We start from the raw sequence: 114,340 nt of genomic DNA on the forward strand, positions 1-114,340 counted from the left end.
GTGTTCCGCACGGTTACGCGCCACCCGCCCTGCCTGGTGGTTAACATCGGCGAAACAGATGGGTCATGCTGGAGAAATGGCCCCTGCCTAAGGTCGGCCCTCAGGCGTGCGGAGCCCTCGTGCCCGCACCCGGAGCCGGAGCAAGCCCGTCCCGACGCGGCGGGACTAGGAGGATGGATGTTCCAGAACGCCGACGAGGCCAAGAAGTACATCGCGGACAACGACGTCAAATTCATCGACGTCCGGTTCTGCGACCTGCCCGGCGTCATGCAGCACTTCGCCGTTCCGGCGGAGTCCTTCGACCCGACCGAGAGCCTGATGTTCGACGGCTCCTCGATCCGCGGCTTCCAGGCCATCCACGAGTCCGACATGGCTCTGGTCCCGGACCTGTCGACCGCCCGTCTGGACCCGTTCCGCTCCGAGAAGCACCTCAACATCAACTTCTTCATCCACGACCCGATCACCGGCGAGCAGTACAGCCGTGACCCGCGGAACGTGGCCAAGAAGGCCGAGGCGTACCTCGCCTCCTCCGGCATCGCCGACACCGCGTTCTTCGGTCCGGAGGCGGAGTTCTACGTCTTCGACGACGTCCGCTTCGAGACCAAGGCGAACGCCGGCTACTACCACATCGACTCCGAGGCCGGCGCCTGGAACACCGGCGCCGTCGAGGTCGGCGGCAACCGCGGCTACAAGGTCCGCTACAAGGGCGGCTACTTCCCGGCCCCGCCCATCGACCACTTCGCCGACCTGCGCGCCGAGATCTCCCTCGAGCTGAGCCGCGCCGGTCTGCAGGTCGAGCGCCAGCACCACGAGGTGGGCACCGCGGGCCAGGCGGAGATCAACTACAAGTTCAACACGCTGCTGGCCGCGGCCGACGACCTGATGCTGTTCAAGTACATCGTCAAGAACACGGCCTGGCGCAACGGCAAGACCGCCACCTTCATGCCCAAGCCGATCTTCGGTGACAACGGTTCCGGCATGCACGTCCACCAGTCCCTGTGGGCGGGCGGCGACCCCCTCTTCTACGACGAGCAGGGCTACGCGGGCCTCTCGGACACCGCCCGCTACTACATCGGCGGCATCCTGCGCCACGCCCCCTCGCTGCTGGCCTTCACCAACCCGACGGTGAACTCCTACCACCGCCTGGTCCCCGGCTTCGAGGCCCCGGTCAACCTGGTCTACTCGCAGCGCAACCGCTCGGCCGCCATGCGGATCCCGATCACCGGCTCCAACCCGAAGGCCAAGCGCGTCGAGTTCCGCGCCCCGGACCCCTCGTCCAACCCCTACCTGGCCTTCTCCGCCCTGCTCCTCGCGGGTCTGGACGGCATCAAGAACAAGATCGAGCCCGCCGAGCCGATCGACAAGGACCTCTACGAGCTCGCCCCCGAAGAGCACGCCGACGTCCCCCAGGTCCCCACCTCCCTCCCCGCCGTCCTCGAAGCCCTCGAGAACGACAACGAGTACCTCCAGGCCGGCGGTGTCTTCACCTCCGACCTGATCGAGACCTGGATCGACTACAAGCGCACCAACGAAATCGCCCCCATGCAGCTCCGCCCCCACCCCCACGAGTTCGAGCTGTATTTCGACATCTAAAACCCCGGTTCGGGCTACCTGCGAGGTTGGCTAGGAAACCTGCTGTGACCTGCGGAAACGGTGTTCAACGTTTCCCGCTGTTCCCAGCTCGTCCCCACCCTCGTGTGCACCGGGAGCCCGAATCGCTGACGCTGCGTCAGTTTTGCCGTTGAGGGCCGCCGTCCTGATTCCCAGGGCGGCGGCCCTCAACGTTCTCGTGCCCGAGCTTGCTCGGGGCCGTGGCTCTTGTGAGGGGCGAGCTGTATGGCAGATAACCTCGCCCATGTTGCCCCCCGACAAGCCCCAGGGACACGGAAGCGCCTGGCCATCCGCTCGAGCTCCGCTGGGAGCCTCCTGATGATCCCTGCCACCGGGTACCAGCACGACCCGAAGGGCATATGCACTTCCAAATCTTTGCCGCGGCCACGCCTGGAGATGACTGGCCAGGCACACGAAGTGAGCATCTGGACCGCGTGATCCCGCGAAGTCAGCGCCTCACGTCTATGCAGTTGAGGTACTCCATGCGGAGCGTGTTGACCTCGTAGCGATACGTCGTCAGGAACTCTCGAAGAGTCACGAGCTTCCCCTCGTAGGTGTTGAGCTGCCAGGCCATGGAGAACTCTGGGTCATTGGACGAGTAGCGGATCGCCTGCCCGTCCTCGACCAGCCAAAGTCCGCGCTCGTCTTCTGGGGCCGGCGGCCCAGGGGAGTCACTGGTGATCTCAAGCATCATGTAGCGCAGTCCTAGGCGGCGAACCAGATCCAGATCGCTGATCCAGGTGGTGCCGCCGTATCGACTTGTCATCCAACTCATCGGATCGCGGTACACCTCGTGGGCGTAGTGGTGGAAGCCTGGTGCCCCCCCGGTACTGTTCGCACACAGCATTCCCTGGGCGACGGAGCGGCTGCCATCGGGAAAGCGGGCGACGGCTTCGATGCGTGGTTCCCATTGGGCGAGCTCATCCGGCCATCCGTAGATGACAGTCTGAATCAGGTCGCAGGGGTTGTAGATCCACAAAAGGACATCGATGTCGCCTGGCTGTTCGGCAACTCGCTCCAGCCACGCCCGAATGAGCATCTCCCACTCGGGATTGCCACCGAGGCTGGTCATGGCCTGATCCACAAAGGAGTGCCACCGCCTGGTGATCCGGGGATTGGCGGAGCCGATGTACTTGAAGTGCCCGTCCCCACGATCATGACCAAGCAGCATCTGTAGCCAGTCGCGTTCCTCATACGCCTCGTTGCTGAGGGCAAACACTCCAGTGCCCCGATACCCGGTGATCTCCCAAGTGGGATCGCCCAGGAAGGTGCCCAGCACCCCTGGATAAGCCGAGTTGACTTCGACGCAGCGAACGCGGGCGTTGATTTCGCTCAGTGCCCCGTACTCGGCCGGGTGCTCCGAGCCGTACCCGTCTACATCTGCGGAGTCCGACAACGCGCTCCCCCACTCCACGGTGCCGACACCCAGGTACAGGCCGTAGTGCCCGCTGACACTGTTCTTGGCGCTGACGCGTTCGAAGTCGGCAGCAAGGAGGTTGGGCGCGCCGATCTCCGAAGCGATTTGCCGTATATGCTTCCACCCTCGGTCTCGGTTTTGGGGACTCGAGTAGAGGTAGATGCCGTGCACCGGCGTGACGTACTGCTCAGGCGACGGTGGAAGCAGCGCGACGCGCTCAGCGCTGAGCGTCCGATCGCCATACACCTGGAGTTCGTAACCGCGAAGGTCATGGCTCCAGTCACGCGCCATGTTGCTCACCGGCACGAGTAGTTCGCGCCAGTCGGTCGACACGATGAGGGCGCGGATACGGTCAGGCGCGACCTGCTTGTCGCGCTGGAGCAGCTCTGCGTACTTCGCGACCTCATGCAACGCCTCACGCGATGTAGACGCAGCACGCTTCAACTCGATGATCACCCACAGGCCGTGCCGGTCACGAGCAAGGATGTCGATCCAACCCCTCGTACGGAGCGGCGGGTCGCTCAGTGCAAACTCGCATCGGACGAGGGTCAGTCCTGGTTCGAGAACTTCCAGCTGCACCGCTAAGAGGTCCCGGAGCTCACGTTCGAGTGGCATGGTCATGAGTGAAGACAGTAGCGGTGCGGGCTGACATGGGCCCAACGTGGCGGGACCTCACCGTGTGCCCGATCTGCTCGCCCCTTTGGTTCTGCGCCATCACTGCATAAACGGCGGTACCCAGAATGGCGATGCCGCAGTGCCGACGCGAGCAAGCATGGGATTACTTGGCTCGATCGTCATGCAGGCCCCGGATTTCTTCGCCGTGAGAGGCCCTATTCGCGCCACCGGAGGGCGTTCGGCTCCCCGCAACACTCGCTGCAGATTCGGCGTCCATGGGCATGATGGAGCTCCCCGACGCGGGATTCCCATGATGTCGCGTACGGGTTATCGATTCCTCTGCCCGTCCGCTGTGAACTGCACGAACTTGGCCCAAGCCCCGCGGGAGAGACATAGGATGGCCCCTCCTCGGTTCTTGGTGTCCCGCACCAAGACTTCAGCCGGGTCGCCATCGGCGACTTCCACACAGTTCTCAGTCCCGGTGTAGGAGCTTGTGCGCCAGTTCGGTTCGGGGTTCACTCTCTCGCCCTCGTCGGTTGTCATCATGCGCGGTGCCGGTCGAAGTACTTCCTGGCGGTGTGGATGAGCCCTCTGGCGGTCTCGCCGTACACCGCTGATTGCTGGAGGAGTGAGAAGGCCCTGGCGTACAGCTCGATCTCGCGGGGCTGGGTGACGGACAGTTCGGCGGAGAACGTCTCCACGAGGACGAGCCGGTCGTCGAACATCGAGAAGGAGTGGCCCAGCCAGATCGCGGTCGGGGCCGTGGACGGGACGATGCCCAGGCTCACCCGCGGCAGGCCCATCAGTGCGGTGAGCCGGTCCGACTGGTCCCGCATGACGTCCGGACCGCCGATGTTCGCGTACAGGGCCTGCTCGCCGAGGAGGACGTTGTAGATCCGGTTTCCCTCGTACAGGTATCTCTGGCGTTCCAGCCGCTTGGCCACCGCCGCCTCGGTGTCGTCAGGGAACTCGTAGAAGGAGACGCCCTGTTGGAAGACCTCGGCGGCGTACTCCGCCGTCTGGAACGTTCCCCAGATCATGTTGGGGTTCCAGATGCGGAATACCCGGGTCTTGGCGTAGACGGGAAGGGACTTCTTCTGGCGGGTCTCGACGCCGGTCTGGAGCTGTCGTCGCCATTCCAGCCAGAGTTCGTCGATGTGGCGGACGGTCGCGATCAGGTCCGGGATATGTCCGTGCTGGTCGGTGGCCTCGCACCAGGCGCGGATGTCGCTCTCGCTGGCGTTCTGCTTCCCGTTCTCCAGCCGGGAGACCTTCGACTCCTGCCATCCCAGGGCTCGCGCGAGCGCCCGACCGCTGTCGAATCCGGCGTCCTTCCGGAATCCGCGCAGCCGGGCACCCAGCGCCTCACGGGCCTCCTGTGCTTGTTTGCTCACGCGTCGATCAGGGCCGGTACTCGCCGTGCGGGATGGCGAGGGCCCACAGGGCATCGCGGAGCGAGACTGCCTCAGCGATGACCTTCGGGTCGTCGATGACCTCGTGGCCCGTTACGCGACCAGCATCGATGTGTCCCACGGCGAGGAGGCGGTCGTCTATGAGCCACCAGTCCTTACCGTCGAACGGGAAGATCAGATCACCGGGGACGGTGTGGCGGGGGAGCCAGCGGATGTCCTCGCCGGCCTCCAGGTTGCGGAGAGTGGTGCGGTGTTCCCACTGGATATACGGCGTGTGGGGATGAGAGACGATGCGGACGCGTCGTACGGCCCTTCCTTCGCCCGCCAGTCGCTTGACCATCTGCGTCCACGGTTCCATGAACGCGTAGTCCACCGGCTCGTTGCGGAGCCAGCTCTCGAAGGGGCCGTCCTCGTCGGGCACCGAGTAGTCGTCGCGCAGTTCCAGGTGGAACGAGTCGTGCTCACACGCCTCAATGAGCCGGTTGCGCTCGACGCCGGTGATCAGTTCCACGCGGTTCCTCCAGTAGGGCGGTGATCGCGGTCTTGGGGACCTCGACCACGGTCTCGTAGTCCGGAATCTCCATCTGTCCCAGGGCTTCGGGATCGACCACCTCCGCCCCCTGGACCACGTACGTGCCTGTCGGCGTCAGGATCATGAGGGGGTCTTCCAGTCGCCTGAACTCCCCGGCCGGGAGACCGTCCTTCGCCAGGTGCTCGAACAGCTCGGTCGGGACCTCCACCACGCTCTGCCCCTCGGGGACGTCGAGCTGCATGAGCAGGTCGTTCGCGAAGACCTTCCATCCCTGGACGAGGTACGTGTCACGGTCGGTGGCGTACAGGGTCGGGCAGTCGCCCACGTTGGAGTTCTTACCAAGGAACCGTAGCTTCATGGTGATTCTCCTGTCTGCTGCCTTGCGCTGGTTTGCGCCGCCTAGTCATCGTCCGAGTGCTGTACGGGCTGGTCAAAGGAAGTGCTGCAAACTCGCGCAATCTCTTTGGCAGTTGGACTCGCGCCGCCCTACGTTCGTCTCACTTCCGCGTGGCGCCGACGGGTCCGATCCGTCGGCGCGGCGGAGAGCTTCCTGCCCCTGTCCCTCGCTCAGAGGCGGGTGCCCCACCACCTCGGAGGGATGGCCCTGTGTCCATGACCACGCCTCGACCCCACGCAATCGGCTCCCCCGGCTACAGCGAGACCTGGCCGAGCGAGCCACGGACGGCTCGCCGCTCCCGTGAGCTGGTCAAAGCAGCACTGTGCGCCTGGGGGTTCGATGGCGAGTTCGTCGATCAGGCCGTGCTCGTCACCTCTGAGCTTGTCACCAACTCGATCCTGCACAGCGGATGCCAGCTTCTGCGGGTCACGGTGGCGAGACCCCGGGCGCGCTTGGTGCAGATCTCCGTCGAAGACACGTCGAGGTCGAAACCCACGAACCGGGAGGCGGGGCCGAAGGACGAGCAGGGGCGCGGCCTCCTGCTCATCAGCGCCCTGGCCGCGAACTGGGACGTGGAGCTGCGGCACTCCGGGAAGACGGTCTTCGCCGAGATGGTGGTTCCGGACTGATGAGCAGGTACGGCCGTCCGAGAGTAGCGACTCCCATAGATGCCACGGGGTCGGCGTTCGCCCTTGGCCGAGGACGCGTTCCCCGATACGCGAAGCACCCGCGCACTGGACGTTCGGTGCGGGTGCCGTACGTGGCCATGTGGGACAGCGAGAAGGCGGTCGCCGAGGCGGCCCTGGCTGTCGCGCTCACGCCCGAGCCTCCCAGGCTGGTCTACCAGGGGCGGGAGCTTCCTTCTGACCGCGACGGGTTCGGGGTGCTGTGGGCCCGGCGCTCGTACTCGCCCGGAGTCGGCCGGCCGGACTTCGCCTCGATGTATCCGGGGCGGCAGTACGAGTGCATGTACGCGATGAAGTGCCAGGTCTGCGGCGGTCCGGCGGACCGCAACAAGGACGGGTGGCTGTTCTTCGACTGGCGCAATGAGCTGGACCCGCCCTCGTGGCCGGAGGGAGCGCTGAGCGCGATGCCGCCGCTGTGCGCGAAGGACGCGCGGCTGTCGATGACCGTATGCCCCAAGAGCGGCGCCTTCACGGCGCTGCGGGTGAGGGCGCCGCGGGTGTGGGGAGTGGGCGGGGTCAGCTACCGCCTCACCGTCGACGGCTGGCGCCTCAACCACGGCGACACCGACATCTGGCTGCCGAAGGATGACCCTGGATTGCACTCGATGCTCGCCTCCAAGCTGATCCGCGAACTCCGAAAGGTCACCCCCGTCAACCCCCGCGATCTGCACCACGCTGTGAAAGAGGAGATCGTGGCTGCCTTCCGGAAGCTCCGGCGCACCCTCGCTCGCTGGTCGAGCCCGAGAGCACAGCCGAGCGTGCCGCGCCCGTTCACCGTCCCGGTGGAGGACCGGCTCAACGAGTGGCTGCCCGATCCCGCATTCCTGCCAGACTCCGCTATCCGATCCCGCACGAGAGGAAGTTGGTACCCCATGCACGTCGTCGAGTACGAGGCCAAGGCCCTGGAGATCGACCCGGAGGCGATGGCCGCGCGCATCAAGTCCGCGGGCGGCACCCTCCACGGCGAGCGGTTGATGCGCCGCTACGTCTACGACCCCATCCCGCCGGTCGAAGGGCGGTGGGTGCGGCTGCGGGACGCGGGCGGCGCGGTGACGCTGTGCGTCAAGACGATCAACTCGGACGCGATCGACGGCACCCAGGAGACCGAGACCACCGTCGGCTCCTTCGAGGACACCCACGCCCTCCTCGGCCTCATGGGCCTGACCCACCGCTCCTACCAGGAGAGCCGCCGCAGCTCCTGGCTCCTGGACGGCGTACGGCTGGAGATCGACACCTGGCCCCGCATTCCCCCGTACCTGGAGATCGAGGGCGACGACGCGGAACAGGTCTGGCAGACCGCCGAACGCCTCGGCATCCCCGAGACCGAGCTGACCAGCGAGAACACCCAGAAGATCTACGCCCGCTACGACATCGACCTCGACACCATCACCGACCTGCGCTTCTGACCCGACCTGTCGGCGCACTCGCCACGTACGGAAAGGCGGAACGATGCACGACCCACACGACGACGTACCGGTCACGGTCGTTCCCGACCGCACCCTCCGCGTGAAGATCATCGACGCGTGCGGACTGGCCTGCACCTTCTGCCACAACGAAGGGACCCCCGTCGCCACCGACAACACCGGCCGCCCACCCGACGCCTTCACCGGCACCCCCGGCCGCTCCGGGAGGGTCTCGATCTACCTGGCCACCAACGGCGCCGACTTCCTCCCCCAGCGCATCCCGGCGGACTCCGACTTCGCGCTCGCCCTGGCCGCCGTCCGCGGCAGCCTCCCCATCAACGAGGTCCACTTCACCGGCGGCGAACCCACCCTCCACCCGGACCTACCCGACCTGATCCGCATCGCCAGGCGGCTCGACCTGACCGTCGGGCTGCATCAACCTGTCCGTGTTCGGCACCACACCCGAGGAACTCGCCGCCGTCCAGGCCCCCCGCCTCGCCTCACCCCGCCTGGCCGCCCGCACGCTCGACGCCCTCGCCGACACGATCGAGGCCGCCTGTCGGCACGGCGTGAAGGTCTCGGCCAACATCGTCATCCCCGACCACGACCACGTCGAACGGGTCCTGCGGATCATTGAGTGGCACGGCCGCGACGTGATCGTGCGCATGCTGGTGAACCTGGAGGAGGACGGCGCCTCCCTCACCGCCATGCGCGAGGTCCTCGACCACCTGGGCGCCGTCCCCGACCTGCGCGTCATCACCGCCGGCGCCTCCGACCAGCGCACCCGCTACCGCCTCCCGGACGGCCGCACCCTCTACGCCAAGAGCATCCGCCCCGTCCGCCTCCCCGACACCTGCACCGGCTGCCGCTTCAACAACGACCGCGACTGCCAAGAGGGCTACTACGGCGTCCGCATGTACCGCGCCAAGAACGGCCCCTTCATGATCGGCGTCTGCATCCAACGCATGGACCTCTGCCTCCCCCTCGGCGAATTCGTCACGAGTCAGCGCTGCACCGAAGTCCGTAACTTCCGCGACGACGAAACCGCCCGCCTCACCGCCCTCCACCACGCACCCGATCGGGAGCCAAACCGAAGCTGAGCACGCCTCGGCCCACCGGCGGTGAATGTGTACTCGTGGGGCGGATGCAGCATGCCCTTCAGCGACGCTTCTGGCGACGGTTGGGGCGGTCGGGTTGCGGAGCGCAGGGCGTCGTCTGCTGCGGCACGTCGGTCCGCAGGACCCGGGCGCTGTTCTCGCTCCTGGCGGTGGCGGCCCTGTGCCGCTTGCTCGGCTGGATGGAGCGATACGCCAGTTGAGGACCTCGGCCGGGCGGTCGACGGAGTGCAGTTCGCGGCGCGAGGCGCGCGGCGGCTTCGGCGAGGACGTGGCGGGGGCGGTGGCCGTTACGTTCGGCCGTGGCGAGAGTGGCGGTCAGAGCGGGCCAGGCGGGATCGGCCAGGACGCGTTCGGCGTGCTCGGGGACGGCCGCGCGCAAGTCCTGCTCGTAGCGCCCGGGCAGTCTCGGCTTGCGGGGGCCCGGCGGGTCAGGGCTGCGAGGGCGGGCTGGGAGGTGTGCTCGTACGCGGTGCGCAGGTGGGTCAGGGCCTGGTGGGCTGCGGCTGCCTGCTTGCTGGTGGCCGTGCTTCTCGTGCCTGCGGGCTGCGGCGATGGCCAGGAGGACAGCGGCGCTGAGCAGCGCCGCCACGGCGCTCTCGTCGCCGCGTGCGGTGGGGGCGAGCAGTTCCTTGGCCGCGGCGCGTAGTGCTGTGGCTTGTCGGTGGTCGGCGCGGACGGCGGACCTGGTGGCGCGGTCGAACGCCCTTGCCGCCGCTCGTAGTTCGGTCCGAGCGGCAACCGGGACGGCGGCGGTGTTGTGCAGGAGTTCCCCGAAGGCGGCGAGCTGGGCTTGGGTGGCCGAGGCGCACCTCCAGTTCCACAGCACGAAGCCGAAGGTCATGTGGCTGGAGAGGCCCAGGTGATCTTAGGCGGGCGCGAGGAGTCCTTTGGGATGGTCGAGCTGTAGTCCTGAACTCGGGGTGGCTGTCGCTGGGATGAGGTACATAGGTAGTTGACCGAGCAAGCCCCGTGGCGCGGGAGCAATGAATGGGAACAACCTCGGTGTCATCACCGGGCGGTGGTGACGCCTCTTCGGAAACCGGGGCTGCGGGGGTGACAGCGCCCGCACAGTCTCAACGACAGGCGGAGGCCGACCCCCAGGCTCAGCAGGCTGTGTGGAAGAAGAAGGAAGTCTGGGTCCGCATGGTCCTATGGCTCCTCCTTTCCGTGGTCTTCGCGCTACTGCCCACCGGAGGTCAGTACCTGAACGGTCGTCAGACTGAGGGGTTCCACCAGCCGGGCTTTTGGGAATGGGTCAGCAGGGCCCAGCTCTACGTGGTCTCCATGGGCCTGGCAGTGGCCGCTGTTGGCGAGGCTCTGATGCACCTATGGAAGTCGAACCAGTCATTCCGGCTGATCTTGGTCACCGTCACTAACGTGCTCATCATGCTGTTCGCTGCGTACCTTGCGCCAGGTGGCGACTCCGACAAGAAGATCGAGGCTGTGGTTGGTCAGCAGTCCCTGGTGATGTTCATTACCGTGTTGGTTACCTCTGGCATCAGCACGTGGCTCTGCGTGACGGAAGTCGGGGTGCAGCAGTGAGGACGGAATGGGTGCTGACGTTCATCTCCGCCGGGGCGGGCATTCTGAGCCTTCTCGTTACGACGGGTGTCGAGGTGATCAAGCGACTTGGAGAGCGTAACCCGCTCCGACGCTTCCTCCGCATCAGAGGGGATGACGGGCCACCGCGCCCATAACGCTTCAGTTGGAAGACGTTGCCTGGGCCGGTTCTTCTTCGGTGGCGACAGCGTAGGGCGGTGGCTTGGTGGCGTCTGTGTCGGGGTCAGCGCAGGGTGTGTGCGAGGCGAGGGGCTGTTGCGGGGTTTGAGGCGGGGAAGCAATATACGTCCAGGGTTCGCCGAAACTCCTTGACGATGACAGGGACGGTGCTGATGGCGTCGTCACGCTCAGCAAGCATCGCCACTGCCTGCACGCAATCCCCAACATGGTTCCGAACCTTCCTCGCGTTAGTACGGCCACTCCCTGTGCGGATCGCCCCCAGCGTGCACCAGAAGTGCACCGCCCCAGCCCTGGGACGTGTGTATACGCAGGTCAGAAGCTTTTTCATGCCGTACTTCGCATCTAAAGGCTGCTGGATCAGCAGTCGTGCTGAGGGCCGCCACCCCTCCGGGTGGCGGCCCTCGCGCGTTGGGCTCGGCCGGACCTCCGGCTGACCTACTGCCACCCTTTCAGTGAGAGCTCGAGGCCGTCATTGAAGTAGTGGTGCAGAGCGGTCGCCGTGGTGGGCACGAACGCCTCGGGGAAGCTGTCGGCGTCGGCCCAACGGACCTGGGTGTGTTTGTCCGGCTCCCGGTTCTCCGGCGTGCCCGACCATTCGTGGGTGACGAAGACGACGGTCAGGAAGCCGTTGGGGGATTCGACGCCCCGGGCGCTGTGGATGATGTGCGCGACACGGAGGTCTTCCGGCCGCACGGCGACGCCGGTCTCCTCGTACAGTTCGCGGACCGCCGTGATGGTGATGGGCTCCCCGGGTTCGTTCTTGCCGACGGGGAGGTCCCATTTGCCTTGGGCGAACTTGGCGCGGGGTCCGCGTTGGAGGAGCAGGACGCGGTTGGTGGCCTTGTCGTGAACGATGACGGCGGCGACGAGCAGCGTCATGGAGTCCAGCGCGGGCGGCAGGGCGTCGGGCTGGTCGGTCCGCGGATCGGCCACGGGGCGGTTCCCTTCGTTCGCCGGGCGGTCTGATGCTGGAGGAGGGCCGGCGAGCGTGGCAGGCGAGTGCGGGCCGCCGTCGGCGTCGGCCGGGCGGTGGGGCCGGCGCCGCAGGAGCTGGGCTGGCCGGCGGCCTTGCCCTGCGCGTACCCATGCCCGCCCGGGCATGGCGTCATGTCAGGGGACGGCAGTCGGTTTGGTGGCCCGGACGATGGCGGAGTGCATGCCGTCGGCGACCGGGTGGGACGGTGTGATCCGGATGCCGGTGAAACCGGCGGTCTCCAGGCCCCGTTGGTACTCCGCGACAGACAGTGCTCCGGCGATGCAGCCGGTGTAGTCGCCTCGTTCGGCTCGTTGCGCGGCGGTGAGGTGGTTGTCGGCCACGATGTCGGCGATGCCGATACGGCCTCCGGGGCGCAGGACGCGGAACGTCTCGGCGAAGACGGCGGGCTTGTCGGTGGAGAGGTTGACGACGCAGTTGGAGATGACGGCGTCGATGGTGTTGGCGGGCAGCGGGATCGCCTCGATGGAGCCCTTGAGGAACTCCACGTTGTCCGCGCCGGACTTCGCCTTGTTGGCCAGGGCGAGGGCGAGCATCTCCTCGGTCATGTCCAGGCCGTACGCCTTGCCGGTCGGGCCGACGCGGCGGGCGGAGAGGAGGACGTCGATGCCGCCTCCGCTGCCCAGGTCGAGGACGTGTTCGCCCTCGCGGAGTTCGGCGACGGCTGTGGGGTTGCCGCAGCCCAGCGAGGCGGCGACGGCTTCGGGGGGCAGGTCCTCGCGCTGTTCGGCCCGGTAGAGGGCTGATCCGAAGCCCTCCTCGGCCACCTCGACCGTGCCGGGGCCGCAGCAGCCTGTTCCCCCTTCGGCCACCTGCGCGGCCGCTGCTGCGTATCGCCGCCGGACGGTCTCACGCAGTTCTTCGCTCTCGCTCATGGCTGGCCCCCAAGGGTTACGGCACCGGAAGTCCCTGTTTCGATGTCCTTAAATGCAAGGGTGCTCTCCATATCGACAGGCGTCAAGATAGAGCAGTGTCGAAATAGCGGGATCCTCATTCGCAGGGGTGTGCGCAGCGCCGCTCCGGCCAGGGGTTAACATGTGAGCACCGCCTAGCTCGAAAGATAGATCTGTGACTGTCAATGACGACGTGTTCACCAACTGGAAGCACCGCGAGGAGATCGCGGAGTCGATGATCCCGCTCATCGGGAAGCTGCACCGCGAGCGGGACGTCACCGTCCTGCTGCACAGCCGCTCCCTGGTGAACAAGTCGGTGGTCAGCATCCTCAAGACCCACCGGTTCGCCCGGCAGATCGCCGGCGCTGAGCTGTCGGTCACCGAGACGCTGCCGTTCCTGCGGACGCTCACCACGCTGGATCTCGGCCCCTCCCAGATCGACCTCGGCATGCTCGCCGCGATGTACCGGAGTGACGACCGGGGCCTGTCGGTCGAGGAGTTCACGGCGCAGGCCGTGGCCGGTGCGACGGGTGCCAACAAGATCGACCGCTCCGAGCCGCGGGATGTCGTGCTGTACGGCTTCGGCCGTATCGGCCGTCTCCTCGCCCGCCTGCTCATAGAGAAGGCCGGTTCCGGCAACGGGCTCCGGCTGCGCGCGATCGTCGTACGCCAGGGTGCAGGGGAGGCCGGCCGGGCCGCCAAGGACCTGGTCAAGCGGGCCTCGCTGCTGCGCCGTGACTCCATCCACGGCCAGTTCCAGGGCACCATCACCGTCGACGAGGCGAACAGCACGATCGTCGCCAACGGCAACGAGATCAAGGTGATCTACTCCGACGACCCGACGTCGGTGGACTACACGGCGTACGGCATCAAGGACGCCGTCCTCATCGACAACACCGGCAGGTGGCGGGACCGCGAGGGGCTCTCCAGGCACCTGCGCCCCGGTGTCGACAAGGTGATCCTGACCGCGCCGGGCAAGGGCGATGTGCCCAACGTGGTGCACGGGGTCAACCACGACATGATCAAGCCGGACGAGCGGATCATCTCCTGCGCGTCCTGCACCACCAACGCGATCGTGCCGCCGCTGAAGGCCATGTCGGACGAGTACGGGGTGGTGCGCGGGCACGTGGAGACCGTCCACTCGTTCACCAACGACCAGAACCTGCTGGACAACTACCACAAGTCCGAGCGCCGTGGCCGCTCCGCGCCGCTCAACATGGTCATCACCGAGACGGGGGCCGCCTCCGCCGTGGCCAAGGCGCTGCCGGACCTCGAGGCGAAGATCACCGGCAGCTCGATCCGGGTCCCGGTGCCGGACGTCTCGATCGCCATTCTCAATCTGCAGCTCGCCCGCGAGACGAACCGCGAGGAAGTCCTCGACTACCTCCGCGAGGTCTCGCTGACCTCCCCGCTCAAGCGTCAGATCGACTTCACCAGCGCACCTGACGCGGTCTCCAACGACTTCATCGGCTCGCGCCACGCCTCGATCGTCGACGCCGGCGCCACCAAGGTCGACGGCGACAACGCGATTCTGTACCTGTGGTACGACAACGAGTTCGGCTACTCCTGCCAGGTCGTCCGCGTTCTCCAGTACGTCTCCGGCGCCGAGTACCCCACCTTCCCCAACCCGGCGATGTGACCTCCCGGAGCGGGAGGCGCATCCCACGGTAGGACGTGAGCGCCTACTCGTTGCCCCCCTGCCTGCTGAGCGACAGCCCGTGCTCGTCGGCGAACGCGCGTCGGCACAGGCCGTGGCAGAAGGCGTACAGGGCTCCCTGGTGTACGAGCGTGAGCGTGGACTCCTCCAGGTCCACGCTCATCCCGCAGACGGGGTCTATCAGCTTTCCCTCTGGCGGGTTCGGCTGTTCCTCGGAAGAGTTCGGCTCATCAGCGCCAGGGGCGGCTGCCCTGTCGCGGTACGGCCGGGAGACGAGTTCCGTGAGATCCAGGCTGCTCATCGCCCTGCCGTGCAGCCCCACACCGCCCTCGGGGATCCCGTCCACGAGAACCACGGCATGCGGCTCGCGCCGGATGCGCTCGGGATCGCGTCCCGCCGCGCGCTCGGTCTCGGCCAGCACCTCGGAGACGAGCCGTACGGTGTGCTCGCTCATCTCCTTGCGCCACGACGCCGGAACGGTGACCCGCACCAGATAGCGCGGCGGAGCGGTCGCATCCGCCGCCGGACGCTCGCCCAGCACCCAGGTGGTGGGCTCGTGCACCAGCACCTGGGTGATCCTGCGCTGGGCTTCGATCACCTCGATGGCGTGGCTGTCGTCCTCCACCATGAGCGTGTCGATGAGCCGCTTCCCCAGCGCCTGCTGCTCCTCTTCGCTCAAGGTGCCCTTGGGTGTGAAGACCTCGATCAGCAGCATCCGTCCGTCCCCTCCCGCGTCCTTGCCTGCTGTGTCCTGCCCTGCACGGAATGCCGCACACGATACGGAGGGGAGGTATCCGCGGCATCGCCCGGAGGAAGGAGCGGTGCGTTACCGCGTACGCAGTAGGGGAGCAGTAGCAGCAGAGGGGGAGCAGAGGACGCCGGTCCGTTCGCGGGCCGGGGTGTCAGGGCCGGTGCGTACAGTGGTTGTCCCCTGGGGTCGCCCGGAACGGTCCGGCTCCGGGTGTGGCCACGGGCAGGGGAAGTGCCAAGGGGGACGGGCAGCATGACGATGCGCAGTCAGGCCGAGCGGGACGCGGTCACGGTGGAGATCGGCTACGCGCTCGTGACGGCGGTGGTACTGGCCGTCGTCGCGGGGCTCGCAGTGGCCAGCCCGATGTGGTTCCTGCATCTGGAGGGCGCGGCCAAGGAGATCGTGAGCCGCCTCTCCCTCGTCTGCGCCGGCGGCGTACTCATCTGGCGGCTGGCCAGTGTCCTGATCCGGTACGACAGCGGCAGGCGGTAACCGCCGTACGGCGAATGAGATCGCCGAGCAGGGCTTCGTACGAGACCGCCGCGAAGGCTCCACCCGCCCCTCACCCCGCCCCGCATGCGCAAGCGCGGGCCGCTTTACCGTGAGGGCAGTCCACGGGATATCTTGATATCGAGACGATGTAGACGCGAAGCGGAGTAGCGGTGACTGACTCGACGATCATCTATACGCAAACCGACGAGGCCCCGGCCCTGGCGACGTATTCGTTCCTGCCCGTGGTCGAGGCGTACGCCTCGACGGCCGGTGTCGCCGTCGAGAGCCGCGACATCTCCCTGGCCGGCCGGATCATCGCCAGCTTCCCCGAGCGCCTGGCGGAGGACCAGCGCATCGAGGACGCCCTCGCGCAGCTCGGTGAGCTTGCCAAGACCCCGCAGGCCAACGTCATCAAGCTGCCGAACATCTCGGCGTCCATCCCGCAGCTCAAGGCCGCCATCGCTGAGCTGCAGGAGAAGGGGTACGCGCTGCCGGACTACCCGGACGACCCGCAGACCGACGAGGAGCGGGAGGTGCGCGCCCGCTACGACAAGGTCAAGGGCAGCGCCGTCAACCCGGTCCTGCGCGAGGGCAACTCCGACCGCCGCGCCCCGTCCTCCGTCAAGAACTACGCCAAGGCCAACCCGCACCGCATGGGCGAGTGGCGCGCCGACTCCAGGACGAACGTCGCGCACATGGACGGTGACGACTTCCGCTCCACCGAGAAGTCGGTCGTGCTGGCCAAGGAGGGCTCCCTCAAGATCGAGCTGCACGGTGACGACGGCTCCACCACGGTGCTGCGCGAGTCGGTACCGGTGCAGGCCGGCGAGGTCGTCGACGCGGCCGTGATGCGGGTGGCCGCGCTGCGCGAGTTCCTCTCCGCGCAGGTCGAGCGGGCCAAGAAGGACGGCGTGCTCTTCTCGGTGCACCTGAAGGCGACGATGATGAAGGTGTCCGACCCGATCATCTTCGGGCACACCGTGCGCGCCTTCTTCCCGAAGACGTTCGCCTCCTACGGTGACAAGCTGGCCGCCGCCGGTCTGACGCCGAACGACGGTCTGGGGGGCATCTACAAGGGCCTGGAGTCGCTGCCGGAGGGCGACAAGATCAAGGCATCGTTCGACGCGGAGCTGGCCCAGGGCCCGGACCTGGCGATGGTCGACTCGCACCGCGGTATCAGCAACCTGCACGTGCCCAGCGACGTCATCGTGGACGCCTCCATGCCCGCGATGATCCGTACCTCGGGCCACATGTGGAACAAGGACGACCAGGAGCAGGACGCCCTCGCTGTCATCCCCGACAGCAGCTACGCGGGTATCTACCAGGCCGTCATCGACGACTGCCGCGCCAACGGCGCCTTCGACCCGTCCACCATGGGCTCCGTACCGAACGTGGGCCTGATGGCGCAGAAGGCCGAGGAGTACGGCAGCCACGACAAGACCTTCGAGATCCCGGCGACCGGCACGGTCCGCGTCCTGGACGACGAGGGCGAGCTGGTGCTGGAGCAGGCCGTCGGTGAGGGCGACATCTTCCGGATGTGCCAGACCAAGGACGTGCCGATCCAGGACTGGGTCAAGCTGGCCGTCACCCGTGCCCGCGCCACCGGCGACCCGGCCGTCTTCTGGCTGGACGAGACCCGCGCGCACGACCGGAACCTGATCGCCAAGGTCCGCGAGTACCTGCCGCTGCACAACACCGAGGGCCTGCAGATCGAGATCATGTCGCCGGTCGAGGCGATGAAGTTCTCGCTGGAGCGCATCCGCCGCGGCGAGAACACCATCTCCGTCACCGGCAATGTGCTGCGCGACTACCTCACCGACCTGTTCCCCATCATGGAGCTGGGCACCAGCGCCAAGATGCTCTCCGTGGTGCCGCTGATCAACGGCGGCGGGCTGTTCGAGACGGGCGCGGGCGGCTCGGCCCCCAAGCACGTGCAGCAGCTCGTCAAGGAGAACTACCTGCGCTGGGACAGCCTGGGCGAGTTCCTCGCGCTGGCCGTCAGCTTCGAACACCTCGCCCACAAGACGGGCAACGCGCGCGCCCAGATCCTCGCGGACACCCTCGACCGCGCCACCGGCACGCTGCTGAACGAGAACAAGTCCCCCAGCCGCAAGCTCGGCAGCATCGACAACCGCGGCAGCCACTTCTACCTGGCCCTCTACTGGGCGCGGGAGCTGGCCGAGCAGACCGAGGACACCCAGCTCGCGCAGGCGTTCGCCGGCCTGGCCAAGACGCTGGCCGAGCAGGAGCAGACGATCGTCGAGGAACTGCTGGCCGTCCAGGGCTCGCCCGTGGACATCGGCGGCTACTACCAGCCCTCCCCGGAGAAGGCCGCAGCCGTCATGCGCCCGTCGAAGACGTTCAACGAGGCCCTGTCCTCGCTGAGCTGACGTGCTGATGTAGTGCTCTTTGTGTGACAGGTCTGTGTGACAGGCCCGTGTGGCAGGGCCCGGAGCGGTGCCGACCGACCGCTCCGGGCCCTGTCGTTTGCGGCCGGGGCCTCTCCATGAGCCCCCAACGGCGCTGGTCGGGACGGTGGATAGCATCGCGGCGGCACTGCCCGTGGAACAGCGGCACTGCCCATGGAACAGCAGCAGTCGAGTCACGTACGGGGGAGCTCGTGTTCGGAATCGTCAGGCCCTGCAAGCACCGGCTTTCGGAAGGGCTCAGGACCGAGTGGATGGCGCATCTGTGCGGGCTCTGTCTCGCGCTGCGGGGCGACCACGGCCAGTTCGCGCGGGTGGTGACGAACTATGACGGGCTGCTCATCTCCGTACTGACCGACGCGCAGAGCGGCGTCGCCGCCGCCCGGCGCCGTACCGCGGGGCCGTGCCCGCTGCGCGGTATGCGGACCGCGTCCGTCGCGCAGGGCGAGGGAGCGCGGCTGGCGGCCTCGGTCTCGCTCGTCCTCGCCTCGGCGAAGGTGCGGGACCACATAGCCGACCGCGACGGCATGCTGCGCCGCCGCCCGGTCGCGGCAGCGGCGCGCCGGATAGCCGCGGGCTGGGACCGGGCCGGCGCCCGTACCGGCGGCACGCTGGGCTTCGACACCGCCGTCCTGGTCGACGCCGTGGACCGGCAGACCGATGTGGAGCGCGTCGCGGGGCCCGGCACTCCGCTCACCGCCGTCACCGAGCCGACCGAGACGGCCACGGCAGCGGCTTTCGCACATACGGCGACGCTCGCGGGAAAGCCCGGTAACGCGGCGCCCCTCGCCGAGGCCGGCCGCCTCTTCGGACGCCTCGCGCACCTGCTGGACGCGGTCGAGGACCGCGCCAGGGACGCCGCCGAGGGCGCCTGGAACCCGATAAACGCCACCGGCGCCACCCGCGCCGAGACCCGACGGCTGTGCGACGACGCGGTCCGCGGCATCCGGCTGGCCCTGCGCGATGTCGACTTCGCCGACCCGCGGCTCGCACACGTCCTGCTGGTGCACGAGCTGCCGCGCGCCGTGGACCGCGCGTTCGGCACCACGACATGCGCACACACGGACGCCCACACGGAGGGCCACGCGGACGCCCACGCCCCGGACAACCCGTACCAGCAGCCGCACGGCCAACCGCCGCATGGCCAGCAGCCATACGGGCAGCAGTCGCCGTACGGCCAGCCGCACCACGGCCGACCGCCCTACGGGCAGGCCCCGCAGAACCTCAACGGCCCTGCAAACCCCTACCCGGGTTCCGACGGCGGTGGCCAGGTGCCGCCCGGGGCCGGAGGGGACGGCTGGGGCGGTGACGGCTCAGGCGGCAACAGCCCACACCCGCCCAACCAGCGGCCCCCGCGCGGTCTCCTGGCCGGCTGCGCCGCATTCGTCGGTCTCTGCTGCACCTGCCAGATGTGCTGCGCCTCCCAGTACGAGGGCCCCTGGTCCCGCAAGAAGCGCGAAGGTCTCTGCTCGGACTGCTGCGACGCCTGCGACTGCTGCAGCAACTGCAACTGCGACTGCTGCAACTGCGACGGCTGCAATTGCTGCGACTGCGGCTGCGACTGCTGACGCGAAGCCCGCCGACATCTGGGCCACCCTGCCCGAGGGCAAGAAGGCGCTCGCTCCGCACGCCGACCGCACAGGCCCGCCACCGGACTGCCGCATGGGTTCGTGAGGGTGTAGTGCGCTGCCGTAGGAAAACCTGGCGACCGGCGAGGGAGGGCCCTGCTACCGTGCCCGGTATGCCACAGCGCGCCGCAAGTGTCGCCAGGACGACGACGCCGGACCAGGTCCCGGCGCGCTGAGCCACGTCCCAGACGTATCACCGAAGCCCCGGGCCGAGCGCCCGGGGCTTCGTCGTTCCGCTCTCCCGGGCCTCCGCCCGCCGCAATTGACACCAGGGAGAGCCGTATGAGCACCGCACACCACGATCACCGTTCGCTCGGTCGCGAACTGGGCCTGTTCGGCACCGATCCGCTGATCGGTGCCGGGTTGCCGTACTGGCTGCCGGACGGGGCCACCGTCCGGCACGCGCTGGAGGAGTACGTGCGCGCTGTCGAGCGCCGCGCGGGGTACCAGCATGTGTACTCGCCCGCGCTGGGGAAGAGGGAGCTGTACGAGCTCTCCGGGCACTGGGCGCACTACGCCGATGACATGTTCCCCCCGCTGGAGGCGGGCGAGGGCGGTGAGAGCGAACAGCTCGTGCTCAGGCCCAGCCTGTGCCCGCATCACGCGCTCATCTACCGGTCCCGTGCGCGCAGCTACCGCGAACTGCCGTTGCGGATCGCGGAGCTGGGCGCCATGTACCGCGCCGAGCGCTCGGGCGTGCTCGGCGGGCTGACCAGAGTGCGGGCCATCCAGCTCAACGATGCGCACATCTTCTGCGCCCTCGACCAGGTCGCCGCCGAGGCGCGGGCGGCGCTGGAGCTGATCCGGGCCGCCTACCGGGCGCTCGGTATCGACGCGGCCCGCTACCGGCTGTCCCTCCCGGCCCCCGGCGGCGGTTACGCGGCGGACCCGGACGCCTGGCGGCAGGCCACCGCGCTGCTGACCGGGGTACTCGAGGAGTCCGGGCTGCCGTACGAGGCGGCGGAGGGCGAGGCGGCCTTCTACGGGCCGAAGATCGATGTGCAGATCGCCGACGCGGTGGGCAGGGAGGCGACCCTCTCCACCGTCCAGGTCGACCTCCACCAGCCCGCACGCTTCGATCTGCGCTACATCGGCGCGGACGGTGGCAAGTACCGGCCCGTCATGGTGCACCGGGCAGTGATCGGCAGCGTGGAGCGTGCCGTGGCCCAGCTGATCGAGGTGCACGGCGGCGCGTTCCCGGCGTGGCTGGCACCCACCCAGGTCACCGTGCTGCCGGTGTCGGAGGCGCAGGTGCCCGAGGGCGAGGCGTTCGAGCGGCGCTGCGCTCGGGCAGGACTCCGCACCGAACTGGCCCCTCCGGGACGGGGCAGCCTGGGCGCCCGGGTACGGGAGGCACGGCTCGTGCCGTACCAGGCGGTGATCGGTCCCCGCGAGGCCGCCGACGGGCTGCTCGCGCTACGGCTGCGCGACGGCCGCCGCATCGGACCGCTCCCCGGGAGCGAGGCCGTCGGCCGGATCGCCGCGCTCGTGGCCCGGCACAGCACCGAGCTGTGGTGAACGCGCCGCCGGAAGCCAGGTGTCGGAAGGCCGGAACGGAGTGGAACGCGAGCTGATGTGACAACGCCCCGCCCCGCCCCGGTGCGATCTCAGCGGGCCGCGTACGCCCGCAGCCGGTCCGCGCGCGGTGGCAGCACGGTCCTGGCAGGGTGCCGCGAGCAGCTGTGGGGCCCGCAGCCGGACGCCCGCGATCCCGTGGCTTGCCCGGCCGTACCAGAAGGTTGTGCGGCCGTACGTCCCATACGCGGCCGTCGAGCACCCAGCCGAGCATCGCCGCCGCCGTCACCCGGCCCGCGTACACAGCCATCCGGGTCAGCGCCGCCGCATGCGCCGTGCGGTGGCCGCTAAAAGGACCCCGGGGCTTTGCCCGGCCCCGGGGTCCTGGGTGCCGCTCGTTCGCACGCCCTGACGGTTCATGGGCGGATCATTCGGCGATGTCCTCGCGTGGAGCCACTCCACCACGGCGGCATGTGGAACCGCCGGCCGGGTTCGAACCGGCGTCTCGAGGTCGTCACCACCCCGGTTGCCGGGCGATGAACGGCGATGCTGAGCTTGGAGCGAGAGGTTGAGCTTGACCGGCCACCTGCATATGTGCGTAGGTCGCCGGGGGTTCACACATCAGCTTCAGCTTCAGCTTTGCGCTCCTGGCGCACCCCGGGCCGAAAGGGCGTCGAACCCCATGGCCCGGGGAGTCTGTAGTTGTATTCCGCGTCTTGCGTCTTGCGTCTTGTGCCGCCGCCTACGCGAACAGGTAGCCGAAGACCGCGTCCCCGACGCGCTGGTCGGTGACCTCCGTGCTGTTGGCCTCCTCGCGGGCGAACTTCACCGCAGCGGCCAGCTTGTCCAGCCGCTCCAGCAGCTCGTTGACCCGGCGTGCGGGCAGCGCGCCGGAGTACTTGACCGTGGTCCAGTAACCGACGGGGATGTCCTCGTAGTACACCTCGACCTGGGCCGGGTGCTTCTCGGTGGCCTCCGCCTTCACATGGTTGCGCGGCACCTTCTTGGTGCGCACCGTACGGACCTGCTCGGTCTTCCACCAGTCCGTGGAGGGGTCCTTCTCCCACGCCTCGGCGCCGTCCAGGACGGGCAGCTTGCGCAGAAAGGAGCCGAGCTCTCCCAACTGCTTCTCCAGGAAGAGCAGATAGGAGACGGGCACCTCGGACAGGACGGTGCGGCCGTCGACGACGACATCCGCGCGAGCCGTGAGGTTCGCCCAGTCCTTCGTCGCCGTCACATCGAACAGCCGGGTGAGGATCTTCGCCGTTTCCTTCAGCACATCCTCGGTCTTGACCTGGACCCGTGTCGATTCCGGCGGAAGCTGCTCGCCCTCTTCGTCCTTGGGCTGGTACGTACGCGAGATACCGGCCAGCATCTGCGGCTTCGTCAGCCCGTGCTGCGCCTGCGCCAGGTCCTGTGCCACCTTGGACTTGACGCCCTTCTCGACTGCGATGATCTGATTCAGCTTCGCCACGACTGCGAAGCTAGCAGCTCAACAGCGAGTCGGACCACGCAATTTGTTCGACGGATCGGTAACAGCGGCATCCCACGTACGAGTGAAAAAGGATGGTCGTCATTCCACCGCGGGTAGGCCAAGTCAGCACCGATCCGACGAGCTGGGGGACAGTGACGTTGTCGCAACCCTTCGAACTGCCCGACTTCTACGTGCCCTACCCGGCCCGGCTCAATCCGCACGTCGACCAGGCCAGGGCCCATTCGCGGGAGTGGGCAGGGAAGATGGGGATGCTGGAGGGCTCGGGGATCTGGGAGACCGCCGACCTGGACGCGCACGACTACGCGCTGCTGTGCGCCTACACCCACCCCGACGCGAGCGCCGAGGACCTGGCGCTGGTCACCGACTGGTACGTGTGGGTCTTCTTCTTCGACGACCACTTCCTCGAGGAGTTCAAGCGCACCCAGGACCGGGCCGGCGGCAAGGCGTATCTCGACCGGCTGCCGCTGTTCATGCCGCTGGAGGACGACCCCGCGGCGCCGGTGCCCGAGCCGGTCAACCCGGTCGAGGCGGGGCTGGCCGACCTGTGGGCCAGGACGGTGCCGGCCATGTCGGCCGACTGGCGGGCGCGGTTCGCCGTCAGCACCGAGAACCTGCTCAACGAGTCGCTGTGGGAGCTGTCCAACATCAACATCGGCCGGGTGCCGAACCCGGTCGAGTACATCGAGATGCGGCGCAAGGTCGGCGGTGCGCCGTGGTCGGCCGGGCTGGTGGAGTTCGCGGCGCACGCCGAGGTGCCCGCGGCGGTCGCCGGCTCGCGTCCGCTGTGCGTACTGCGCGACACCTTCTCCGACGCCGTGCACCTGCGCAACGACCTGTTCTCCTACGAGCGGGAGACGCGGGACGAGGGCGAGCTGTCCAACGGCGTACTCGTCCTGGAGACGTTCCTGGGGTGTTCGACGCAGGAGGCCGCCGACGCCGTCAACGACCTGCTCACCTCCCGGCTCCAGCAGTTCGAGCACACCGCGCTGGGTGAAGTGCCCGCGCTCTGCGCCGAGAAGGGCCTCGATCCCGCCCAGTGCGCCGATATCGCCGCCTACACCAAGGGTCTCCAGGACTGGCAGTCCGGCGGTCACGAGTGGCACATGCGCTCCAGCCGCTATATGAACGGGGGCGGAGCGGGCGGCAGCGGCCCGGCGCGGCTGCCGTTCGTCCCGGCCGGGCTGGGGACCTCGGCCGCCGACGTGCTGCGCCCGCACAGCCGCGCGCAGGCGCGGCGCGTCCGCTCCTTCAGCCATGTGCCGCACGAGCGCACCGGCCCCTCGGTGCTGCCCGACTTCGAGATGCCGTTCGAGCACCGGCTCAGCCCGCATCTGGACGGCGCACGGGAGCGGGTGATCGCCTGGGCCCACGCGATGGGGCTGCTGGAGCCGCAGCCCGATGTGCCGGGCGGCCGGGTCTGGGACGAGGAGCTGATGCGGGACCACGACCTGCCGCTGTGCGCCGCGGGAATCCACCCGGACGCGACCGCCGACGAGCTCGACCTGGCCTCCGCCTGGCTGGCCTGGGGCACTTGGGGGGACGACTACTATCCGGTCCGCTTCGGCCGCACCCGCGATCTGGCGGGCGCCAAGGTGTGCACGGATCGGCTGTCGCTGTTCATGCCGGTCGACGAGGTGCCCGGAGCGGGGGCGCCTGGAGCGGCGGCGCCCGAAGCGGGAGCGACCGGTGGCACGCCCCCGGAGAGCCCGTTCGAGCGGTCGCTGGCGGATCTGTGGATGCGCACGGCCGGTCCGATGAGCCCCGCGAAGCGCCGCCGCTTCCGCGCCGCCATCGAGATCATGGCGGCCAGCTGGCTGTGGGAGCTCGACAACCAGACGCAGAACCGCATCCCCGACCCGGTCGACTACGTGGAGATGCGGCGGCGGACCTTCGGCTCGGACCTGACCATGAGCCTGTGCAGGCTCACCCAGCCCGACACCATCCCGGAGGAGATCTACCGCAGCGGTCCGATGAAGTCGCTGGAGAACGCGGCGGCGGACTACGCCTGTCTGCTCAACGACGTCTTCTCGTACCAGAAGGAGATCGAGTTCGAGGGTGAACTGCACAACGGGCTGCTGGTCGTCCGCGACTTCTTCGACTGCGACTACCCGACGGCGCTGCGCATCATCGACGATCTGATGAAGTCCCGGATGCGGCAGTTCCAGCACGTGGCCGCCAACGAGTTCCCCGTGCTCTACGACGACTTCGCGCTGGGGAAGGCCGAGCGCGCGGCGCTGGACGGCTATGTGCGGGAACTGGAGAACTGGATGGCGGGCATCCTGGCCTGGCACCGCGGCTGCCGCCGGTACGCCGAGACGGATCTGCGCCGCCATTTCCTGCCTACGTGGCCGTTCGACGGCCCTGCGGGACTGGGGACGTCGGCTGCCCGGCTGGGGAGGACGGCCGCGGGTCCGGTGCCGCGGTAGCGGACGGTGCCGCGGTAGCGGACGGTGCCGCGGTAGCGGAGCCGGCCGCGGTCACGGGCCGGGGAGGGCGCGGGGTGCGGCTGCGCGAGCGGGAGACGGCCACTCCGGCCAGGCACAGCAGGCCGCCCGCCAGGGCCAGCCGGCCGGGCACCTCGTCCAGGAAGAGCCAGGACATCAGTACGACCAGGAACGGGACGACGTACGTGGTGGAGCCCATGCGCCCGGCGGTGGTGCGGGAGAGGGCGTAGGCCCAGGTGGAGAAGGCGAGGGCGGTCGGGAACACGCCCAGGTAGACGGTGTTGAGGGTGGCCGAAGCGGGCGCGTCGGCCACCTCGGCGACCAGTTGCCCGCTGAACGGGAGGCAGGCCACGAAGCCGATCAGGCAGCCGAACGCGGTGACCTGCAGCGGCGAGGCGTGCCGCAGTGCGGGCTTCTGGCTGACGACCCCGACGGCGTAGGAGATGGCGGCCAGCACGCACAGCGCCACCCCCAGGGGCGAGGAGCCGCTGCCCCCGGACACCGACAGGCCGACGACGACGGCGCCCGCGAAGGAGACGGCCATCCCGGCGAGCAGCCGGCTGGGGAAGCCCTCCTTGAGCAGCCAACCGCCCAGCAAGGCCATCAGCAGGGGGCCGATGTTGACGACCATCGCCGCCGTGCCCGCGTCCACCAGCCGCTCGCCCCAGTTGAGCGCGACCATGTACCCGCCGAACCACAGGACGCCCGAGGTGATGATGCCGGGCCAGGCCGCCCTGGGCGGGAGCCCCTCGCGGCGGACGAGGAGCACCGCGCACAGGACGAGCGCCCCGGCACCGAGCCTGCCCAGTGCCAGGGCGCCCGGTGAGTAGTGCGCGCCCGCGCTGCGTATGGAGACGAATGCCGAGGCCCACAGCACGACCGTGACTCCGGCTGCCGCCAGCGCCGTGGCCTCGGCACGCTTCCTGACCGCCCCTGCCGTCATGAGGGCTCCTTCGTGGTTCACCGACCGCACATGCCGGACCGCATATGACAGTCAGGACCGTAGAGCACCTATGGTCATGACGCTACGGGTTTTTCCGGTGCTCCTTTCCCGGCGTCGGGCCGAGGTGTCAGGGCGGTGGAGCCCCGGTGTCAGGGCAGCAGCGACCGCACCAGGCGGCAGGTGGTGAGCGACGGCGGGTGCACGCCGATGCGGTGGGCCGTCGCCCGGATGGTGCGGTTGCGTGCCTGCTCGGCGGTGTAGACGCCGGTGTCGAGCAGGGCTATCGCGATCCGCATCGCCTTCAGTTGGCGGTTGTGCGTCTCGTACCACTCGCGCGGCCGGCCGGCCGGGAGCGGCTTCTTCGGCAGGACGGGCAGGGTGGACATCTTCGGCAGGTGCTGCTGCTGGTGCTGGGCGCGGGTGGTGGGGCGGGAGTGTGAACGAGAGGTACGGGAACGGACAGCAGTCATCGACGGTCTCCTCACGACGTCGGTGCGCTTGCTGGAACTACCTCGATTCTACCCGCCCCCACTGACAAAACCCGCTGGTCATCAGGGAGTTCGGGATCTTTGTTCGATTAGGCGGCGGTCTCCCGCACGGGCTCGGCGCACGCTGCCGGACGCCCGAAGTCCCGCAGGATCTGCTCCGTGGCACGCTCCGCCGAACTCAGTGCCCCGCGCGGGGTGCTGGTGTCCCGGTGCTCCCCGCACACATAGAGCCCGGACAGCACCCGCACCGGTCGCCGGGGGTCGTGCGGGGCCGGCATCGCGGGCACCGCGTCCGGGTCGTGGTAGGCCGCCAGCAGCTCCCAGCGGTCCGTCGAGGTGCCGTAGACGCCCGCGAGCTGCAGCCGCGCCGCCTTGTCCAGCGCCGTGGGCGGCTCGGCGGCCCGCTCACCCAGGACGACCGAGGTGATCAGCGTCCGGCCGGGCGCGGCGCGCGAGGGGTCGACCGACGAGGCCACCCAGGTGTGGCTGACGGGGTCGGGTTCCGTGCCGTCCCGCTCGGCGCAGACGGTGAAGGAGGGTCCGCTCACGCTCGGCGGCAGCGGCTCTTCCGCGGCGTGGTGCAGCACCGTCACCGGGTGGAACTGGGGCACCCGCAGCCCCGGCAGCAGCGTGGCGGCCGCGCGGGCACCGGTCGCCACCAGCACGGCGGCGCAGCCGAAGGTGCCGTGCGCCTCGGTCTGCACCGCGTGTGTGCTCACGGAGGTGACCCGTACGCCGGTACGCACCGTGCCCGGAGGCAGCGCCGCCGCCAGCAGCTCCGTAACCGTCGACTGGCCGCCAGCGGGTACGCCGAGTCCGCCGCGTGCGAAGCCGCGCAGGGTCAGGTCGGCGACGCGGCTGGAGGTCGTCAGCGCCGGGTCCGACAGCAGCGCGGTCAGCAGCGGGCGCACCAGCGTCTCCGCCGGACGCGAGGGCAGACCCCGGTCCGTCAGCGCCTGGCAGGTGGGCACCTCGGGCCGGGACAGCAGCCCCTGGGGCGGCACCGAGGCGAACCGCGCCAGGGAGACGCGCAGCCGGACGAGTCCCAGTGCGTCGGACATGTCGGCTCGGGTGCGCGCGCCGGTCAGTGCGCGTGCCGTCTTCAGCGCGGTCGATGCGCCTCGCGTGCTTCCTGCGCCCCTCGTGCGCCGGTCGAGCAGGGCCGTACGGCCGGCGCGCACCGGCTGGGAGCCGCGCTCCGTCCTGCGGGCCGCCACCCGGTGCCTGCGGCCCTCCGCGTGCAGCAGCGCCCCCGGCGCGAACGGGCGCAGTGAGAGCGTCTCCAGTGCGGGCAGCCGGGTGAACGCGTCGGCGTCCCTGTCCAGGCTGAGCACCCCCGGGCTGCGGTCGAGGCGGTACCCCTCCAGGTGGTCGGTGCGCAGCCGTCCCCCGGCCGCGGGGGCCGCCTCCAGGACGAGGACACGCAGGCCGGCCGCGGTCAGCCGGTGCGCGGCGGCCAGGCCGGCCAGTCCCGCACCGACGATCACCACGTCCGCCGTCCGCTCTCTGCCGGCGCCTTCCACCTCCTCGTGGCCGGTCCCGGTGCGGGTGTCTGCGTGTGCGCTGCTGGTCAGCACATTTCCTCCCGACGTCGACGCGCGTGCGGGTCTGATGGGGGCTGGTCGGTTCGGCCTTCTCGCTGCTGTCGCGTTGGTGCTGTACGTGCGTTCTTGTGCCCAAGTGGGGCATCCGGCTCTCGTCCTGATGCCCCGGCGCGCCCTCCTCATACCCGTGTTCGAGCGTTGGTGTGTGATCGCCTCTCCGGTACGTCGCGCGGGGGGCGCCCGGATGCATACCCGGGCTCAGAGGGCGGCGCGGATGGCGTCCGTCACCGTCGGGAAGGCGAAGCGGAAACCGGCGTCCAGCAGCCTGCGGGGGAGCACCCGCTGGCTGCCCAGTACGTCCGCGGCGAACTCGCCGAGTGCGACACGGAGCACGGGCGCGGGGACGGCGAAGGGAGTGGGGCGGTGGAGCACGCGGCCCATGGCGGCGGTGACCTCACGGTTGGTGGCCGGTTCCGGCGCGGTGAGGTTCACAGGGCCCGACAGCGACTCCTCCTCCAGCAGGAACCGCAGCGCCGCCACGTGGTCGTGCAGCGCGATATGGCTCCAGAACTGGCGGCCGCTGCCCAGCCGTCCGCCGAGCCCCGCCTTGAAGAGCGGGAACAGCCGCCCCCACGCCCCGCCCCCGCGCGCGACGACCAGCCCGGTGCGGCCGAGGACGGTACGGATACCGGCGTCCCGGGCGGCACCCGCCGCGGCCTCCCAGTCCTGGCACAGCTCGGCCAGGAAGCCGCTGCCGGGCCCGGCGCTCTCGTCGACGGCGGCATCCCCGGTGTCGCCGTAATAGCCGATCGCGGTACCGACGATCAGGGTGCGGGGCGGAGTGTCCAGCGCGGCGAGGGCGCCGGCGAGGGTGCGGGTGCCCAGCACTCGGCTCTCGCGCAGTTCGCGCTTGTAGCTGTCCGTCCAGCGGCGCGCGCCCACGGGTGCGCCCGCGAGGTGGACGACGGCCTCGCAGCCTGCGAGTCCGGCCGCCGCCACCCGGCCGCCCGTGGGGTCCCAGCGCAGTTCGTCGGCGGCCGCGGCAGGGCGCCGTACCAGCCGCAGCACCTCGTGCCCCTCGGCCCGCAGGGAGCGGGTGAGGGCCGAGCCGATGAGTCCGGTGGAGCCGGTGACCGCGATACGCATACGCCCATCCTGACGTATCCGCAGCGACCACTCAGACGGCGCCTCACAGCCCCCGTACGGCGGCGATGGTGAACGGCGTCTGCGGGGTACCGGGGCCCATCGGTCCGCCCTTGTCGAACTGCGAGCGGACCACGAACAGCGTGCCGCGCTCCCGAACCAGGGTGGTCGGTATCTGGAGGCCGGGGTCGCTCGCGCGGGCCTCCTGGCGGGCTTCGGTACCGTCGTGGTTCAACCGCCAGCGGCTCAGCGCGTTGTCGGTGTTGTGGACGACCCACAGCCTGTCGCCCGCGGTCTCCAGACCGTCGGCGTTGCGCAGGTCGGCGCCGTGCAGCCGGACGCGGGACACCTTGCCGGTGACCGGGTCGAGGCGGTAGAGGCCGCCACCGGTCATGTCCACCGTGACCAGATAGCGGCCGCCGGGTCCGGCCGCTATGCCGTTGAGGGCGTAGGGCACCTCGTCGGTGGGTGGGGGCACCGCCTCGGCCAGGTCGAAGCGGGTGACCAGCCGCCCCCGCCCGCCTGTCGCCTGGGCGCGGGCCAGCTGTGCGGGAGTGACGCGGTAGACGACGTTGCGCACGCTGTCGGTCACATGGGCCGAGCCGTCCGGGGTCAGCACGAGGTCGTTGACGAAGAAGGGGTCGTTTCCGGTGACGTCGAACCGGGCGAGCAGCCGCCGGGTGCGCAGGTCGTAGACGAAGACGCCCTTGGTGGAGTCGGTGACCCACAGCCGCCCCGCACGGTCGGCCTTGAGGCCGTTGGCGGTGTGCCGTCCGTCGGTGCCGGCGGGCAGGAAGGTCTCGGCCACGCGGTGTCCGGGCGTCATCCGGTAGACGGCGCCGGTCTCGAAGGAGCCCGCGTACAGCCGGCCGGAGCACGGGTCGGCGGCGATCCCCTCCGGGTAGACGCGGTCGCCGGGCAGCTCGTACGCGGTCGAGACCCGCAGCCGGGGCGCGGGTGCGGAGTGGTCGGCGGGTGCGGTGTGCGCGGCCGTCGCCGAGGTGGCGGGCGGCGCGGTGAACGCCGTGAGCGAGGTGGCCGTTGTAGCCACCGCGAGCGCGGTCAGCGCGAAACGGCGCCGGGAGGGGTAGGGCTGACGGGAAATGGTGTGCCTCCAGTGACAGAAGGGGCCCAGGTCAGCGGTGAAGAACCGCTACGGGAATGAGGGCCCTCCCATGAGAATGTACACGCAAGTCTATTAGAGCTCTAATATTCGTCAAGATTCTTCTCCTTGGGCTGGTGGCTACGATGCGTGGATGACCTCCATGCCCGCCTCCGAGCGCCTGGGCTCGCACATCAAGGAAGCCGAGCACGCGCTCAACGCGACCAAGCACGCCGTGCTCAAGCCTGCCGGGCTGACGGTCCCTCAGTACGCGGCGCTGCTCCAGCTCGCCGAGAACCCCGGCATCCCGGCCGCCGCCCTCGCCCGGGCCTGCCGGGTGACGGCGCCGACGATGAACACGGTCCTCAAGAACCTCCAGCAGCGCGGCCTGATCACCCGCACCCCCCACCCCTGGCACCGCAATGTGCTGGAGACCCGGCTGACGGAGCTCGGGACACAGGTGATGGCCGAAGCCGACGAGAACGCCGTACGGGTCGAGCGGGGACTGGCGGCCCAGTTCACCGACGAGGAGCGCGCCCAGCTGATCTCACTGCTGGCGCGGTGCTCCGGCTACCTGGAGTCGGTACGGCCCGGGTGAACCGGCCGCCGTGCGGCGGGTGCAGACCTGCGCGGGCTCACTCCCCCCGGAAGCGGTCCCACAGCCGGGGCAGCCGGTCGGCCAGCGCCAACGGGTCCTCCATGTTGAGGGGCACGCCGTCCGGGTCGGCCGGTGCCTCCGGCAGGCCCAGGTCGGGCAGGACGGTACCGGTCAGCTGTTCGTACGCCTCGTCGGCCGCGAAGCCCAGTTCCTCGCCGTCTCCGTCGAGCTCCTCGTCGAAGTCGTCCAGCAGCTCGGCGAGGGCGTCGGCGTCGTGCGCCGCTCCCTCGAAGACCTCCCGGCCCTGGCCGATCAGCCAGCACCGGAAGGAGTCGAACGCGTCGTCGCTCGCGCCGTCCAGCAGAATCCAGGCGGCGGCCCACAGGTCCCATTGGTAGGAGCGGTTGTAGCGCGACTCGAAGTGGCGGGCGAAGTACGTCACCGCGTCGGGGTCGAGCTGGGTGAGCCGCTCGACCAGCAGATCCGCCTGTTCCTGGGGGTCGCCGTCGGCCTCCTGGCGGGTGGAGTCGATCAGCTCCCAGAACTCCGTCTCGTCCATCACGCCCTCAGCATCGGGCCTGAGACGGCGTGGCGCACGCGGAGTGCGCCAGATGCGGCTGTGTCGTTATGAGACATGAACCACACGGCATTCCGTATTCGATATCCGACAGAGGCTGTCCGGTATTGCTGCCAGCGTCTTCTTCCTGCGAACCAGCGCAGCAACGAAGGAGGAACAGTGAAGGAACCGAGCAGCTCCCGCGGGCCGCTGGCCGGCAAGGTCGCCCTGGTCGCGGGTGCCACCAGGGGGGCGGGACGCGCCATGGCGGTCGAGCTGTGCCGCGCCGGGGCGACCGTCTACGCGACGGGCCGTACCACCCGGGAGCGGGCCAGCGAGGTCGGCAGGACGAGCGAGACCATCGAGGAGACGGCCGAACTGGCGAGCGAGGCGGGTGCGAGCGGTGGAGGGGGCAGCGGACACGCCGCCGCCGTCGACCACCTCGACCCCGAACAGGTGCGTGAACTCCTCGCACGTATCGACCGTGAACAGGGTGCCCTCGACATCCTCGTCAACGACCTGTGGGGCGGCGACCACCTGGTCGGCTTCGACAAGAAGCTGTGGGAGCACGACCTGGCCGACGGGCTGCGCGTCCTGCGGCTCGGCATCGACAGCCACCTCATCACCAGTACGTACGCCCTGCCGCTGCTGACCCGGCGGCCGGGCGGGCTGCTGATCGAGGTCACCGACGGCACCGAGGAGTTCAACCAGCGCTACCGGCAGCCCGTCTACTACGACCTGGCCAAGACCGCACCCCTGCGGATCGCCCGCGCGCTGGCCGAGGAGACCAAGGAGCACGGCACCACCGCCGTCTGTCTGACCCCCGGCTGGCTGCGCTCGGAGACGATGCTCGACACCCATTTCAAGGTGTCGGAGGACGACTGGCGCGACGGGTGCGCCAAGGACCCGAACTTCGCCATCTCCGAGAGCCCCGTCTTCGTCGGCCGCGCCGTGGCCGCGCTCGCCGCCGACCCGGACGTGGCGCGCTGGAACGGCCAGTCCGTCTCCAGCGGCGGCCTCGCCAAGGTCTACGGCTTCACGGATGTGGACGGCTCGGCACCGGACGCCTGGCGGTATCTGCAGGACCTCGATACCGCGGAGGGACCGCTGGACGCCGGCACCTACCGTTAGCCCGGCACCCCCAGGGGCGCGGGGGGACTGCTCCCCTGGGGGCTACTCCACCAGGTAGAGGGCACCCATGGCGCGCGCCGCCTGCGCACAGCGGCTCCGCAAGGAGCCGGGCGCCAGCACCTCGCACTCCGGGCCGAGAGCGAGGAGCTGCTCGTAGGCCACCTCCTCGCTCTCCACCGGCAGCGTCACCGTCGTACGGCCCTGGTCGTCGACGGTGCCGCGTGCCAGCGCCTCCTCGGCGGCCGTCCGGTCGGTGACGTACCGCAGCCGGCGGGCGCCCGGCCCGGTCAGCCGCAGCGTCACCTGCTCGCGCAGGATGGCGCGCGCGAACGCGGCCGCCTGCTCCGTCCAGAACGCGGCCAGGTCGAAATCGGCGTCCCGCTCGAAGTGCTCGTCGTGGACGGTGACCTCGGTGAACCGGTCGACGCGGTACACCCTCCAGGGGTCCCGGCCCCGGCGGTCGGCATCCGCCGGGACACGGGCCGCCAGATACCACCGGCCCGCCTTGAGTACCAGCCCGTACGGCTCCAGCTCCCGCTCGACCTCGCTCTTCTTCCCCTTGTAGCGGACGGCCACCCCGCGGTCCGACCAGACGGCGTCGGCCAGCGCGGGCAGCAGCGGCGGTGTCTCGGGCGCCTGCCACCACCCCGGGGCATCCAGGTGAAAACGCTGCGCCGTGCTGGCGTGCACATCGCGCAGCGCGGGGTCCAGCGCCGCCGAGACCTTCAGTTTCGCCGCCGAGGCCGCATCGTCCAGGCCCAGGTCCCGCAGCGCCGAGGGCACGCCCGACAGGAACAGTGCCTCCGCCTCGCTGCGGCCCATGCCGGTCAGCCGCGTACGGTAGCCGCCGATCAGCCGGTAGCCGCCCGCGCGGCCCCGGTCCGCGTATACCGGCACGCCCGCCTCGGAGAGGGCCAGCATGTCCCGCGAGACCGTACGCTCGGAGACCTCCAGCTCCTCCGCGAGCTGCGCGGCCGTCATCTCCCGCCGTGTCTGGAGCAGGAGAACCATCCTGATCAGCCGGGCTGCCCGCATGCTGAATACCCCTCCCGTGGGCCGTGTCCCGCTGTTACCGTTCCGCCCGTTATACAACGAACAAGGAAACGGTCATGTCTCAGCAAACTCGCGAACAGCGCGAACAGTGGGGCTCGCGAGCCGGCTTCCTGATGGCGGCCATCGGCTCCGCCATCGGGTTGGGCAACATCTGGCGCTTCCCCGCCGAGGCGTACAAGAACGGCGGCGGGGCCTTCCTGCTGCCCTATCTCGTCGCGCTGCTGACGGCGGGGCTCCCGCTGCTCATTCTCGAATACACGGTCGGCCGCAAGTACCGGAAGTCGCCGCCTGCGGCGTTCCGGCAGATCTCCCGCCCCGCCGAGGCCATCGGCTGGTGGCAGGTCGTGATCTGCTTCGTCATCGCCTCCTACTACGCGGTGATCGTCGCCTGGGCCGTGCGGTACGCCGGATTCTCCTTCGGCAAGGACTGGGGCAAGGACCCCGAGAAGTTCTTCATGGGGGACTTCCTGCAGGCCGGGAGCGAGCCCGGGCTGCCCAGCTCCCTCGTCGGCAACGTCTTCTGGCCCCTGCTGGCCGTGTGGATCATCGTGCTGGCCATTCTCGCGCTGGGTGTACGGCGCGGTATCGAACGGGCCAACAAGATCTTCATCCCGGCCCTGGTGTTCTTCTTCCTGATCCTGGTCGTCCGCGCCGTCACACTCGACGGCGCCAGCAAGGGCCTGGACGCGCTCTTCTCCCCCGACTGGAGCGCGCTGACCGACGGCAGCGTCTGGGTCGCCGCCTACGGGCAGATCTTCTTCTCGCTCTCCATCGGCTTCGGCATCATGGTCACCTACGCCTCCTACCTGGGGCGCCGCGCCGACCTGACCGGCTCGGCACTGGTGGCCGGCTTCGCCAACAGCTCCTTCGAGATCCTCGCCGGCATCGGCGTCTTCGCCACCCTCGGCTTCATGGCGCAGGCCAACGGCGCGGCCGTCGACGACGTGGTCAGCGAAGGCGTGGGCCTGGCCTTCATCGCTTTCCCGGCCGTCATCTCTCAGATGCCGCTGGGCGCGGCCTTCGGCGTCATCTTCTTCGTCTCGCTGGCCATCGCGGGCCTCTCCTCGCTGGTCAGCATCGTGCAGGTGGTCATCTCCGCCGTCCAGGACCGCACCGGCATGCGCCGCGTGCCCGCCGTGTGGACCGTCGGCGGTCTGGTGGCCGTCGTCTCGCTGGTCCTCTTCCCCACGGACGCCGGCCTCTCGCTGCTGGACGCGGCCGACCACTTCATCAACCAGTACGGCATCGCGCTGGCCGCGCTGTTCTTCCTGGTCGTGATGGCCTGGATCCTGCGCCGCCTGCGGCCCTTCCAGGCCAACGCGGATGAGACCTCCGCGGTGCGGCTGGGCGTCTGGTGGCGGGTCTGCCTCGGGGTGATCACCCCGCTGGTGCTCGGCTGGATGATGGTCGACAGCCTGCGCAAGGAGTTCGACGAGAACTACGGCGGCTACCCCACCTCCTTCCTCGCCTGGGCGGGGTGGGGTGTCGCGGTCGGCGCCCTGGTCGTGGGCGTCCTGATCTCCCTCATCCCCTGGCGCGGAGCGCCCGTCGAGGGTGACGCTGAACGGGAGGAGGTGCGCTGATGTCCGCAGGAGCCATCGTGATGATGGCCGTGGCCGTCCTGATCGTCTGGGGCGGCCTGATCGCCGCCATCTTGCGCTTGCGCAAGCACCCGTCGGAGTAGCCGGCCCGCACAGCAGAGTTCCCCGCGCCCCGAAGGGGCGCGGGGAACTGCGCGCTCAGCGGCAAACCCTTCGGGGCTCGGGCAACGGCCCGAGCCCCGGTGGCACGTCTCCACGAGGATGCACCCCGCGAAGATGGACCCCGCGAAGCGTAGGCGCCCGCCTACGCGAGGCCGTACTTCTCGGCGGCCCGGCGGACGTCCTCCGCCTTGACCTCGCCCCGCCGCGCGAGCCGCGACAGGGCGGCGACCACGACGGACTCCGCGTCGACGCCGAAGTACCGCCGTGCCGCCTCGCGGGTGTCGGAGAGGCCGAAGCCGTCCGTGCCCAGCGAGGCCCAGTCCTGCTCGACCCACTGGCTGATCTGGTCCGGCACGGCACGCATCCAGTCGCTGACGGCCAGCACGGGGCCGGGCGCGCCCTCCAGCGCACGGGTCACATACGGCACCCGCTCCTCACCGCGCAGCGCCGCCGCGTCGCACTCCATGGCCTCACGCCGCAGCTCCGTCCAGGACGGGGCCGACCACACATCGGCGGCCACGCCCCACTCCTCGGCGAGGATGCGCTGCGCCTCCAGCACCCAGTGGATCGCCGTTCCGGAGGACAGCAGCTGGATACGGGGGGCGTCCGCGGGCGCGGCCTCCGCCTCCTTGAAGCGGTAGAGGCCCTTGAGGATGCCCTCCTCGACGCCCTCGCCCTCGGGCATGGGCGGCTGCACCTTGGTCTCGTTGTAGACCGTCAGGTAGTAGAAGACGTTCTCCTGCGCGGCCGCGTCCGGGCCGTACATCCGGCGCAGGCCCTCCTTGACGATGACGCCCACCTCGTAGGCGAACGCCGGGTCGTAGGAGATGACCGCCGGGTTGGTGGCGGCCAGCAGGTGCGAGTGGCCGTCGGCGTGCTGGAGGCCCTCGCCGGTCATCGTCGTACGGCCTGCCGTGGCGCCGATGACGAAGCCGCGGCCGAGCTGGTCGGCGAGCGCCCAGAACTGGTCGGCGGTGCGCTGGAACCCGAACATCGAGTAGAAGATGTAGAACGGGATCATCGGCTCGCCGTGCGTGGCGTACGACGTCGCCGCCGCGGTGAAGTCCGCCAGCGAACCGGCCTCGGTGATCCCCTCGTTGAGGATCTGGCCGTCCTTGGCCTCCTTGTAGTACAGCAGCTGGTCGCGGTCGACCGGGTCGTAGTTCTGGCCCAGCGGCGAGTAGATACCGGCCGACGGGAACAGCGACTCCATACCGAACGTACGGGCCTCGTCCGGGACGATCGGCACCCAGCGCTTGCCGGTCTCCTTCTCCCGCATCAGATCCTTGACCAGCCGCACGAACGCCATCGTGGTGGCGATCTCCTGCGACCCCGAGCCCTTCTTCAGCACGTCGAAGGGCTTCTCGGCGGGGGAGGGCAGGCCGACCGGGTGCACCTTGCGGGCCGGCGCCGGGCCGCCGAGTGCGGCGCGCCGCTCCTGGAGGTAGCGCACCTCGGGCGAGTCGGGGCCCGGGTGCACGTACGGCACCAGCTCGTCGTCCAGCTTGCTGTCCGGGATGGGCAGCTCCAGCAGGTCCCGCATGGCGCGGAACTCCTTGCCGGTGAGCTTCTTCATCTGGTGGTTGGCGTTGCGGGACTCGAAGCCCGGGCCCAGCGTCCAGCCCTTGACGGTCTGCGCCAGGATCACCGTCGGGGCGCCCTCGTGCTCGACGGCTGCCTTGTACGCCGCGTACACCTTGCGCGGCTCGTGGCCGGCGCGGGAGGTCTTGAACAGCTCGGTGATCTTGTCGTCCGACAGCAGCTTGCCGAGCTCGACCAGGGCCGGGGAGGCGCCGAAGAAGTGCTCGCGGATGTAGGCCGCGTCGCGGGTGGCGTACGTCTGGAACTGCGCGTCCGGCACCTCGCGCAGCCGCCGGGTGAGCGCGCCCGTGGTGTCCAGCGCGAACACCTCGTCCCAGGCGGAGCCCCACAGCGACTTGATGACGTTCCAGCCGGCAGCGCGGAACTGGGTCTCCAGCTCCTGCACGATCTTGAAGTTCGCGCGGACCGGGCCGTCCAGCCGCTGGAGGTTGCAGTTGATGACGAACGTGAGGTTGTCCAGCTGCTCCCGCCCGGCCAGGGCGAGCGCCGCTGTCGACTCGGGCTCGTCCATCTCGCCGTCACCGAGGAAGGCCCATACGTGCGAGGCGGAGGTGTCCTTGATGCCGCGGTGGGTCAGATAGCGGTTGAACCGCGCCTGGTAGATCGCCGAGATCGGGCCCAGACCCATGGAGACGGTGGGGAACTCCCACAGCCACGGCAGCCTGCGCGGGTGCGGGTAGGACGGCAGCCCGTCGCCTCCCGCCTCCTGCCGGAACCGGTCCAGGTGCGCCTCGGTGAGCCGCCCGTCGAGGAAGGCGCGGGCGTAGATGCCGGGGGAGGCGTGGCCCTGGACGTAGAGCTGGTCACCACTGCCGTCGCCCTCCTTCCCCCTGAAGAAGTGCTCGAAGCCCGTCTCGTACAGCCAGGCCGCCGAGGCGAACGTCGCTATATGGCCGCCGAGGCCGTAGCGGCTGCCGCGGGTGACCATGGCCGCCGCGTTCCAGCGGTTCCACGCGGTGATGCGGGACTCCATCGCCTCGTCACCCGGGAAGGCGGGCTCGGCCGAGGTCGGGATGGTGTTGACGTACTCCGTCTCCAGCAGGGCCGGTACGGCCAGACCGCTGTGCTGCGCGTGCTCCACGGTACGGCGCACCAGGTACGCGGCTCGTTCGTCGCCCGCGTGTGCCGCGACGGCGTCGAGCGACTCGCGCCACTCGCCGGTCTCCTGCGGATCACGGTCCGGGAGCTGGTCCAGCTCGCTCGGATACGGGCGTACGGGATCGGGCATGGTGGCCACCTTCCGGACGTGTAGGCCCCTCCAAACGGGTCGGGAGGGCGGTTGTGCGGGTGGGCGTTGTGAACCCTGACGGGCAGGACAGGGGGCACCCAACGAAGGGACTCTACGCCTGTGATCGATGATCGATCAAAGCTTCTCGCGAAATTGGCATTCCGTGCCGTGAAAGTCGGCACCGGATGCCGGGGGCTCGCCGCTGCGCCCGGTGCGCGTTGCCGAGTGCGGGCCCCGGGCGGCTGGTCGCGCAGTTCCCCGCGCCCCTGCCGGGGCGCTCAGTCCCGGGGCGCCGGGGCGCAACCCAGCACATGCTCCTTCACCAGGAGGCCGATGTCCGGGTCACATCGCTCGATGGCGGCCATCACGGCCTCGTGCTCCTCCGCGTACGACTCCTGCACCGTACCGAGCCAGCGGATCGACAGCGCCGTCCACACCTCGATGCCCAGCCCCTCCCAGGTGTGCAGCAGCACGCTGTTGCCGGCTGCCCGCACCAGCTCCCGGTGGAAGGCCACGGTGTGGCGCACCTGCGCCTCCCCGTCCCCGCGCCGGTCCGCCTCGTACAGCGCCGCCACATGCGGCCGCAACCCCGTGACGTCCCCCGCCAGCCGGGGCACCGCCAGCTCCGCGGCGATCTGCTCCAGACCGGCCCGGACCGGATAGATCTCCTCCAGATCCGCCGCCGACAGCTCCCGCACCCGCACGCCCTTGTTCGGCGACGACTCGATCAGCCGCAGCGCCTCCAGCTCCCGCAGCGCCTCCCGCACGGGGGTCTGGCTGACCTCCAGCTCCACCGCGATCCGCCGCTCCACGATCCGCTCCCCGGGCTTCCACCGCCCACTGACGATCCCCTCCACGAGGTGCTCGCGGATCTGCTCGCGCAGCGACTGGACGACGGGCGGGGTCATGAAGACACTCCTCGCAGCGAGGTGGTGGGGCCCCTAGACGATACGACCTGCCCCGGCACCCGGTGCCACTGCATACGGTGAGGGATCCGTCACGAGGACGACGGAGCCCCCGCCACACACGTGTGACGGGGGCACCACTTGCGGCTGGGCGTAAGGGTTACAGGCCCAGTTCGCCCTCGAACTCGCCGGCCTCGAGGCGGGCCTTGACGTCGTTGAGGTAGCGGGCGGCGTCGGCGCCGTCCACGAGCTGGTGGTCGTAGGACAGGGTCAGGTAGACCATGTCGCGGATGGCGATGGTCTCGCCCAGGTCCGGGTGGTTGACGACCATCGGGCGGCGCACGGTGGCGCCGATGCCCAGCTCGGCGACCTGCGGGTAGTTCACGATGATGGTGTCGAAGAGCGCGCCCCGCGAACCGGTGTTGCTGATCGTGAACGTGCCGCCGGACATGTCGTCCGGGCCCAGACCGCCCTCGCGGACCTTCTTGGCCAGCTCGGCGGTCTTGCGGGCGATCCCCGCCAGGTTGAGGTTTCCGGCCTCCTTGATGACCGGGACCATCAGACCCTTCTCGGAGTCCACCGCGATGCCGATGTTCTCGACGTCGTGGTAGGTGATGGTGCCGTCGTCGTTCAGCCGCGCGTTGACGGACGGGTGGGCCTTCAGCGCCTCGGCAGCCGCCTGCACGAAGAACGGCATCGGGGAGAGCTTGACGCCCTCGCGCGCCGCGAAGCCCTCCTTCGCGCGGGCCCGCAGCTGCATGATGCGGGTGACGTCCACCTCGACGACCGTGGACAGCTGCGCCTGGCTGTGCAGCGCCTTCATCATGTTGTCCGCGATGAGCTTGCGGATGCGCGGCATCTTCACCGTCTGGCCGCGCAGCGGCGACGGCTCCAGCTTGGGCGAGGTGGGACGGCCGGCCGCCGCGGGGGCGGCGGCGGGAGCCGCCGGGGCCTGGGCCTTGGCCTTGGCCGCCTCGGCGGCCTGGATGACGTCCTGCTTGCGGATGCGGCCACCCACACCGGTACCGCGCACCGTGGTCAGGTCCACGCCCTGCTCGGACGCCAGCTTGCGCACCAGCGGGGTCACATAGGCGCCGTCGCTCTCCGGCGCCGCGGCCGGAGCCGGGGCTGCCGGAGCCGCAGGAGCCTGTGCGGCGGGTGCGGGCTGCGCGGGCGCGGGCTGGGCCGGCGGCGCCGGCTGAGCGGGCGCGGGCTGGGCCCGAGAGGGCTCCGGAGGCGTCTGCGGCGCGGCGGGCTGCGCCGGTGCCGCGGGGGCCTGCGGGGCCTCCTGTGCGGGCTGCGGCGCCGCCTCGGCGGGCTTGGCCGGAGCCGAAGGTGCCGGGGCAGCGGCAGCCGGAGCGGCACCGGCGGCGCCGATGACGGCCAGCTTGGCGCCGACCTCGGCCGTCTCGTCCTCGCCGACGGCGATCTCCAGCAGGGTGCCGGAGGTCGGCGCGGGGATCTCGGTGTCCACCTTGTCGGTGGAGACCTCCAGCAGCGGCTCGTCGGCCTCGACCTCGTCGCCGACCTGCTTGAGCCAGCGGGTGACGGTGCCCTCGGTGACGGACTCGCCCAGCGCGGGCAGTACGACGTCGGTGCCGGTGCCCTCGGCCGCGCCACCGCCGGACGGCGCTGCGGCAGCGGGCTCGGGCTGGGCCGGTGCGGCCGGGGCCTCGGCCTGCGCGGGCTGCTCCGCGGCAGGCGCGGCGGCCGGCTCGGCCGCGGGCTCGGCGGCCGGTGCGGCGGCGGCCGGAGCGCCGGAGCCGTCGTCGATGACGGCCAGCTCGGCGCCGACCTCCACCGTCTCGTCCTCGGCGACCTTGATGGAGGCGATGGTCCCGGAAGCGGGGGCCGGGATCTCGGTGTCGACCTTGTCGGTGGAGACCTCGAGCAGCGGCTCGTCGGCCTCGATGTGCTCACCCTCGGCCTTCAGCCAGCGGGTGACGGTGCCCTCGGTCACGCTCTCGCCGAGCGCCGGCAGGGTTACGGAAACCGCCATGGTTTCTGTTGCTCCTTACAAAACTGTGCGGATGGGTCGCGCCCTGACTGGAACCCGGCGGTCAGTCGTGGGAGTGCAGCGGCTTGCCGGCCAGCGCCAGGTGCGCCTCGCCGAGCGCCTCGGTCTGGGTCGGGTGGGCGTGGATGAGCTGGGCCACCTCTGCGGGCAGCGCCTCCCAGTTGTAGATGAGCTGGGCCTCGGCGACCTGCTCACCCATGCGGTCTCCGACCATGTGGACGCCGACCACGGCACCATCGCGCACCTGGACGAGCTTGACCTCGCCCGCCGTCTTCAGGATCTTGCTCTTGCCGTTGCCCGCGAGGTTGTACTTGAGCGTGACCACCTTGTCGGCACCGTACCGCTCCTTGGCCTGCTCCTCGGTGAGGCCGACCGAGGCCACCTCCGGGTTGCAGTACGTGACTCGCGGCACACCGGCGTAGTCGACCGGCACCGGGTTGAGTCCGGCCAGCCGCTCCGCGACCAGGATGCCCTCGGCGAAGCCCACGTGTGCGAGCTGGAGGGTGGGGATCAGGTCGCCGACGGCGGAGATCGTCGGGACGCTGGTGCGGCAGTACTCGTCCACCGTGACGAAGCCGCGGTCCATGGCGACCCCGGCCTCCTCGTAACCCAGGCCCTCGGAGACCGGGCCGCGGCCGATGGCGACCAGCAGCACCTCTGCCTCGAACTCCTTGCCGTCCGCCAGCGTGACCTTGACGCCGTCGGCGGTGTACTCGGCCTTGTCGAAGAAGGTGCCGAGGTTGAACTTGATACCGCGCTTGCGGAAGGCCCGCTCCAGCAGCTTGGAGCTGTTCTCGTCCTCGGCCGGGACCAGGTGCTTGAGGCCCTCGACGACGGTCACGTCCGCGCCGAAGGACTTCCACACGGAGGCGAACTCGACGCCGATGACGCCGCCGCCCAGGATGATCGCGGACTTCGGGACCCGGTCCATGACCAGCGCGTCGTCGGAGCTGATGATGCGCTCGTGGTCGATGGTCAGACCCGGCAGCGACTTGGGCACCGAACCGGTCGCCAGCAGGATGTGGCGGCCCTCGTAGCGCCGGCCGTTGACATCGACGGAAGTGGGCGAGGACAGCCGGCCCTCGCCCTCCACGTAGGTGACCTTGCGCGAGGCGACCAGCCCCTGCAGGCCCTTGTAGAGCCCGGAGATCACGCCGTCCTTGTACTTGTGGACGCCGGCCATGTCGATGCCCTCGAACGAGGTCTTGACACCGAACTCGGCACTTTCGCGGGACTGGTCGGCCACCTCGCCGGCGTGCAGCAGCGCCTTGGTCGGGATGCAGCCCCGGTGCAGGCAGGTACCGCCCAGCTTGTCCTTCTCGATAAGGGCGACATCCAGACCGAGCTGCGCGGCGCGAAGGGCAGCGGCATAACCGCCGCTACCGCCTCCGAGGATCACTAGGTCGAAAACGGTGCTGGCGTCGTTCGCCACGTCACGTCCTCCATGCATGGGTACGCCGTAGCCGGTCTCGTGTGACCGGGCGGCTTGAGGTTCGGCCGCTTTTGTCTGCTCGGCCCTTTTCATCGCTTCCGGCTTCTGTCAAGCCGTGCGGGGCCCTGTCCTGCCAGTGACCCATCTTTGCACTTGTTGCCGGAAAGCGGGGAGCGGGGTGCCTCCGGCGGTCGGACCAAGGGGTGTGGGGCTTCGGGAGGCGAAGCCCCACACCCCTCCCGGCCGGTCCGGTCAGTCGCCCTCGGCCGTGCGCTCCACGAGCCGGACCAGCGTCCGCACCGCCGAGCCCGTGCCGCCCTTGGGGGTGTAGCCGAACGGGCCGGACTCGTTGAAGGCCGGGCCCGCGATGTCCAGGTGCGCCCAGGGCGTGGACTCGGGGACGAACTCCTTCAGGAAGAGCCCGGCGAGCAGGCCGCCGCCCATCCGCTCACCGATGTTGGCGATGTCGGCGACCGGGGAGTCGAAGCTCTTGCGCAGATGTCCGGGCAGCGGCATCGGCCAGGCGTCCTCGCCCGCTTCCTCGGCCGCCTCGTGCAGCGCGGTGCGGAACTCGTCGTCGTTCGCCATGATCCCGAAGGTGCGGTTGCCCAGGGCCAGCACCATCGCGCCGGTCAGCGTCGCCACGTCCACGATCGCGTCCGGCTCCTCCTCGCTCGCGCGGGTCAGCGCGTCCGCCAGCACCAGCCGTCCCTCGGCGTCGGTGTTGAGCACCTCCACCGTCTTGCCGCTGTACATGGTCAGCACATCACCCGGACGAGTGGCCGAGCCGGAGGGCATGTTCTCCGCCAGCGCCAGCCAGCCGGTCACATTGGCCTGGAGCCCCAGCCGGGCGGCGGCCACGACGGCGGAGAAGACGGCGGCAGCCCCGCTCATGTCGCACTTCATCGTCTCGTTGTGGCCCGCGGGCTTGAGCGAGATGCCGCCCGAGTCGTAGGTGATGCCCTTGCCGACCAGCGCGAGGGACTGCTTCGCCTTCGGGTGCGACCAGCCGATACGGACCAGCCGCGGCGGCTGCGTCGAGCCGTTGCCGACCCCCAGGATGCCGCCGTAGCCGCCCTTGGCCAGCGCCTTCTCGTCCAGCACCTCGAAGGTGAGGCCGAAGGACTTGGCCGCGGCGCGGGCCTCGGCGGCGAAGGTCTTGGGGTCGAGCCCGTTGGCCGGGGTGTTGATCAGGTCACGCGCCCGGTGCACCTCCTCGGCCACCACCTGCGCGCGCTCCAACGCCGCCTTGTGCGCCTTGTCCCGCGGCTTGGCGCCGACCAGCGCGATCTCGGCGAGCGGCGCCGAGCTGTCCTTGGCGTCCTTGCCGCTCTTGTCGCCCTTGTTCTGGGCGCTCTTGTCCTTGCCCCGGTAGGCGGTGAAGGAGTAGGCACCCAGCAGCGCGCCCTCGGCGACGGCGGAGACGGCCTCGGCGTCCTCGACCGGCAGCGCGAACGCGGCCTTCTTGCTGCCGGCCAGCGCCCGTGCGGCGGCACCGGCTGCGCGGCGCAGCACCTCGGCGTCGTACGACTCCTGCTTGCCGGCCGCCTCGCCCAGCCCGACCGCCACGACGACGGGGGCCTTCACTCCGGTCGCGGGGGCCGGCAGCTTGGTGACCTCGCCCTCGCCGCCGCTCGCGCCGAGAGTCTCGAGCGTCGCGGCCAGCTTGCCGCCGTACGCCTTGTCCACGGCCTCCGCGCCGGGGGCGAGGACGACGGCCGCCTTGGCAGCGCGGCCCTTGCCGGAGGAGCCGTTCTTGGCGATACCGACGACGACGGCGTCCGCGCGCAGCGTCGCGGCGGACGAGGAGCTGAGAGTCAGTGCAGACACGTGGGAGAGACCTTCTTCCTGAACATGGCTTCGGAGTGCGTGTCGCCTCCGGTCGGTTCGGAGCGCATCGGCTCCGGCTTCGGACGTTCCGGGCATCGTATGCCCGTGTCCCCCGGAACGCCGGGGGAGTTACGGGTGGGGGTGGAAGCGGAGGTTCGCGGCAATCCCGTCACAGGACCGCGGCCACGACGAGCGTGCAGCAGCCCGCGGCCTCGGCCACCGCGCCGAAGACATCCCCTGTCACACCGCCGAACCGCGCCGTACAGCGCCGCAACAGCGCCTCGGCTGCGCCCAGTCCGAGCACGGTGGCGACCGCGAAGCCGGCGATCCGCCCCATCGGTCCCGGGCAGGCCGCTCCCAGCCCGACGGCCAGTGCCACGCACAGCCCGGCCACCCCCAGCGCGGCCCCGCGCGGCACTGTCCCGGCGACGGCTGCCCCCAGCCCGTCGGGCCGCGCGGCGGGTACGCCCTCGCGGGAGGCGAGAGTGAGGGCGCCGCGTGCGGCGACAGCGGAGGCGACGGCACCGGCGGTACCGATGGCCCACCCCTGGCCGTACAGCGCGGCGAGCGCGGCCACCTGCCCCAGCAGTACGAACACCAGCGTGATGACGCCGAACGGCCCGATGTCGGACTGCTTCATCACCCGCAGCGCCTCCTCGGCCGGCTTGCCGCTGCCCAGGCCGTCGGCGACGTCGGCGAGGCCGTCCAGATGCAGCCCCCGGGTCAGCACCGCGGGCACCGCCACGGCTGCCACGGCGGCGAGCAGCGCCGAGGCCCCGCACACCAGCAGCACGGCGCCCACGGCGGCGGCGACCAGCCCCACCACGAGCCCGACCGCCGGGGCGCACACCATGCCCACGCGCGCGGCGGGCCTGTCCCACCGCTCCACGCCGACGGGCAGCACGGTCAGCGTTCCGAAGGCGAATCGCAGTCCCTGGGCCGCCGAGGCTCTGTCGGTCTCCGCGGATGACGAGGAATCCATGGCCGAGCAGGCTACTGCCCGAGCGCAAAGGGAGGGACGCGCCCCCGAGGGGCGCGGGGAACTGCGCGACCAGCCAACGAATCCCCCGCAGTCTGCAACGCACAGGGAGAGGCAGCCCCTTCCCAGCACACACGCGAGGGCACCGGCTCAGGTGACGTCCACAGCCTCCGCGGAGTGGGGCGCCCCCTCCCGTTCCCGTACGGGAAGTTCCGCGGCCAGCGCCGCCGCGGCCCGCACCAGCGGCAGCGCCAACAGCGCTCCGGTGCCGCCGCCCACCTCCACCCCCTGCTCCAGCAGGGGATCGGCGGCCAGCCTGTCCAGCGCCTTGGCCTGGGCCGGTTCGCTGCCGGCCTGGCCCGCCAGCCACCAGTCCGGGGCGCGGAACGCCACCCGCTGGCCGACCAGCGCGCACGCCGCGGAGACGACGCCGTCGAGGATGACAGGCGTGTGCCGGACCGCCGACTGGAGCAGGAACCCGGTCATGGCCGTCAGGTCGGCGCCGCCCACCGTCGCCAGCAGCTGCAACTGGTCGCCCAGCACCGGCCGGGCCCGGCGCAGTCCGTCGCGGATGGCGGCGCACTTGCGCATCCACGTCAGGTCGTCGATGCCGCCCCCGCCCCGGCCGGTCACCACCGACGCGTCGGTTCCGCACAGCGCGGCGACCAGCGTTCCGGCCGCCGTGGTGCCGCCGACGCTCAGATCGCCGAGGACCACCAGGTCCGTACCGGCGTCCGCCTCCTCGTCGGCGACGGCCATCCCCGCGCGGAACGCCGCCGCTGCCTCCTGGGGCGTCAGCGTGTCCTCGCTGTCCAGCCGCCCGGACGAACGGCGCACCCGGTGCCGCGTCACCTCGGCCGGCAGCTCGTCCGCTTCGCAGTCGAGCGCAATGTCGACCACCCGGACCGGAACCTCGAACTGCCGCGCCAGCACGGCAGCGGGCGAGACGCCGTCCAGCAACTCACGTACGAGCTCCTTGGCGGTGCCCGGCTGCCGGGTGGAGACGCCGAGTTCGGCCACGCCGTGGTCGCCGGCGAAGACCACCAGGCGCGGGTTGACCACCGGCTGCACAGGCACGCGTGCCTGTGCGGAGCTGAGCCATTCGCCCACGTCCTCCAGCCGTCCCAGGGCCCGTGGGGGCAGCCCGGTCAGCGCACGCCGTTCCTCGGCTTCCCGGCGCAGGCCGCCGTGCGGGCGCTCGATGAGGTCGGAGAAGTCGTCCAGATCCAGGGTGCGGTCGCTCATGCCCGCTGAGATTACGTGAGCGGCTCGCGCCTGTGTGGGGCGCCTTGCTGATGAGGTCGCACCCCCGCGGCGGAGCCGCATATGGGAGGCGGCCCCGCGCCCCTGACATGGCGCAGCCCTCACCGCAGTGGCAACGCCACACCCGCGACCGTCAGCAGTACATGCTCGCACTCAGCGGCGAACGCCGCGTTCAGGCGGCCCAGTTCGTCGCGGAAGCGCCGCCCGGCGGGGGTGGCGGGCACCACCCCGGAGCCCACCTCGTTGCTGACCGCCACCAGTTGCCGTCGTGTGCCTCGTACGGCGGTCACGAGCGCCCGCACCCGCGCGGCCAGTTCGGCGGCGCCGCCCCGCTCCCACCGCTCGTCGTCCCAGGCGCCCACCTCGTCCATGGCGTGGGTGAGCCACAGCGCCAGACAGTCGACCAGCAGCGGCGGCCCCTCCTGCTCCAGCAGCGGCACCAGGTCGCAGGTCTCCTCGGTACGCCAGGAGGCGGGCCGCCGCTCGCGGTGCTCGGCCACCCGCGCCGCCCACTCGGGGTCACCGTCGCGGGTGCCGCCGGTGGCCACGTAGACCACCCCGGGGAACGCGGCCAGCCGCCGCTCGGCCTCGACGGACTTGCCCGAGCGGGCCCCGCCCAGCACCAGCGTGCGGCGTGGGGGCTCGGAGACGTCCACCCCGCCGTGGAACTCGCCGACGGTGAGCGTCGTACCGTCCGGAACGGCGCGCGCACCGGCCGCCGCCAGCCGCCGGTGCAGCTCCGGGCCCGGTGGCACGTCGTGCCCGAGGTGGACGGCGAGCACATCGGTGGCCGCGCCCACCAGGCCCGCCTCCCGCAGCCGGGCCAGCGCGTCGGGCCGCCCGGCCACGTCCAGCAGCGCCACGTCGTAGGGGCCGCCGTGCCCGGTCCCGCGCTCGCCCGTCCCGGCGAGCGCGGCGCCCGGCGGCAGGTACAGCAGCCGCTCGCCGCCCGGTCCGGTCACCAGATACCCGGTGCCTGGCGAGTCCAGTGCCAGCGCCCGCACCCGGTGCCCGCTGATCAGCGCCAGTTCCTGCCGCTCCGGCACCCGGACGGGCGAAGGCAGCCCGGCGGGCACCTCCAGCGCGGGCCCCTCGTGCGGATGGGTCAGCAGCACCTGCCGTACGCCGCTGAGCGACTGGCCCGCGCGGGCTGCGGCGAAGGCGGGCCCTGGGGTCAGGTCGAGCAGCAGGGTGCTGTCCAACAGCAGCGCCGTAGCGGCCCGCGCTTCCGGGCCGCTCGCGGCGGCGCAGCGCGCGCAGGGGCAGTCGGGACGGGGGAGACCGGCGGGACCGCCGGTGCCGAGCAGTGTCAGTTCCACCCTCTGATCGTCTCGTGACCTGCCACCGGGTGCGCACAGGGGACTACGCTTCCGGGAGCAACCGGCGATCTTACGGAGGCACTGATGGCGTGGACGTGGCGGTTCGAGAAGGCCGACGGCACCGAGACGGAACCGGCCGTACAGCCCGAGGAGTTCCCCACCCAGTCGGACGCCGAGTCATGGCTCGGAGAGGTGTGGCGGGAGCTGCTGGAGGGCGGAACCGATCAGGTGACGCTCCAGGAGGACGGGAGCACCGTCTACGGGCCGATGAGCCTGCACGAGGCGACGGAGGCGGACTCCGGGAGCTCCGCCTCCGGCTGAGTGCCGGAGCCTTTGCACGGCGGGGGCCGGCCCACCCGGCGAACCGCTACCCTCGGTGCTCATGGACGTACGTGGCGCGGTTTATGTGGTGTTGCGCGGTCCGGTCGAGAAACGGGACCGGACGCTGGGAACGCTGAAGCAGGCGGGCATCTTCGCCGAGAAGTCGGTGCGGGGTTCCGAGGTGATCGAGGCATTCTTCTACGGGGGCGACGAACGCCCCAGTCCCCGCTTCATGGACGCCTGTGCGGCACATGTCGCCAAGGCGGCCCTCGGTACCGACTTCGCGGTTGAGGAGACGGGCACCATCAGCAGCGCCGCCGCCTCCCGCCGGCTCGCCTACAACCGGCGGACGGGGGAGTGGCTGGGTGCCTTCATCGACACCCAGGCCCCCGAGCAGTCCCGGGTCGAAACCCTCGCCCACCTCGCCCGTGAGCAGGGCATCGACGTCTCGGACATAGAGCTGCGCGACCCCCCTGAGTTCCATCCGCCCGTCGTCTGAGGGACCGGCGGCACCGGCCTGCCCAGCCGGCCGGTGCCGCGCACGCCGGATGGTGCTAGCCCCGTACCCCGAACAGGTGCAGGCTCTCCGCCACGCCCCGGTAGGGGTCCATGCGGCAGGCCCTCTCCTCCACGTCCAGCGCTTCCTCGCCCTCACCGGCGAAGACGCCCGCGCCGTACCAGCGCTCCATGGGCACCCCGATCCGGGCGAGGAACGAGGTCAGCGACTCCAGCCGCAGGAAGCGGTCGCCCTCGGCCGGTTCCGTCACCAGGGCGGCGTGCGCGCCGTCCCAGTCGCCGGCCAGCCCAGGGCGCATCGCACGTGCCGCCACATTGGGCACCACCAGCGAGAGCAGCCCTCCCGCGTCCAGCACCCGGGCGAGCCCGGCGAGCGTGCTGTCCGGGTCCGGTGTCCGGTCGAGCACGTCGTGGCCCAGCACCACGTCGAAGGTGCCGGGCAGGAAGTGCGCGCCGGTGTCCTGACCGCCTCCGGCCATGGTGCGGAAGCGCGCGCGGATGCCCTCGGGCTCGTGGCCCAGCGCCGCCTCCACCGCGGCGAGCCGCGCGGGCTCGGCCTCCAGGCCCGTCACTTCGTGGCCGGCCCGGGCCAGCCGCAGCGCCTGCGCGCCGTCGCCCATCCCGGCGTCCAGTACTCGGAGCCGGCGCCCCACCTCGAAGTGCGCGGAGATCCGCTCCTCGAGCTGCCGGGCGACCAGCTCCTGCCGGGTCAGGGCTTCTCGCCGCGCGCCACCTGCGGCTTGGGCAGGCGCATGCGGCGCATCTGAAGAGTCCGCATCAGCGCGTAGGCGATGGCGCCCCGGCGGTTCTCGTCCGGGTAGCGCTCGCGGATCTTCTTCTTGAGCCGTACCGAGATGCCGATCGAGTCGACGACGATCAGCAGGATCACCACGAGCCACAGCAGCAGCGAGATGTTCTTCAGCTGGAGCGAGGGCAGCATGCTCAGCACAAGGATGATCACGGCAAGCGGCAGGAAGAACTCCGCGACGCTGAACCGCGAGTCCACGAAGTCGCGCGCCAGCCGCCGCACCGGGCCCTTGTCCCGTGCGGGCAGGTGGCGCTCGTCTCCGCTGGCCAGCGCCTCGCGCTGCTTGGCCAGCGCGGCCCTGCGGGCCTCCCGCTGCCGCTTGGCCGCGTCCTTGCGGCTCTGCGGGCCTGTGGCGGCCATCGGGCGGCGCGGGCCGCGTGCCTCGTTGCGCTTGGGGGTGGGGCGACCCTTGGGGGCTTGCGGGTCGCGCGGCTGGCTGGGCTCGGCCGCCGTCACCTGAGGTGAGTCGGCCTGCCCTGATTTCGTCGAACGGCTACGGAACACATCTCAAGAGTACGGTGTGCAGGAGAGTGGGCCCCAGCCCCCAGGGGAATGGGCCGGAGCACCGATCCCAACGGTGACCGGATGCCTACTCCCTGCGCCGGAGAGGGCGGGCGGCTGATCGTCCTCGAGGAGGAGCGCATCCGTGCCCGAACGGTGCGGTAATGGAAGACAGCCCCGTACTCTGGGGTCTGTAGGTTGCCGAGGGCTTGAGTCCGTTACGAAGGGGGCGCGCGAGGCCCATGAGCGGTGTCATGAAGCGTATGGGGATGATCTTCCGCGCGAAGGCCAACAAGGCCCTGGACCGGGCTGAGGACCCGCGTGAGACGCTCGACTACTCCTACCAGAAGCAGCTGGAGCTGTTGCAGAAGGTGCGCAGGGGCGTCGCGGACGTCGCGACCTCCCGGAAGCGTCTGGAGCTGCAGATGACCCAGCTGCAGGGGCAGTCCTCGAAACTGGAGGAACAGGGCAAGAAGGCGCTCGCGCTGGGCCGGGAGGACCTGGCCCGCGAGGCGCTCTCCCGCAGGGCGGCGCTCCAGCAGCAGGTCACCGACCTGGAGGGGCAGCACCAGACCCTGCAGGGCGAGGAGGAGAAGCTGACGTTGGCGGCGCAGCGCCTCCAGGCCAAGGTGGACGCGTTCCGCACCAAGAAGGAGACCATCAAGGCCACCTACACGGCGGCCCAGGCACAGACCCGGATCGGCGAGGCGTTTTCCGGCATCTCGGAGGAGATGGGCGACGTCGGTATGGCCATCCAGCGGGCGGAGGACAAGACGGCCCAGCTCCAGGCCCGCTCCGGTGCCATCGACGAGCTGCTGGCCTCCGGTGCGCTGGACGACCCGTCCGGTATGGCCAAGGACGACATCACCGCCGAGCTCGACCGTCTCTCGGGCGGCAGCGACGTGGAGCTGGAGCTTCAGCGGATGAAGGCCGAGCTGGCCGGCGGCAGCGACGGTGGCCAGCAGGCCATCGAGGGGGGCCAGGGCCAGGAAGGCCAGGCGAACGGCCAGCAGGAAGCGCCCAAGTTCAACAAGGAGTGAACGGGGCCGTAGCGGTATCCCCCCGCAGCCGGAGGAGGAGAACGGCATGATCGTACGGATCATGGGCGAAGGCCAGGTCGAACTGGACGACAGCCACTTCGTCGAGCTCAACAAGCTCGACGACGAGCTGCTCCAGGAGATGGAGAGCGGCGACGAGGCCGGCTTCCGCCGTACCCTCTACGCGCTGCTGGAAGCCGTCCGCAGGATGGGCAGGCCACTGCCCGACGACGCGCTCGAACCCTCCGAGCTGATCCTGCCCGCGCCCGACGCGAGCCTGGACGAGGTACGGGAGATGCTCGGCGACGACGGACTCATCCCCAGCTAGCCCGGCCCCGCGCCCCCGGACAGCGCGGTCCTCGCCACCCCCCCCACTCGCTCCCCCGCGAGTACCACCCGTACGCACAGCCCGCACAGTCCCGCACGACCCGCCCAACGCGACCTGCGAGAGCAGATCACGACGCACACATCCCAGGAGAGCCGGGCATACGGTGCCTGCCGTGACACTCCGCGACATCCGCGAGCGACTCCGAGCGCATCCCCATGCGGTCGACGCCCTCATCGCCGCAGGGACGTTCTGCTGCATCCTCCTCGGCGCCGCCACGGAGCCGCACGGACCGGATGGTCAGCCGCGGTTCGCCGAGCGTGAGATCACCGGCCAGACCGTGCTGCTGGCCGCGCTCGCCTGCGGGGTGCTGGCGCTGCGCCGCCGCGCCCCGATGCCGGTGCTGCTGGTGACCGGCCTGATCTCCGTCGTCGCGCTCGTCGCGGGAGACGGGCCCCGAGCGGGCTCAGCGCCGGAGGCGCCGCTCGTCTCGGCCGCCGTCATCGCGCTCTACACCGTCAGCAACACCACCGACCGCCGCACCAGCTGGCGGGTCGGCGCCCTCGCCGTCGGGGTGTTCACCGGCGCCGGCATGCTCTTCGGGGCCCGCCCCTGGTACGCGCAGGAGAACCTCGGCATCTTCGCCTGGACCGCGCTGGCCGCCGCCGTCGGGGAGGCCGTACGCAACCGGCGGGCCTTCGTCGACGCCATCCGGGAGCGGGCCGAGCGCGCCGAACGCACCCGCGAGGAGGAGGCCAGGCGCCGCGTCGCGGAGGAGCGCATGCGCATCGCCCGCGAACTGCACGATGTCGTCGCCCACCACATCGCGCTGGTCAACGTCCAGGCCGGAGTGGCGTCCCACGTCATGGACCAGCGCCCCGACCAGGCCAAACAGGCACTCGCGCACGTCCGGGAGGCCAGCAGGCACGCCCTGGCCGAGCTGCAGACCACCGTGGGACTGCTGCGCCAGTCCGGGGAGAGCACCGCACCCACCGAGCCCGCACCCGGCCTTGAGGTGCTGGACGACCTGGTGGACGGCTTCCGGCACGCCGGGATGTCCGTCGACGTGGAGGCGCCGCCGCCCGGCGGGGCGCCACCGCTGTCCTCGGCTGTGGACCTGACCGCCTACCGCGTCGTCCAGGAAGCCCTCACCAACGTGCAGAAGCACGCGGGCGTCGGCGCCCACGCCGAGGTGCGGATACGCCGGGACGCGCGGGCACTGGAGATCGTCGTCATCGACGACGGCGCGGGCACCACCCACACCGTCCCGGACGACGCCGGCACCTCCGCCGAAGGCGCCACCGACTCCGGTACCGAAGCGGACGACGGAGCGCGGCGCCGCGAGGGCGGCAACGGCGGCCACGGCCTGGTCGGAATGCGGGAGCGGGCCGCCGCGCTGCACGGCGCCTGCGAGACGGGACCGCTCCCCGGCGGCGGCTTCCGGGTCCGCGTACGGTTGCCGCTGGAGAGTTCGGTGCCCCGGAAGGAGACCCCCGCATGATCCGTGTCGTACTCGCCGACGACCAGGCGTTGCTGCGCAGTGCGTTCCGGGTGCTGGTCGACTCCGAGGCCGATATGGAGGTCGTGGGCGAGGCGGCCGACGGGCAGGAGGCCGTGGCCCTGGTGCGGGAGAAGGGCGCCGACGTGGTCCTGATGGACATCCGGATGCCGGGCACCGACGGGCTGGCCGCCACCCGCGCCATCAGCGCCGACCCCGCACTGGCCGACGTCAAGGTCGTCATCCTCACCACCTTCGAGGTGGACGAGTACGTGGTCGGCGCGCTGCGTGCCGGTGCCTCCGGATTCCTCGGCAAGGGCGCCGAGCCCGGCGAACTGCTCTCCGCGATCCGGACGGCCGCCAAGGGCGAGGCCCTGCTGTCCCCGCTCGCGACCAAGGGTCTGATAGCCAGGTTCCTCGCCCAGGGCGGCAGTTCGGACCCGGAGGGCCCCGGAGCCAAGGGGACCGGCGCGGCCCGGCTGGAGGCGCTGACCGCGCGCGAGCGCGAGGTGCTCACCCAGGTGGCCGCCGGACTCTCCAACGACGAGATAGGCGAACGGCTCGACGTCAGCCCGCTCACCATAAAGACACATGTCAACCGCACCATGGCCAAGCTCGGCGCCCGCGACCGGGCGCAGTTGGTGGTGGCCGCCTACGAGAGCGGCCTGGTGCGACCGGCTCTCTGAGGCCTCCGCCCCTTGGGCGCCCCCCGCTTGTGGACGCACGCCCCGTTTGTTGCTTCGGCTGCCGCCGGCAGGTCGTGTCGGGGGCTCCTCCCCCAGCGCCTGTCCGGCGAGGACCCGGGGGTTCGGGGGCGGAGCGCCCAACAACGGGAGAGGGCCCCAGGGCGGGGCCCTCAGCCGTTGGAAGCGGCGCCCCCGAAAACGTGGCCTCAGCTCAAGTGAGCCTGCACTTCGGTGGCGGCGTCATGGCCATAAGCCTTCGTGAAGCGCTCCATGAAGTGCACCCGCTTCAACTCGTACTCCTGGGTCCCGACGGTCTCGACGACCAGAGTCGCGAGCATGCACCCGACCTGCGCGGCCCGCTCCAGGCTGACCCCCCAGGCCAGGCCCGAGAGGAACCCCGCGCGGAAGGCGTCACCGACCCCGGTGGGGTCGGCCTTCTGCTTCTCCTCGGCGACGCCGACAAAGATCGGCTCCTCGCCGGCGCGGTCGATCCGGGCTCCCTTCTTGCCGAGGGTGGTGACGCGGGTGCCGACGCGCTGGAGCACCTCCTCGTCGCTCCAGCCGGTCTTGTTCTCGATCAGCTCCTTCTCGTACTCGTTCGAGAAGAGGTAGGCGGCGCCGTCGGTCAGCTCGCGGATGCCCTCGCCGTCCATGCGGGCGATCTGCTGGGAGTAGTCGGCGGCGAACGGGATGCCCCTGGTGCGGCACTCCTCGGTGTGGCGGAGCATGCCCTCGGGGTCGTCGGCACCGATGAGCACGAGGTCGAGCCGGCCGACGCGGTCGGCGACGTGCTGGATCTCGATGTTCCGCGCCTCGCTCATGGCACCGGTGTAGAAGGAGCCGATCTGGTTGTTGTCCGCGTCCGTGGTGCAGACGAATCGTGCGGTGTGTGCGACCTCGGAGATGTGCACGGACTCGGTGTCGACCCCGTGCCGTTCGAGCCAGACTCGGTACTCGTCGAAGTCCTCTCCCGCCGCGCCGACGAGGATGGGCCGGGCGCCGAGTTGGCCCATGCCGAAGGCGATGTTGGCGCCGACTCCGCCGCGGCGGATGTCGAGGCGGTCGACGAGGAAGGAGAGCGAGACCGTGTGCAACTGGTCGGCGACCAGTTGGTCGGAGAAGCGCCCCGGGAAGGTCATCAGGTGGTCGTTTGCGATGGACCCGCAGACTGCGATACGCACGACGAATTCTGCTCCTGAGAGACATCGGGTACCCCCGTACGTCCAGCGCACGAGGGGAAGGCGTGCGCCACGCTACCCGCTGGGCCCGCAGAGTCGAACAGGACACAACTACCTCATAGTAGGGTCTTCCGGGCAGCTCATCCGATGCGTAGCGTGATCCTCATGGGGAAAACAGCGCCTTTCCGAGCTGAGTACGCCGATCCCGAGTCGATGGAGCAACTGCTCGGCGACTGCGCGCGGATGGTCCCGCACTGGAGGGTTCCGCCCGGAAAGTCCGAGGAGCGGCACCCGGCGCGCCCTGCCGCGCTGCACGGCGTGCGGGTTCCGGTTCGGTCCGCACGGCTCCTGGACGGGATGTCCGAGTACGGCGACTGAGCGGCCCGCTTCTGTCACGGAGCGCGTCGCGCGGGAACCGTCCGCTTCCGGGTCCCGTCCCACTGATGTCCCCCGGCGGGGGAGGGGCAGGAGAAGAATCCCTCCCGCAGGGGTCTCGTGGACGCGGAGCCAAAGGAGTTTTCGGTGAGTACAGACCAGTCCCCCGAGACCGAGGGCCGCCCGGCGCCCCGGAGCAGGCGGCGGCAGCTCTCCGTGGCCGCCGTGGCCGCCGCGGTCCTGCTGGCCGGCGGGGGCGGCGCGTACTGGGCCTCCGTCGCCTCTTCCGACGGTGCGTCCGAGTCGGGCGGCAGCGCGGCCGGCGACGGGCAGGGCGACAGCCCGCCGAAGCTGGCGCTGGACGGCACCGCCACCTCGGCGCGGGACAGCGGCAAGGGCATCGCGCCAGGTGAGCCCATGGGGCCGCGCGGCTATCGCGCCGACGGACACCTCCCGGACGGCCCGAAGTCGGCGGCTGTCCGCATCCCCGGGTACGAGGTGAGCCGGGCGCAGGTGGCGAAGCTCGCCGAGGCGCTGGAGGTCGAGGGCCCGGTCAAGGCCCGGGAGGGCCGCTGGCAGGCGGGCGGTGGCCAGGGCAAGGGGCCCAGGCTGACCGCCGAGCGCGGGGCCGCTGGCGGCGCGTGGACGTACCAGAGCGGCGAGACCGTCCCGCTGGACGCCGATCCCGACCCGGCACCGGGCGGCAAGCCGCTGTCCGCCGAGAAGGCGAAGGACGCCGTTCGCCCCGCGCTGCGCGCTCTGGGGCTCGGGGACGCCGCGCTGGACGCCGGGTCGCCGGTCGGCGGCACCCGCACCGTCACCGCCTCACCCAAGGTGGACGGGGTGCCCACACACGGCTGGGACAGCACCTTCGTGGTGGACGACAAGGGCTCCGTCACCCGGGCGCAGGGGAGCTGGAACGAGACCCGCAAGGGCGAGGTCTACCCGGTGCAGAGCGCCACCGCGACGCTCGACCAGCTGAACAAGGCGAGCCAGTCGCGCGGCGGCCACGGGCGCGAGGGGGAGCGGGACAACGAGCCGACGAAGATCGGCGACGCGGCCTTCGGACTCTCGCTGGAGCGCTCGCACGGCAGGCCGCTGCTCGTCCCGGCATGGATCTACGAGGTCGAGCGGCCCGGCGGCGGCGACATGAAGGTCACCCATCCGGCCGTGCAGCCGGAGTACCTCAAGCCCTCGAAGACCTCAGGGCACCCCTCGAAGCCGGGCAGCGGCGACGTGGGCGCGGGCGGCGGGAAGTCCACCCAGGCCATGGAGTCGTATCAGGTGGAGGGCCGCACGCTGAAGCTGTCCTTCTGGGGCGGGGTGTGCGACACCTACAAGGCCACGGCCGAGGAGTCCGGCTCCCAGGTGAAGGTCAAGATCGACGCCAAGCCGAAGAACGGCAAGGGCAAGAACATCTGCGTCAAGATCGCCAAGCGGCAGACCGCAGAGGTGAAGCTCGACAAGAAGCTGGGCGACCGCAAGGTGGTCGACGCGCGGGACGGTGAGAAGCTGCCCCGCAAGTGATCCGGGCTGCCGCCGCGTGACGCTGCGGCGCCGCCCCTGGAACGACAAGGGCGGCGGACTCCTGGTGGGGGGAGTCCGCCGCCCTTGTCACGATCCGACGCGCCCCGTCAGGGCGCGCCCCGAAGGGGCGCGGGGCAGACCTCATCCCGCTACGGCGCGTATCCGCAACGAGCCCGGCGACTCAGTTGAACGAGTCACCGCACGCACACGACCCCGTGGCGTTCGGGTTGTCAATGGTGAAGCCCTGCTTCTCGATGGTGTCGACGAAGTCGATCGACGCACCGCCGAGGTAGGGGGCGCTCATCCGGTCGGTGACGACCTTGACGCCGTCGAAGTCCTTGACCACGTCGCCGTCGAGCGAGCGCTCGTCGAAGAAGAGCTGGTACCGCAGGCCGGAGCAGCCACCCGGCTGGACGGCGACGCGCAACGCCAGGTCGTCGCGGCCCTCCTGCTCCAGCAGGCTCTTGACCTTCGCGGCGGCGGCGTCGGACAGGATGATGCCCTCGCTTACAGCGGTCTCGTCCGAAACGGACATCTGCTTCTCTCCCGGGTTGTACGGACTGCTCTCTTACCGTCAGCTCAACCGACGGCATCCCGGATTCATTCCAGGAGTAGTCACTTCATGCTCGCACACCGCCGAAGCGGGTGGGAATGCGTCACATCGACGCGATGGCCATCGTCAAACTGACGTGAAGCGGTTATGATAGATAACGTCACTTAGACGAGAAACCGACGCGGAGCCGCCTCGCCAAGCAGTCTCCGAGCGTCGACCGAGCTAGAGAAAGGGCTGGTCCTGTGAGTGCCGCCCAGCCGCTGGACGTACAGCCGACCCCGCTCGCTCTGCTGCTGCTCGGCCGCGAGGCCGACCCGAAGAGCGAGCGCGGAGTCGAGTGCCCCGGCGACCTTCCCGCCCCCTCCGACCCGGACCTGGTGGCCCGTGCGCGCGCCGCGAAGGAGAAGCTCGGCGACCGTGTCTTCGTGCTCGGCCACCACTACCAGCGCGACGAGGTCATCGAGTTCGCCGATGTGACCGGTGACTCCTTCAAGCTGGCCCGGGACGCCGCGGCCCGCCCGGAGGCCGAGTACATCGTCTTCTGCGGCGTGCACTTCATGGCCGAGTCCGCCGACATCCTCACCTCTGGGGCCCAGCAGGTCGTGCTGCCCGACCTGGCGGCCGGCTGCTCGATGGCGGACATGGCCAGCGCCGAACAGGTGGCCGAGTGCTGGGACGTCCTCACCGAGGCCGGTGTCGCCGAGGTGACCGTGCCCGTCTCGTACATGAACTCCTCCGCCGACATCAAGGCGTTCACCGGCCGGCACGGCGGCACCATATGCACCTCCTCCAACGCCAAACGGGCCCTGGAGTGGGCCTTCGGCGAGGGGGAGAAGGTGCTGTTCCTCCCGGACCAGCACCTCGGCCGCAACACCGCCGTGCGCGAGATGGGCCTGGCGCTGGAGGACTGCGTCGTCTACAACCCGCACAAGCCGAACGGCGGCCTGACTGCCCAGCAGCTGCGCGACGCCAAGATGATCCTGTGGCGCGGCCACTGCTCCGTGCACGGCCGCTTCTCGCTGGACTCGGTGCGCGAGGTGCGCGAGCGCATCCCCGGCGTCAACGTGCTGGTGCACCCCGAGTGCAAGCACGAGGTGGTCGCGGCCGCCGACCAGGTCGGCTCGACGGAATACATCATCAAGACCCTGGAAGCGGCGCCCCGCGGCTCCAAGTGGGCGATCGGCACCGAACTCAACCTCGTACGGCGGCTGGCCAACCGCTTCGCTGCCGAGGACAAGGAGATCGTCTTCCTCGACCGCACCGTCTGCTTCTGCTCGACGATGAACCGCATCGACCTGCCGCATCTGGTGTGGGCGCTGGAGTCGCTTGCCGACGGCACGGTCGTCAACCGGATCGAGGTCGACGCGGAGACGGAGAAGTACGCCAAGCTGGCCCTGGAACGCATGCTGGCCCTGCCGTAAGGGACGCGCCCCGTCAGGGGCACCCCCTCACCGGCCCAAGGGAGGCCCTCCCGTGAAAAGGCGCCGCAGGCTAGCGTGCCCAGAATGCTGCTGCGCCCTGTCAGGGAGAACCAGGAAGACGCGGAGACGGTAAGAACGCTGGCCGAGGCGGCCTTCGGGGCCTCGCACGCCCTCAAGGGCGACCCCCGGGGCCCGTCCTCCGCCGCCCGCGCGGCCCGCGGTCGCGAAAAGATCCTGCACCTCGTGCGGCACGACCCCGCGGGCAGCTGGCTCGCCGAGGACGAGAGCGGGCAGGCGATCGGCGCGGCCCAGTCCCACATCCGGGAGGGCACCTGGGGCCTGGCCCTGCTGGTCGTGCTGCCCGGCACCCAGGGCAAGGGCGTCGGGCGGGCGCTGCTGGAGCGCACGCTGGAGTACGGGCGCGGCTGTCTGCGGGGCATCATCTGCTGCTCCCGGCACCCTGCCGCCGCCCGGGTCTACCGGCAGGCCGGATTCGCGCTGCACCCCACGATCCGGATGCGCGGCGTCGTGGACCGGGCGCGGCTGGGCCCCGTCGACGGCGCCGCCGTCGAGGGCGGCCCCCGCGACCGCGATCTGCTCGACTCCGTCGACCGGCGGCTGCGGGGCGGGGCCCACGGGCCCGACCACGAGTTCCTGACGCGGCACAGCCGGCTGGTCGTCGCGGACGACCTGGCCGGAAGCGGGTACTGCTACATCAGCCACGAAGAAGAGAAGGCGAAGGTCGAACTGCTGGGCGCCACCTCACGGCGGCTCGCCACCCGGGTGCTGAGCGCGGCACTGCTCGGCGTAGGAGAAGGGGTCGCCGTGGAGGTCCAGGACATCACGGCGGAGCAGCAGTGGGCGGTGGACGTCGGACTCCGGGCGGGACTGGAGCTCCGCTCCGAGGGGTTCGTCTGCTTCCGCGGCCTGCGGCCCCCGTCGCCGTACATCCCTTCCGGCGCCTTCCTGTGAGGGGGGCGGGGGTTCAGCTGTCGGCAGTCTGTCGCCGCACCCGGTACTCGACGCCCTCCACCCCTTCGAAGGCGTGCCCCGTCATCTCGCACCAGGCGGGGATGTCGAGCCGTGCCGCCTCGTCGTCGGCCAGGACACGGACCACGCCCCCGGCGGGTACGTCCTCGATGACCTTGGCCAGCTCGATCACCGGCAGCGGGCACAGCTTGCCCAGCGCGTCGACGGTGACCTCCGCGGTGGCACCCGAAGGCGAGGGTTCCGCGGCGGTGCCGGTCGCCGCCCCGATGCCGGTCGCCGCCCCGGCGGCGGCCCCCGCCCCGGCGCCCAGATGTGCCCGTACGCCCTCAACGGCCCCGGGCAGCACCTCCAGGAAGCGGTCCACCTCCTCCTCGGTCGTCCCCGGCGGCAGCGAGACCCGGACGTTGCCTTCGGACAGCACCCCCATGGCGCGCAGCACATGGCTCGGCGTCAGCGTGCTGGAGGTGCAGGAAGAGCCGCTGGAGACCGAGTAGTCGGCGGCGTCCAGCGCGTGCAGCAGCGCCTCGCCGTCCACGTACAGACAGGAGAAGGTCACCAGGTGCGGCAGTCGCCGTACCGGATCGCCGACGACCTCGGTGTCCGGCACCAGTTCGGGCACCCGCGTCCGGATACGGTCGACGAGCGCGCGCAGCCGGTCCGCCTCGGCGTCCGCCTCGGCCCGTACGGCGCGCAGCGCGGCCGCGGCGGCGACGACGGCGGGGATGTTCTCGAACCCGGGAGCTGCCCCGGACTCCCGCTCGTCCACCGGCCCGGGGGGAGCGAAGCGCACACCCTTCCGGATGGCGAGCAGCCCGACGCCCGCCGGACCGCCCCACTTGTGGGCGCTCCCGGCCAGCAGCGACCAGGGGCCGGCCACCGGGCCCCAGGGCAGCGACTGCGCCGCGTCCACCAGGAGCGGTACGCCCGCCTCGGCGCAGATTTCGGCCACTTCCGTCACCGGCTGCACGGTGCCCACCTCATGGTTGGCGGACTGCAGACAGGCCAGCGCACTGTCCTCGCCGAGCGCCCGGGCCCACTCCTGTGCGTCCACCCGTCCCGAACGGTCGACGCCGACCTCCCGCACCAGGCCCCCGGCCCGCTCGTGGGCCTCGGCGGTGTGCAGTACGGCCGAGTGTTCGACGGCCGAGACGACCAGCCGCCGCCCGGCCCGGCGCCGACCGGCGAGGGCCCCGGTGATCCCGGTGTGCAACGCGTGCGTACCCGAAGAGGTGAATCGCAGCTCGTCGGGGCGGCATCCGACGGCCTCGGCCGCGGTCTCCCGCGCGGCGTCCAGCAGCATCCGCGCCCGCCTGCCCTCGCGGTGCGGGCGGGCGGGATCGGCCCACCCCTCGTCCACCGACGCGAGTAGCGCTTGGCGCGCGACGGGGTGGAGGGGAAGAGAGGAGGCGGCATCGAAATAGGACACACTTTTACGCTACCGGGCCGCTGCGCGCTGGGCGGTCAGCCGTCTTTGCGGGCGGGGGTGTCCAGGTGACGTCCGGCTCAGGGAGGCCCGCCCTCGGGGCGCGCCCTCGCGTTGCGCGCCCGCGCGGCGGAGCCGCATATCGGCACAGCCCCGCGCCCCTCCGGGGCGGGCCCGGGCCCCTTCGGGGCGCGACGCGGCGCGTTACGCCCCCTCCCCGCGCGACCCCAAATGGCGTCGGCTAGGGTTTGGTCCGCATAAACATCCAAACCCCTGCCCGCGCCTGGGCCGGCGCCCGACCACGTAAGAGGGCCGCGCCCGACCGACGCGGGCGAGACTCTCGGGAAGGCGCTACGTGAGTCCCAACGGCTCCGACCTCCCCCACGGGCGCCCCTCGGGCGCGGTGGGCGGTACACCCACGTCGCGGCGCCCGATGCGGCGGAAGCTGCAGCAGGCGCTGGCCGCGGGCCTGGTCCTGGCGACCGCGACCGGTTGCACATCAAAGGACTTCCCCCGCCTCGGTATGCCCACCCCGGTAACGGACGAGGCGCCGCGGATCCTCTCCCTGTGGCAGGGCTCCTGGGCGGCCGCGCTCGCCGTGGGCGTGCTGGTGTGGGGGCTGATCCTGTGGAGCATCATCTTCCACCGGCGCTCGCGGTCCAAGGTCGAGATTCCCCCGCAGACCCGGTACAACATGCCCATCGAGGCTCTGTACACGGTGGTCCCGATCATCATCATCTCGGTGTTGTTCTACTTCACCGCGCGGGATGAGACCAAGCTCCTGGCGACCTCGAAGAAGCCCACCCACGTCATCAACGTCGTGGGGTACCAGTGGAGCTGGGGCTTCAACTACATCGAGGACGTGGATGGCGATCCCAAGACGGACGTCAACACGAACAAGGCGCTGGACAACGAGCTGAGCGCCATCCCGGACCGGATGGCCAAGGGCTTCCCCAAGGGTGCCGAGGGCGTCTTCACGGCCGGCACTCCGGCGGACAAGAACCCGCAGAACGGCAACCCGGGTCCGACGCTGTGGCTGCCCAAGGGTGAGAAGGTCCAGTTCATCCTGACCTCCCGCGACGTCATCCACTCCTTCTGGGTGCTGCCGTTCCTGATGAAGCAGGACGTGATCCCGGGGCATGTCAACCGCTTCGAGGTGACCCCCAACAAGGAGGGCACCTTCAGGGGCAAGTGTGCCGAGCTGTGCGGCGTCGACCACTCCCGGATGCTCTTCAACGTGAAGGTCGTCTCCCCGGAGCGCTACCAAAAGCACCTGGAGGATCTGGCGAAGAAGGGCCAGACCGGCTACATCCCGGCGGGTACCGCCACCACGGGCGGCGCCAAGAATGCGGAGACGAATAACCCGTGAGCATCCTCAACGAATCCCAGGGTGCCGCCGCCGCGACAGGTCCGGCGACAACCCCTGGACGCCGTAAGCGGCCCGGTCAGGTGGTCGTCGACTGGATGACGACGACGGACCACAAGAAGATCGGGAGCCTGTACCTGATCACATCGTTCGTCTTCTTCTGCATCGGCGGCGTCATGGCGCTCTTCATGCGCGCCGAGCTCGCCCGCCCCGGCATGCAGATCATGTCGAACGAGCAGTTCAACCAGGCGTTCACCATGCATGGCACGGTCATGCTGCTGATGTTCGCCACCCCGCTGTTCGCCGGCTTCGCGAACTGGATCATGCCGCTGCAGATCGGCTCGCCCGATGTGGCCTTCCCGCGGCTGAACATGTTCGCCTACTGGCTCTACCTCTTCGGTTCGCTGATCGCGGTGGGTGGCTTCCTCACCCCGCAGGGCGCTGCCGACTTCGGGTGGTTCGCCTACTCGCCGCTCTCGGACGCGGTCCGCTCGCCGAGTGTCGGCGCCGACATGTGGATCATGGGCCTGGCCCTCTCCGGCTTCGGCACCATCCTCGGCTCGGTCAACTTCATCACCACGATCATCTGCATGCGCGCGCCGGGCATGACGATGTTCCGGATGCCGATCTTCACCTGGAACGTGCTGCTCACCGGTGTGCTGGTGCTGCTGGCCTTCCCGGTGCTGGCCGCCGCGCTGTTCGCCCTGGAGGCCGACCGGAAGTTCGGGGCGCACATCTTCGACTCGGCCAACGGAGGGGCGCTGCTGTGGCAACACCTCTTCTGGTTCTTCGGTCATCCAGAGGTGTACATCATCGCGCTGCCGTTCTTCGGCATCGTCTCGGAGGTCATCCCGGTCTTCAGCCGTAAGCCGATGTTCGGCTACATCGGTCTGATCGGCGCGACCATCGCCATCGCCGGTCTGTCGGTGACGGTCTGGGCGCACCACATGTACGTCACGGGCGGCGTGCTGTTGCCGTTCTTCTCGTTCATGACCTTCCTGATCGCCGTGCCGACAGGTGTGAAGTTCTTCAACTGGATCGGCACGATGTGGAAGGGGTCGCTGTCCTTCGAGACACCGATGCTGTGGACCATCGGCTTCCTGATCACCTTCACCTTCGGTGGTCTGACCGGTGTCATCCTGGCCTCGCCCCCGATGGACTTCCACGTCTCCGACTCGTACTTCGTCGTGGCGCACTTCCACTACGTGGTCTTCGGCACCGTGGTCTTCGCGATGTTCGCGGGATTCCACTTCTGGTGGCCGAAGTTCACCGGCAAGATGCTGGACGAGCGGCTCGGCAAGATCACCTTCTGGACGCTGTTCATCGGCTTCCACGGCACCTTCCTGGTGCAGCACTGGCTGGGCGCCGAGGGCATGCCGCGCCGGTACGCCGACTACCTGGCGGCCGACGGCTTCACCGCGCTGAACACCCTCTCCACGATCAGCTCGTTCCTGCTGGGCATGTCGCTGCTGCCGTTCTTCTACAACGTCTGGAAGACGCACAAGTACGGCGAGAAGGTCGAGGTCGACGACCCGTGGGGCTACGGCCGTTCGCTCGAGTGGGCGACGAGCTGCCCGCCCCCGCGGCACAACTTCCTCACCCTGCCCCGCATCCGCTCCGAATCCCCGGCCTTCGACCTGCACCACCCGGAGATCTCCGCGCTCGATGAGCTGGAGAACGTGGACAGGGAAGACAAGGCGCTCGCCGGCAGCAAGGAGGCCGGGAAGTGAAGATCCAGGGCAAGATGTTCCTGTGGCTGTCGGTCTTCCTGCTGGCGGTCGCCATCACCTACGGGCTCTGGTCGAAGGAGCCGGTGGGCACCACGGGCCTCTTCCTGGCCTTCGGTCTGTCGATCATGATCGGCTACTACCTGGCGTTCACCGCGCGCCGGGTCGACACCGGAGCCCAGGACAACAAGGAGGCCGATGTCGCGGACGACGCCGGCGAGCTGGGCTTTTTCAGCCCGTGGAGCTGGCAGCCGCTGGTGCTGGGTCTCGGTGGTGCCTTCGCCTTCCTGGGCGTGGCCCTGGGCTGGTGGCTGGTGTACGTCTCGGCACCGGTGCTGCTGATCGGCCTGTTCGGCTGGGTGTTCGAGTACTACCACGGGCAGAACCGCACCCAGTAGCAGGACGCGGCAGCACACAGCGGCCAGGCCGCACACAACCGAAAACGCAAGGACCGGCCCCCCGACACTCCGGGGGGCCGACCCGTTTGTACGCACTCAGCGCGCCCGAAATGACGATTCTTCATATTTTGGGCCCATGACTCACAGCTCACGCACCGCGATAGCGGAGGGGGTCCTCACCCCCCGAATCCTGTCCCGCAAGAACAAGCGCCGGATGGTCAAGAGCTGCGCCCTGCTGCTGGCGCCCCTCTCCGTGGGGCTCGCCGCCTGCAGTGGCGGGAGCAGCGGCAACTCGCTGGCCTCCGCTCCGTACGACGCCACGGACGCCGTGGCCGTCAACGCCGACGCCGACAGCACCGACGTCGACCCCGACAAGCCCCTCGAAGTCACCGCCCAGCACGGCGACACCCTCACCGACGTGGTCGCCACCGACGCCTCGGGCCGTGTGGTGGCGGGCGAGCTGTCCGCCGACGGCAAGCGCTGGCACAGCACCGGGTCGCTGGCCGCCGGCGCGCGCTACACCCTCAAGGTCAGCACGGAGAACGACGAGGGAGCCCCAGGGCGGCGCTCGCTGCGTTTCGGAACCAAGTCCGCATCCAAGCACCTGAAGGTCAAGCTGGGCCCGGACAACGGCACATACGGCGTCGGACAGCCCCTCACGGCGAAGCTGAGCCGCCCGATCAAGGGTCGCGAACAGCGCGAGCTCGTTGAACGGGCACTGAGAGTGAAGTCCTCCCCGCATGTGGAGGGTGCCTGGCACTGGGTGGACAGCAAGGAGCTGCACTACCGGCCCCGCTCCTACTGGCCGGCCCACGCCACCATCACCCTCCGCTCCTATCTCAAGGGTCTGAAGATCCGCGACGGGCTGTACGGCGGCAAGGCCGAACCCGTACGGATGAAGACGGGTGATCGAATAGAAGCGATCACCGACGCCTCCTCGCTGGTGATGAAGGTCAAGAAGAACGGCAAGACGATCCGTTCCATACCCGTCACCACGGGCAAAGCGGGCTACGAGACCCGTAACGGCGTCAAGGTGATCCTCACCAAGGAGCCGTACGTGCGGATGACCAGCGCCAGCATCGGCGCCTCGGACTTCTACGACCTGGGCGTCTACTGGGCCACGCGGCTCACCAACAGCGGTGAGTACGTGCACGGCGCGCCCTGGTCGGTCGGCTCCCAGGGCGTCTCGAACACCAGCCACGGCTGCACCGGTATGAGCAGCGCCAACGCCAAGTGGTTCTTCAACCACGTCCGCCAGGGCGACATCGTCCAGCACATCAATTCGGCGGGCGAGAAGATGGCACCCTTCGGCAACGGCTTCGGGGACTGGAACCTGGGCTGGAAGAAATGGCGCGCCGGCAGCGCCGTCCACCACGGCCAGCCCCTCGGCAGCGGCCCCGCGGACTCCGCGCGGCTGCGCCCCCAGATATGACCCGGGGTGTGACCCACCACCCGCACAAGGCCGCGCCCCCGCCTCCCTCGATCGTGGGAAGCGGGGGCGCGGCCTTGTCCGTGCGGCCTCAGGCCGGGGCGAGGTCCCCGTCGGCCGTGCGCTCCCGCAGCAGCCCGGCCAGCGCGTCGGCCAGTGCCACCGGGTCCACCGGGTGCGAGACGGTCGCCTCGGCCCGGCTCCAGGTCGCCAGCCAGGCGTCCTGCGGCCTGCCGATCAGCAGCAGTACCGGCGGGCAGTCGAAGATCTCGTCCTTGATCTGCCGGCATACGCCCATGCCCCCGGCCGGGGCCGTCTCCCCGTCCAGCACGCACGCGTCCACGTGCAGCTCCTCCAGTGCTGACAGCACCGCGGGCAGCGTGGCGCACTCCACATACCGGATCTCGGGCACATCGGGCGCGGGCCTGCGGCCCGCTGCGAGCCGCACCTGCTCGCGGGTGGTGGCGTTGTCGCTGTAGACCAGCACCGTGGCGGTCGGCTGCATCGTTCCTCCGCGTCCGTATCGGGTGAACCGCTGGCGCACCGCGCTGACCGAAGCCGTATTCCACGGTGGCGCCGCTCGGATGCTACTCCCTCTCATGCACCGTCAACACCGGTCAGCACGCCTTGATACTGGGCCGTAAGGGGGGTGCGCCGGGGGCGTCGTCGCTGGACAGGGCAGCAGTGCCGGCTACGGACACACCGAACGGGACCCCCCGAAGTGAGGCCGGGATAAGCGACCGACATAATGTCGGTCGTGGCGACAGCAACAGCAGTAGAAACCGGGCACGCGCACCCGTCGGTCAACCGGCCGAACCTCACCAGCGTCGGAACCATCATCTGGCTGAGTTCCGAGCTGATGTTCTTCGCGGCCCTCTTCGCGATGTACTTCACCCTTCGGTCGGTGACCGGAGCCGAGTACTGGAAGGAGCATGCCGATGCGCTGAACCTTCCGTTCTCGGCGACGAACACCACGATCCTGGTGCTCTCCTCGCTCACCTGCCAGCTCGGCGTCTTCGCTGCCGAGCGCGGTGACGTGAAGAAGCTCCGGGCGTGGTTCATCGTCACCTTCATCATGGGTGCGATCTTTATCGGCGGCCAGGTCTACGAGTACACGGAGCTGGTCAAGGAGGGCACCTCACTCTCCTCGAGTCCGTACGGATCGGTGTTCTACCTGACCACCGGTTTCCACGGGATGCACGTGACAGGCGGACTCATCGCCTTCCTGTTCGTCCTGGGGCGCACCTATGCGGCCAGGCGGTTCACTCACCACCAGGCCACCGCCGCCATCGTCGTGTCCTACTACTGGCACTTCGTCGATGTCGTCTGGATCGGCCTCTTCGCCACCATCTACCTGATCCGGTAAGCGAGCGGCGCGGCACAGCCGCGCGCCGTACCGCGCAGGCGGACTACGGGAACAGACGGACAGACACCGCATCGACGAGAAAATCCTGACACCGGGGTAATCCGTGAAAAAGCTCTCCGCACGACGGCGCCATCCGCTGGCGGCGCTTGTCGTTCTACTCTTCGCGCTGGCGGCCACCGGGGGGCTGTACACCGCGTTCGCTCCCGCGGGTGAGGCCAAGGCCGAGCAGGAGTCGAGTAAGTCCCTCGCCATCGAGGAGGGCAAGAAGCTCTTCGCCACCGGGTGCTCCAGCTGCCACGGAACCGGCGGCCAGGGGACCAGCGACGGTCCCAGCCTGGTCGGTGTGGGGGCCGCGGCGGTGGACTTCCAGGTCGGCACCGGCCGGATGCCCGCCCAGCAGCCCGGCGCCCAGGTGCCGAAGAAGCCGAAGGTCTACAGCCAGGACGAGATCAACCAGCTCGCCGCATACGTCGCCTCGCTCGGCAGCGGGCCGGCCAAGCCGACCAAGGACATGTACGACCCGGCCGGCGCCGACGTCGCCAGGGGTGGGGAACTGTTCCGCACCAACTGCGCGCAGTGCCACAACTTCACCGGTGAGGGTGGCGCCCTCACGCACGGCAAGTACGCGCCCGACCTCGGTGATGTCGACCCCAAGCACATCTACGAGGCCATGCAGACCGGCCCCCAGAACATGCCGTCCTTCACCGACGGTGCGCTTCCCGAGAAGGACAAGCGGGACATCGTCGCGTACGTGAAGACGGTCAACAGCGACAACTCGGAGAGCCCCGGCGGGTTCAAGCTCGGTGGCTTCGGCCCCGTCGCCGAGGGCATGTTCGCCTGGATCTTCGGTCTCGGCGCGCTGATCGCCGTCGCCGTCTGGGTCGCCGCTCGGACCGCAAAGGCCAAGAAGTCATGAGTAGCCAGACTGGACCAGACGAGAACGTGTCAGACGACGAGAACCTGCCCGCCGCGCAGGAAGAATCCCACGGTGCGGAGGTGGTCGAGGCCGACCCCTTCGCGGACCCCGGTCTGCCGCCGCACGAGCACCGCATCCAGGACATCGACGAGCGGGCGGCCAAGCGCTCCGAGCGCACCGTCGCCCTCCTCTTCACGCTGTCCATGCTGGCCACGGTGGGCTTCATCGCCTCCTTCGTGGCCTTCCCGATCGACGAGATCATCTACGTCTGGCCGCTCGGGCACATCAGCTCGCTGAACCTGGCACTCGGCCTCACCCTGGGCGTCGCACTCTTCTGCATCGGCGCCGGCGCGGTCCACTGGGCCCGCACGCTGATGTCCGACGAGGAGATGGTCGACGAGCGGCACCCCGTAGCGGCCTCCCCCGAGGTGCGCGAGAAGGTCATCTCGGACTTCAAGCAGGGAGCCAAGGAGTCGGCCCTCGGCCGCCGGAAGCTCATCCGCAACACGATGTTCGGTGCCGTGGCCCTGGTGCCGCTCTCCGGCATCGTCCTGCTGCGCGACCTGGGCCCGCTGCCGAAGGACAAGCTGCGGCACACCGCGTGGAAGAAGGGGAAGCTGCTCGTCAACGAGAACACCAACGAGCCGCTTCGTCCCGAGGACATCGCCGTCGGTTCGCTCACCTTCGCCAAGCCCGAGGGGCTGGAGGAGGAGGACCACCACTTCCAGGAGGAGATCGCCAAGGCGGCCCTGATGATCGTGCGGCTGGAGCCGAACGACATCAAGGACAAGCGCGAGCTGGACTGGTCGCACGAGGGGATTGTCGCCTTCTCGAAGATCTGCACGCACGTCGGCTGCCCCGTCAGCCTCTACGAGCAGCAGACCCACCACGTCCTGTGCCCGTGCCACCAGTCGACGTTCGACCTCACCGACGGTGCGCGCGTGCTCTTCGGACCCGCCGGCCACCCGCTGCCGCAGCTGAACATCAGCGTCAACAAGGACGGCTACCTCGAAGCGCAGGGCGACTTCGCGGAGCCCGTCGGTCCGGCCTTCTGGGAGCGCGGATGAGTACTGCAACCGAGACCCGGGGCAGCGCTGCTGCCGAGGGCAAGAAGAAGGCACCCGCGGGAGAGCGGGTCGCCGACTGGGCCGACGGGCGGCTGGGGATCTACAGCCTCGCCAAGGCCAACATGCGCAAGATCTTCCCGGACCACTGGTCCTTCATGCTGGGTGAGGTCGCGCTCTACAGCTTCATCATCATCATCCTGACCGGCGTCTACCTGACGCTGTTCTTCCACCCGTCGATGAACGAGGTGGAGTACCACGGCCCCTACACGCCGATGCAGGGCGTGCAGATGTCCGAGGCGTTCAAGTCGACCCTGGACATCAGCTTCGACGTGCGCGGCGGTCTGCTGGTACGGCAGATCCACCACTGGGCGGCGCTGATCTTCCTCGCGGCGATGTTCGTGCACATGATGCGCGTCTTCTTCACGGGCGCGTTCCGCAAGCCGCGCGAGATCAACTGGGTCTTCGGGTTCCTGCTCTTCGTGCTGGGCATGTTCACCGGCTTCACCGGCTACTCGCTCCCGGACGACCTGCTCTCCGGCACCGGTGTGCGGTTCATGGAGGGCGCGGTCCTCTCGGTGCCGATCGTCGGTACGTACCTGTCGATGTTCCTGTTCGGCGGCGAGTTCCCCGGCGACGACTTCGTGGCCAGGTTCTACTCGATCCACATCCTGGTGCTGCCGGGCATCATGCTCGGGCTGCTGGTGGCGCACCTGATCCTGGTCTTCTACCACAAGCACACCCAGTTCGCGGGCCCGGGCCGGAAGAACTCCAACGTGGTGGGCATGCCGCTGCTGCCTGTCTACATGGCCAAGGCCGGAGGCTTCTTCTTCCTGGTCTTCGGTGTGATCGCGGCCATCGCGGCGCTGTTCACCATCAACCCGATCTGGGTGCTCGGCCCCTACCGGCCCGACCAGGTGTCGACCAACGCGCAGCCCGACTGGTACATGGGCTTCTCCGAGGGCCTCGTCCGGGTGATGCCTGGCTGGGAGGTCGACTTCCTGGGGCACACCCTGGTGCTCGGTGTGGCCATCCCGCTGATGATCCTCTTCCCGCTGGTACTCGTCGCGATCGCCGTCTACCCGTTCATCGAGGCATGGGTGACCGGGGACAAGCGCGAGCACCACATCGCCGACCGGCCACGCAACGCACCCACCCGCACGGCGTTCGGTGCCGCGTGGATCTCCTGGTACTTCGTCTGCCTCGTCGGCGGTGGCAACGACCTGTGGGCGACGCACTTCCACTTGTCGATCAACGCCATCACCTGGTTCGTACGGATCGCCTTCTTCGTCCTGCCCGTCCTGGTCTTCTGGGTCACCCGGCGCATCTGCCTCGGGCTGCAGCGCAAGGACAGGGAGAAGGTGCTGCACGGCCGCGAGACCGGCACCATCAAGCGGCTGCCGCACGGTGAGTTCGTCGAGATCCACGAGCCGCTCTCGCAGGAGCAGCTGCACACGCTCACCGCGCACGACCAGTACGAGCCGGTGGAGATCGGGCCGCTCAAGGACGAGAACGGTGTCGAGCGGAAGGTCTCGCGCGGTCAGAAGCTGCGGGCCAAGCTGTCCAAGGGCTACTACGGGGAGTCCGGTCAGATCCCCAAGCCCACCCGCGAGGAGTACCACGAGCTGGAGAGCGGGCACCACTGACCCGATCGCACCGCTGACCGGTTCACACAGCTGGATCCGCCACTGGGGAGGGGTCCACGGGCACGTCCCGTGGACCCCTCCCCGCTGTCTGCCCCCGGTCGCTTCCGGGCCCCTGCTCAGGGGCTGAACACCGGGCCGGCCTGCTGCCCGGACTCGGTAGGGTGGCCGCACCAACGCGTCGGTCTATTGCCAGGAAGTGGTCACCATGAGCGCTGCTACCCCCGCCGGAGGCGACACCATGGCGGCGCACACCTGGCCCGACGTACTGAGCACGCTGCTCGCCGGTGAGGACCTGAGCGCGGAGGCGACCGCCTGGGCGATGGACCGGATCATGCGGGGCGAGGCCAGCGATGTGCAGATCGCGGGCTTCGCGGTCGCGCTCCGCGCCAAGGGCGAGACCGTCGGGGAGATCTCCGGCCTGGTGCGGGCGATGTACGAGCACGCCAGGACCATCGAGGTCCCAGGACCCACCGTCGACATCGTCGGCACGGGCGGTGACCGCGCCAAGACCGTCAACATCTCCACCATGTCGGCGATCGTCGTCGCGGGCACCGGGGTCAAGGTCGTCAAGCACGGCAACCGGGCCTCCAGCAGCGCCAGCGGCGCCTCCGACGTCCTGGAGAAGCTGGGCGTCAACCTGGAGCTGTCGCCCCGGCGGGTCGCCGAGATGGCCGACGAGGCCGGCATCACCTTCTGCTTCGCGGTCAAGTTCCACCCCTCGCTGCGCCATGTGGCCGTGGCCCGCAAGGAGCTGGGGGTCCCGACCCCGTTCAACTTCCTGGGCCCGCTCACCAACCCGGCCCGGGTCGGCGCGCAGGCCACCGGCGTGGCCGACGCGCGGATGGCGCCGATCATCGCCGGGGTGCTGGCCTCACGCGGCTCGTCGGCGCTGGTCTTCCGCGGCGACGACGGACTCGACGAACTGACGACCACGGCGACCTCCACCGTTTGGGTCGTACGCGACGGTCTCGTACGGGAGGAGAGCTTCGACCCGCGTGAGGTGGGCATCGAGCTGGTGCCTGTCGAGGCGCTGCGCGGTGCGGACGCCGCCTACAACGCGGATGTGGCGCGGCGGCTGCTGGAGGGGGAGCGCGGGCCCGTGCGGGACGCCGTGCTGTTGAACGCCGCCGCCGCGCTGGTGGCGCTCTCGCCGGGCACCGGGTCGCTGCCCGAGCAGATCGCGGCGGCGATGGAGCGGGCCGCCGCGTCCATCGACTCCGGCGCGGCCCACGCGGTCCTGGAGCGCTGGGTGGCCGCGAGCAACCGTCCCTAGGGCCCTGCGGGCCGCCGCCGTCAGCCGGCGGCGGCCTCCAGCCCGGCGATGTCCAGTTTGTGCATGCCGAGCATCGCCGTGGTGACGGCCTCGGCCTGTGCCGGGGCGCCCTCCTCCAGGAGCTCGAACAGCCGGCGGGGCACGATCTGCCAGGAGACGCCGTACCTGTCCTTGAGCCAGCCGCACGGCCCCGGCTGGCCGCCGTCCGCTGTCAGCTTCTCCCAGAGGGTGTCCACCTCCTCCTGCGAGTCGCAGTCGACCTGGAGCGACATCGCCTCGGTGAACTGGAACTCCGGGCCGCCGTTGAGTGCCACGAACTGCACCCCGGCCAGTTCGAAGTCGACGGTCATCACCGAGCCCGTCCGGCCGGGCGCCGCCTCGTTGTAATGGGTGACGTTCCGGATGCGGGAGTTGTCGAAGAGCGACACATAGAACTCCGCCGCTTCCTGCGCCTTTCCGTCGTACCAGAGGAACGTCTTGATCTTCTGGGGCTGCTGCATGGGGACCCTCCGGGGTCTGCGCGGTCTGTCGGTCTTGTCAGTGCAGACCCGGCCCGGCGCGGAAACTCATCGCCCGGCCCCGGAGTTCTCCCGTCCCACCCCACCGGCCCAGTGCCCCAGCACCGCCCCCGCAGACACTGCCGACCACCAGCAGCGCCGGGGCACCGCGTGGGCGGCGGGGCTTTGCGCTGTCTCAGCCGGCGCGGCCATCGGGTCCCCCGGCAGGCCCGCCGTCGCCGCGCACGGTGTGGCGGGCGCCGACGACGAGGCGTTCCCCGCCCGAGCGGCGGGCCAGCCAGGCGCGCAGGGTGCCGCAGGCGCAGCGGGCGTAGACGATGCTGCCCTCGGCGACAGGGTGCCGGGAGACGATCTCATAGGGGTCGTGCAGCGGCCAGCCGCACCGGGCGCACCGGTCGCCGCCGTGAGTGCGGTGAGGGGCCATGGGATCTGCGTCGCGGTCCATGAGGACAGCGTCCTGGGCACGGACCGTGCGCGTCCATCGCAACTTTGCGCACACGACCTTTCAGTGACGCCGCACAGTTGATGCCGCACTGTTGCCGCGTGATCGATCTGCGACGCGCGCACACACTCCGGGTGCCGCACTCCGAGGGCACGGTCACCGCGACGGCGCGGGCGCTCCATCCGGGCTGGCGGCGCTGCGGGCCAGGGCCGAAGTGCTCACACAGCGCGCAGCGGGGAAGTGAGCAGACGCTTTCGTGGGCGTTACGCGCGGACACGGAGGCGGAAACAGCGCGCTCCTAGCGTCGGAGTTCCTTCCAGCGGACAGGAGGCGACGTGAGCGCACGGTGGATCACCCGATGGGAACCCGAGGACCCGGGGTTCTGGGAGCGAGAGGGACGGCGCACCGCGCGGCGGAATCTGTGGATCTCCGTGTTCGCCGAACACATCGGGTTCTCGGTGTGGAGCCTGTGGTCGGTGCTCTTGCTGTTCATGACGCCGAAGGCGGGCTTCCAGCTCTCCCCGGACGACAAGTTCCTGCTGGTCTCCCTGGTGTCGCTGGTGGGCGCGCTGCTGCGGCTGCCGTACGGGTTCGCCGTCACCCGGTTCGGGGGACGCACCTGGACGGTCTGCTCGGCGCTGGCGCTGCTGGTTCCGGTCGTACTGGCGACGGTGCTGGTGCAGCGGCCGCAGACGCCGCTGTGGGCGCTGCTGCTGTGCGCCGCGGTCTCCGGCATCGGAGGCGGCAACTTCGCCTCTTCGATGGTCAACATCAACGGGTTCTTTCCCGAGCGTGAGAAGGGGTGGGCACTGGGCCTGAACGCCGGGGGCGGCAACCTCGGGGTCGCCACGGTGCAGCTGCTCGGGCTGGCGGTGCTGGCCACCGCCGGGGTCGCCCGTCCGGAAGTGCTGACGCTGCTGTTCGTGCCGGCTCTGCTGCTGGCCGCGCTGCTGGCGTGGCGCGGCATGGACAACCTGGCCACCAACCGGACCGACTACGGCGCCTACCGCAGCGCCGTGCGGGACCGGCACTGCTGGACCATCTCGCTGCTGTACATCGGGACGTTCGGCTCCTTCATCGGCTTCGGCTTCGGTTTCGGGCTCCTGCTGCAGAACCAGTTCGGGAAGAGCCCCATGCAGGCGGCGGCCTTCACCTTCCTCGGACCGCTGCTGGGGTCGCTGTTCCGGCCGCTGGGCGGGGCCCTGGCCGACCGGTTCGGCGGGGCGCGGGTGACGGCGTGGTCGTTCCTCGCGCTGGCGTGCGGTGCCGCTGCCGCGCTGGCCGCCTCCGACGCCGGGTCGTTCCTCGTCTTCGTCGTGGTCTTCGCCGTGGTCTTCGTCCTGACGGGGCTGGGCAACGGGTCGACGTACAAGATGATCCCCGCCATCTACGCCGCGCGGACCGAGAGCGCCGTGGAGGCGGGCGCCGACCCCGCCGAGGCCCGCACCCAGGGACGCCGCCTGTCCGGTGCCGTCATCGCCATCTCCGGCGCGGTGGGTGCGCTGGGCGGTGTCGCGATCAACCTCGCCTTCCGCGAGGCGTACCGGCAGACGGGCGACGCGGCCCCGGCCCTCGTCGGCTTCCTCGCCTTCTACCTGCTGTGCCTGGCCGTGACCTGGGCCGTCTACGTACGGCGGCCCGCTGCCGAAGGCGCCGGGCAGGCGACCGGGGCACAGCAGCCGGAGCCGAAGCCCGAGCCCGCCGAGCGAGGAGCCCGAGGTGCCTGAGGCGACCGGGGCCGCCGTCCGTGCCGCTACCGCAACCGGCACCGCGACCCACTGCCCGTACTGCGCCCTCCAGTGCGCCATGACCCTGACCCCCGAGGCCGCGGCCGAGTCCGGCCCCGCCCGGCTCAGCGTCACCCCGCGCGAGTTCCCCACCAACCGGGGCGGCCTGTGCCAGAAGGGCTGGACCTCGGCGCAGCTGCTGGACTCGCCCGAGCGTCTGACCACCCCGCTGGTACGGGACACCAAGGGCGCGCCGCTGCGCGAGGCATCCTGGGACGAGGCCCTGGACCTGGTGGCCGGGCGGTTCCGGGTGCTGCGCGAGGAGCGCGGAGCGGACAGCGTCGCGGTCTTCGGCAGCGGCGGCCTGACGAACGAGAAGGCGTACGCGCTGGGAAAGTTCGCCCGGGTCGCGCTGGGCACCTCGCAGATCGACTACAACGGCCGGTTCTGCATGTCGTCGGCGGCCGCGGCCGGGAACAAGGCGTTCGGGCTGGACCGCGGGCTCCCTTTCCCCGTCACCGACCTGGACGACTCCGAGGCCGTGGTACTGGTCGGCGCCAACCCCGCCGAGACGATGCCGCCGCTGATGGGCCACTTCGACCCGGCCCGGCTGATCGTCGTCGACCCGCGCCGCACGGCCACGGCCCAGGCGGCGCTGGACGGCGGCGGCCTCCACCTCCAGCCGGCGCCGGGCACGGACCTCGCACTGGCGCTCGGACTGCTCCATGTCGCGCTGGTGGAGGGCCACCTGGACACGCTCCACCGCGTCGCCTACCGCGCGGAGCGCACCGTCGGCTGGGAGGACGTGCGGCAGTGCGCGGCCCGCTGGTGGCCGGAGCGTACGGAGCGGCTGACCGGGGTGGCCGCCGCCGATCTGCGCCGCGCCGCCGCCGCGCTGGCCCGCGCCCGCCGCGCCCACATCCTCACCGGGCGCGGCGCCGAACAGCACAGCAAGGGCGTGGACACCGTCTCCGCGTGGATCGACCTGGCGCTCGCCCTCGGTCTGCCCGGCACCCCCGGCTCCGGATACGGCTGCCTGACCGGGCAGGGCAACGGCCAGGGCGGCCGCGAGCACGGCCAGAAGGCCGACCAGCTGCCCGGCTACCGGCACATCGAGGACCCGGCGGCCCGCGAACACATCGCCGGCATCTGGGGCGTCGCCCCCGAGTCGCTGCCCGCCGCAGGGCGCAGCGCCTGGGAACTGCTGGACGCGCTCGGCACCCCGGAAGGCCCCGCCGCGCTGCTGGTGATGGGCTCCAACCCGGCCGTCTCAGCGCCACGTGTGCGCCGCGCCGTCGAGCGGCTGCGGGCGCTCGACCTCCTCGTCGTCGCCGACTTCCTTCGCTCGGAGACAGCGGAACTCGCCGACGTGGTGCTGCCGGTGACCATGTGGGCCGAGGAGTCCGGCACCATGACCAATCTGGAGGGCCGGGTACTGCGGCGCCGCGCGGCCCAGGCCCCGCCGCCGGGCGTGCGGACCGATCTGGAGGTGCTGCACGGCCTCGCGGTGCGGCTGGGCCGCTCCGCGCACGAGTTCCCCGCCGACCCGGCGCCGGTCTTCGACGAACTGCGCCGCGCCTCGGCGGGCGGCACCGCCGACTACGCGGGCGCCGCACCGGAGCTGCTGGACGCGGGCGAGGCCGTGTACTGGCCCGTCCGGGACACGACCGGCGGTTCCGTACGCGAGGCCACCGGAGGTCCCGAGCGGGACGCCACCGGCGGCGGCGCGGAGGCCCTCGGCAGCCCGAGGCTCTTCCTCGACCGGTTCGCGCACCCCGACGGCCGGGCCCGGTTCCTGCCCGTCGAACACCGGGAAGCCGCCGAGCTGCCCGACGCCGAGCACCCGCTGTACGCCACCACCGGGCGGCAGTTGCAGCACTACCAGTCCGGCGCGCAGACCCGCCGGGTGCCCGAACTGCTGGCCGCGGCGCCCGGACCGTACGTCGAGGTGCACCCCGACACGGCACGCCGCGCCGGGCTCGCCGACGGGGACACCGCACGGATCGTCTCGCGGCGCGGAGCCGTGCTGGCCCGTACCCGCTGTGTGCCGAGCCTGCGCCCCGACACCGTCTTCCTGCCCTTCCACTTCCCGGGCGGGGGAGCGGCCAACGCACTGACCAACCCCGCACTCGACCCGGTCAGCCGGATGCCGGAGTTCAAGCTGAGCGCCGTACGGCTGGAGCGTGCCGACGGGGGTGGCGTCATGAGTCCCGAGGAGGCCGTGTGAACCGGGCCCTGAACGTCGTGGTCGTCGGCAACGGAATGGTCGGCGCGCGGCTGTACGAAGAGACGCTGCGGCGCGACCCGACCAGCAGGCGGGTGCGGATGACCGTACTGGGCGCCGAACCGGTCGGCGGCTACAACCGGGTGCTGCTGCCCGGGCTGCTGTCCGGCTCGCTCACGGAGGCCGACCTGACCCCGGAACCGCCGGGCGAGGGCTCGCCGGCCACCGGCACGACCGTCACCGGAATCGACCGCGACGCGCGCACCGTCAGCACCGCCGACGGACGGCAACTCCCGTACGACAGGCTGGTGCTGGCCACCGGCGCCAGCACCGTCATACCCCCGCTGCCGGGGCTGCGCGAGGACACCGACGAGGGGAGCGGGGTACTGGCACGTGGCGTCACCGCGCTGCGCACGCTCGCCGACGCCCGCAGGCTGCGCCGCCTCGCCGACCGGGCACGCGCCGTCGGCGCGCGGATCGCCGTGCTCGGCGGCGGGGTGCTCGGCCTGGAGGCGGCACGGGCCCTGGTCGCCCGCGGGGTGGCCGTCACCGTCGTACACCCGGCGCCGCATGTGATGGACCGGCAACTGGACGCGCCCGCCGGGCGGGTACTGGGCCGGGCGCTGCGGCGTACCGGCATAGAGCAGCGGCTGGGCGTGATGGCGGTGCGCTGGGAGCCGGCCCGTGGGCTGCACCTGGACGACGGCAGCGTGCTGCCCGCCGCCGGGCTGCTGCTGTGCACCGGCGCACGGGCCGAGACCGGGCTCGCCCAGGACTGCGGTCTGGAGACCGGCCCGGCCGGTATCGCCGTCGACGACACCCTCACCACCTCCGACCCGGACATCCACGCGCTGGGCGACTGCGCCGACGCCGAGCCAGGGCTCGTCCAGCCCGGCTGGGAGCAGGCGGCTGTGCTGGCCGACCGGCTGACCGGCGAGGACCCGTACGCGCGCTACCTGGGCAGCCCGCGGGTGACCCGGCTGAAGGCGGCCGGTATCGAACTGGCCTGCCTGGGCGACCCGTTCGTCGCCGATGACGGCTTCGCCGGGCATGCCCCGGCCGGCGGCGGCTCCGGTGGGCAAGGGCCCGCCGCGGGCGACTTCCCGGACGACGGCGGCCCCGAGGTCCTGCGGCTGGAGGACCCGACCCGGGAGCGCTACGCCAAACTGGTGCTGCACGGCGACCGGGTCACCGGCGCCATCCTGCTCGGGGTGCCCGACGCGGCCGCCGGCCTCGTCCAGCTCTACGACAAGGGCGCCCCCGCCCCCTCCGACCGACTGGCCCTGATGCTCGGCCGGGCACTGCCGCCCGAGACCGCGAGTGAGACGGGCGAGTCGCTGCCCGACCACGCCATGGTGTGCCGCTGCAACAGCGTCACCAAGGGCGCCCTGCGCTCCGCCTGGTACGACGGCGCCCGCTCGGCCCGCGAACTGGCCGACGCCACCCGCGCCACCACCGGCTGCGGCGGCTGCCGCGGCGCCGTCGAGAAGATCGCCGCCTGGCTCGCCGAGACCGACCCGCTCTCCAGCCGTGACACCCCTGCCACGACCGCCCCGAGGTGAACCCCATGACCAACTCACGCTCCGCAACCCCGCGCAAGCTCGTCGTCGTCGGACACGGCATGGTCGGCCACCGGCTGGTCGAGGCCCTCGACTCCCGCGATACGGACCGGCAGTGGGAGATCACCGTACTCGCCGAGGAGCACCGCCCCGCCTACGACCGGGTGGCCCTCTCCTCCTGCTTCGACGGCGCCGACGAGAGCGCGCTGCGGCTGCCCGAGCACGACCCCGAGCGGATCGACCTCAGGCTCGGCGACCCGGTCACCGCACTGGACCGGGACGCGAACGCCGTACTGACCGCGTCCGGCGAGCGGGTGCCCTACGACGCGCTCGTACTGGCCACCGGATCGCGGCCGTTCGTACCGCCGCTGCCCGGCTCCACGGCGCCCGGCTGCCTGGTCTACCGCACCCTCGACGACATCGACGCCATCCGCGCGGCAGCCGAGGAGTCCGCCACCGGGCGCGGAGTCGTCGTCGGCGGCGGGCTGCTCGGTCTGGAGGCCGCCAACGCGCTGCGGCTGCTGGGGCTGACCACCCACGTGGTGGAGATGGCACCGCACCTGATGGCCGTCCAGCTCGATACGGGCGGCGGCGCGCTGCTCGGCCGCATGGTGGGCGAACTGGGCGTGGCCGTGCACACCGGAACCGGCACCCAGCAGGTCCTCACCGACCCGGAGACCGGCGCGGTCACCGGCGTGGAGTTGAGCGACGGCACCCTCCTGGAGACCGACCTGGTGGTCTTCGCCGCCGGGGTGCGGCCGCGCGACGAACTCGCCAGGGAGGCGGGCCTCCAGGTGGGGGAGCGCGGCGGCGTCGTCGTGGACGAGAGCTGCCGGTCCGTCACCGACCCCGCTGTCTGGGCGGTGGGCGAGGTCGCCTGCATCGAGGGGCGCACCCTCGGCCTGGTCGCGCCCGGCTACGCCATGGCGGAGACGGTCGCCGACCGGCTGCTGGGCGGCGCGGCAGGCTTCCCCGGCGCCGACACCGCCACCCAGCTCAAGCTGCTCGGCGTCGGTGTGGCCTCCTTCGGCGACGCGCACGCCACCACCCCGGGGGCGCTGGAGGTCGTCCTCAACGACCCGGTCGCGGCCACCTACGGCAAGCTCGTCGTCTCCGACGACGCCAAGACCCTGCTCGGCGGCATCCTGGTCGGCGACACCTCCGGCTACCCGCTGCTGCGCCCGCTGGTGGGCAGCGCCCTGCCCGCCGACCCGTCCGTGCTGCTGGCGCCGCAGTCCGAGGGCGCGGCAAGCGGCGTCGGTGTCGCCGGACTCCCGGACACCGCACAGATCTGCAGCTGCCACGCCGTCACCAAGGGCGCGCTGACCGAGGCCATCACCGAGCAGGGCTGCGCCGACGTGCCCGCGCTCAAATCCTGCACCAAGGCGGGCACCGGCTGCGGCTCCTGCGTACCCGCGCTCAAGCAGCTCCTGGAGGCGGCCGGTGTCGAGCAGTCCACGGCGCTGTGCGAGCACTTCGACCACTCGCGGGCCGAGCTGTTCGAGATCGTCGCCGCCACCGGCGTCACCACCTTCTCGCAGCTGGTGGCCGAGCACGGGCGCGGCAGGGGCTGCGACGTGTGCAAACCGGCCGTCGCCGCGATCCTCGCCTCCCGCGACAGCGGCACCCACATCCTGGACGGCGAACGCGGCGGCCTGCAGGACACCAACGACCGCCACCTGGCCAATATGCAGCGCAACGGCACCTACTCGGTCGTACCCCGCGTCCCCGGCGGCGAGATCACCCCGGCCAAGCTCATCGTGCTGGGCGAGGTCGCCCGCGACTTCGGCCTCTACACCAAGATCACCGGCGGTCAGCGCATCGACCTGCTCGGCGCCCGCCTCGAACAGCTCCCCGCCATCTGGCGCCGGCTCACCGACGCCGGCTTCGAGTCCGGGCACGCCTACGGCAAGGCCGTCCGTACGGTGAAGTCCTGCGTGGGCTCCACCTGGTGCCGCTACGGCGTCCAGGACTCCGTCGGCCTCGCCATCGAACTGGAGCTGCGCTACCGCGGGCTGCGCGCCCCGCACAAGCTCAAGGCGGGCGTCTCCGGGTGCGCCCGGGAGTGCGCCGAGGCCCGCAGCAAGGACTTCGGCATCATCGCCACCGAGCAGGGCTGGAACCTCTACGTCGGCGGAAACGGCGGCTTCACCCCCCGCCACGCCGAACTCCTCGCGTCCGACCTGGACCACGAGACGCTGGTGCGCACCATCGACCGGTTCCTGATGTTCTACATCCGCACCGCCGACCGCCTCCAGCGGACCGCCGCCTGGCTGGAGTCACTGGAGGGCGGCCTGGACCACCTGCGCGCCGTCGTCATGGACGACTCGCTCGGCATCTGCGCCGAGCTGGACGCCGCCATGGAACGGCACGTCGCCGACTACCACGACGAGTGGCGCGGTGTCCTGGAGGACCCCGCGAAGCTGGCCCGTTTCACCTCCTTCGTCAACGCCCCGGAGACCCCCGACCCGGCGATCTCCTTCGCCGTCGAGCGGGAGCAGCCGGTACCGGTGCCGGGCCCGGTCTCCCTCGGCATGCCGGTCCTGCCCGCCGCCGAGGGCACGAGCGCCCGATGAAGACATCTGTCCCCGCGAGCCGAAAGGTGACCTCTGTGACCACCATGACCACCAGCTCCACCGCTCCCGCCGGCTCCACCGGCCCCGCCACCGGCGCTGCCACCGACTGGGCCGCCGTCTGCCCGCTGGACGCCCTCCCCGTCGAGCAGGGCCGCGCCGCGCTGCTGCCGGACGGCACCGCCGTCGCCCTCTTCCGACTGCACACCGGCGAGATCCACGCGGTCGGGAATCTGGACCCCTTCAGCGGGGCACCCGTGATCTGTCACGGCATCGTCGGCGACCGCGACGGCGTCCCCGTCGTGACCGGACCGCTCGGCAAGGAGACCTTCGAGCTGGCGACCGGCCGCTGCCTGGACGACGAGACCGTCCTGCTCCCCGTCCACGAGGTCCGGCTGACCGGCCGGGTGATCGAGGTTACGGCCCGGCGAAACACGGTCGAAACGCTGGTCGGGCGAGGATGAGAAGCACGCAGCACCCACGAGAGCACTGAGAGGAGACGCGGTGTCGGCACCTGACCCGTCGCTCAGCCGCACGGGAACCGTTCCCCCGCTGGCGGGGTTCACCGTCGCGGTCACAGCCGCGCGCCGGGCCGAGGAGCTGGGCGCGCTGCTGGAGCGGCGCGGCGCCGAGGTCGTCCACGCGCCCGCGCTGCGCATCGTCCCGCTCGCCGACGACGACGAACTGCGCGACGCCACCAAGGAGCTGGCGGCCCGGCCGCCGGACGTGGCCGTCGCCACCACCGGCATCGGCTTCCGCGGCTGGATGGAGGCCGCCGACGGCTGGGGTGAGGGCGAGGCCCTGCGCGGCGCCCTCGCCCGGAGCGAGGTGCTGGCGCGCGGCCCGAAGGCGTGCGGGGCGCTGCGCGCCGCCGGGCTCCGCGAAGCCTGGTCCCCGGCCTCGGAGTCCTCGACCGAAGTCCTCGAACGCCTGCTCGCCCGGGACGACCTCGACGGACTGCGGATCGCCGTCCAGCTGCACGGTGAACCGCTGCGCGACTTCATCGACGCGCTGCGGGGTGCCGGCGCCGAGGTGGTGCCGGTGCCCGTCTACCGGTGGACGGGCCCCCTCGACCCCGCCCCCCTCGACCGCCTGATCGACAGCGTGCTGGCAGGCGGCGTCGACGCCGTCACCTTCACCAGCGCGCTGGCCGCCGCCGGACTCTACGCCCGCGCCGAGGAACAGGGCGCCGCCGAGGAACTGACCCGGGCGCTGCGCGACCGCACCCAGGTCGCCTGCGTCGGCCCTGTCACGGCCGCGCCCCTGCTCGCCCGGGACATCCCCGCGTACTGGCCGGACCGCTTCCGCGTCGGAGCCCTCGTCCGCCTGCTCGGCGAACGGCTCCCCGCCACCGCGCCCACGCTGCCCGCGGCCGGCCACACGCTTGAGGTACGCGGCTCCGCAGCCCTGCTCGACGGCGAGCTGCGGCCCGTCAGCCCCGGCCCCATGGCCATTCTCCGCGCCCTGACCCGCCACCCCGGCCAGGTGATGTCCTGCGCCGACCTGCTGCCCTACCTGCCCGGTGGGGGTACCGACGAACACGCCGTCGAAGCCGCCGTCGCCCGGCTGCGCACCTCGCTGGGGGTCTCCTCGGTCGTGCAGACCGTCACCAAACGCGGCTACCGCATCGCTCTCGACCCCGCCGCCGTGTGTGAGGGCGGCGCATGACCGTCCTGCTCGTCGCCCATGGCACCCGGCACCTCGCCGGCGTCCGCACCGTGCGGGAGCTGGCCGACGGCGTCGCCGCCCGGCTGGGGCAGCCGGTCGCCGTCGCCTACGCGGACGTACGGGGGCCGACCGTCGCCGAGGCCCTCTCCCGGTTGCCGGGACCCGTCACCCTGATACCCGCGTTCCTCGCCTCCGGCTACCACGTGCGGGTCGACATCCCCGCGCAGGTCGCTGCCGCTGGGCGGGCTGCTGCCGTTGGGCAGGCCGCTCTCGTCGGGCGGGCCGGCGATGTGACCGTGACCCCCGCGCTGGGGGCCGACCCCGCGTTGCTGCCCGCTCTCGTCGACCGGCTCGCCGAGGCCGGTGTCCGGGAGGGTGACGCCGTGGTGCTCGCCGCCGCCGGGTCCTCCGACCCTGGAGCCCGTGCCGAGGCGCACGCCATGGCCCGGCGGCTCGGTCGCCTTCTGCGGGGGCCCGTGCCGGTGGCATGGGCTGCCACCGCGGAGCCCGCTGTCGCGGAGGAGGTCGCCCGGTTGCGGAGCGCGGGCGCCCGCCGTGTCGCCGTCGCCACCTGGCTGTTGGCGCCCGGCCTGTTCGCCGACCGCCTTGCGGCGGCCGGCGCCGATGTCGTGGCCGCGCCCCTGGGAGCGCACCCCTCGGTCACCTCCACCCTCGCCTCGCGGCCCGCCCTTGGCTTGACGCCGCCGCCATTGGCTGAGGCCGCTTCCATTGGCTGAGGGCCCGGCCCTCTGACCCTCTTCCGTTGTTGGGGGCTCCGCCCCCCAACCCCCGGGTCCTCGCCGGACAGGCGCTGGGGGCGGAGCCCCCCGACACGACCTGTCGGCGGCGGCCAAGAGGGGGAGGTCCACATGGTGGACGGGGCAATGATGGGGGCGCGATGGCTGTGGCATACTCCCTCGCAGGTCACGAGCGACAGCGACCAGGCCCCGGCCCGCTGTCCGGCAACCCTCCTTCCGTGGCGGGGTGCCCCGGGTGATGACCAGGCCGTAGGACAGCAAGGTCTACGGCAAGCGCGGATCCCTCACCGCCAGGGGTCCTGGTCTATGAGGGAGCCTTCTGTGAGCAAGCGAATGCGCTAGGGCCAAGGGCAGCAGCACTCTTCCGCGCCCGGGCCCGCCTCCCACCGTCACGCTCAACTGTCACGCCGTCAGGCAACAGCGCACGTAGGGCATTGCCATGCCGCCATGCCGCGCTGCCGCCATGCCGCGCTGCCGCGCTGCCGTGAGCCTCCACGCCATTCCCTCACCGGAGCACCCCCATGTCTGCAACCACCACATTTGCCCCCGTCTGTACCCTCTCCCGCATCGATGAGCCCCTCCCCGTCCTCGGCGGCGACGTCCACGTCCCGCTCGTCACCGGCGGCGAAACCCCGTACGCGGCGCTGGACTACGCGGCGAGCGCCCCCGCGTTGCAGCGGGTGTGGGACGACGTGGCGGCGTACGCGCCGTACTACGGCAGCGTGCACCGAGGCGCCGGCCACCTCTCCCAGTTGTCGACCGAACTGTTCGAGCAGAGCAGGCAGACCGTCGCCGAGTTCCTCGGCTGCCGCGAGGGCGACCAGGTCGTCTTCACCAGGTCGACGACCGACTCCCTCAACCTCCTTGCCGCCGCACTGCCGCCCGGCACCCGGGTGTTCGTGTTCGAGACCGAGCACCACGCCGCCCTCCTGCCGTGGCAGGCCCGCGGCAGCGACGTGACGTATCTGGACGCGCCCCGCTCGCCCGAACAGGCCGTCGCAACGCTGGAGTCGGCCCTGCACGCGGCGCCCTCCGGGCCGAAGCTGGTCTGTGTGACGGGCGCCTCCAACGTCACAGGTGAGGTGTGGCCGGTGCGTGAGCTGGCCCGCGCCGCGCACCGGCACGGCGCCCGCCTGGTGCTGGACGCCGCGCAGCTCGCCCCGCACCGGCCGGTCAGCCTGTCGGAACTGGAGGCGGACTGGGTGGCGTTCTCCGGGCACAAGCTGTACGCGCCCTTCGGTGCCGGAGTGCTGGCGGGCCGCGCCGACTGGCTGCGCGCGGCGGAGCCGTACCTGGCGGGCGGCGGTGCCAGCCGCCGCGTGTCCCGCACCGCGGACGGCACCGTGGAGGCGGAGTGGCACACCACCGCGGCCCGCCACGAGGCGGGCTCGCCCAACGTGATCGGCGCGTACGCGGTCGCCTCCGCCTGCCGGGCGCTCACCGAGGCCGGGTTCGACCGCCTCGTGGCCCGCGAGGAGGAACTGCTGGCCCGGCTGCGCAAGGGACTGGCCGAACTCCCCGAGGTGCGAGTCCTCTCCCTCTTCGGGGAGGAAGCGGACCAGGTCGGCGTGGTCTCCTTCGTCGTGGAGGGCTGGAACAGCTCCCACTTCGCGGCGGCGCTCTCGGCCGAGTACGGGATCGGGGTACGCGACGGCCTCTTCTGCGCCCACCCGCTGCTGCGCGCGCTCCTCGGGCAGCAGGGCGACGCCCCGGGGGAGTGCGGAGCTCCCGACGGGGCGTCCGGGGAACTCCCCGGGTCTTCGGCCGGGGTGACCCCCACGCTCAACGCCGTCCGCGTCAGCTTCGGTGCCGGGACGCCGGACGAGCACGTGGACCGGTTCCTCAGCGCCGTCAGGCAGTTGGTGCGGGACGGAGCGAGCTGGACCTACCGCACGGAGAACGGCCGCTGCGTGCCGGAACCCCGCAGGGACGCGGCGAACTGAGCCGCCCCTCGCACGGGTCAGCCGACGACGGCCTCCCGCTCTCGTACGGGCACCATCAGGTGGGTGACGAGCTGGTCGGGTGGGGTGGTGGCGGGGTCGTCGACGTAGACCTCCCGCAGCGGCCCGGCAGGGGCGTGCCCGTGCTCGGCGCACCACGCCAGCAGCGCGTGCGCGGTCAGCGGGATCTGCGCGTACGGGCCCAGATGCGTCGCGCGGGCGAACGTCCCACCCGGCAGCAGCTCGATGGCGGCGGGCTCGGACGCTGCGGCGCCGTCCTCCAGGGCGCCGCCTTCCAGCGTGGCGCCGTCCTCCAGCGCCGCTCCGACCGCGATCGGAACGCGCTCCTCCATGTCGAGCGGGAACAGCCCGGTGAGCCGGGGCGGGCCCTCCCCGGAGAGCAACGGCAGCAGCCGGGCCACACAGCGGGAGGTGGCCCGCGCGATGTCGTACGGCGAGGTGGCGACCTCCCGTACCAGGACGACGCGCTGTGGACCCTCCTCGTGGAGGGCGACGTGAGCGGTCTCGGCGCTGGGCAGCCCCCGCTCCAGGATGTGCTCCAGCGCGGTGAGGCTGTGCCGGCGCCGGGCGAGCTCGCCCTCGAGCCGGTCGTGTACGGCGGTCAGCGCGCCGGTGGCGGTCGGCTCCCCGCGCAGCACTTCGGCCACGACAGGCAGCGGCACGTCCAGGGAGCGCAGCAGGCCGATGGTCAGCGCGTCGGGGGCCTGCCCGGCGCGGTAGTAGCGGTATCCGGTGGCCGGGTCCACCCGGGCGGGAGGCAGCACGCCGAGGTCGGCATAGTGCCGCAGCTGTTTGACGCTGAGCCGGGCCAGGCGGGCGAACTGTCCGATGGACAGCAGGGGTTCGTCGTTCACGCGGACCACGATGGACTCTCCTGCCGGGAGAGTCATCCTCCCTTCCGCGCCACCTCGGCGGAGCTCCGCGCCGTCCCGGTGGAACGCCTCAGGAGTCGAGGCCGATGGCGAAGGCGGATTCCAGGTCGTGCTGGGAGTAGGTGCGGAAGGCGATATGGGTCTCGGTGGACTCGACGCCCGGCACCTTGCTGATACGGCCCGGGATGATGTCGGCGAGGTCGTCGTGCTGGGCGACGCGGACCATCGCGATCAGATCGTGCGCACCGGTGACGGAGTAGACCTCGCTGACGCCCTCGATGGCGGCGATCTGCTCGGCGATCTCGGGGATGCGGTCGGTGCTCGTCCGGATGAGGACGATGGAAGTGATCACGGTGGGGTCTCTCCCTCTGACGCCGGGGTTGGCCCGGTCACTTTAGCCCGGCGGTAGCACAGCCAGGCATACACGAAGCCCAGCGTGAAACCCACCACATGGGCCAGGTAGGCGACGCCCGGCCCGTCGCCGTCCTGTCGGGCGGCCAGCCACTGCACGGTCAGCCAGAACAGGAGTACCACCCAGGCGGGGAAGCGCAGCGGGAGGAAGTAGAGGAAGGGGAAGACACTGGTCACCCGGGCGTGCGGGTGCAGATAGAGGAAGGCGCCCAGCACCGCGGAGATCGCACCGGAGGCGCCGACCAGCGTCTCACCGGAGGCCGGGTGCGCCGCCGCGTAGCAGAGCATGGCCACATATCCGGTGCCCAGGTAGAAGAGGGCGAACCGCACCGGGCCCATGCGCTGCTCGACCAGGCCGCCGAAGACGAACAGAAAGAGCAGGTTTCCGAGCAGATGCAGCCAGTTGCCGTGCAGGAACAGCGCGGTCAGCGGCGCCGCGAGTGGGCGTACGGCACCGCTCAGCAGCGTGCGGGGCACCACGCCCCACTGGTTGAAGTAGGCCGACCTGGCCTCCTGGAGAGCCTGCCCCGTACCGTAGGAGGGGACGAGGCCGGAGGCCGGCCCGATCAGGAAGACCAGGCAGCAGCAGCCGATCAGGGCGTACGTCATCAGGGGCCGGGCCGGGTGCGGATGCTCGCCGGGGTCGCGAGACGGGGCGTCGGCGCGGCCGGGGCGCTGGGCGTCGGTGCCGTCCATGTCCGGATCATGGACCGTCCGGTCCCGGGGCATGCTCCTCGACACACGTGGAGGCGGGCGGACGGTCCCAGGCCGTAGGGTTTACGGGACGTGACCCCGCGCCGCGTGTCCGTGACGTGTCCGCGGCAGCGACAGACCGAGACCCTTCGACACCGAGACCCTTCGACCTTCAGGAAACGAGGACGAGACGATGGCGGTCCCCACGCCGACGGCCGAGACCCGCTGGCGCTGCACCCTGTGCGGCAATCTCACCCGGTTCGACGTGACACGTTCCAGCAAGGTGGTCGAGTACGTCCATCTGGACCTGGCGGGAGCGCCGAAGGTCGAGGAGCGGGAGGTGCTCAGTGAGAGCATCGAGTCCGTGCGCTGCAGATGGTGCAACGCCGTGGACCAGGTCGAACTGGTGGACCGGCCCAGCGCTCAGGTATAGGGCTCAGGGCTCAGAGACGGCAGGTGTGACCGGTGGAGGAACGGACGGGCGGCGACCCTCGGCAGCCGGAACCGGCTGCCGGGAAGGAAACCGGGCCCGCTGCCCGCGCGGCGGCTGAGGGGCCGGCGGCCCGGACGGACCCCGGCAGCACCGAAGGGCACCCCTCCGCCGGGCCGCACCGCGCCCCGGCACCGGACCAGGGCCCGGACTCCGGCACGGAGGGCCCGCTCGCCGCGGGCCCGGGCGCCGAGGCACCGGACGACCAGACGCCGGACGACCAGGCGCCGGACGACCAGGCGCCGGACGACGAGGGCGAGAGCCTGGAGCGGCCGCTGCCGGAGAAGGTGCGGCGGCGGGTGGTCGCCGTGACCGGGGACGCCCTCGGTGGACTGACCATCGCCGAACTTCCCCCGCCATTGCGGCAGTATGCCCGCTTCACCCCGCAGCGCCGCGCCAAGTTCGGCGGGAACGCCATGGCGGCCGCGCTGGAGAGCGACGCGGTCTTCCGGCAGCGCATCGCCTCGCGGGTGCGCGAACAGCTCCCCGAGCTGGCCGGCGCGCTCGACGAGGGCTCCCCGCCCCCGGCGGCCGATCCGGTGGACGTGGCGGCCGCCGCCTACATCCTGCGCCCGCCCGGCTGGGCGAAGCTGGTCGCGGCGGCGGGCGAGGAGGCCCAGCGCGCCCAGGCCGAGCGGGCCGGTGAAGAGGCCCAGCGTGAGCTGGCCCGGCTGCGTGCGGAGCTCTCGCACGCCAAGGGCGCGGCCCGGGACGAGGCCGAGCGTGGGCGCCGCGAGATGGAGTCGCTGCGCAAGGAGCTGGACGGCACCCAGCGCAAGCTGCGCAGCGCGCAGGCCGATGTGCGCCGCCGCGAGGCGTCGCTGCGCAAGCTCCAGGAGGAGCTGGACGCGGTACGGTCCGCTGCCGGTACGGAGAAGGCGGCGCTCGACAGCGAGGTGCGCCGGCTCAAATCCCGCCTCGCCGAGACCGAGTCGGCCCTGGAGGCCGGGCGGCGCGCGGCACGCGAGGGCCGCAGCGTGGAGGACATGCGGGTGCGTCTCCTCCTCGACACGGTGCTGGACGCGGCCCAGGGGCTGCGCAGGGAACTGGCGCTGCCGCCGTCCGAGACCCGCCCCGCCGACACCGTCGACGCGGTGGAGCCGGGCCGGATGTCGGCCAAGGACGTGGCGGCGCGGGCGCTTTCGGAGACCGATCCGGCGCTGCTGGACCAACTGCTGGCGCTGCCCCAGGCGCATCTGGTGGTGGACGGCTACAACGTCACCAAGACCGGCTATCCCGCGCTGCCGCTGGAGAAGCAGCGGCTGCGGCTGCTGGGCGGGCTCGCCGTGCTGGCGGCGCAGTCGGGCGCCGAGGTCACCTGTGTGTTCGACGGCGCTGAACTCGCCGCGCCCGTTCTGCTGGCGCCGCCGCGCGGGGTGCGGGTGCTCTTCTCCAAACCGGGACAGACCGCGGACGAGTTGATCCGCCGTCTGGTGCGTGCCGAACCGCCGGGCCGTGCGGTGGTGGTGGTCTCCAGCGACCGCGAGGTCGCCGACGGCTGTGCGGCCGCCGGGGCCAGGCCCGTGGCCTCCACGCTCCTCCTCAAGCGGCTCGACCGGAGCTGACCGTTATCGGGGCCTGGCCTCAACTCCTCTGCGCATAAGGGACATCCGGGTCGTGCTGCCCCGGGAGGGGTAGCGATGTGTGAGGCAGCGCTCGCCGTGCGTTGATGCCGGGTAAAGAATGCGGCTGTGGGACGCCTTTTTTCCTGAGGGATTTGATCGGATCACTACGCGTGGCTAATCTCAGGCCCGAACCTTCGCTCGGTTGATCACCTATCCGGGGTGACAGCGGAGGCCCGCCTCGTTCTGCCCGACCGGGATCGCCCAGTCCCGTGACGCGGAGCCGGAGATGACCAGACCGGCAGGCGGCTGAGGAAGAAGGAGCTCGCCCCAGTGGCGTCCCACCGTCGTCCCAAGCAGCCGAGTCGCGCACGTGTCAGCGTCTTCACCATGACCGCTGCAGCGGCTGTCGCTCTCACCTCCCAGGCGGCACACGCCGACCCGCAGACCTCCAAGAAGGACGTCAAGGAGAAGGTCGACAAGCTCTACGAGGACGCCGAGGCGGCCACCGAGAAGTACAACGGCGCCAAGGAGAAGCAGTCCAAGCTCTCCAAGGAGGTCGAGCACCTCCAGGAAAGCGTCGCGCGGGGCCAGGGCGAGCTCAACAGCATGCGCGACAAGCTCGGTTCGATGGCCACGGCGCAGTACCGCTCCGGCGGCATCGACCCCTCGGTGCAGCTCTTCCTCTCGTCCGACCCGGACACCTATCTGGACAAGGCTTCGGCCATGGACCAGTTGAGCACCAAGCAGGCCAGCGCACTCAAGAAGATCGCGGCCAAGCAGCGTAGCCTCGCGCAGCAGCGCAAGGAGGCCGCGGGCAAGCTGAAGGACCTCTCCAGCACCCGCAAGGAGCTCGGCGAGAAGAAGAAGGAGATCCAGGGCAAGCTCGCCGAGGCCCAGCGGCTGCTCAACACGCTGACCGCCAAGGAGAAGGCGAAGCTCGCCGAGAAGCAGGAGCGCGCCGACCGCGCCTCCAGCGACCGCGCCGACCTGGGCAAGGTCCCGCCCGGCTCGGGCCGTGCGGCCGCCGCGCTGGCCGCCGCCAAGGGCAAGATAGGCAGCCCGTACGTGTGGGGCGCCACCGGTCCCAGCTCCTTCGACTGCTCGGGGCTGACCTCGTGGGCGTACAAGCAGGCGGGTGTCTCGCTGCCGCGTACCTCCCAGGCGCAGGCCAACGCCGGTACCCGGATCAGCAGCCAGAGCCAGCTCAAGCCGGGCGACCTGGTGCTGTTCTACGGCGACCTGCACCACATCGGCCTCTACGCGGGGAACGGCCAGGTGCTGCACGCCCCCAAGCCCGGTGCCAACGTGCGCTACGAGTCGATGGGCAACATGCCCTTCCAGTTCGGCGTCCGGGTGGGCTGACCCGCCACCGGGTCACGGGATCTCCCCCGATCAGCAGCCAGTGTGATGACCGCTAAACGTCCTTCGTCCGAGTGAACCCACCCGGGTGCGGATGACCCCCGCACCCGGCCGGTGACCTGCGTGATCGGCGAACGCCGCGGCGCGGAGCAGGACTTACGGGGCTCCCACGGTCCTTTGTCCCCTGTATGGGCACGGCTACATTCTGCGGGCGCAAGTCGCCTAGCGGAAGGAACGCCTCCTCCAGTGGCATCGCACCGGTCCCCTCGACGTACCCCCCAGCCCGGGCAGGGCTGGCCAGCGCGGATCACCGTGCTGTCGGCCGCCGCCGCGGGCGCGGCTGGCGCGCTCGTCCCCGCGGCGCCGGCGGGCGCCAAGCCCGACGACCAGCCGTCCGCCGCCGGCCTCAACTCCCGCATCGACCGGCTCTACGAGGAAGCGGAAGTCGCGACGGAGAAGTACAACGGGGTGGCGGAGCGCGCCGGGAAGCTGCGCGAGCAGGTGGCCAATGCCCAGGACGGCGTCGCGCGGGGCCAGGCCCGGGTCAACCGGCTGCGCGACTCCCTCGGCTCCCTCGCGGGCGCCCAGTACCGCTCGGGCGGCCTCGACCCGGCGGTGGCCCTGATGCTCACCGAGGACCCCGACAGCTACCTCGACAAGGCCGCCACTCTCGACCGCATCGGCAGCCGCCAGACGGCCAGGCTGCGCCAGCTCCAGTCGGCCCAGCGCCACCTCGCACAGCAGCGCAGCGAGGCAGCCGCGAAGCTCGAACAGCTCGACGGGCTGCAAAAGTCCCTCAAGCAGCAGAAGAAGGACGTCCAGCAGAAGCTGGCGGCGGCCCGGCGGCTGCTCGGCCGGCTGACCGCCGAACAGCGCGCCAACCGCGACGGCCACCGGTCCAAGAGCGCCGCCGGAGTCGACCTCGGCGGCTCCAAGCCGTCCTCGGAGCGCGCCGCCGCTGCTGTCGCCGCCGTCAAGTCGGCGCTCGGGCGCCCGTACGCCTGGGGAGCGGCCGGGCCGGGCTCCTTCGACTGCTCAGGGCTGACCCAGTGGGCCTACAAACAGGCGGGCACCTCCATCCCGCGCACCTCGCAGGCCCAGCGCTCGGCGGGCCGGCAGGTGCCACTGAGCCAGGCCCGCCCCGGCGACCTGGTCGTCTACCGCGACGACGCCAGCCACGTGGGCATGTACGTGGGCGGCGGCCAAGTCGTGCACGCTCCCCATCCGGGCGCCCCGGTGCGCTACGACCCGGTCGGCATGATGCCGGTCTCCTCGGTCACCAGGCCCTGAGCCGCTGCCCGTACCCTCGATGGGGTGCGGCGGCAACGAATGCGGTACGGGCGAGCGCTGAGCGGTACGGCGGCGCTCGCCCTGCTGTGCGGTCTCGGCGGCTGGCTGCGCACCGACGCGCACGACCAGGACCGTGCCCCTTTCCAGCGCCTCCTCGACCGGCAGTCCGCCGCTCTGCGCGCCGGTGACGAACACGGCTATCTGGCACCCGTCGACCCGCGAGCCTCCGGCCACCAGCGGCAGATCTTCCACAACCTGCGGCGGCTTCCGCTCACCGAGTGGTCCTATGCCGTGCGAAAGGTCACGGCGCGGGACCGGCGCGCCACCGTCGAGGCGACCCTCCGCTACCGCCTCGCGGGCTACGACAGAACCGCCACCACCGCCACCGAACGGCTGCGCTTCGTACGGCAGGACGGCACCTGGCGTCTCGCCGGCGAGGCGTCCGGCAGCGACACCCAGGTCTGGGAACAGGGCGCCATGACCGTCGTACGGGGCGAGCACAGCCTGGTGCTGGGCGTCGGCCGCAAGCGGTCCGAACTACGGGACCTCGCCGACGCCGCCGACCGTGCCGTCCCCTCCGTCTCGGCGACCTGGCCCGAGCACTGGACCCGCAGGACCGTGCTGGAAGCGCCCGCCTCCACCCGGCAGATGGCCCGGCTGCTGGGCTCACCCGCCGCCGCCTCGCGGACGTACGAGGGCATAGCGGCCGTCACCACCGGTGAGGCGGCCGGCTCACACGGAGCCGGAGCCGACGCCGACGCCGACCGTATCGTCGTCAACCCCCGCGCCTACGGGCTGCTCAGCGAGGAAGGCCGGCAGGTCGTCCTCACCCACGAGACCACCCATGTCGCCACCCGCCGCTGGACCACCCCCGCCACCCCGCTGTGGCTCTCCGAGGGCATAGCGGACTGGGCCGGCTACCGCGGTTCCCGCCTGACCCCCCGCCAGGCCGCCCCGGAGTTGGCCCGCGCCGTCGCCGAGGGGAGGGCGCCGCGTGGGCTCCCCGCCGATGGTGACTTCCGCTTCGGGAACGAGCCCGCTGCTCTTGCCCGGGCCTATGAATCCGGCTGGCTGGCCTGCCGGATGGTCGCCGACCAGTGGGGGCCTGACGCCCTCCTCGCCCTGTACGAGCGCGCAGGGCGGGAGAACGGTGGCGAACGGCCCGACACCGACGCCGCGTTGAAAGCCGTCCTCGGCGTCGACACCCACCACTTCACCGCCCGCTGGCGTGCCTATGTGACCCGGCAGTTGGAGCCGTGACCTCTGCGGGGTTCCGGGGAGGGGATGCCCCTTGCTGTGGTTCGCGAGCTGCTGGCACGTCGTGGCTTGTGGGAGCACCTCCCGGCCGAAGGCTGGGGGAGCCGTTCCCCGCGCCCCTGGGGGTACCTCCCGGCCGGAGGCTGGGGGAGGGGCGCGTCCCTCCCGCTGCGCGGGGCACGGTCGAGCGCCACAGCTGGACGCAGGCGGTCACGGCGGCAGCGACCAGCAACACGTTGCGGAGTGCCAGCACCAGCACCCCCTTCCCCTCGCTGGCGACCACATCCGCGAACCAGACCGGGAACTCCAGCTGGGTGAGGCCGGCAGCGGCCACCACCAGCCAGGCCGCCAGCGTCTGGCGGCCTGCCCGCAGGGTCAGGCACACCGCGGCCAGTCCCACCAGCCACACCAGGTACTGAGGGCTCAGCACCCGGCTCGTCACCACGAACACCAGCACAGCGGCGAGCGCGGTGTCCGCCGGTGTCGCGGGTGTCCACGCGGCAGCGCGGGCCCGCCATCGCCACAGCACCAGCCACCCGAACCCCGCACCGGTCAGTACGACGGCCACATGGCTCACGGTCCGCACGCCCGGTCCCACGAACTCCATGGAGCCGTACCGCAGCAGCACCTGCCCCTCCCAGCCGAACTGCCGCGCCGCGTGCAGCACCAGCGAGGAGACGGACTCCACCTCGGTGCCCCGGCCGCCCTGCGCGGACAGGAAGTCCAGCGCGCCCGGCATGGCGGCGGCGAAGCCGGCCGTCACCGCCACAGCGGTCACCAGCGCGCTCAGCCAGACCACCCGGGTCGCCCGGCCCCGGGGCGTACCGAGCAGCAACAGCACGGGCCACACCTTCACCAGCGCGCCCACCCCGGCCAGCACCCCTGCCGTCCGGGGATGCCGGGCGGCGGCCAGCAGTGCGGCGACGGCGAGCGCGGTCACCATCAGGTCGTAGCGCGCGTACGCGGTCGGCCCCAGCAGCGGTACGCCGACGACCCACGCCCACACCCCGGCCGGGCTCCGCGAGCCGGCCTCCGGGTCGCGCGCTCCGCGCTGCCGCACCGCGTACAGCAGCAGCCCGAAGACCACCGCGTCGGCGACGCAGGCCAGCACGAAGAACGCCGAGGCGTAGCTGAGCAGGCCGAGACCGGTGAGGAGCCCGGGGGAGAGGATCACCAGCGCGGCGGCGGGCGGGTACTGCCAGGTCACATCCCCAGAAGGAAACGTTCCGGCGCTCAGCCTGTCGAACCAGCCGTGGTAGATCACCGAGACGTCCGAGGTGATGTCCATGCCCCCGGGCACGGTGAGGACCTTGAAGACGTACAGCAGCAGTACGGCCCGGGTCACCGCCCACACCAGCCCGGACGCCACCGCACCGCGCCGGGCCCTTCTCACCTCGCCCCGCACCTTCGTCCTTCCTCGTCTCGGCCGTCCGGCCGCCGCCCGCACCGCCGGGTGCCGGCACCCGGTACTGTCGGCGGCGATGCGCAAGACCCTGATCGTCACCAACGACTTTCCGCCCCGCCCCGGCGGCATCCAGGCGTTCCTGCACAGCATGGCGCTACGTCTGGACCCGTCCCAGGTCGTCGTCTACGCGTCGACCTGGAAGCGGGGCCGGGAGGGCACGGAGGCCACGGCGGCGTTCGACGCCGAGCAGCCGTTCACGGTCGTACGCGACCGCGCCACGATGCTGCTGCCCACTCCGCGCGTGACCAAGCGTGCCGTCTCGCTGCTGCGGGCGCACGGCTGCCGCGCCGTGTGGTTCGGTGCGGCCGCGCCGCTGGGTCTGATGGCGCCCGCGCTGCGCAGGGCGGGCGCCGAGCAGATCGTGGCCACCACGCACGGCCACGAGGCGGGCTGGGCGCAGCTCCCCGCGGCCCGGAGCCTGCTGCGGCGGATCGGCGAGGAGACCGACACCCTCACCTATCTCGGCGAGTACACCCGCCGCCGGATCGCCGCCGCGCTCACCCCGGGGGCCGCCGCGCGGATGGTGCAACTCCCGCCCGGCGTGGACGAGAAGACCTTCAACCCCGGCTCGGGCGGCGACGCGGTCCGCGCCCGGCTGGGGCTGACCGAGCGCCCCGTGGTCGTGTGCGTCTCGCGGCTCGTCCGCCGCAAGGGCCAGGACACCCTGATCGAGGCGATGCCCCTGGTGCGGGAGGCGGTGCCGGACGCGGTGCTGCTGATCGTCGGCGGCGGACCCTACCGCACCGACCTGGAGCGGCTGGCCGCCTCCAGGGGCCTGTCCGACGCCGTCCGCTTCACCGGGCCCGTCTCCTGGGAGGAGCTGCCGGCCCACTACGGCGCCGGCGACGTGTTCGCCATGCCGTGCCGCACCCGGCGCGGCGGGCTGGACGTGGAGGGGCTCGGCATCGTCTACCTGGAGGCTTCCGCCACCGGGCTGCCCGTCGTCGCCGGCGACTCCGGGGGCGCTCCGGACGCCGTACTGGACGGCGAGACCGGCTGGGTCGTCCCCGGTGGCAGCCCCCGGCAGACCGCCGACCGCCTGGTCGAACTGCTCCGCGACCCGGCACTGCGTACCCGGATGGGCACCAGGGGCCGCCAGTGGGTCGAGGAGCGCTGGCGCTGGGACCTGCTCGCGGAGCGGCTACGCGAGCTGCTGTGAGCCGGGCCGCTGTGAGCCGGAGCCGGGGGCGGCCACCGGTGCCACCGGATCGAGCAGCGCCAGCTCCAGCCCGGCCAGCCGCGCCGGGTCCGCGATCACCTCGTACGCCGAGATCCGGCCGCCCCCGACCGTGAAGGTGAGCGCCGCAAGCAGTCTGCCGCGAGGTGCGAGAACGGCCCCCACGGCCCCGTCCACCAGCGCGGTCTGCGCGTACCGCGACCGGTGGGCCAGCAGCGCGGTGCCCCGCGCGACGGCGTCCGCGCCCCGCAGCAGCGCAGCGGAGCTCGCGGGCAGCGCGGCGGGATCGCTGCGCCGCACCACATCCGGCGCGAGCACGGCGAGCAGCCCGGCCAGGTGCCCGCTGCGCGCGGCGGACAGGAACGCCTCGACCACGGTCCGCTGTTCCCCCAGCTCCGCCGGGGGCACGGCGGGGGTGCCGCGTACCCGCTGCCGGGCCCGGCTGGCGAGCTTCTTGGCGGCGCCGGGGGAGCGCCCCACCAGCGGAGCGATCTGTTCGAACGGGACGGCGAACAGGTCGTGCAGCACGAAGGCGACCCGCTCGGCGGGGCCCAGCGTGTCCAGTACGACGAGCAGCGCCCGGCCCACCGAGTCGGCCAGCAGTGCTTCGTCCTCCGGGCCGCCGCCCTCTTCCGCCGCTCCCGCCGCTTCCGGCATCCGCTCTCCCACCGGTTCCTCGGGGCGGGCCGCACGGGCGCGCAGCATGTCCAGGCAGACGCGGGAGACGACGGTACGCAGCCAGGCGGGCAGGTTGTCGATGGACTCCGCGTCGGTACGGCTCAGCCGCAGCCAGACCTCCTGGACGGCGTCCTCCGCCTCGCTGAGCGAGCCCAGCATCCGGTAGGCGACGGCCAGCATCGGGCCGCGGCCGGCCTCGAAGCGCTCGGCCAGCCCGGTCAGCTCGTCCATCGGTCACCTTTCCTCCGCGCGGTCCGTCACCTACCTCGACGTATCCCACGCTCGGGAAGTGACAGGAGAGCCATGGAACACGATGCGACGACGCCCGCGCTGCTGCACATCGACGCCAGCGTGAGCCCGGCGGACACCTCCGTCAGCAGGCAGCTGACCTCGCTGTTCGCCGGCAAGTGGCGGCAGCGGTACGGGGACGCCGGCTACCACCACCGGGACCTGGCAGCCGAGCCGGTGCCGCTGGTCGACGCCGGCTACGTCCGGTTCGGGTACTGGGTGGAGCGCCACGGCACCGTACCGGTGGACGAGGTGTCCGCGCTGGTCAGGGATGCCGCCGACGAGGCTGCCTGGCGAGCGACGCGACCGCTGGTCGAGGAGGTGCTGGCGGCCGACGTGCTGCTGCTGGGCGTGCCGATGTACAACCTGACGGTGCCCGCGGCGCTGATGGCGTGGATCGACCGCATCAGCTTTCCGGGCGCACTCCTCGACCCGGCGGCGGGCCGCAGCAGACTGCGGGACAAGCAGATCGTGGTCGTCGGCGCGCGCGGCGGGGGCTACGGACCCGGTGCCCCGCGGGAGGGGCTCGACTTCCAGGTGCCGTATCTGCGCGGCTACTTCACCGACCGGGGCGTGCCCGAGGGGAGACTGCACTTCGTGACCGCCGAGCTGACCCGGGCCCGGGACGTGCCCGCGATGGCCCCGCTCCGGTCGCGGGCCGCCGCATCGCTGGACGCGGCGCGTGAGGGCGTCATCGAGCTGGTGGACCGGCTCGCCGCCCCGCCAGGGGCGCGGGGAACTGCGCGACAAGCCACAGCTGAGCCGCAGACTGCTGACTGCGGTCAGGGGCGGCCCGTAGGCAGTTATGCGGTGTAGAGGGCTTCGATCTCGTCGGCGAAGTCCTTGGCGACCACGCCCCGTTTGAGCTTCAGGGAGGGGGTGACATGGCCGGAGTCCTCGGTGAACTGGGCCCGCAGCACCCGGAACTTGCGTACCGACTCCGCCCGGGAGACGGCCTGGTTGCCCTCGTCCACGGCGGTCTGCAGCTCGGCGAGCAGGTCCGGGTCCTCCAGCAGCTGCTCGTGGCCGAGGCCCTGCTTGCCGTGCTCGGCGGCCCAGCGGGGCAGGAAGTCCTCGTCCACGGTCAGCAGCGCGCCGACGAAGGGCCGGCCGTCGCCGACGACCATGCACTCGGCGACCAGCGCGTGCGCGCGGATGCGGTCCTCGATCACGGCGGGCGCCACGTTCTTGCCACCCGCGGTCACCAGGATCTCCTTCTTGCGCCCGGTGATGCTCAGATAGCCGTCCACGTCCAGGGTGCCCAGGTCGCCGGTGTGGAACCAGCCGTCGGCCAGGGCCTCCTCGCTGGCCTGCTGGTTGTTCCAGTAGCCGGTGAACAGGTGCTCGCCGTGCAGCAGTACCTCGCCGTCGTCGGCGATCCGGACGACCGAGCCGGGCAGCGGCTGGCCCACGGTTCCGATCTTGGGCCGGTCGTAGGGGTTGAAGGCGGTCGCCGCGCAGGACTCGGTGAGTCCGTACCCCTCCAGCACGGTGAAGCCGACGCCCCGGAAGAAGTGGCCCAGCCGTTCGCCCAGCGGTGCGCCGCCGGAGATGGCGTGGGTGGCCCGGCCGCCGAGGACGGCGCGCAGCTTGCTGTAGACCAGCTTGTCGAAGACCTTGTGCTGGAAGCGCAGCTTGAGGGAGGGTCCGGCCGGGTCGTCCAGGGAGCGGCTGTAGGCACCGGCCACCCGGGCGGCCCGGTCGAAGATCTTGCCCTTGCCGTCGGCGACGGCCTGGGCCCGCGCGGAGTTGAAGACCTTCTCGAAGACGCGAGGCACGCCCAGCACCATCGTCGGGCGGAAGGCGCCGAGTTCGGTGGTGAGATCCTTGATGTCCGAGACGTGCCCCAGCTTGATCGGCGCCATCACGGCGGCAACCTGCACCAGCCGCCCGAAGACGTGGGCGACCGGCAGGAACAGCAGCACCGACCCCTCGCCGGGCCGGAACATCGGGCGCAGCCGCTCGACCACGTTCCCGCACTCCGCGAAGAAGCTGCGGTGGGTGAGTACACAGCCCTTGGGGCGCCCGGTGGTGCCGGAGGTGTAGACGATGGTGGCGGGCGAGTCCGCGTCGGCGATCGAGCTGCGCTCCTCCACCTTCTCGTCGCTGATCCCGGCGCCGAGCGCGGCGAGTTGTGCGACTGCGCCCTCGTCCGGGCCGCCCGGACCGGGCTCGATCCGCCAGACGTCGCGCAGCCCGGGCAGCCGGTCGCGGACGGAGTCGACAGCGGCGGCGTGTGCCCCGGTCTCCACCAGGCAGGCGACGGCGTCCGAGTCGCCGAGAATCCAGGCGATCTGCTCGGGGGAGCTGGTCTCGAAGATGGGCACGGTGACCCCGCCGGCGCTCCAGATGGCGAAGTCCAGCAGCGTCCACTCGTACCGGGTCCGGGACATCAGGCCGACCCGGTCGCCGGGCTCCACACCTGCCGCGATCAGGCCCTTGGCGGCCTCCCGTACCTCGGAGAGGAACGCGGTGGCGGTGACGTCCTCCCACCGGCCGTCGCGCTTGCGCCCCAGGACGGGGAGGTCGGGGTGCTGAGCCGCGTTCCGGCGGATGAGGTCCGTCAGGTTTCCGTCTGCGGGGACTTCGTAGAGAGCCGGAAGGCTGTACTCGCGCAAGACTGCTACTCCTCGTCGGCGCGCCGAACGGGGGCCGCGGGGGGTCGGCCTCCATTGGCTCGGTCCAGGGTCGGCGACCGATCCCGGAAGAATGACGGCCCGGACGTTACCCATCGGTATGGGGGCCGGGGTAGGGGGTGACGCGGAGATGTCTTGTGCGTCACAAGTGGAGACGGCCGATAGCAGCCTAGTCGAGGCGTTCGGGGACACGGAAGCCGGGAGAGGGAGAGAGCGGAAAGAGCGGACATGCCGTACTTTCCAGTCAGTGTGGCCGGATGAACCCCGAGGTGCCCGCTCCCCTCCTCGCCCTCCGCCGGGCGATCTAGGGTGGGGCCATGCGAGTCCACGTGGTCAGCGACGTACACGGCAACAGTGCGGATCTCGCGAAGGCGGGCGAGGGCGCCGACGCGCTGCTGTGCCTGGGGGACCTCATCCTCTTCCTCGACTACGCCGACCACTCGCGCGGCATCTTCCCCGACCTGTTCGGCGTCGAGAACGCGCATCGCATCGTCGCCCTGCGCACGGCACGCCGCTTCACCGAGGCCCGCGCCTTCTCCCGCCGGTTGTGGGCCGGGCTCGACCGCGAGGTGGCGATGGAGGCGGCCGTACGCAAGCAGTACGCCGAACTGTTCGCGGCCTTCCCCAGGCCCACCTACGCCACATACGGCAACGTCGACATGCCGCCCCTGTGGCCCGAGTACGCGGGTGACGGGGTCACCGTCCTGGACGGGGAGACGGTGGTGATCGGCGGCCGGCGCTTCGGCTTCGTCGGCGGCGGGCTGCGCACACCGATGCGCACGCCCTACGAGATCGACGACGAGACCTATGCGGCCAAGGTGGCGGCGCTGGGCGAGGTCGACGTGCTGTGCACCCATATCCCGCCCGACGTACCCGAGTTGTGCTATGACACCGTCGCACGCCGCTTCGAGCGGGGCAGCTCGCATCTGCTGGAGGCCCTGCACACGCTGCGGCCGCGCTACCACCTTTTCGGCCACGTCCATCAGCCGCTGGCCCAGCGGATGCGGATCGGGAGCACCGAGTGCGTCAACGTCGGCCACTTCAACGCGACCGGGACGCCCTGGGTGCTGGAGTGGTGACCCCGCACAGCCCCCGCTCCGACAGCCGCGCGGTAGCCTTCCCTCGCAGACGCTCTCCCGCGCCACGGCGGGCACTCCGCACGTCACTGCACTCGCGGCGGGCATCTCACGGCGGGCATTTCGTCGCAGACATTTCAGACCTGGGCACATCGGAGGGCCATGGCGATGGCGGAACACACCAGCTCGAGCATCACCGTTGACGCGGCACCCGAGGCCGTGATGAACGTGATCTCCGACTTCCCCCGCTACCCGGAGTGGGCAGGCGAGGTGAAGGAGGCCGAGGTCCTCGGCCGGGACGAGGAGGGCCGCGCCGAGCAGGTGCGCCTGCTGCTGGACGCCGGAGCCATCAAGGACGAGCACACCCTGTCCTACGAGTGGTTCGGCGACCCCGAGATCACCGAGGTGCGCTGGTCCCTGGTCAAGTCCCAGATGCTGCGCTCCCTGGACGGCGTCTACCGCCTCACCCCGCTCGCCGGAGGCGCGCGCACGGAGGTCATGTACCAGCTCACCGTGGACGTCAAGATCCCGATGCTCGGCATGATCAAGCGCAAGGCCGAGAAGGTCATCATCGACCGGGCACTCGACGGGCTGAAGAAGCGCGTCGAGTCGGGCGGCGCCAAGGCGTCCGAGGACGGGAACTGACCGGCGCGGCGGGCCCCGGACCCCAGCGCTCCGGCCCCCACACCCCCGGAACCGACAACCCCGGAACCGAGAACCCCGGCCACCGCGGCCCTGCCGCCCGGCACACCGGTCCGCAGACGGTCCTGGTCACCGGCGCGGGCGGTGCGGGACGGACCACGGTGGCCGCCGCCACCGCGTGCGCTGCCGCGGCCCAGGGGCACCGCACCCTGCTGCTGAGCGCCGAGCCCGCGGGCCGGCTGGCCGCGCTGCTGGGTACGGCACCGCAGGACGCCGACGGCGCACCCTCGGACGCTCACCCGCCCGCCGAGCCCGGCCACGGGCGGCCCGTACCCGTCGCGGGCGCCGACGGGCTGTGGCTGCTGCGGATCGACTCCGGCGCGGAGTTCCGCACGCAGGCCGTCGCCCTTCAGTCACGCGGCAAGACCGTGCTCGACCTGCTCGGTGCCGTGGCGCTGGACGAGGACGAGCTGACCGAGCTCCCCGGAGCCGGGACGTTCGCCCTGCTGCGCGCGCTGCACACCGCGCACACCGGGCAGGCGGGGGACACCGGGCAGGCCGGGCAGGCCGGGCAGGCCGGGCACGACGCGCACGGCACGGCCCGGGGCGCAGCCGACGGCTGGGACATCGTCGTCGCCGACATGCCGGCCGCACCCGAGGGCCTCAACCTGCTCGCGCTGCCCGAACAGCTCCGCCGCTACCTGCGCCGCCTGGTACCCGCCGAGCGCCGCACGGCCCGCGCCCTGCGCCCCGTACTGGCCCAGCTCGCGGGCGCGCCCATGCCCGCCGAGTGGCTCTACGCGGCCGCCAAGCGCTGGTCGGAAGAGCTGGCCGGAGTGCAGCGGATCGTCGAGTCGCCCGCCACGGTCGTCCGGCTCGTCACCGAGCCCGGCCCCCTCGCCGCCGAGTCCCTGCGCACCGCCGGAGCCGGGCTGCGGCTGCACGGGCTCGCGCTGGAGTCCGTCGTCGCCAACCGGCTGCTGCCCACCGGCTCCTCGGATGCCTGGCTGGCCGCGCTGGCCGGACAGCAGCAGACCGCGCTCGCCGCGCTGCGCGAGAAGTGCGAGGCCGAGTCCGTGCCGCTGTGCGAGCTGCCGCACCTGGGCCGCGACCCGCGCGGCCCCGAGGACCTCACGGCACTCGCCGCCGCCGCGCGCACCGCGGTCGCCGCCGACCAGGCGGCGGGCGAGGGGCTGCGCCCGCCCGCCGGCGCGGAGAGCGGCCCGGGCACCGATATCGCCTACGGCTGGCTGGAGGACCGGCTCGCAGGCGACGGCCACCTGGTGTGGCACCTGCCGCTGCCCGGCGCCGAGCGGGACGAGGTGGAACTGGTACGCCGAGGTGACGAGTTGACCGTCGGCGTCGGCCCCTACCGCCGGGTGCTGCCGCTCCCCTCGGCGCTGCGCCGCTGCCGCGTCTCCGGTGCGGGCCTCAAGGGCGGGGTGCTGGGGGTCCGCTTCACCCCGGACCCCGAGCTGTGGCCCGGGCAGCGGGCGCGCTCGGCACCCGCCGGACGGCGCGGCTGACCGCGCGGAGGTCCGGCCGGGGAGCGTCGCCGCTCACCCGCGACCCCCGTGCCGCCGTTCGGGTAACGTCAAAGGGTGTACGGCCCGTATGACGCCACCGTTTTCCGCCCGTAGGAGCCCCGCCATGAGCGATGACGCCGAGCGCCCTGCCGCCCCGGACCCCGACGCCTGGGCCACCGCGTGCGAGGAGGACCTGGACGCCGAGAGGGCCCGCCGCCGCGCCCAGTACGGCCCGCCGCCCACCAGCGCGGCCGAGGAGCTGCGCCGGCTGGCGGACGCGGTCACCGAGAAGGTGGCCGAGTTCGGCAAGCCCTTGATGGGCGCCGCCGGGTCGGCAGCGGCCCAGGGCATGGCCGAGCAGCTGTTCAAGCAGGCCAAGGCGGCTGTCGAGCCCGTGGTCGAACGCAATCCGCAGGTCTTCGACCACCTCGCCGCCGCCGGCAGCGAACTGCTGGCCGCCTACCGCTCCGCGGTCCAGGAAGCGGAACGCCGCTGGACCGAGCGGCCCAGCTCCGACGCGGAGCACATCGATGTGGAGGCCGACGAATAGAGGGTGCCCCTGTCCCGCCGCTGCGGTCCGCGGGTGGTCCACGGTTGTGGGGGCACCGCCCAGCCTCCGGCCGGGCGGTGCCCCCAGGGGAGCAGTTCCCCGCGCCCCTTCGGGGCGCGGTCTCTCCCGATCCGTGCTCGGTGCGGGAGCCTGCTCCGGTACCGTTGGCCACGGCGGGGATCACATTCGGATGACCGAGGGACACATGGGACTCACAATCGGGGTCGACATCGGCGGCACCAAGATCGCGGCTGGCGTTGTGGACGAGAAAGGCACCATTCTCGAGACGAGCACGGTGCCCACACCCGACACCCCTGATGCCGTGATCGACGCCATCGCGGACGCGGTACGCCAGGCCAGCGCCGAGCACCAGGTGGAGGCTGTCGGAATCGGCGCTCCCGGCTACGTGGACGACAAGCGTGCCACCGTGCTGTTCACCCCCAATCTCAGCTGGCGGCACGAGCCGCTCAAGGACAAGGTCGAGCAGCGCATCGACCTGCCCGTGGTGATCGAGAACGACGCGAACGCCGCCGCCTGGGGCGAGTACAAGTTCGGCGTCGGTACGGGCCACGAGGACGTCGTCTGCATCACCATCGGCACCGGCCTGGGCGGCGGCACCATCATCGGCGGCAAGCTGCACCGCGGCCGGTACGGAGTGGCTGCCGAGTTCGGCCACATCCGGATGGTCCCCGACGGGTTGCTGTGCGGCTGCGGCAACCAGGGCTGCTGGGAGCAGTACGCCTCGGGCCGCGCGCTGCTCCGCTACGCCCAGCAGCGCGCCACCGCCACCCCGGACAACGCCACGATTCTGCTGGGGCTGGGTGACGGCACCACCGAAGGCATCCGGGGCAAGCACATCAGTGAGGCGGCGAGGCAGGGCGACCCGGTCGCCATCGACTCCTTCCGCGAGCTGGCCCGCTGGGCGGGCGCCGGCCTCGCCGACCTGGCCTCCCTCTTCGACCCGGGGGCCTTCATCGTCGGCGGCGGCGTCTCCGACGAGGGTGAACTGGTGCTGGACCCGATCCGCAAGTCCTACCGCCGCTGGCTGGTCGGCAGCCGCTGGCGCCCGCACGCCGAGGTCCTCGCGGCCCAACTGGGCAACAAGGCGGGGATGGTGGGCGTCGCCGACCTGGCCCGCCAGGGCTGAGGGGAGCAGGACCGCGGCGATGAGGGGGGAGTCGAGCGGAGGGACGCCGCAGGGGCGGGCGGCCGGGCAGGTCGCGGACCTGCCGCCGTCCCGTACCGAGCCCGACGGCTCGGCCGTCGTCCGGCTGCTCAGCTACAACATCCGCTCCCTGCGGGACGACCGGGAGGCGCTCGTCCGGGTCATCCGGGCGTGCGCCCCCGATGTCGTCTGCGTACAGGAGGCGCCGCGGTTCTTCCGCTGGCGCAAGCGGGCGGCCTGGCTGGCGCGGCGCACCGGCCTGACCTATGTCACCGGCGGTGCGACGGCCGCCGGACCGATGATCCTCGCCTCGCTGCGGGCCCATGTGGAGCGCGCCGAGGATGTGCTGCTGCCCCGCACCCCCGGGCTGCATCAGCGCGGGTTCGCCACGGCTGAGCTGCGATTCGGACCGACCGCACGGCTGGGTGTCGTCAGCTTCCACCTCAGTCTCCAGGCGCGGGAGCGGCGGCAGCAGGCGCAAGCACTGCTGGACCGCACCGCTGCGCTCGGCGTCGCCCCGGTGGCGGCCGCGGGTGACGTCAATGAGCGGCCGCACGGCCCGGCGTTCGGTCTGCTGGGGGAGGGCCTGCGGGATGCGTGGGGGCTCAAGCCGTGGGGCGCGGAGCACACCTCGCCCGCGTCCGCACCGGTGCAGCGCATCGATGCGGTCTTCGCTGGGGAGGGCGTCGAGGTGCTGGGCGCGGGCGTGCCCCGCGGGCTGCCGGGTGTGACGCTCGCCGACCTTGCGGCTGCCACCGACCACCTCCCGGTGCTGGCCGCGTTGCGGGTTCCGGGCGCGTAGGGCCTGCAGGGGCACCCCCTCACCGGGGCGGTGCCCTCAGACAACCGCTCCGCGGCCCGGGTCGTCCCAGTCATCGTCGTCGCGCCCGTCCCGCAGCCGGGTCAGCAGTGTGGCGAAGCCGCCGAGGAAGCCACCGACCCCCAGGGTCACGATCCACCACGTCATGTCCGCCTGCAGCAGCACGGTGCCGAGCAGCAGCAGTGGCCCGCCCAGCGCGGCCAGCCAGGCGAACTTCGTCGTGGTGTCCGTCTCCGGCAGCGGCGGCGGCTCCGGCGGCTCGAAATGGCCCTCGCCGTCCTCGTCCTCGGCCGGCTCCCAGTCGCGGGGCCCGGTCCCTGCGGCGTAGACGGTGAAGCTCCGCACGGGCGGCTGGGCGTCCGGCGCAGGCCGGGGCTTGGTGAGCATGTCCCCGTCCGGCTCCCCGGCACCCTCGCCGTCACGGTCACCGTCGTCGTCACCGTCCAGGTCAGGACTGCGGACTTCCGAGGGCCCGTCCGCCGCCGACGGTTCCGCGGGCTCGTCCCCGTACGCGGCGACGATCGCCGCCCAGGCGGCCTCTTCCTCGGGCGGCAGCGACGACTTGCTCTCGCCGGAGTCGCGGGGCTCGCCCTCGTCCGGGTCACGCGCCGTCACGGGCGCTCCGTGCGGTGGTGAGCGGTTCGTGACCGGGGGTGAGGCGGTCGATGAAGCCGCGGGTGTCGGCGAAGATCCGCTCCGCGTCGTGGTCGAGGGTGGCGACGTGGAAGCTGCGCTCCAGCACCGTCTCGGTCACATCGGTGGAGGAGACGCGACCCAGCACGAGTGCCGAGTCACTGGCGGGCACCACATGGTCGGTCCGGCTGCGCAGCAGCAGCATCGGCTGCGTCACCTTCGGCAGGTCGCGCTGCGCGACGCGGAAGAAGTTGCGCAGCGCGTACGCGGCCCGGGTGGGCACCCGGTCGTAGCCCAGCTCGTGCTGCCCGCCCTTGGCGATGTCGTTCGCGATCCCAGGCGCCGACCGGACCAGGAAGCGGCCGACGGGCACGACGTACCCCTGCACCCGGGGGAAGGTCATCGCCGGATTGACGACGACGACCCCGCGCACCCCGTTCCCGTGCAGCGCGGCCAGCCGCAGCGCCAGCGCGCCGCCCATCGAGAGGCCGCAGACGAAGACCTGGTCGCAGCGCTCGCGCAGCAGCCGCAGCTCACGGTCCACGGTCGCGTACCAGTCCTCCCAACTGGTCATCGCCAGGTCCTCCCAGCGGGTGCCGTGCCCGGGCAGCAGCGGCAGGGAGACGGTCAGGCCGTGCCCGGCCAGGTTCTCCGCCCAGGGGCGCAGGGACTGCGGGGACCCGGTGAAACCGTGACAGAGCAGCACACCGGTCGCTGATCCGGCACGGCGGAATGGCTCGGCTCCGGGGAGGATGGGCGGCACGGTGGGCCTCCATAGGCTCAGCGGTCGGTGCTCGGCTGTCGGGCTCGGCAAGGAGTGCTGCCACCCTAATTCGTCGCCGGGCACTCCGGCAGTGTCCAGCGGCCCCACAGGTCACCCCATGTGGTCACTCCGCGTGCAGTGGGTACCCGGTGGTCCACGGTGGACGGCGGGGGTCCGGCGCCGCGGTGGCGGGATAGGGTCGGTGGGTCCCGTCTAGGAGGTCGAGGTTGTTCTACAGCGCGATGAAGCTGTCGGTCGGCAGCACGCTGAAGCTCGCTTTCCGGCCCTGGGTCGAGGGCCTGGAGAACGTGCCCGCTGAGGGGCCCGCCATTCTGGCGAGCAACCACCTCTCGTTCTCCGACTCCTTCTTCCTGCCTGCCGTACTCGACCGCAAGGTCACCTTCATCGCGAAAGCCGAGTACTTCACCTCTCCCGGGGTCAAGGGCAAGCTGACGGCCGCGTTCTTCAAGGGCGTCGGCCAGCTCCCCGTCGACCGCTCCGGGGTGCGCGGCGCGGGCGAGGCGGCGATCAGGAGCGGGCTCGAAGTGCTGGAGCGCGGCGAGCTCTTCGGTATCTACCCGGAGGGCACCCGCTCGCCCGACGGCCGCCTCTACCGGGGCAAGCCGGGCGGTCTGGCGCGGGTCGCGCTGCGTTCGGGCGCCCCGGTGATCCCGGTGGCCATGATCGATACGGAGAAGATCCAGCCGCCCGGCAAGGTCGTACCCAAGCTGATGCGCCCGGGCATCCGGATCGGCGCCCCGCTGGACTTCAGCCGGTACCAGGGCATGGACAACGACCGGTTCATCCAGCGCGCGGTCACCGACGAGGTCATGTACGCCATCCTGAAGCTCTCGGGCCAGGAGTATGTGGACATGTACGCGACGGCGGCCAAGCGGCAGATCGCGGAGGCGGCGAAGGCGGCGAAGATCGCCGAGACCGCGAAGGGCGAGGCCGCGCAGGGCGAGACCGCGCAGGGTGAGCCGGCGTCGGGGAAGAGCGCCGCCGGGCACCATGACGGTGGCGGTCACAAGGCCGCCTAGCCGCGGAGGTCGAGAGGCCGCCGGACCCTCGCCGTCGGGGCGCTCGCCATTGCGGTGCTCGCCGCCGGAGCGCTCACCGTCGCGGCGGAAAGAATTCATGGGGGACCTGGGGGGAGAGCCATGGCGCCGAAGCTGATGTCCGTGGAGCAGCCGCTGTGGCGGGCGCTGACGGGCTACCGCATTCTTGCCGTCCTGTATGTCCTCGGCGTCTTCTTCTGGAGCTATCCGGAGTACAGCACTCCGGTGCCGGGCGGTGGCTATCTCCTGGTGCTCGCCTGCTGGACGTTCGGCACACTGCGCAACGTCGCCTCGGCCGAGCGCTGCACCCTGCCGTTCCTGGTCACGGACATCGCACTGGGCGTCGTCGGCATCCTCCTCTCCCCGGTCGTGGACGGCGACGACGTGGTGGGGCCGACGCTGCCGTCCATCTGGGTGGCCGGGCCCGTCCTCGCGTTCGCGCTCAAGGGCGGCTGGCGGTGGGCGGCCGGCGCCTCCGTGCTGGTGGGGATCGCCAACATCGTCGAGAGCGGCGCGATCACCCGCTCCACCTTCCACAACGTGCTGCTCGTGTGCGTCGCCAGCGTCGCCATCGGCTATGTCATCGAGGTGGCCCGCGCCAGCGAACGCACCCTCGCGCGCGCCCTCCAGATCGAGGCGGCGACCCGGGAGAGGGAGCGGCTGGCGAGGGACATCCACGACAGCGTCCTCCAGGTACTGGCCATGGTGCAGCGGCGCGGGACGGCGCTCGGCGGCGAGGCGGCCGAGCTGGGCCGGATGGCGGGGGAGCAGGAGGTGGCCCTGCGCGCCCTGGTCTCCAGCGGCGTGGCCCCCGACCCCGGAACGGGCCGCGCTCACCGCCCCGCGCTCACCGCGGACGGCGGCGGCCCGACCGCCGCGGCACCGCCCGCGCAGGCCGTGCAGGCCGGGACCGAAGACCCTGGCACGGCCCCGTGCGACGTACGCGCGCTGCTCGCCTCCTACGCCGGGTCCCGGGTCACCCTCTCCGAACCGGGAGCGCCGGTGCTGCTGCCCGCGCGGGCGGCCACCGAACTGGCCGCGGCTGTCGGCGCCGCGCTGGACAACGTCGACAAGCACGCCGGTCCCGGCTCCGGAGGGGAGGCGCGCGCGTGGATCCTGCTGGAGGACGAGCCGGATGCGGTCATCGTGACCGTGCGGGACGACGGGCCCGGCATCCCCGCGGGACGGCTGGCCGACGCGGAGGCGGAGGGCCGGATGGGCGTCGCGCTCTCCATCCGGGGCCGGATGCGGGACTTGGGCGGCACGGCGGAGCTGACGTCGGTGCCGGGACAGGGCACGGAAGTGGAGATGAGGGTTCCCAGGCATGACGACTGAGCAGCGGCCGGCCGGACCGGGCGAGGACAGGGTGCCGGTGAAGGTGATGGTCGTCGACGACCATCCGATGTGGCGTGAGGCCGTCGCACGGGACCTGTCCGAGGCCGGGTTCGAGGTCGTGGCCACGGCGGGCGACGGCGAGCAGGCGGTCCGCCGCGCCCGCGCCACATCGCCCGATGTGCTGGTGCTGGACCTGAACCTGCCGGACAGGCCCGGGGTGGAGGTCTGCCGCGAGCTGGTCGGCCCGGAGGCGACGCTGCGGGTGCTGGTGCTCTCGGCCAGCGGCGAGCACGCCGATGTGCTGGAGGCCGTCAAATCCGGGGCAACCGGCTACCTGGTCAAGTCGGCAGGTCCGCAGGAGCTGCTGGACGCGGTGCGTCGCACGGCGCTGGGCGACCCCGTCTTCACACCGGGGCTGGCCGGGCTGGTGCTGGGCGAGTACCGCAGGCTGGCCGCCGAGGACGCGCCCGCCGCCGAGAACGCACCGGCCGTGCCGAAGCTGACCGAGCGCGAGACGGAGGTGCTGCGGCTGGTTGCCAAGGGGCTCGGCTACAAGCAGATCGCCGAGCGGCTCGTCATCTCGCACCGCACCGTGCAGAACCATGTCCAGAACACGCTGGGCAAGCTCCAGTTGCACAACCGCGTGGAACTGGTGCGGTACGCGATCGAGAGAGGGCTGGACGACTGAGGGCCCTCGCTCGTCTGTTCCGGGGCAGCGGGTGCTCCCCTCCCGCCGGGCGGGCCTGTCGCTCGTACGGGTGATTGCCAAGGTCTCAAATGCCGCCCCTCCCAAGGAAATCCGCTTCCCGCCGCATCCCGTGTGACGTGAGTCACCGCTAGCGTGACCCACGTCCAGGCGTTCATGCGGCGAAGGGAGATCCCATGCGGGTCGGAGTGCTGACCGGTGGCGGCGACTGCCCCGGTCTCAACGCGGTCATGCGGGCTGTCGTCCGTAAGGGTGTCCAGCGTTACGGCTATGACTTCACCGGGTTCCGCGACGGCTGGCGGGGGCCGCTGGAGGGGGAGACGGTCCGGCTCGACATCCCGGCGGTGCGCGGCATGCTGCCGCGCGGCGGGACCATCCTCGGCTCCTCGCGCACCAACCCCTTCAAGGAGGACGACGGCGTCCGGCGCATCAAGGAGAACCTCGCCAAGTACGAGGTCGACGCGCTGATCGCGATCGGCGGCGAGGACACCCTGGGCGTGGCAGCCCGGCTGACGGACGAGTACGGCATCCGCTGCGTAGGCGTGCCCAAGACCATCGACAACGACCTGTCCGCGACCGACTACACCTTCGGCTTCAACACAGCCGTCACCGTCGCCACCGAGGCCATCGACCGGCTGCACACCACGGCCGAGTCCCATATGAGGGTGCTGGTGGTGGAGGTCATGGGCCGGCACGCCGGCTGGATCGCCCTCCACTCGGGGCTGGCGGGCGGAGCCAACTGCATCCTCATCCCCGAGCAGCGCTTCGACGTCGACCAGGTCTGCGAGTGGGTCACCTCCCGCTTCAAGGCGAGTTACGCACCGATCGTCGTCGTGGCCGAGGGAGCGATGCCCAAGGGCGGCGAGATGGTGCTCAAGGACGGCTCCACGGACTCCTTCGGACACGTCAGGCTCTCGGGTGTCGGCGAGTGGCTGGCCAAGGAAATCGAGTCGCGCACCGGCAAGGAGGCCCGCACCACGGTCCTCGGCCACATCCAGCGGGGCGGCACGCCCACCGCGTTCGACCGCTGGCTGGCCACCCGGTTCGGGCTGCACGCCATCGACGCGGTGCGCGACGAGGAGTGGGGCAGCATGGTGGCGCTGCGCGGTACGGACATCGTCCGCGTCCCGCTCGCCAAGGCCACCGAGAAGCTCAAGACGGTGGATCCGGCGCTCTACGAGGAGGCGGGCGTCTTCTTCGGCTGACGCCGGAGCGGGGGAGCCTTTCCGGGGCTCCCCCTCCCCTCCGGTGTTCAGGCATGGCCCGCGCGCGCGGCGGTCTCGCTCACCGCCGCCAGCAGCTGCGCCGTCACCGTCACCCCGTCCAGCGTCAGCACCGACTCCGGGTGGAACTGCACGCCCGCGAAGCCCGGCCCGCGCAGCGCGTGTACGTCACCGCGTGCCGGATCGCGGCTGAGCTCGACCCCGTGCAGGGCGAGTTCGGCGGCGGCCTCGTCGTCGCAGCGGGCCGTGTAGGAGTTGTAGAAGCCGACCGTCTCCTGCCGTCCGAACAGGTCGATGGTCTCCTGCGCGCCCTGGTGCGGTTGTTCCTTGCGTACCAGCTCCAGGCCCAGTTCGGCGGCGAGCAGTTCGTGCCCGAGGCAGACGCCCAGCAGCGGCTGCCGCCGGGCGCGCACCAGATCGGCGGCCAGGCCGCGCAGCAGCCGCATCTTCGGATCGTCGGTATCGCGCGGGTCGCCGGGGCCGGGCCCCAGCACCACGGGTCCCTGGTGTTCCAGCGCGGCCCGCGCCAGCCCCGGCTCGTCGTAGCGCCGCACCTCCACCGGGTGCCCGGTGGAGCGCAGCAGGTGCGCCAGCATCGAGGTGAAGGTGTCCTCGCCGTCCACGACCAGCACCTGTCCGGCGCCGGTCAGCTCCGGCTGCCCCACCCGCATCCGCAGCCAGAACGGCGCCAAGGAGGCGCGCCGCTCCTCGAGCGCGGCCCGCACCCTGGGGTCCTCCGCCAGCTGCGGCCGGGGGCAGCGCGGTGCGGGGTCCGGCGCCTCGCGCACGCCCAGCGCCGCCAGGACACCGGCCGCCTTGGCGTGTGTCTCGGCCACTTCGCTCGCCGGGTCGGAGGAGCGCACCAGCGTGGCGCCGACCGGTACCCGCAGCCGTCCACCGCGCACGTCGATGTCGGCGGTACGGATGAGGATGGGGGAGTCCAGTGTCTGGGCTCCGTCCGTGTTGTGGCCGAGCAGCGCCAGCGCCCCGGAGTAGTAGCCGCGTCCCGCGGGCTCGTGCCGTTCGATGACCCGGCAGGCGTTCTCGACGGGGGAGCCGGTCACCGTGGCGGCGAACATCGTCTCGCGCAGCACGTCGCGCACATCCAGGGTGCTGCGGCCGCGCAGTTCGTACTCGGTGTGCGCCAGGTGCGCCATCTCCTTCAGCCGTGGCCCGACGACGACTCCCCCCGCGTCGCCGACGGTGCACATCATCTTCAGCTCCTCGTCGACGACCATGGACAGCTCCTCGCGCTCCTTGCGGTCGGCCAGGAAGTCCAGCAGCCCCGCCACGTCCGGGCCCTGCGGGGGGTAGCGGTAGGTGCCGCTGATGGGGTTCATCACCACGGTCCCCCCGCTCATCCGTACGTGGACCTCGGGGCTGGCACCCACCAGCACGCGGTCGCCTGTGTGGACGACGAACGTCCAGTAGGCGCCCTGCTCGCCACGGAGCAGCCGCGCGAAGAGGGCCAGCGCGTCGGCTCGGGAGAAGTCCGGGATACGCCCCCGGTAGTCGCGGCGGATGACGAAGTTGGCGCCCTCACCGGCTCCGATCTCCTCCGTGACCACCCGGCGCACGATCTCCTCGTATGCGTCGTCGGTCACATCGAACGCGCCCTCCTCGACCCGTACGCCGTGCCCGGGGAGCGCGTCGAGGGCGCCGGCGAGCGGCAGCTCGTACCGCTCGACGGGCAGCAGCACGGACAGCGGGGTGCCGTCGTCCCGCGCGTCGAAACCCCGTTCGCGGATCTGCCGGAACGGTACGAGCGCGAGCGCGCCCCCTTCGCAGTTCGGGCGCACCGGCAGATCGGCGAGGTGCTCCACCTCGCGGACGCCGCCGATCAGTACCTCGACCAGGTCGGCGTCCCGGCCGGGCGTCCGCCTGCGCAACATGGCGAACGACGGCGCGTCGTCGCTGGTCAGGCGCTCGACGAGGGCGGCAGGTGAGAGGCCGGAGGAGGGTGCGGAGGCGGCGGTCGGTGCGGCGGTGCCGGTGCGGTCGGTGCGGTGCATGCGGAGTCCCTTCGCGGAGTACGCGGTGTACGGGAGGAACGGCCGCGGAAACGCAGAAAGGCCGCCCCTCGGGCGGCCTGGCACGTGACTGGGTTCTTCAGTGCATACGCGCGTCGTGGCGGGCCGCCGTGCGGGCGGGCCACCACCAGTTCATGGTCGAGTGCGCGTGCATGCCGACACCATAGCCCACGAGCGCGCTCATGGGCGCGCCGTGACCGCGCTCGTGATCGCGGTCTCGGATGGCGGGCAGCCGGATGGGTTCCCCCCGGAAGGCCGTAACCTTGTCTCCGTGACTGTGAACGCCCACACCGATGCCGGTGCCCACACCTGGCGGGACCTGCCCGCAGCACAGCAGCCCGAGTGGCCGGACCACGAGGCTCTGCGTACCGTACTCGCCGAGCTCGAGTCCTATCCGCCGCTCGTCTTCGCCGGCGAGTGCGACCAGCTGCGCGAGCGGCTGGGCTCTGTCGCGCGCGGTGAGGCGTTCCTGCTCCAGGGCGGGGACTGTGCCGAGGCGTTCGACCAGGTCAGCGCCGAGCACATCCGCAACAAGCTCAAGACGCTGCTCCAGATGGGCGCCGTCCTCACCTACGCGGGATCGGTTCCCGTGGTGAAGGTCGGGCGGATCGCAGGCCAGTACAGCAAGCCGCGCTCCAAGCCGACCGAGACCCGGGACGGGGTGACGCTGCCCTCCTACCGCGGCGACTCGGTCAACGGCTTCGAGTTCACTCCCGAGGCCCGCAGGCCCGACCCGGAGCGGCTGAAGCGGATGTACCACGCCTCGTCCGCCACGCTGAACCTGGTCCGTGCCTTC

Annotated in this window: 101 protein-coding genes, 1 tRNA gene, 1 pseudogene and 1 riboswitch (1 of these 104 cut by a window edge); of the genes and pseudogenes, 60 read left to right on the forward strand and 43 right to left on the reverse strand. The window is 71.2% G+C overall.

Features of this window, described 5'->3' with window-relative positions; all coding sequences use genetic code 11:
• Positions 1-177 precede the first annotated feature (177 nt).
• Positions 178-1,593, forward strand: a complete 1,416-nt coding sequence (gene glnA / locus JW592_RS10805; protein ID WP_209264768.1) for a type I glutamate--ammonia ligase — start codon at positions 178-180, stop codon at positions 1,591-1,593.
• 466 nt (positions 1,594-2,059) lie between these two features.
• Here glnA and JW592_RS10810 read toward each other — a convergent pair whose 3' ends face one another.
• The 5 genes from JW592_RS10810 to JW592_RS10830 form a co-directional block, all read right to left on the reverse strand.
• Positions 2,060-3,649, reverse strand: coding sequence for an endonuclease NucS domain-containing protein (locus tag JW592_RS10810; protein ID WP_209264769.1), 1,590 nt, complete (start codon positions 3,647-3,649; stop codon positions 2,060-2,062).
• Positions 3,650-3,970: 321 nt separating this feature from the next.
• The gene (locus tag JW592_RS10815; RefSeq protein WP_307805369.1) at positions 3,971-4,189 is read right to left on the reverse strand and encodes a DUF397 domain-containing protein; all 219 of its coding nucleotides are present in this window, start codon (positions 4,187-4,189) and stop codon (positions 3,971-3,973) included.
• Positions 4,186-5,037, reverse strand: a complete 852-nt coding sequence (locus JW592_RS10820) for a helix-turn-helix domain-containing protein (protein WP_307805370.1) — start codon at positions 5,035-5,037, stop codon at positions 4,186-4,188. The genes JW592_RS10815 and JW592_RS10820 overlap by 4 nt, the downstream gene beginning before the upstream one ends.
• Before the next feature lie 7 nt (positions 5,038-5,044).
• A complete protein-coding gene (locus JW592_RS10825; RefSeq protein ID WP_209264771.1) occupies positions 5,045-5,566 on the reverse strand; it encodes a DUF6879 family protein in 522 nt (173 codons plus the stop codon).
• Entirely contained in the window at positions 5,526-5,945 is a 420-nt protein-coding gene (locus JW592_RS10830) for a hypothetical protein (RefSeq protein WP_209264772.1), read from the reverse strand. The genes JW592_RS10825 and JW592_RS10830 overlap by 41 nt, the downstream gene beginning before the upstream one ends.
• A gap of 254 nt (positions 5,946-6,199) precedes the next feature.
• On the opposite strand from JW592_RS10830, the gene JW592_RS10835 reads away from it, so the two are divergent.
• From JW592_RS10835 to JW592_RS10845, 3 genes and pseudogenes are all read left to right on the forward strand, one after another.
• Positions 6,200-6,613 (forward strand): ATP-binding protein, encoded by a 414-nt coding sequence (locus JW592_RS10835; RefSeq protein WP_229375681.1) that lies wholly within the window; start codon positions 6,200-6,202, stop codon positions 6,611-6,613.
• Between the two features lie 929 nt (positions 6,614-7,542).
• Complete coding sequence (locus JW592_RS10840; protein ID WP_209264924.1) at positions 7,543-8,076, forward strand: class IV adenylate cyclase; 534 nt, start codon at positions 7,543-7,545, stop codon at positions 8,074-8,076.
• A gap of 43 nt (positions 8,077-8,119) precedes the next feature.
• Positions 8,120-9,173: pseudogene (locus tag JW592_RS10845) on the forward strand (radical SAM protein).
• 58 nt (positions 9,174-9,231) lie between these two features.
• On the opposite strand, the gene JW592_RS10850 reads toward JW592_RS10845, so the two are convergent.
• On the reverse strand, positions 9,232-10,032 hold the full coding sequence (locus JW592_RS10850) for a hypothetical protein (protein ID WP_209264774.1): 801 nt from the start codon (positions 10,030-10,032) through the stop codon (positions 9,232-9,234).
• 146 nt (positions 10,033-10,178) lie between these two features.
• Here JW592_RS10850 and JW592_RS10855 point away from each other — a divergent pair, with 146 nt between their 5' ends.
• Positions 10,179-10,733: a hypothetical protein gene (locus JW592_RS10855; RefSeq protein WP_209264775.1), complete on the forward strand. Its 555-nt coding sequence runs from the start codon at positions 10,179-10,181 to the stop codon at positions 10,731-10,733.
• Positions 10,734-11,366: 633 nt separating this feature from the next.
• Here JW592_RS10855 and JW592_RS10860 read toward each other — a convergent pair.
• Positions 11,367-11,810, reverse strand: coding sequence for an NUDIX domain-containing protein (locus tag JW592_RS10860; protein ID WP_209264925.1), 444 nt, complete (start codon positions 11,808-11,810; stop codon positions 11,367-11,369).
• Positions 11,811-12,041: 231 nt separating this feature from the next.
• Positions 12,042-12,800 carry an arsenite methyltransferase gene (gene arsM, locus JW592_RS10865; RefSeq protein WP_209264776.1) on the reverse strand — a complete coding sequence of 253 codons (759 nt, stop codon included), beginning with the start codon at positions 12,798-12,800 and terminating at the stop codon, positions 12,042-12,044.
• Between the two features lie 193 nt (positions 12,801-12,993).
• Between arsM and JW592_RS10870 the strand changes: the two genes are divergently transcribed.
• Entirely contained in the window at positions 12,994-14,457 is a 1,464-nt protein-coding gene (locus JW592_RS10870) for a glyceraldehyde-3-phosphate dehydrogenase (protein ID WP_209264777.1), read from the forward strand.
• A 43-nt stretch (positions 14,458-14,500) separates the two neighbouring features.
• On the opposite strand, the gene JW592_RS10875 is transcribed toward JW592_RS10870, so the two are convergent.
• Positions 14,501-15,190, reverse strand: coding sequence for a YHS domain-containing protein (locus JW592_RS10875; RefSeq protein ID WP_209264778.1), 690 nt, complete (start codon positions 15,188-15,190; stop codon positions 14,501-14,503).
• Between the two features lie 288 nt (positions 15,191-15,478).
• Between JW592_RS10875 and JW592_RS10880 the strand changes: the two genes are divergently transcribed.
• From JW592_RS10880 to thrS, 4 genes are all read left to right on the forward strand, one after another.
• Positions 15,479-15,718: a DUF6332 family protein gene (locus JW592_RS10880; protein WP_209264779.1), complete on the forward strand. Its 240-nt coding sequence runs from the start codon at positions 15,479-15,481 to the stop codon at positions 15,716-15,718.
• 170 nt (positions 15,719-15,888) lie between these two features.
• Positions 15,889-18,108, forward strand: coding sequence for an NADP-dependent isocitrate dehydrogenase (locus JW592_RS10885; protein WP_209264780.1), 2,220 nt, complete (start codon positions 15,889-15,891; stop codon positions 18,106-18,108).
• 230 nt (positions 18,109-18,338) lie between these two features.
• Positions 18,339-19,712: a DUF5685 family protein gene (locus JW592_RS10890; protein WP_209264781.1), complete on the forward strand. Its 1,374-nt coding sequence runs from the start codon at positions 18,339-18,341 to the stop codon at positions 19,710-19,712.
• 342 nt (positions 19,713-20,054) lie between these two features.
• On the forward strand, positions 20,055-21,290 hold the full coding sequence (gene thrS, locus JW592_RS10895; protein ID WP_209264782.1) for a threonine--tRNA ligase: 1,236 nt from the start codon (positions 20,055-20,057) through the stop codon (positions 21,288-21,290).
• 471 nt (positions 21,291-21,761) lie between these two features.
• Here thrS and JW592_RS10900 read toward each other — a convergent pair.
• Positions 21,762-21,835, reverse strand: a tRNA-OTHER gene (locus JW592_RS10900).
• Positions 21,836-22,029: 194 nt separating this feature from the next.
• Positions 22,030-22,761 (reverse strand): DUF7873 family protein, encoded by a 732-nt coding sequence (locus JW592_RS10905; protein ID WP_209264783.1) that lies wholly within the window; start codon positions 22,759-22,761, stop codon positions 22,030-22,032.
• A 158-nt stretch (positions 22,762-22,919) separates the two neighbouring features.
• Here JW592_RS10905 and JW592_RS10910 point away from each other — a divergent pair, with 158 nt between their 5' ends.
• Positions 22,920-25,208 (forward strand): terpene synthase family protein, encoded by a 2,289-nt coding sequence (locus tag JW592_RS10910; protein WP_209264926.1) that lies wholly within the window; start codon positions 22,920-22,922, stop codon positions 25,206-25,208.
• On the opposite strand, the gene JW592_RS10915 is transcribed toward JW592_RS10910, so the two are convergent.
• The 5 genes from JW592_RS10915 to JW592_RS32680 form a co-directional block, all read right to left on the reverse strand.
• A complete protein-coding gene (locus JW592_RS10915; protein WP_209264784.1) occupies positions 25,123-26,169 on the reverse strand; it encodes a DMT family transporter in 1,047 nt (348 codons plus the stop codon). The genes JW592_RS10910 and JW592_RS10915 overlap by 86 nt on opposite strands.
• A 149-nt stretch (positions 26,170-26,318) precedes the next feature.
• The gene (locus tag JW592_RS10920; RefSeq protein WP_209264927.1) at positions 26,319-26,555 is read right to left on the reverse strand and encodes a hypothetical protein; all 237 of its coding nucleotides are present in this window, start codon (positions 26,553-26,555) and stop codon (positions 26,319-26,321) included.
• 191 nt (positions 26,556-26,746) lie between these two features.
• Positions 26,747-28,234, reverse strand: a complete 1,488-nt coding sequence (locus tag JW592_RS10925; RefSeq protein ID WP_209264785.1) for an FAD-dependent oxidoreductase — start codon at positions 28,232-28,234, stop codon at positions 26,747-26,749.
• 225 nt (positions 28,235-28,459) lie between these two features.
• On the reverse strand, positions 28,460-29,347 hold the full coding sequence (locus JW592_RS10930) for a TIGR01777 family oxidoreductase (RefSeq protein WP_209264786.1): 888 nt from the start codon (positions 29,345-29,347) through the stop codon (positions 28,460-28,462).
• Positions 29,348-29,390: 43 nt separating this feature from the next.
• Positions 29,391-30,395: an SMP-30/gluconolactonase/LRE family protein gene (locus JW592_RS32680; protein ID WP_229375685.1), complete on the reverse strand. Its 1,005-nt coding sequence runs from the start codon at positions 30,393-30,395 to the stop codon at positions 29,391-29,393.
• A 205-nt stretch (positions 30,396-30,600) separates the two neighbouring features.
• On the opposite strand from JW592_RS32680, the gene JW592_RS10940 reads away from it, so the two are divergent.
• Complete coding sequence (locus JW592_RS10940; protein WP_229375687.1) at positions 30,601-31,044, forward strand: MarR family winged helix-turn-helix transcriptional regulator; 444 nt, start codon at positions 30,601-30,603, stop codon at positions 31,042-31,044.
• A gap of 37 nt (positions 31,045-31,081) precedes the next feature.
• Here the strand turns inward: JW592_RS10940 and JW592_RS10945 are convergent, their stop codons facing one another.
• Positions 31,082-31,603, reverse strand: a complete 522-nt coding sequence (locus JW592_RS10945; protein WP_209264930.1) for a DUF4240 domain-containing protein — start codon at positions 31,601-31,603, stop codon at positions 31,082-31,084.
• 177 nt (positions 31,604-31,780) lie between these two features.
• Here JW592_RS10945 and JW592_RS10950 point away from each other — a divergent pair, with 177 nt between their 5' ends.
• The gene (locus tag JW592_RS10950) at positions 31,781-32,731 is read left to right on the forward strand and encodes an SDR family oxidoreductase (RefSeq protein ID WP_307805371.1); all 951 of its coding nucleotides are present in this window, start codon (positions 31,781-31,783) and stop codon (positions 32,729-32,731) included.
• 42 nt (positions 32,732-32,773) lie between these two features.
• Here JW592_RS10950 and JW592_RS10955 read toward each other — a convergent pair whose 3' ends face one another.
• Entirely contained in the window at positions 32,774-33,766 is a 993-nt protein-coding gene (locus JW592_RS10955) for a helix-turn-helix transcriptional regulator (RefSeq protein WP_209264788.1), read from the reverse strand.
• 74 nt (positions 33,767-33,840) lie between these two features.
• On the opposite strand from JW592_RS10955, the gene JW592_RS10960 reads away from it, so the two are divergent.
• Together JW592_RS10960 and JW592_RS10965 are read left to right on the forward strand one after the other, a co-directional pair.
• Positions 33,841-35,367, forward strand: a complete 1,527-nt coding sequence (locus JW592_RS10960) for a sodium-dependent transporter (protein WP_209264789.1) — start codon at positions 33,841-33,843, stop codon at positions 35,365-35,367.
• The gene (locus tag JW592_RS10965) at positions 35,367-35,468 is read left to right on the forward strand and encodes a methionine/alanine import family NSS transporter small subunit (protein ID WP_209264790.1); all 102 of its coding nucleotides are present in this window, start codon (positions 35,367-35,369) and stop codon (positions 35,466-35,468) included. The genes JW592_RS10960 and JW592_RS10965 overlap by 1 nt, the downstream gene beginning before the upstream one ends.
• A gap of 161 nt (positions 35,469-35,629) precedes the next feature.
• On the opposite strand, the gene aceE is transcribed toward JW592_RS10965, so the two are convergent.
• From aceE to JW592_RS11005, 8 genes are all read right to left on the reverse strand, one after another.
• Complete coding sequence (gene aceE / locus JW592_RS10970; RefSeq protein ID WP_209264791.1) at positions 35,630-38,317, reverse strand: pyruvate dehydrogenase (acetyl-transferring), homodimeric type; 2,688 nt, start codon at positions 38,315-38,317, stop codon at positions 35,630-35,632.
• Positions 38,318-38,595: 278 nt separating this feature from the next.
• On the reverse strand, positions 38,596-39,225 hold the full coding sequence (locus tag JW592_RS10975) for a GntR family transcriptional regulator (RefSeq protein WP_209264792.1): 630 nt from the start codon (positions 39,223-39,225) through the stop codon (positions 38,596-38,598).
• A gap of 157 nt (positions 39,226-39,382) precedes the next feature.
• A complete protein-coding gene (gene sucB / locus JW592_RS10980; RefSeq protein ID WP_209264793.1) occupies positions 39,383-41,221 on the reverse strand; it encodes a 2-oxoglutarate dehydrogenase, E2 component, dihydrolipoamide succinyltransferase in 1,839 nt (612 codons plus the stop codon).
• A 61-nt stretch (positions 41,222-41,282) separates the two neighbouring features.
• On the reverse strand, positions 41,283-42,671 hold the full coding sequence (lpdA, locus tag JW592_RS10985; protein ID WP_209264794.1) for a dihydrolipoyl dehydrogenase: 1,389 nt from the start codon (positions 42,669-42,671) through the stop codon (positions 41,283-41,285).
• Positions 42,672-42,923: 252 nt separating this feature from the next.
• The gene (locus JW592_RS10990) at positions 42,924-44,501 is read right to left on the reverse strand and encodes a leucyl aminopeptidase (protein WP_209264795.1); all 1,578 of its coding nucleotides are present in this window, start codon (positions 44,499-44,501) and stop codon (positions 42,924-42,926) included.
• A gap of 169 nt (positions 44,502-44,670) precedes the next feature.
• The gene (locus tag JW592_RS10995) at positions 44,671-45,483 is read right to left on the reverse strand and encodes an adenosylcobinamide-GDP ribazoletransferase (protein WP_209264796.1); all 813 of its coding nucleotides are present in this window, start codon (positions 45,481-45,483) and stop codon (positions 44,671-44,673) included.
• 147 nt (positions 45,484-45,630) lie between these two features.
• Entirely contained in the window at positions 45,631-46,725 is a 1,095-nt protein-coding gene (locus tag JW592_RS11000; RefSeq protein WP_209264797.1) for a nicotinate-nucleotide--dimethylbenzimidazole phosphoribosyltransferase, read from the reverse strand.
• A gap of 119 nt (positions 46,726-46,844) precedes the next feature.
• A complete protein-coding gene (locus JW592_RS11005; RefSeq protein ID WP_209264798.1) occupies positions 46,845-48,062 on the reverse strand; it encodes a bifunctional adenosylcobinamide kinase/adenosylcobinamide-phosphate guanylyltransferase in 1,218 nt (405 codons plus the stop codon).
• 84 nt (positions 48,063-48,146) lie between these two features.
• Here JW592_RS11005 and JW592_RS11010 point away from each other — a divergent pair, with 84 nt between their 5' ends.
• Positions 48,147-48,383, forward strand: coding sequence for a hypothetical protein (locus tag JW592_RS11010; protein WP_209264799.1), 237 nt, complete (start codon positions 48,147-48,149; stop codon positions 48,381-48,383).
• A 61-nt stretch (positions 48,384-48,444) separates the two neighbouring features.
• Positions 48,445-48,882 carry a hypothetical protein gene (locus tag JW592_RS11015; RefSeq protein WP_209264800.1) on the forward strand — a complete coding sequence of 146 codons (438 nt, stop codon included), beginning with the start codon at positions 48,445-48,447 and terminating at the stop codon, positions 48,880-48,882.
• 55 nt (positions 48,883-48,937) lie between these two features.
• On the opposite strand, the gene JW592_RS11020 is transcribed toward JW592_RS11015, so the two are convergent.
• Entirely contained in the window at positions 48,938-49,612 is a 675-nt protein-coding gene (locus tag JW592_RS11020) for a class I SAM-dependent methyltransferase (protein WP_209264931.1), read from the reverse strand.
• Positions 49,609-50,211: a DUF3043 domain-containing protein gene (locus tag JW592_RS11025; protein WP_209264801.1), complete on the reverse strand. Its 603-nt coding sequence runs from the start codon at positions 50,209-50,211 to the stop codon at positions 49,609-49,611. Before JW592_RS11025 ends, JW592_RS11020 begins: the two co-directional genes overlap by 4 nt.
• A 251-nt stretch (positions 50,212-50,462) precedes the next feature.
• Between JW592_RS11025 and JW592_RS11030 the strand changes: the two genes are divergently transcribed.
• The 4 genes from JW592_RS11030 to JW592_RS11045 all read left to right on the forward strand — a co-directional run bounded on the left by JW592_RS11030 (position 50,463) and on the right by JW592_RS11045 (position 53,754).
• On the forward strand, positions 50,463-51,248 hold the full coding sequence (locus tag JW592_RS11030) for a PspA/IM30 family protein (RefSeq protein ID WP_229375691.1): 786 nt from the start codon (positions 50,463-50,465) through the stop codon (positions 51,246-51,248).
• A 46-nt stretch (positions 51,249-51,294) separates the two neighbouring features.
• Positions 51,295-51,573, forward strand: a complete 279-nt coding sequence (gene pspAA / locus JW592_RS11035) for a PspA-associated protein PspAA (protein WP_209264803.1) — start codon at positions 51,295-51,297, stop codon at positions 51,571-51,573.
• Positions 51,574-51,736: 163 nt separating this feature from the next.
• On the forward strand, positions 51,737-53,071 hold the full coding sequence (locus tag JW592_RS11040; RefSeq protein ID WP_209264804.1) for a sensor histidine kinase: 1,335 nt from the start codon (positions 51,737-51,739) through the stop codon (positions 53,069-53,071).
• Positions 53,068-53,754, forward strand: coding sequence for a response regulator transcription factor (locus tag JW592_RS11045; protein WP_209264805.1), 687 nt, complete (start codon positions 53,068-53,070; stop codon positions 53,752-53,754). Before JW592_RS11040 ends, JW592_RS11045 begins: the two co-directional genes overlap by 4 nt.
• A gap of 206 nt (positions 53,755-53,960) precedes the next feature.
• Here the strand turns inward: JW592_RS11045 and JW592_RS11050 are convergent, their stop codons facing one another.
• The gene (locus JW592_RS11050) at positions 53,961-54,935 is read right to left on the reverse strand and encodes a carbohydrate kinase family protein (RefSeq protein WP_209264806.1); all 975 of its coding nucleotides are present in this window, start codon (positions 54,933-54,935) and stop codon (positions 53,961-53,963) included.
• A gap of 162 nt (positions 54,936-55,097) precedes the next feature.
• Here JW592_RS11050 and JW592_RS11055 point away from each other — a divergent pair, with 162 nt between their 5' ends.
• The gene (locus JW592_RS11055) at positions 55,098-55,310 is read left to right on the forward strand and encodes a hypothetical protein (RefSeq protein ID WP_209264807.1); all 213 of its coding nucleotides are present in this window, start codon (positions 55,098-55,100) and stop codon (positions 55,308-55,310) included.
• Between the two features lie 144 nt (positions 55,311-55,454).
• On the forward strand, positions 55,455-56,834 hold the full coding sequence (locus JW592_RS11060) for a hypothetical protein (RefSeq protein ID WP_209264808.1): 1,380 nt from the start codon (positions 55,455-55,457) through the stop codon (positions 56,832-56,834).
• A gap of 181 nt (positions 56,835-57,015) precedes the next feature.
• On the opposite strand, the gene JW592_RS11065 is transcribed toward JW592_RS11060, so the two are convergent.
• The gene (locus JW592_RS11065) at positions 57,016-57,369 is read right to left on the reverse strand and encodes a HesB/IscA family protein (RefSeq protein ID WP_114017239.1); all 354 of its coding nucleotides are present in this window, start codon (positions 57,367-57,369) and stop codon (positions 57,016-57,018) included.
• A 260-nt stretch (positions 57,370-57,629) separates the two neighbouring features.
• On the opposite strand from JW592_RS11065, the gene nadA reads away from it, so the two are divergent.
• Both nadA and JW592_RS11075 read left to right on the forward strand, forming a co-directional pair.
• Positions 57,630-58,808 carry a quinolinate synthase NadA gene (gene nadA / locus JW592_RS11070; protein ID WP_209264809.1) on the forward strand — a complete coding sequence of 393 codons (1,179 nt, stop codon included), beginning with the start codon at positions 57,630-57,632 and terminating at the stop codon, positions 58,806-58,808.
• An 84-nt stretch (positions 58,809-58,892) separates the two neighbouring features.
• The gene (locus tag JW592_RS11075) at positions 58,893-59,780 is read left to right on the forward strand and encodes a GNAT family N-acetyltransferase (protein WP_209264810.1); all 888 of its coding nucleotides are present in this window, start codon (positions 58,893-58,895) and stop codon (positions 59,778-59,780) included.
• 13 nt (positions 59,781-59,793) lie between these two features.
• On the opposite strand, the gene JW592_RS11080 is transcribed toward JW592_RS11075, so the two are convergent.
• On the reverse strand, positions 59,794-61,224 hold the full coding sequence (locus tag JW592_RS11080; RefSeq protein ID WP_209264811.1) for a cysteine desulfurase/sulfurtransferase TusA family protein: 1,431 nt from the start codon (positions 61,222-61,224) through the stop codon (positions 59,794-59,796).
• 352 nt (positions 61,225-61,576) lie between these two features.
• On the opposite strand from JW592_RS11080, the gene ctaC reads away from it, so the two are divergent.
• From ctaC to JW592_RS11100, 4 genes are all read left to right on the forward strand, one after another.
• The gene (gene ctaC, locus JW592_RS11085) at positions 61,577-62,590 is read left to right on the forward strand and encodes an aa3-type cytochrome oxidase subunit II (protein WP_209264812.1); all 1,014 of its coding nucleotides are present in this window, start codon (positions 61,577-61,579) and stop codon (positions 62,588-62,590) included.
• Positions 62,587-64,317: an aa3-type cytochrome oxidase subunit I gene (gene ctaD / locus JW592_RS11090; RefSeq protein ID WP_209264813.1), complete on the forward strand. Its 1,731-nt coding sequence runs from the start codon at positions 62,587-62,589 to the stop codon at positions 64,315-64,317. The genes ctaC and ctaD overlap by 4 nt, the downstream gene beginning before the upstream one ends.
• Complete coding sequence (locus JW592_RS11095) at positions 64,314-64,712, forward strand: cytochrome c oxidase subunit 4 (RefSeq protein WP_209264814.1); 399 nt, start codon at positions 64,314-64,316, stop codon at positions 64,710-64,712. Before ctaD ends, JW592_RS11095 begins: the two co-directional genes overlap by 4 nt.
• Before the next feature lie 136 nt (positions 64,713-64,848).
• Complete coding sequence (locus JW592_RS11100; protein WP_209264815.1) at positions 64,849-66,144, forward strand: L,D-transpeptidase; 1,296 nt, start codon at positions 64,849-64,851, stop codon at positions 66,142-66,144.
• A gap of 88 nt (positions 66,145-66,232) precedes the next feature.
• Here the strand turns inward: JW592_RS11100 and JW592_RS11105 are convergent, their stop codons facing one another.
• Positions 66,233-66,646, reverse strand: a complete 414-nt coding sequence (locus tag JW592_RS11105; protein ID WP_209264816.1) for a hypothetical protein — start codon at positions 66,644-66,646, stop codon at positions 66,233-66,235.
• A gap of 243 nt (positions 66,647-66,889) precedes the next feature.
• Between JW592_RS11105 and ctaE the strand changes: the two genes are divergently transcribed.
• The 5 genes from ctaE (at position 66,890) to trpD (ending at position 72,406) form a co-directional block, all read left to right on the forward strand.
• Positions 66,890-67,507 carry an aa3-type cytochrome oxidase subunit III gene (ctaE, locus tag JW592_RS11110; RefSeq protein WP_209264817.1) on the forward strand — a complete coding sequence of 206 codons (618 nt, stop codon included), beginning with the start codon at positions 66,890-66,892 and terminating at the stop codon, positions 67,505-67,507.
• A gap of 103 nt (positions 67,508-67,610) precedes the next feature.
• The gene (gene qcrC, locus JW592_RS11115) at positions 67,611-68,423 is read left to right on the forward strand and encodes a cytochrome bc1 complex diheme cytochrome c subunit (RefSeq protein ID WP_209264818.1); all 813 of its coding nucleotides are present in this window, start codon (positions 67,611-67,613) and stop codon (positions 68,421-68,423) included.
• On the forward strand, positions 68,420-69,490 hold the full coding sequence (gene qcrA, locus JW592_RS11120; RefSeq protein ID WP_209264819.1) for a cytochrome bc1 complex Rieske iron-sulfur subunit: 1,071 nt from the start codon (positions 68,420-68,422) through the stop codon (positions 69,488-69,490). The genes qcrC and qcrA overlap by 4 nt, the downstream gene beginning before the upstream one ends.
• Positions 69,487-71,133, forward strand: a complete 1,647-nt coding sequence (qcrB, locus tag JW592_RS11125) for a cytochrome bc1 complex cytochrome b subunit (RefSeq protein WP_209264820.1) — start codon at positions 69,487-69,489, stop codon at positions 71,131-71,133. The genes qcrA and qcrB overlap by 4 nt, the downstream gene beginning before the upstream one ends.
• Positions 71,134-71,338: 205 nt before the next feature.
• Positions 71,339-72,406 carry an anthranilate phosphoribosyltransferase gene (gene trpD, locus JW592_RS11130; RefSeq protein ID WP_209264821.1) on the forward strand — a complete coding sequence of 356 codons (1,068 nt, stop codon included), beginning with the start codon at positions 71,339-71,341 and terminating at the stop codon, positions 72,404-72,406.
• Positions 72,407-72,426: 20 nt separating this feature from the next.
• Here trpD and JW592_RS11135 read toward each other — a convergent pair whose 3' ends face one another.
• A complete protein-coding gene (locus JW592_RS11135; protein WP_209264822.1) occupies positions 72,427-72,906 on the reverse strand; it encodes a VOC family protein in 480 nt (159 codons plus the stop codon).
• Positions 72,907-73,099: 193 nt separating this feature from the next.
• Positions 73,100-73,369 carry a hypothetical protein gene (locus JW592_RS11140; RefSeq protein ID WP_209264823.1) on the reverse strand — a complete coding sequence of 90 codons (270 nt, stop codon included), beginning with the start codon at positions 73,367-73,369 and terminating at the stop codon, positions 73,100-73,102.
• 332 nt (positions 73,370-73,701) lie between these two features.
• Here JW592_RS11140 and JW592_RS11145 point away from each other — a divergent pair, with 332 nt between their 5' ends.
• The 8 genes from JW592_RS11145 (at position 73,702) to JW592_RS11180 (ending at position 85,818) form a co-directional block, all read left to right on the forward strand.
• Entirely contained in the window at positions 73,702-75,093 is a 1,392-nt protein-coding gene (locus JW592_RS11145) for an MFS transporter (RefSeq protein ID WP_209264824.1), read from the forward strand.
• Positions 75,086-77,320 (forward strand): molybdopterin oxidoreductase family protein, encoded by a 2,235-nt coding sequence (locus JW592_RS11150; RefSeq protein ID WP_209264825.1) that lies wholly within the window; start codon positions 75,086-75,088, stop codon positions 77,318-77,320. The genes JW592_RS11145 and JW592_RS11150 overlap by 8 nt, the downstream gene beginning before the upstream one ends.
• Positions 77,317-78,879: an FAD-dependent oxidoreductase gene (locus JW592_RS11155; RefSeq protein ID WP_307805372.1), complete on the forward strand. Its 1,563-nt coding sequence runs from the start codon at positions 77,317-77,319 to the stop codon at positions 78,877-78,879. The genes JW592_RS11150 and JW592_RS11155 overlap by 4 nt, the downstream gene beginning before the upstream one ends.
• 5 nt (positions 78,880-78,884) lie before the next feature.
• A complete protein-coding gene (nirB, locus tag JW592_RS11160) occupies positions 78,885-81,452 on the forward strand; it encodes a nitrite reductase large subunit NirB (protein ID WP_209264826.1) in 2,568 nt (855 codons plus the stop codon).
• 44 nt (positions 81,453-81,496) lie between these two features.
• Positions 81,497-81,913, forward strand: a complete 417-nt coding sequence (gene nirD, locus JW592_RS11165; RefSeq protein ID WP_209264933.1) for a nitrite reductase small subunit NirD — start codon at positions 81,497-81,499, stop codon at positions 81,911-81,913.
• Positions 81,914-81,953: 40 nt separating this feature from the next.
• Positions 81,954-83,117 (forward strand): uroporphyrinogen-III synthase, encoded by a 1,164-nt coding sequence (locus JW592_RS11170; protein WP_209264827.1) that lies wholly within the window; start codon positions 81,954-81,956, stop codon positions 83,115-83,117.
• Complete coding sequence (locus tag JW592_RS11175) at positions 83,114-83,854, forward strand: sirohydrochlorin chelatase (protein WP_209264828.1); 741 nt, start codon at positions 83,114-83,116, stop codon at positions 83,852-83,854. The genes JW592_RS11170 and JW592_RS11175 overlap by 4 nt, the downstream gene beginning before the upstream one ends.
• A gap of 185 nt (positions 83,855-84,039) precedes the next feature.
• Positions 84,040-84,157: riboswitch (SAM riboswitch) on the forward strand.
• A gap of 239 nt (positions 84,158-84,396) precedes the next feature.
• Positions 84,397-85,818, forward strand: coding sequence for an aminotransferase class V-fold PLP-dependent enzyme (locus tag JW592_RS11180; protein ID WP_209264829.1), 1,422 nt, complete (start codon positions 84,397-84,399; stop codon positions 85,816-85,818).
• Positions 85,819-85,835: 17 nt separating this feature from the next.
• Here JW592_RS11180 and JW592_RS11185 read toward each other — a convergent pair whose 3' ends face one another.
• The 3 genes from JW592_RS11185 to JW592_RS11195 form a co-directional block, all read right to left on the reverse strand.
• Positions 85,836-86,690, reverse strand: a complete 855-nt coding sequence (locus JW592_RS11185) for a MerR family transcriptional regulator (protein WP_307805373.1) — start codon at positions 86,688-86,690, stop codon at positions 85,836-85,838.
• Positions 86,691-86,778: 88 nt separating this feature from the next.
• Complete coding sequence (locus JW592_RS11190) at positions 86,779-87,060, reverse strand: Lrp/AsnC family transcriptional regulator (RefSeq protein ID WP_209264831.1); 282 nt, start codon at positions 87,058-87,060, stop codon at positions 86,779-86,781.
• Positions 87,057-87,815 carry a rhomboid family intramembrane serine protease gene (locus tag JW592_RS11195; protein WP_372446486.1) on the reverse strand — a complete coding sequence of 253 codons (759 nt, stop codon included), beginning with the start codon at positions 87,813-87,815 and terminating at the stop codon, positions 87,057-87,059. The genes JW592_RS11190 and JW592_RS11195 overlap by 4 nt, the downstream gene beginning before the upstream one ends.
• Positions 87,816-88,005: 190 nt before the next feature.
• On the opposite strand from JW592_RS11195, the gene JW592_RS11200 reads away from it, so the two are divergent.
• The 5 genes from JW592_RS11200 (at position 88,006) to JW592_RS11220 (ending at position 93,776) form a co-directional block, all read left to right on the forward strand.
• Positions 88,006-88,245, forward strand: coding sequence for a hypothetical protein (locus JW592_RS11200; RefSeq protein ID WP_209264832.1), 240 nt, complete (start codon positions 88,006-88,008; stop codon positions 88,243-88,245).
• Between the two features lie 320 nt (positions 88,246-88,565).
• Positions 88,566-89,867, forward strand: a complete 1,302-nt coding sequence (locus JW592_RS11205) for an NYN domain-containing protein (protein ID WP_209264935.1) — start codon at positions 88,566-88,568, stop codon at positions 89,865-89,867.
• Between the two features lie 330 nt (positions 89,868-90,197).
• On the forward strand, positions 90,198-91,229 hold the full coding sequence (locus tag JW592_RS11210; RefSeq protein ID WP_209264833.1) for a C40 family peptidase: 1,032 nt from the start codon (positions 90,198-90,200) through the stop codon (positions 91,227-91,229).
• Between the two features lie 243 nt (positions 91,230-91,472).
• Positions 91,473-92,516: a C40 family peptidase gene (locus JW592_RS11215; protein ID WP_209264834.1), complete on the forward strand. Its 1,044-nt coding sequence runs from the start codon at positions 91,473-91,475 to the stop codon at positions 92,514-92,516.
• A 39-nt stretch (positions 92,517-92,555) separates the two neighbouring features.
• A complete protein-coding gene (locus JW592_RS11220; RefSeq protein WP_209264936.1) occupies positions 92,556-93,776 on the forward strand; it encodes a hypothetical protein in 1,221 nt (406 codons plus the stop codon).
• Here JW592_RS11220 and JW592_RS11225 read toward each other — a convergent pair.
• Complete coding sequence (locus JW592_RS11225) at positions 93,730-95,127, reverse strand: glycosyltransferase 87 family protein (RefSeq protein WP_372446495.1); 1,398 nt, start codon at positions 95,125-95,127, stop codon at positions 93,730-93,732. The two genes, JW592_RS11220 and JW592_RS11225, sit on opposite strands and share 47 nt — an antisense overlap.
• Positions 95,128-95,254: 127 nt before the next feature.
• Between JW592_RS11225 and JW592_RS11230 the strand changes: the two genes are divergently transcribed.
• Positions 95,255-96,397 carry a glycosyltransferase family 4 protein gene (locus JW592_RS11230; protein ID WP_209264835.1) on the forward strand — a complete coding sequence of 381 codons (1,143 nt, stop codon included), beginning with the start codon at positions 95,255-95,257 and terminating at the stop codon, positions 96,395-96,397.
• On the opposite strand, the gene JW592_RS11235 is transcribed toward JW592_RS11230, so the two are convergent.
• Positions 96,380-97,324, reverse strand: a complete 945-nt coding sequence (locus JW592_RS11235) for a sigma-70 family RNA polymerase sigma factor (RefSeq protein ID WP_209264836.1) — start codon at positions 97,322-97,324, stop codon at positions 96,380-96,382. The two genes, JW592_RS11230 and JW592_RS11235, sit on opposite strands and share 18 nt — an antisense overlap.
• A 72-nt stretch (positions 97,325-97,396) precedes the next feature.
• Here JW592_RS11235 and JW592_RS11240 point away from each other — a divergent pair, with 72 nt between their 5' ends.
• Positions 97,397-98,197 carry an FMN-dependent NADH-azoreductase gene (locus tag JW592_RS11240; protein ID WP_209264837.1) on the forward strand — a complete coding sequence of 267 codons (801 nt, stop codon included), beginning with the start codon at positions 97,397-97,399 and terminating at the stop codon, positions 98,195-98,197.
• Here JW592_RS11240 and JW592_RS11245 read toward each other — a convergent pair.
• Positions 98,185-99,999 (reverse strand): AMP-dependent synthetase/ligase, encoded by a 1,815-nt coding sequence (locus tag JW592_RS11245; protein WP_209264838.1) that lies wholly within the window; start codon positions 99,997-99,999, stop codon positions 98,185-98,187. The genes JW592_RS11240 and JW592_RS11245 overlap by 13 nt on opposite strands.
• 335 nt (positions 100,000-100,334) lie before the next feature.
• Between JW592_RS11245 and JW592_RS11250 the strand changes: the two genes are divergently transcribed.
• The 6 genes from JW592_RS11250 (at position 100,335) to JW592_RS11275 (ending at position 105,778) form a co-directional block, all read left to right on the forward strand.
• On the forward strand, positions 100,335-101,096 hold the full coding sequence (locus JW592_RS11250; protein ID WP_209264839.1) for a metallophosphoesterase family protein: 762 nt from the start codon (positions 100,335-100,337) through the stop codon (positions 101,094-101,096).
• Between the two features lie 165 nt (positions 101,097-101,261).
• Positions 101,262-101,738, forward strand: coding sequence for an SRPBCC family protein (locus tag JW592_RS11255; RefSeq protein WP_209264938.1), 477 nt, complete (start codon positions 101,262-101,264; stop codon positions 101,736-101,738).
• Positions 101,739-101,860: 122 nt separating this feature from the next.
• On the forward strand, positions 101,861-103,261 hold the full coding sequence (locus tag JW592_RS11260) for an ArsA family ATPase (protein ID WP_209264939.1): 1,401 nt from the start codon (positions 101,861-101,863) through the stop codon (positions 103,259-103,261).
• A 124-nt stretch (positions 103,262-103,385) separates the two neighbouring features.
• Complete coding sequence (locus tag JW592_RS11265) at positions 103,386-103,811, forward strand: DUF5304 domain-containing protein (protein WP_209264840.1); 426 nt, start codon at positions 103,386-103,388, stop codon at positions 103,809-103,811.
• Between the two features lie 205 nt (positions 103,812-104,016).
• The gene (locus JW592_RS11270) at positions 104,017-104,958 is read left to right on the forward strand and encodes an ROK family glucokinase (protein ID WP_209264841.1); all 942 of its coding nucleotides are present in this window, start codon (positions 104,017-104,019) and stop codon (positions 104,956-104,958) included.
• Positions 104,959-104,977: 19 nt separating this feature from the next.
• On the forward strand, positions 104,978-105,778 hold the full coding sequence (locus JW592_RS11275) for an endonuclease/exonuclease/phosphatase family protein (protein WP_209264842.1): 801 nt from the start codon (positions 104,978-104,980) through the stop codon (positions 105,776-105,778).
• Between the two features lie 36 nt (positions 105,779-105,814).
• On the opposite strand, the gene JW592_RS11280 is transcribed toward JW592_RS11275, so the two are convergent.
• Both JW592_RS11280 and JW592_RS11285 read right to left on the reverse strand, forming a co-directional pair.
• The gene (locus JW592_RS11280; protein ID WP_209264843.1) at positions 105,815-106,411 is read right to left on the reverse strand and encodes a hypothetical protein; all 597 of its coding nucleotides are present in this window, start codon (positions 106,409-106,411) and stop codon (positions 105,815-105,817) included.
• Positions 106,398-107,192: an alpha/beta hydrolase gene (locus JW592_RS11285; protein ID WP_209264844.1), complete on the reverse strand. Its 795-nt coding sequence runs from the start codon at positions 107,190-107,192 to the stop codon at positions 106,398-106,400. Before JW592_RS11285 ends, JW592_RS11280 begins: the two co-directional genes overlap by 14 nt.
• Positions 107,193-107,419: 227 nt before the next feature.
• Here JW592_RS11285 and JW592_RS11290 point away from each other — a divergent pair, with 227 nt between their 5' ends.
• The 4 genes from JW592_RS11290 (at position 107,420) to JW592_RS11305 (ending at position 111,496) form a co-directional block, all read left to right on the forward strand.
• Complete coding sequence (locus JW592_RS11290; protein WP_209264845.1) at positions 107,420-108,232, forward strand: lysophospholipid acyltransferase family protein; 813 nt, start codon at positions 107,420-107,422, stop codon at positions 108,230-108,232.
• A gap of 120 nt (positions 108,233-108,352) precedes the next feature.
• Positions 108,353-109,585: a MacS family sensor histidine kinase gene (macS, locus tag JW592_RS11295; protein ID WP_229375698.1), complete on the forward strand. Its 1,233-nt coding sequence runs from the start codon at positions 108,353-108,355 to the stop codon at positions 109,583-109,585.
• A complete protein-coding gene (locus tag JW592_RS11300) occupies positions 109,575-110,273 on the forward strand; it encodes a response regulator (protein ID WP_209264846.1) in 699 nt (232 codons plus the stop codon). The genes macS and JW592_RS11300 overlap by 11 nt, the downstream gene beginning before the upstream one ends.
• Before the next feature lie 194 nt (positions 110,274-110,467).
• The gene (locus JW592_RS11305) at positions 110,468-111,496 is read left to right on the forward strand and encodes a 6-phosphofructokinase (protein WP_209264847.1); all 1,029 of its coding nucleotides are present in this window, start codon (positions 110,468-110,470) and stop codon (positions 111,494-111,496) included.
• A gap of 47 nt (positions 111,497-111,543) precedes the next feature.
• Here the strand turns inward: JW592_RS11305 and JW592_RS11310 are convergent, their stop codons facing one another.
• On the reverse strand, positions 111,544-113,526 hold the full coding sequence (locus JW592_RS11310) for an anthranilate synthase family protein (RefSeq protein WP_209264848.1): 1,983 nt from the start codon (positions 113,524-113,526) through the stop codon (positions 111,544-111,546).
• 295 nt (positions 113,527-113,821) lie between these two features.
• On the opposite strand from JW592_RS11310, the gene JW592_RS11315 reads away from it, so the two are divergent.
• Positions 113,822-114,340, forward strand: the 5' end (the start) of a protein-coding gene (locus JW592_RS11315) for a class II 3-deoxy-7-phosphoheptulonate synthase (protein ID WP_209264941.1). Its footprint extends 825 nt past the window's final position; 519 of the gene's 1,344 nt are visible here — the first part of the coding sequence; it begins with the start codon at positions 113,822-113,824; its stop codon lies beyond the right edge, outside the window.

It is taken from the genome of Streptomyces spirodelae, assembly GCF_017676385.1.
GTDB lineage: Bacteria > Actinomycetota > Actinomycetes > Streptomycetales > Streptomycetaceae > Streptomyces > Streptomyces spirodelae.

What these genes read in the sequence shown, in the direction of transcription:
- JW592_RS10815 (WP_307805369.1), bottom strand. Translation starts at nt 4,189, where the DNA reads ATGATGACAACCGACGAGGGCGAGAGAGTGAACCCCGAACCGAACTGG.
- nirB (WP_209264826.1), top strand. Translation starts at nt 78,885, where the DNA reads ATGACCAACTCACGCTCCGCAACCCCGCGCAAGCTCGTCGTCGTCGGA.
- JW592_RS11255 (WP_209264938.1), top strand. Translation starts at nt 101,262, where the DNA reads ATGGCGGAACACACCAGCTCGAGCATCACCGTTGACGCGGCACCCGAG.
- JW592_RS11195 (WP_372446486.1), bottom strand. Translation starts at nt 87,815, where the DNA reads ATGGACGGCACCGACGCCCAGCGCCCCGGCCGCGCCGACGCCCCGTCT.
- JW592_RS10920 (WP_209264927.1), bottom strand. Translation starts at nt 26,555, where the DNA reads ATGTCCACCCTGCCCGTCCTGCCGAAGAAGCCGCTCCCGGCCGGCCGG.
- JW592_RS11135 (WP_209264822.1), bottom strand. Translation starts at nt 72,906, where the DNA reads ATGCAGCAGCCCCAGAAGATCAAGACGTTCCTCTGGTACGACGGAAAG.
- JW592_RS10915 (WP_209264784.1), bottom strand. Translation starts at nt 26,169, where the DNA reads ATGACGGCAGGGGCGGTCAGGAAGCGTGCCGAGGCCACGGCGCTGGCG.
- JW592_RS11010 (WP_209264799.1), top strand. Translation starts at nt 48,147, where the DNA reads ATGGCGTGGACGTGGCGGTTCGAGAAGGCCGACGGCACCGAGACGGAA.
- JW592_RS11265 (WP_209264840.1), top strand. Translation starts at nt 103,386, where the DNA reads ATGAGCGATGACGCCGAGCGCCCTGCCGCCCCGGACCCCGACGCCTGG.
- JW592_RS11100 (WP_209264815.1), top strand. Translation starts at nt 64,849, where the DNA reads ATGACTCACAGCTCACGCACCGCGATAGCGGAGGGGGTCCTCACCCCC.
- JW592_RS10830 (WP_209264772.1), bottom strand. Translation starts at nt 5,945, where the DNA reads ATGAAGCTACGGTTCCTTGGTAAGAACTCCAACGTGGGCGACTGCCCG.
- JW592_RS11000 (WP_209264797.1), bottom strand. Translation starts at nt 46,725, where the DNA reads ATGAGCGACCGCACCCTGGATCTGGACGACTTCTCCGACCTCATCGAG.
- JW592_RS10940 (WP_229375687.1), top strand. Translation starts at nt 30,601, where the DNA reads ATGACCTCCATGCCCGCCTCCGAGCGCCTGGGCTCGCACATCAAGGAA.
- arsM (WP_209264776.1), bottom strand. Translation starts at nt 12,800, where the DNA reads ATGAGCGAGAGCGAAGAACTGCGTGAGACCGTCCGGCGGCGATACGCA.
- JW592_RS11300 (WP_209264846.1), top strand. Translation starts at nt 109,575, where the DNA reads ATGACGACTGAGCAGCGGCCGGCCGGACCGGGCGAGGACAGGGTGCCG.
- JW592_RS11200 (WP_209264832.1), top strand. Translation starts at nt 88,006, where the DNA reads ATGGCGGTCCCCACGCCGACGGCCGAGACCCGCTGGCGCTGCACCCTG.
- thrS (WP_209264782.1), top strand. Translation starts at nt 20,055, where the DNA reads ATGAGCACCGCACACCACGATCACCGTTCGCTCGGTCGCGAACTGGGC.
- JW592_RS11235 (WP_209264836.1), bottom strand. Translation starts at nt 97,324, where the DNA reads ATGGACGAGCTGACCGGGCTGGCCGAGCGCTTCGAGGCCGGCCGCGGC.
- aceE (WP_209264791.1), bottom strand. Translation starts at nt 38,317, where the DNA reads ATGCCCGATCCCGTACGCCCGTATCCGAGCGAGCTGGACCAGCTCCCG.
- JW592_RS10965 (WP_209264790.1), top strand. Translation starts at nt 35,367, where the DNA reads ATGTCCGCAGGAGCCATCGTGATGATGGCCGTGGCCGTCCTGATCGTC.
- JW592_RS11270 (WP_209264841.1), top strand. Translation starts at nt 104,017, where the DNA reads ATGGGACTCACAATCGGGGTCGACATCGGCGGCACCAAGATCGCGGCT.
- JW592_RS10945 (WP_209264930.1), bottom strand. Translation starts at nt 31,603, where the DNA reads ATGGACGAGACGGAGTTCTGGGAGCTGATCGACTCCACCCGCCAGGAG.
- trpD (WP_209264821.1), top strand. Translation starts at nt 71,339, where the DNA reads ATGAGCGCTGCTACCCCCGCCGGAGGCGACACCATGGCGGCGCACACC.
- nirD (WP_209264933.1), top strand. Translation starts at nt 81,497, where the DNA reads ATGACCACCAGCTCCACCGCTCCCGCCGGCTCCACCGGCCCCGCCACC.
- JW592_RS11055 (WP_209264807.1), top strand. Translation starts at nt 55,098, where the DNA reads ATGGGGAAAACAGCGCCTTTCCGAGCTGAGTACGCCGATCCCGAGTCG.
- JW592_RS10860 (WP_209264925.1), bottom strand. Translation starts at nt 11,810, where the DNA reads ATGACGCTGCTCGTCGCCGCCGTCATCGTTCACGACAAGGCCACCAAC.
- JW592_RS10835 (WP_229375681.1), top strand. Translation starts at nt 6,200, where the DNA reads ATGACCACGCCTCGACCCCACGCAATCGGCTCCCCCGGCTACAGCGAG.
- JW592_RS11065 (WP_114017239.1), bottom strand. Translation starts at nt 57,369, where the DNA reads ATGTCCGTTTCGGACGAGACCGCTGTAAGCGAGGGCATCATCCTGTCC.
- JW592_RS11175 (WP_209264828.1), top strand. Translation starts at nt 83,114, where the DNA reads ATGACCGTCCTGCTCGTCGCCCATGGCACCCGGCACCTCGCCGGCGTC.
- JW592_RS11045 (WP_209264805.1), top strand. Translation starts at nt 53,068, where the DNA reads ATGATCCGTGTCGTACTCGCCGACGACCAGGCGTTGCTGCGCAGTGCG.
- ctaE (WP_209264817.1), top strand. Translation starts at nt 66,890, where the DNA reads ATGTCGGTCGTGGCGACAGCAACAGCAGTAGAAACCGGGCACGCGCAC.
- JW592_RS11180 (WP_209264829.1), top strand. Translation starts at nt 84,397, where the DNA reads ATGTCTGCAACCACCACATTTGCCCCCGTCTGTACCCTCTCCCGCATC.
- JW592_RS10810 (WP_209264769.1), bottom strand. Translation starts at nt 3,649, where the DNA reads ATGACCATGCCACTCGAACGTGAGCTCCGGGACCTCTTAGCGGTGCAG.
- qcrB (WP_209264820.1), top strand. Translation starts at nt 69,487, where the DNA reads ATGAGTACTGCAACCGAGACCCGGGGCAGCGCTGCTGCCGAGGGCAAG.
- JW592_RS10960 (WP_209264789.1), top strand. Translation starts at nt 33,841, where the DNA reads ATGTCTCAGCAAACTCGCGAACAGCGCGAACAGTGGGGCTCGCGAGCC.
- JW592_RS11030 (WP_229375691.1), top strand. Translation starts at nt 50,463, where the DNA reads ATGAAGCGTATGGGGATGATCTTCCGCGCGAAGGCCAACAAGGCCCTG.
- JW592_RS10995 (WP_209264796.1), bottom strand. Translation starts at nt 45,483, where the DNA reads ATGGATTCCTCGTCATCCGCGGAGACCGACAGAGCCTCGGCGGCCCAG.
- JW592_RS10855 (WP_209264775.1), top strand. Translation starts at nt 10,179, where the DNA reads ATGGGAACAACCTCGGTGTCATCACCGGGCGGTGGTGACGCCTCTTCG.
- JW592_RS11075 (WP_209264810.1), top strand. Translation starts at nt 58,893, where the DNA reads ATGCTGCTGCGCCCTGTCAGGGAGAACCAGGAAGACGCGGAGACGGTA.
- JW592_RS10850 (WP_209264774.1), bottom strand. Translation starts at nt 10,032, where the DNA reads ATGACCTTCGGCTTCGTGCTGTGGAACTGGAGGTGCGCCTCGGCCACC.
- JW592_RS11220 (WP_209264936.1), top strand. Translation starts at nt 92,556, where the DNA reads ATGCGGTACGGGCGAGCGCTGAGCGGTACGGCGGCGCTCGCCCTGCTG.
- JW592_RS10975 (WP_209264792.1), bottom strand. Translation starts at nt 39,225, where the DNA reads ATGACCCCGCCCGTCGTCCAGTCGCTGCGCGAGCAGATCCGCGAGCAC.
- JW592_RS10955 (WP_209264788.1), bottom strand. Translation starts at nt 33,766, where the DNA reads ATGCGGGCAGCCCGGCTGATCAGGATGGTTCTCCTGCTCCAGACACGG.
- JW592_RS10875 (WP_209264778.1), bottom strand. Translation starts at nt 15,190, where the DNA reads ATGCTGCTGATCGAGGTCTTCACACCCAAGGGCACCTTGAGCGAAGAG.
- JW592_RS11015 (WP_209264800.1), top strand. Translation starts at nt 48,445, where the DNA reads ATGGACGTACGTGGCGCGGTTTATGTGGTGTTGCGCGGTCCGGTCGAG.
- JW592_RS11275 (WP_209264842.1), top strand. Translation starts at nt 104,978, where the DNA reads ATGAGGGGGGAGTCGAGCGGAGGGACGCCGCAGGGGCGGGCGGCCGGG.
- JW592_RS11230 (WP_209264835.1), top strand. Translation starts at nt 95,255, where the DNA reads ATGCGCAAGACCCTGATCGTCACCAACGACTTTCCGCCCCGCCCCGGC.
- JW592_RS11305 (WP_209264847.1), top strand. Translation starts at nt 110,468, where the DNA reads ATGCGGGTCGGAGTGCTGACCGGTGGCGGCGACTGCCCCGGTCTCAAC.
- JW592_RS11310 (WP_209264848.1), bottom strand. Translation starts at nt 113,526, where the DNA reads ATGCACCGCACCGACCGCACCGGCACCGCCGCACCGACCGCCGCCTCC.
- JW592_RS10930 (WP_209264786.1), bottom strand. Translation starts at nt 29,347, where the DNA reads ATGCGTATCGCGGTCACCGGCTCCACCGGACTCATCGGCTCGGCCCTC.
- JW592_RS10880 (WP_209264779.1), top strand. Translation starts at nt 15,479, where the DNA reads ATGACGATGCGCAGTCAGGCCGAGCGGGACGCGGTCACGGTGGAGATC.
- JW592_RS11250 (WP_209264839.1), top strand. Translation starts at nt 100,335, where the DNA reads ATGCGAGTCCACGTGGTCAGCGACGTACACGGCAACAGTGCGGATCTC.
- macS (WP_229375698.1), top strand. Translation starts at nt 108,353, where the DNA reads ATGGCGCCGAAGCTGATGTCCGTGGAGCAGCCGCTGTGGCGGGCGCTG.
- pspAA (WP_209264803.1), top strand. Translation starts at nt 51,295, where the DNA reads ATGATCGTACGGATCATGGGCGAAGGCCAGGTCGAACTGGACGACAGC.
- JW592_RS10840 (WP_209264924.1), top strand. Translation starts at nt 7,543, where the DNA reads ATGCACGTCGTCGAGTACGAGGCCAAGGCCCTGGAGATCGACCCGGAG.
- qcrA (WP_209264819.1), top strand. Translation starts at nt 68,420, where the DNA reads ATGAGTAGCCAGACTGGACCAGACGAGAACGTGTCAGACGACGAGAAC.
- JW592_RS11105 (WP_209264816.1), bottom strand. Translation starts at nt 66,646, where the DNA reads ATGCAGCCGACCGCCACGGTGCTGGTCTACAGCGACAACGCCACCACC.
- JW592_RS11240 (WP_209264837.1), top strand. Translation starts at nt 97,397, where the DNA reads ATGGAACACGATGCGACGACGCCCGCGCTGCTGCACATCGACGCCAGC.
- glnA (WP_209264768.1), top strand. Translation starts at nt 178, where the DNA reads ATGTTCCAGAACGCCGACGAGGCCAAGAAGTACATCGCGGACAACGAC.
- sucB (WP_209264793.1), bottom strand. Translation starts at nt 41,221, where the DNA reads ATGGCGGTTTCCGTAACCCTGCCGGCGCTCGGCGAGAGCGTGACCGAG.
- JW592_RS11140 (WP_209264823.1), bottom strand. Translation starts at nt 73,369, where the DNA reads ATGGACCGCGACGCAGATCCCATGGCCCCTCACCGCACTCACGGCGGC.